We start from the raw sequence: 115,343 nt of genomic DNA on the forward strand, positions 1-115,343 counted from the left end.
CATTCTCATGGAGCTCTCCTAGTAATATCGCTTTAGTTAAGTATTGGGGTAAAAAGGAGAATCAGATTCCTGCTAACCCGTCTTTGAGTTTTACTTTAAACAATTGTAAGACAGAAACGACATTAAGCTATAGTGCGAAAGCGGATAAAGGGATCAGCTTTGATCTTTTGTTTGAAGGACAGCCTAAAGAAGAGTTTAAGCCGAAGATTCAGAAGTTTTTTGAGAGAATTCTAAAATACTGTCCTTATATCGAGTATTATCACTTCACGATAGATACTAAAAATACGTTCCCTCATAGCTCAGGGATAGCTTCTTCTGCGTCTGGTATGGCAGCGATGGCAGTGAATATTATGTCATTAGAAAGAAAGTTGAATGTGGATATGACAGAAGACTATTTTGACCAGAAAGCTTCTTTCTTAGCTCGTCTTGGTTCAGGTAGTGCATGTAGAAGTATAGCGGGTAGTGTAGTAGTATGGGGAGAACAACGCGATATACCTGGAAGTACAGATTTATATGGAGTGAATTTCCCTTTTGAGGTACACCCTATCTTTAAGGGGTATTGTGATACTATCTTGCTAGTGGATAAAGGAGAGAAGAAAGTGTCTAGCACAGTGGGACATGATCTGATGCACAATCACCCTTATGCAGCGCAACGCTTTGAACAAGCTCATGAGAACCTAGCTCGATTGAAAAAAATATTAATAGAAGGTAATTTAACGGAGTTTGTAGCGTTAGTAGAAAGCGAAGCATTGACTCTACACGCAATGATGATGACTTCTATGCCTTATTTTATCTTAATGAAGCCAAATACGCTTCAGATCATCGAGAAAATTTGGGCATTTAGAGAAAAAACATCAATCAATGTGTGCTTTACACTTGATGCTGGGGCAAATGTACACGTTCTATACCCAGAAGGGGACAAAGACTTTGTTCAGACATTTATAAGACAAGAATTGGCGCAGTTCTGTCAGAATGAACAGTATATAGATGATAAAGTTGGATTCGGTTCAGAAATAATTAAATAATTTTTTGTAACTTTATACTACGGTATGCTAATTGCATATACTAATATAAATATTGAAGATATGAGAAAGTTAATGACAATTTTTGGTTTAGCACTAGGTAGCTTACTATTTAGTCAAGCAACTTATGCACAAGAGTTAGCACCAGATCAAAACCCGAATTATAGAGTAAGTATGGTAAAGTATATGGCACAGAAAGATTCTCTGACTGCGACTTTAAGTACTACTGTACAGGATACTTATAAAGCGTACGATTGGTACGAGGCTAAGATGGAGCGCAAAGCTCAGAAAAAGCAATGGAGACATGAAGAACGCATGGCTCGTGCTAAATATGGTAGAAGTTACTATAGCTATGACAATGGGTATTATGGTAACTATAATAGATATTACTCTGGATGGAATAACTGGAATACATGGAGACCTAATATTGGTTTTAGAACTGGTAACTGGTGGTTCTCTATTTAAGAATTAGGAAAAAAACATAAAGAAAAACAAATAATAGGATTATGCAAATTAAACGTATAGCATTAGCTGCAATATTAGCTGTTTCAGGACTGGCTATTACATCATGTGGACGTCAAGTAACTAGAGTAAGTACAGAAGAAACTATCGACATTAGTGGAAGATGGAATAACTCTGACTCTAGAGAAGTAGCTGACCAAATGACTCAGCAGATATTAGAAGAGCCATGGATCTTTAACTTCCGTGAAGAGAATAAAGGAGAGAAGCCTGTGGTTATTGTAGGTATGGTTTATAATAAAAGCCATGAGCATATTGAAGCTGAGACGTTCGTAAAAGATGTGGAACAAGCATTTATTCGTTCTCAAAGAGTACGTTTAGTTCAAGGTGGTAAAAAACGTGAGGAATTACGTGGTGAACGTGCAGATCAACAAACGAATGCATCAGCATCATCTATGAAACAATTCGGTTTAGAACAAGGAGCTGACTTTATGTTACAAGGTTCTATCAATTCTATCGTAGATTCTCACAAAAAGAAAAAAGTGGTTTATTACCAAGTTAACTTAGAGTTGACAAATATTCAAACAAGTGAAGTGGTTTGGATTGGTGAAAAGAAAATCGCTAAGTACGTAAAAAACTAATTTAAAGTAAAATAGATGGTTTCAAGTAGAGCCATATATTCTGTTATAAAAACATCATTGCTCTTTGCAGTGATGTTTTTCGTGTTTGGATGTGCTACCTATCACGATCGTATAACAGACTATTATCAGAAGGTAGGTGCCTCAGAATATGATCTAGCTGAAAAGGCATTAGATAAAAATGCTTTATTACAAAAGCCTCGAAATCTATTGCTGTTTTATATGGAGAAAGGGAGGGTAGCACACCTAAAAGGAGACTATGAGTCTAGTAATAAATATTTTAACCAAGCAGATTTACTAGTAGAAGACGGATTGTCAACTACAGGGGATATCGCTGTAGGATTATTCCTTAACTCAATGTCTCAAAATTATAAAGGAGAAGAGTTTGAGATCTTTATGCTTCATTACTACAAAGCACTTAACTATATGCATCTGGGAAGAATAGATGATGCGATAGTAGAGGCTAGACGTATTTCTTTACAGAACTACTCTCAGGGTGATAAGTATAAGGATAAAGCAACACGTTATTCTAAGGATGCTTTCTCTCTGAATCTGCAAGGACTGATCTATGAGTATAGTGGTAATTATAACGATGCTTTTATTGCATATAGAAATGCCGTAGAAGTATACCAGAGTTCTAAGGATGGTACATATTATGGTGTAGCAATGCCTAAGAATCTGCAGTACGATGTGATGCGTATGGCTGATGCAAATGGCTTCGGAGGGGACTTAACAAAGTTCGAGAAGCAGTTTAATCTAAAGTACACAAGAGAAGCTAAAGCTCCAGGAGGAGAATTAGTTATCTTTTGGGAAAATGGACGTGCACCTATTAAGGAGGCTGAGAATATGTTCTTTACATTAGCTAAAGGAGACAGTGGTAGTCTAGTGTTTACAAATGCGTTAGGTTTTGTGATTCCATTAGATTTTGGTATTGCAGGTAAGACTAACCTAAATGATATACACAGTGTGAATATCGCTTATCCTAAGTATATCGTACAACCACCACCTTATACAAGTGCTCAGATTCAGGCTAATGGAGCTTCAAATACTAGATTCGAAAAAGCAGAAGATATAGATGCGCTTGCCGTACTAACACTAAAAGAACGCGCAGGTAAAGAATTAGGGCAAATATTGACTAGAGTAGCAGTGAAGAAAGCTGCTGAATATTCTGTAAAAGCTGTCGCGAAGTCTAATGGTAAAAATGGAGATCCGAATGCAGCATTAGAAGCTATCGGCTTAGGAATACAGTTGTTTAATCTATTCTCTGAAAAAGCGGATACGCGTAACTGGCAGACATTACCTGCACAGGTTAACTATGCTAGAATACCATTACAGTTAGGTCAGAATCAAATCAAGATGACACTAGAGAGAGCAAATGGTCAACGTGTGGAACATAATGTAGAAATAGAAGGTACTGGAAAAATGCAGTTCTATAATTTTGCAACAATGAAGTAATAGAAGTATGGGAAAGAATAGAGTGTGTACGCATTGTAAGACAGAGATAATTTGTAATACAGATGATATCAAACAATGTGACTGTACTCAGGTGAATATATCTAATGATACACGTGTCTTTTTAGCAGGCTCTTTTCATAAATGTTTATGTAATAATTGCTTGTCTAAGTTTGATGAAATGGTTATTTCTTCAAAAGGGAAGCTTTTTCCTAAGCGCAGAAGTGAGATGGAAGAAGGAGTGCATTATTACATGGAAAATGAGTATTTTGTGTTCACAGAATTGTATCATTTAATGAAAGGACAGTGTTGCCAAAATGGGTGTAGACATTGTGTTTATGGCTTTAAAAACAGATATTTATAAAAATAAAGTAGTAAAAAAGACGGTGTGAGAATATTATGTGTATTTTTGCAACGTGAATTTACAATAACAGCTATGAAAGGACCATTATTTTATTCAAAAATTCTTCTTTTTGGGGAATATGGGATTATTAAAGACTCTAAAGGATTGTCTATTCCTTATAATTTCTATAAGGGAGCATTAAAGATGGAAGAGAATCTAGAAGGAGTATCTTTAAAGTCTAATCAGAGTTTAAAAAACTTTGCAGCATATCTACATGATTTGCAAGAGCAAGAACCTACTTTAGTACAGTTTGATCTAGAGCGTTTAAACGCTGAGATAGAACAAGGATTGTACTTTGATTCTAGTATTCCACAAGGATATGGTGTAGGAAGTAGTGGGGCATTAGTAGCTGCTATTTATGATCAGTATGCTTATGATAAAGTTACTGTTCTAGAGAACTTGACTAAAGATAAACTTTTAGTATTAAAAGGAATCTTCGGAAAAATGGAAGCATTCTTCCATGGAACGAGTTCAGGGTTAGATCCACTAAACAGTTATTTAAGCCTGCCTATCCTAATCAATTCTAAAGATAATATCGAGCCAGCAGGTATTCCTTCTCAAAGCGTAGATGGAAAAGGAGCTGTGTTCTTAATAGATTCGGGTATCGTAGGAGAGACTGCACCGATGATTACAATCTTTATGGAGAACCTAAAAGATCAAGGTTTCCGTCAGATGTTGAAAGATCAGTTCGTGAAATATACAGATGCTTGTGTAGAGAACTTCTTAAAAGGAGACGTGAAATCGTTATTTAGTAATACGAAGTTATTGTCTAATGTAGTGTTTAATCACTTTAAGCCAATGATTCCAGAGCAATTCCACAGTGTATGGCAAAAAGGAATCGAGACTAACGATTACTATTTAAAATTATGTGGCTCTGGTGGAGGTGGTTATATCTTAGGATTTACTGCTGATATCGAAAAGGCAAAAGAGTCTTTAAAAGATTATAAATTAGAAGTTGTATATCAATTCTAATTCAGATATGAAAAAATAGATGTTATAACCTTTCGCAGTAGCGATATAAAATTGAAACAAGAGATAATGTTATCTAGGAAAAATAAACTACTCTTAGCTAAAATATTCAGCTTGTTCTCTGTTGTGAGAGGTTATAATATTTTTATTATAGTACTAGCACAGTACTTAGCGTCTATCTTTATATTTGCACCTGAACTTAGGGCGTTAGACGTAATTTTAGATTGGAAACTCTTTCTAATTATCTTTGGATCTTCCTTAGCTATCGCAGGAGGGTATATCATTAATAATTTTTATGATGCAGAAAAAGATTTAATCAATAGGCCGATTAAGTCTATGTTAGATCGACTAGTGAGTCAAGCTACAAAATTACGTGTCTATTTTGCGCTGAATTTTTTGGCTGTGGGGATTGTATTTCCAGTGTCTTGGCATGTGTCAGCATTCTTTTCTGCTTATATATTTCTGTTGTGGTTTTATTCTCATAAGCTTAAGAAGTATCCTATTATAGGTAATCTTACTGCTTCTTTATTAGCTATATTGCCTTTCTTTAGTATCTTGATGCATTTCAGGTTTTATTATCCTTCTATCTTCATACATGCAGCTTTTCTGTATTTAGTTATTCTGATTAGGGAGTTGATAAAAGATATGGAGAATATTAAAGGAGACTTCGCTAATGATTATCAGACTATTCCTGTTCGATTTGGAGATAGAGTAGCGAAAGAGGTAATCACAGTCGTGACAGTATTGACACTGATACCGATCTATTTTTTAGTCAATAAAGAGAATCTTGGGTACATGGTATATTACTTCTATCTAAGTATTATTGTATTAATCATGTTCTTATACAGATTATGGACATCAAAGGAAATAGAACAGTATCACAGTTTACATATTAGTTTAAAACTGTTGATTTTATTAGGAGTATTCTCGATTATGCTAATAGACCCGGATGTGGTAATTAGTGGCAAAGTACTGCTAGAAGAAACTTTATAGTATTAAAAGTTGTGTAAACTTTTAGAGTTATATTAATAAATGCATAGAATAAAACTATCTTTGCAAAAATCTTTAGATATGAATAACGGTAGGTCGAATTCAGGAAATAATAAATCGAATCGCTCAGGAAATAGAAATGCAGCGGGAAAGAAGTCTTTTGGTTCTAAGGATGGAGCTAAAAAGACTTATGGGGGAAATGATAGCAAGAAAAGATCATTTGACAATAATAAAGAAGGAAATAAAACGTATGGTGCTAATACTACAAAGAAATTTGATAGTAAACCAAGAGTAAAAAATACACCTAAAGAAACAGACGAAGTACGTCTGAATAAATATATCGGTAACTCTGGAGTGTGTTCACGTCGTGAGGCAGATATCTATATCGTGTCTGGAAATGTGACTGTAAATGGAGTAGTAGTTACTGAGTTAGGTTATAAAGTAAAGAAAACGGATATCGTTAATTTTGATGGAACAGTATTGACTCCAGAAAAATTGACTTACGTATTATTAAATAAACCGAAAGGATTTGCTACTATTAATGAGCCAATCGTATCAGCTGAGAATGTATTAAGCTTATTAAAAGGAGCTTCTAAATATCCTTTAGCTCCTGTCGGTCGTATGGATAAGACTACTATTGGTCTAATGTTATTCACGAATGATACTAACTTATTACAGAAGTTAAACTCTACTGATTCTCGTTCTTCTAAATTATATCATGTATCATTAGATAAGAACCTTAAATATGAAGATCTAGAAAAGATTAAAAAAGGAGTTTATATCGATGAGCGTCGTGTATTTGTAGAAGAAGTATCTTATGTAGATGATCAGCCTAAAACAGAGATCGGGATTAAACTAAAGGCATCTAATGTGAAGTTAGTACGTGCTATATTCGAATCTTTAGGATATAATGTTATTAAACTTGACCGTGTGATGTATGGTCAGTTGACAAAATGGAATCTACCAAGAGGTAAATGGAGACATTTAACGGATGAGGAAGTAAGAAACCTTAAAAACGGTTAATATAGATATTTAAAAAGCTCGCTAGATGATAGCGAGCTTTTTTATTGGTATTTATTGAAGATAACTAGGTAGTTCCATAGGTATCTCCATGACTAATATTTGGCTTTTTTCATTTGCTTTGATCGTGAAAGTATCTTCTCCATCAAAACCAATAGCATCTCTTCTATGTAGCGTATCTTCACCTAAAGTAATATCTCCTTCTAGAACAAATAAGAAGATACCATTAGACTTATCTTTTAAGTCATAAGATAGTTCTTTACCTTGATCTAAATCAGTCATGTGGAACCATGCATTCTGATGAATCCACACTCCTTTATCGTCAGGATTAGGAGAAAGGATTTGATCCCATTGATTCACGCGATCTTCTTTGTTTAATTTTAGTTGATCATAACGTGGTTTTACATTTAGTTTATCAGGGAATATCCATATCTGTAAGAACTTACTCTCTTTATTCTCATCAGGGTTAAACTCACTGTGTTGAACTCCTGTTCCTGCACTCATGACTTGTATTTCACCTTCATTTATAATCGTACCATTGCCCATACTATCTTTATGTGAAAGACTTCCAGATAAAGGAATAGATATAATCTCCATATTATCATGAGGATGTGTACCGAATCCCATACCTGCAGCTACCTGATCATCGTTAAGTACACGTAACACACCGAAGTGTATTCTTTCGTTGTTTCGATAGTTAGCAAAGCTAAAGGTATGATGAGATTTTAGCCATCCGTGGTTAGCATATCCTCTACTATCTGCTGTGTATATAATTTTTGTGTTCATAGCTTTATGATTTTAATACTACAAAGATACGTTATAGGCTGATTTCCATTGCTTAATGTAGGTTAAGAATAGCGTACATCTATAAATGTCAGTTATTTGTTTCTAGTATTGTCAAAGTATTCTCTTAGAATATCTTCTCTAAAATCTGGATGAGCAATATTAGCAAGAGCATGTACTCTATCTATAATAGACTTACCTCTTAGATCAGCTACTCCATATTCTGTGACAATGTATTGAGCATGTGCACGAGACGTTACCACTCCTGCTCCTTGTTTAAGGAATGGAACTATTTTGTTTCCTCCTTTTTTAGTAGTAGCAGAAAGTGCTATGATAGCTTTTCCTCCTTTACTTAGCGTAGCACCTCTCATAAAGTCAACTTGTCCACCTACACCTGAGTAGATATTCGCTCCGATAGAGTCTGCACATATTTGTCCTGTAACATCTATTTCTACAGCAGAGTTAATTGCTATCATTTTAGGATTCTGACGAATCACAAATGGATCGTTCGTATATGAACATTCTCTAAGTTCAAAGAATGGATTATTGTCTACATAGTTATATAGCCTCTCCGTTCCGATAAAGAATGTAGAGATAGCTTTGCCATTAGAAGTAGTTTGTTGAGAACAGTTTAAGGCTCCTGCTTCAATTAAATCAACAACACCATCTGCAAACATTTCTGTGTGTAATCCTAGATTCTTATGCCCTTTCAGTTTTTGAAGAACGGCATCAGGTATAGAACCAATCCCCATCTGTAAGGTACTGCCATCTTCTATCATAGAGGCGATGTGATGTCCTATTTTATCTTCAACCTCACTAAAGTCAGAACTGTATTCTGTCAGAAGTGGTGTATCATGCTGTACTAAGGTGTTAATCTTAGAGATGTGGACTAGCGCATCTCCAAAAGTGCGAGGCATGAATTTATTGACCTGTGCTATAACTATCTTGGCAGTGCGAATAGCCGCTTGTGCAGCAACTACAGAAGTTCCTAACGTACAAAAGCCGTTCTCATCAGGAGGAGAAACTTGTATTAATGCCACGTCTAAGGGAACAAGACCACTGTCAAACAGCATCGGTAGCTCACTTAGGAATACGGGAGTATAAGTACCATTACCTTCTCGTATAGTGTGTCTAACGTTACCACCAGTAAAGAAAGAATTCACAAAGAAACTTTCTCTATATTTTGGATCAGCATAAGGGGCTTTGCCTAAAGTATGTATGTGACAGAACTCTACATTTCTTAATTCGGACGATCTTTCTACAATAGCATCAATGATGTGATTAGGTGTACAAGCTACTGCGTGTACATAAACTCTGTCACCTGACTTGATCAGCTTAGCTGCTTCTTGTGCTGTTGTGTAATTCATTTTGTGTGTAATTTTGTGTATTTAGACAAATGTTTCCTTAAAAGTAAAGCATTAGTCTTTATAAGGCAAGCAAAAAGTGTGGCTAATCATTTTTTTCATTAACTGTAATAGTGTAATTTTGTAGGATATAAAATTTTAAGGTATGATAATTCCAAAAACTCTTGAAGAAATCGAGTTGATGAGACAAAGCGCATTGCTTGTTTCTAAAACATTAGGTATGATAGCTACAGAGCTAAAACCAGGAGTAACGACTTTAGAGCTTGATGCAAAAGCTGAAGAATTTATTAGAGATCACGGAGCAGTACCAGGATTTAAAGGCCTTTATGGTTGTCCTTCTACCTTGTTGACAAGTGTGAATGATCAGATTGTACACGGATTACCTACAGATCGTCCTTTAGAAGAAGGAGATATTGTATCTGTGGACTGTGGAACAGTGATGAATGGATTTTATGGAGATCACGCTTATACATTCGAGATAGGTGATGTAGATCCAGCTACTAAAAAGTTATTACAGATTACAAAAGAATCTCTTTACGTAGGTATTAGAGAATTCAAATTAGGAAATAGAGTAGAAGATGTAGGTAGTGCTATCCAACGCTACTGTGAGAAAGAAGGGTATACGGTAGTACGTGAGCTAGTAGGTCATGGACTAGGACGTAAGATGCACGAATCTCCAGAAATGCCTAACTACGGTAAGCCTGGTAAAGGTAAGAAGTTCGTAGAAGGTATGGTGGTAGCTATCGAGCCTATGATTAACTTAGGTACTCGTAATATCAAACAACTGAATGACGGATGGACTATCGTGACTCGTGACGGAAAACCTTCTGCTCACTTCGAACACGATGTAGCATTAGTAAATGGTAAACCAGAATTGTTATCTACTTACCAATATATCTATCAAGCATTAGGTATCACTAGCAATGAAGAAGATGAGTTTAGAGCTAAACCATTAGTTCTGTAATTACTCATTTCTATTAATGAAGAAGTTATTCAAAACAATATTGAACATTGTGCCTCGACCGATATTAATTCGGTTGAGTTACGTTGTTCGACCTATGATGGCATGGTACCTAAAAGGGGATGTGTATACAGATCCTATTGATGGTAAAAGTTTCAAGACTTTCTTGCCTTATGGATATGCGAAGCAACGCAATAATGTCCTTTCTCCTAGTACACTTTCACTAGAGAGACACCGCCTATTATGGCTTTATCTTCAGCGCGAGACCGACTTCTTTAGTACTCCTAAAAAAGTATTGCACTTCGCACCTGAGCAGGCGTTTTATAAACGCTTTAAAAAACAACCTAATTTAGATTATATAACTACCGATCTAGAATCTCCTTTGGCAGATGTGAAGGCGGATATTTGTAATTTACCTTTTGAGGATAATAGTTTTGATATGATTTTGTGTAATCATGTCTTAGAACATATTCCAGATGATACGAAAGCCATGCAGGAACTGTATCGCATTCTTAAGCCTGGAGGTATGGGAATCTTCCAAATCCCACAAGATATGTCTAGAGAAACTACTTTTCAGGATGATACTATAACAGATCCTAAAGAGCGCACACTTATCTTTGGTCAATACGATCATGTACGTGTATACGGACGTGATTATTTTGATAAGTTAAGAGCTATCGGCTTCACTGTAGTAGAAGAAGACTTTATTCATAAACTTACTTCAGAGGAAGTAACTAAATACTGTCTAGCAGAGGGTGAGATTATCCCAGTTTGTTTTAAGTAGAGTAATCATAATATTTAATTGCTCGATTAGAGAATTAGTTAAAGTATCCTTATAAGGGCTACCCTATCTATATCCTATTGTGTATCTTCGTATTTATTTAGAAAGATTATGAAGAATACATTGATTACTACTGTACTTTTTGATATGGATGGAGTTTTAATAGACTCTGAGGGCTTTTGGCAACAAGCAGAACAAGAGGTGTTTACTTCTATGGGGGCTACTTGGGATGAAGAGATTGCGATCCAAACACAAGGCAAAACGACTAGAGCAGTGACCGAGCTGTGGTATAGCCTGTTTCCATGGGAAGGAAAGAGTATTGAGGAGGTGGAACAAATGGTGATTGATAGAGTCGATGAGTTAATTAGTACAGAAGGAGAAATAAAAGAAGGGGTAATTCAGACATTGAATTTTCTAAAAGAGAGAAAAGTGAAGATTGGTCTGGCTACTAATTCTCCAGAATCTTTGATTAATACAGTTTTAAAGAGATTAGGTATTCGTGATTACTTCCAAACCATAGTTTCTGTAGATCATGTAGAACACGGTAAGCCTGCACCAGATGTGTATTTAAGAGCAGCTCATAATCTAGGGAGTGAGCCTAGAGAGTGTCTAGTGGTAGAAGACTCGTTCACAGGCGCTACAGCTGGTAAGAATGCAGGGATGACTGTAGTAGCCATACCTGATCATTTACAGTATGAACAAGAAAGATTTAATATTGCTGACTTTAAATTGAAAAGTATGGTTTTTTTAAACGAAAAAATTGTATCTTTTTTGCACGAAGTAACGGTTTAGTTTAAAATGGTCATTATGCGAAATAAGGTTTGGTCTGTTATTCTTTTTTTTCTTTGGGTAGGGTGCGTATTGGCACAATCTCCACAGAACTATACTGCTGATTATATTAAGTCAGTAGGCTTCATGAGTAATAATAGAGCTGTAACGCCGTTCTTTCAAATAGGAGATCGATTTACACTTGTTTTTGATGACTTGTATGGAGATGATAGTAACTATTTCTATCGTGTCAAGGCTTATAACTATGACTGGACTCCATCTAAACTGAAGCAGATAGAATATATAGATGGACTAGACAGACAGCGTATTATGACGTATGAAAACTCGTTTAATACACTGCAGAACTATACCAACTATCAGTTAACACTTCCCGCTCAGCATTATAGAATATTGAAGAGTGGTAATTATGTATTGGAAATTTATAATGAAGACGACGAAGTAGTAATTAGAAGGAAGTTCGTCTTATATGAGAGCTTGGTCAATGTACCGATTCAGATTAAGCGTACTAGAAACCTGGATGTCATAGAGACGAAACAGAATGTAGAGTTTAGTGTGTTATTAGGAGATGCGTTATACCAGAATCCAGTTCAGAATATAAAGATAGCGATCTTTCAGAATGGAAGATGGGACTCTTATCTGACGAATATTAAGCCTCAGTACACGATGGGTAATGACCTTATCTATAAGTACGAGAATGAGACTCAATTCTGGGCAGGGAATCAGTTCTTAAACTTTGACAATAGTGATATTAAGCAAGTGAATAATATGATCGGTTCTGTAACAACTGATAATGGTATTTATAACACGTATCTGTATACAAACGAGAGCCGAAAAAGTAAAGGATATACCTATTTTCCTGATATTAATGGAAGTTTCTATCCTAGAAATATCAATGGGAGAAACCCGAATATAGAAGCGGAGTATAGCTGGGTATATTTCAGTTATCGTCCAGAGGAGGATGTACAGAAAGGAATAGATTATTATGTGACAGGATTATTTAATGATTATGCCTTAGTACCTGCTAACAAAATGACGTATAACGAAGAGAAGGGATACTACGAACAAATTATTTTAGTGAAGCAAGGTTTTACTAATTTTAGTTATACAGCAGTTCGAAATGGTGTTGTTGACCCTAGTATTGAGCCAGATGGCAATTATGCAATGACAACTAATCGCTACCAAGTTTTAGTTTATTATCGTGGTAATAATGATTTACACGATAGAGTAATTGGTATAGGTGAGGCGAGTGCAGAGAACATAGTGTATTAGACACTGTGATAAAACGAAGAATTCAATGTGTTTTTTATAGTAAATTAGTAAGATGGAAAAGATGATTTCACAAACGACGAAGGGAATAAAAATATCTGTAAATACGGAATACGAAGGCAGTTTTTTTAAATCAAAAAAGATATGCTATGCTTTTTCATATAAAATAACAATTGAAAATAATTCTACTGATTATATTCAGGTGAAAGGGCGACTATGGGAGATCTATGATGCTCTGAATAGTGTACAGATAGTAAAAGGAGAAGGTGTAGTAGGTGAACAACCTATTATAGAGCCTGGTACCAAATATACATATAGTAGTGGATGTGTCTTAAATTCATCTATGGGAGCTATGCAGGGATTCTATGAGGTACTTAATCTAGCGAACCAAACTTATTTTAATGTAGAAATCCCAAACTTTAAGCTAGTAGCCCCTTTCGTATTGAATTAGAAATAATAAAGAACGCACTCTTATAGAGTGGCTAGTATACTAAAAATAAAATGCTTCAACCACCTTTATGCAATTACATAAAGGTGGTTTTTTTTATAAGTTAAAGGTGGTAAGGTAATAGTGAGAAATGGTGAATAGGATAGAGGAGGTATTTAGTTGTTTTAATATCTTACTCTATAAGTTTCTAATGGTATTATTTTAACGCGATATCAATATGCATATATGGGCTAAAGCATAAGTAGCTGTTGAAATTTTTAAACTGATAAAAGAGTGTTGATTTTGATTACTATTTATGAATGAGATAATAACCTTCTGCTTGCACTTCTTAGGGGATTCCTAGGAGTTTTCTTGGGCTTTCCTTGCCTAGAAGGTGTTTTTCTCGAAGAAAGGTGCAAGAAACCCTCAAGCAATCCCATAGCAAATCTGTACAAAATTATCTGTGGTGGATCAATACATGCTGAATTGAAATAGATTTGGTACTTGCTTTTTATTTTTTTTAAAGAATATTAATGGGTTGTGATTCATTTATATTAAAATATTTTGATTTACTTCTGATGTGATTGTAAAAACTAATTATTAATCGCACTTAGGTTTGTATTCAGAGTTAAGTATAACAGATAGTTAGAAGAATACAGTATGGTAAAAAGGCTATTGATAGTCAATGTTTTGAAATCGTTAAGGAGATGTTTTTACCGTTTTAGAGAAAAGTGGTTTCATTTTTTTTCGTTATATTTGTACTTATTCATTTAGAAACTACATAAATAATACGCGTAATATGTCAAAAGGATTCTATCAAGTTCCAACTGCGTTCAATGAGCCAGTTAAGTCTTATGCACCAGGAACAAAAGAAAGAGAATTGACTTTGAACTCGTTCAAAGAGCAATACAACACAACAGTTGATATTCCATTATACATTGGTGGAGAAGAAATCAGAACAGGAAATACAAAAGATTTATTCCCTCCATTTGATCACAAACATAAATTAGGTGTTTACCACGAAGCTGATAAAGCGTTAGTAGAGAAAGCTATTGCTACAGCTTTAGAAGCTAGAAAAAAATGGGCTGCAATGCCATGGGAACACAGAGCATCTATCTTCTTAAAAGCTGCTGAATTATTAGCTGGTCCTTACCGTGCTAAGATCAATGCTGCTACAATGATCGCTCAAGCAAAAACATTACACCAAGCTGAGATCGACTCTGCATGTGAGTTTATTGACTTCTTACGTTTCAACGTAGAGTATATGACTCAGATCTATTCTGAACAACCAGCTTCTGTAGATGGAGTATGGAACAGACTAGAGCACCGTCCATTAGAAGGATTTATCTATGCGATCACTCCTTTTAACTTTACAGCTATCTCTGGTAACTTACCTTCTGCTCCTGCTATGATGGGGAATGTAGTGGTATGGAAACCAGCTGCAACTCAGATCTACTCTGCAAGAGTAATCGTAGAGGTGTTTAAAGCTGCAGGTTTACCTGATGGTGTTATCAACGTAGTATATGGTAACTCTGGAATGATCACTGATACGTTATTAGCAAGTCCTGACTTCGCTGGTATCCACTTCACAGGATCTACAGGAGTATTTAACAGCATGTGGGCTCAAATCGGTCAAAACATCGATAAATACAAAACTTACCCACGTATCGTAGGAGAGACAGGTGGTAAGGATTTCGTTGTAGCTCATCCATCAGCTTGTCCTAAAGAGGTAGCAGTAGCTCTTACAAGAGGTGCTTTTGAATACCAAGGACAAAAATGTTCTGCAGCATCTAGAGCTTATGTTCCAGCTTCATTATGGAATCAAGTGAAAGAATATATGACTGCTGATTTAGCTACTATTAAAATGGGTTCTCCAGAAGATCCAAGTAACTATGTGTCATCTGTGATTACAGAAGCTTCATTTGACAAATTAGCGAAAGCTATCGATCAAGCAAAAGCTGATGCTGACGCAGAAGTAATCTTAGGAGGTAAGTATGATAAATCTATTGGTTACTTTATCGAACCAACAGTTATCTTAACTACTAACCCTAAGTATGCAACGATGGAAACAGAACTATTCGGTCCTGTATTAACTATCTATGTATACGAAGATGCTAAATGGTCTGAAACATTAAAATTAGTGGATGAGACTTCTATCTATGCATTAACAGGAGCTATCTTCTCTGGATGTCGTTACGCTATCGTAGAGGCTACAGAAGCATTAGTAAACTGTGCTGGTAACTTCTATATCAATGACAAACCAACAGGTGCTGTAGTAGGACAACAACCATTCGGTGGTGCTAGAGCTTCTGGTACTAACGATAAAGCGGGTTCTATCCTTAACTTACTTCGTTGGGTATCACCAAGAACGATTAAAGAAACTTTCGTTCCTGCAACTGATTATAAATATCCTTTCTTAGGATAATCAAATTATAATAAAAAGGCGGTTGCAAAAGAGTTGACCGCCTTTTTTAATTTACACTAGAATACAATTCAGTGCTTTTTATTGGGAATGTATAACCGATGATGAATGACATGATAAGAGTTGTTCAGGATATACTACTAAGTAAGAATACACTATCTATTTTGCTTTTATCTTTTTTCGAATACAGAAAAAAGTCCCTTTTTATTAGGATCGTTTTTAAGAGAACACTATTTACCAATAACACTTATAAAACGACTGAGTAAAAACTATTATCTTTTTGCTTTTATTATTTTTCGATTACTGAAAAATGATCCTTTTTTATCTTTAAAGTACTGGGTTATCATTATTAATTTAAATAGTATAACTCATGTTTAAAAAATTACTTGATAACAAAAACTTGGTGATTAATCCACCTGTTTTTATCACTTCAATATTATTAATAGTAGCTTTAATCTTAACCTGTGTCCTTTTTCCTGAAAAGGTAGGGGTATGGTTTCCAGCTGCCCAATTAGCAGTAACTTCTAACTTCGGTTGGTTCTTTGTAGTCACAGTGAATATTATTTTAATATTTGCCATCTACCTTGCTTTTAGTAAGTTCGGTAAGATACGGTTAGGAGGGGATGATGCAGAACCAGAGTTTACTAAGGCATCTTGGTTTGCCATGCTGTTTAGTACAGGTATGGGGATCGGTATTATGTTCTTTAGTATTGCTGAGCCTGTATCTCATTTCTTTAATACGCCTAGACCAGTAGATACAGACATAGAAGCTGCTGTACAAGCTATGCAATTTACGAGTTTGCACTGGGGATTACACGCTTGGGGTATTTATGCGATGGTTGGATTAGCTTTAGCCTTTTTTGGATTTAATAGAAAGTTACCTATGACCTTTAGATCTCTTTTTTACCCATTCTGGGGAGAGAAAATACATGGCTGGTGGGGACACATAATCGATATATTATCGGCTTTAGCTACAGTGTTTGGATTATCTACATCTTTAGGATTAGGGGTAATACAGATTACAGCTGGTTTAGAGTATTTATATGGTTGGGAGATAAGTCCTATGATGCAAGCAGGGATTATTCTGTTTGTGATTGGTATCGCTACTATTTCTGTTTTTTCAGGATTAGATAAAGGAGTTAAGATACTTAGTAATGCCAATATGTATATCGCAGCCAGTTTTATGTTGCTAATCTTTATTCTTGGGCCGACTCTATTTATCATGAAAGGGTATGTTGAGAATACAGAAGCGTACTTAGCTAATTTTATTGATATAAGTACATGGAATGATACTTACTTAGGTTCTGGCTGGCAGAATGTCTGGACTATATTCTATTGGGCTTGGTGGATTGCATGGTCTCCTTTTGTAGGAAGTTTTATTGCTCGTATCTCTAAAGGACGTACCGTGAAAGAGTTTGTATTAGGGGTATTGATTGTACCAGGGTTGATTACCTTATTATGGATGAATGTCTTCGGAGGTAGTGCATTGCACACTATTTTATCAGGTGATGTGACGATGATAGCAGCAGTTAAAGCTGATGTGTCTACAGCATTATTTGTCTTCTTAGAGAACTTCCCTTTTACTAAGTTCCTTTCTATTGTGGCGATTATTCTGATTTTCTCTTTCTTTATTACCTCTTCTGATTCAGGTTCATTAGTTGTAGATAATATTACCTCAGGTAGTAATGGAGAGTCTCCTGTGTGGCAGAGAGTCTTTTGGTCTTTTGCACAAGGGATTATTGCTATCGTATTATTATGGGGAGGAGGACTGGATGCGCTACAGACTGCGGTTATTATTACAGGACTGCCTTTTGCAGTGATATTACTGGTGATGTGTTATAGTTTACAAAAAGGGTTAAAAGAAGAGTTAGCTAAATCGTCTAAGAAGGCTAAGTCAAAAGAAGAAAAGAGCTATAAGGAGATTATAGCAGAACTATTAGATGAACCACAAAGCAAATAAGGATGGATAAAAATAAAAAATTAGATATAATAGTTGGTTTAGACTTGTCTACAATGGATCAATATCTGTTGCAATATATGCAAGTGCTAGACCAGATTTTAGATATAAATAAGGTAACGTATGTGCACAACCTTAAAGTAGGTGAGTTACCTAAGGAATTACTTAAACCAGAGAGCATTGTTGTTATTAAGGAGAAGATAAAGAATAAGCTTACTCAGTATTTCACAGAAGCAGGAGTGAGTTATGATTTCGAAATCTTGGTATCGGTAGAGAGTTATACAGAGATTGCTTTTATGAATATAGCTAAGAAATCTTCGTATGACCTGATGGTATTAGGTAATAAACAGGAACTAGAGGGTACTGGTGCCCTGGCTGATAAGCTGGTACGTATATTCCCTTCAGCATTATTATTAGTACCAGATACGTTTAAAGTACCAATCACAACAGTAATTGATGCGATAGACTTCTCTCGATATACGAGTGATATTATGATGTGGGCAGATCGTTTTAAGAATAATTCGAAGGGGCAAAAGATAGAGCATTCTGCAGTACATATCTCTAAGTCTTATATGGGGTTCTATCCTACGATGACGAATAGAGAATTAGAGAAAGTAACGAAGGATGATATCAAAGAAAAACAAGAGAAATGGAATAAGAAGTACGCTACTTATTCTGATATTGATATAGTGCCTGCTGGAGAGCGCAATATATCAGCATCCTTGATCGCTTATGCGCGCAGTAAAAAGGCTGATATGCTGATATTGGGAGTGAAGGGGACTACAGGATTTAAAGAGATATTCTTAGGTAGTGTGGCAAACCACTTGCTACACAGAAATACGAATACTTGCTTATTATTCGTTAAGCACAGTAAATAAAAGAAGAAGGGCTGTCTTATAGACGGCCCTTTCTTTTTATCCTTTATATTTTAAGGGTAAGTACACCACTTTTTTCGTTTCAAAGAATTCATCTGAGAAGATATTAGTCAGGTCAAACTGAACAGCTTTAGGGAAGTCCTTAAGCTCTTCTGTTAAGTCACCTCCTTTTAGGTATAATATACCATTGTCAAACTCATGCTTGTTTTCTTTCTTCGTTTTGTGTCTAATCCACTCTACGAAGTCAGGCATATTCGTAACAGCTCTACTTACGATGAAGTCAAACTTCTCGTCTATAGTTTCGGCACGTTTTTGTTCTGCTTTAACGTTCTTTAAGTCTAACGCTTTTACTACTTCATTAACTACGCGTATCTTCTTCGCGATAATGTCGATTAGGTAAAAGTTAGTTTCTGGATATAATATAGCTAAAGGAATACCAGGGAAACCTCCACCAGTACCTACATCTAGTATATTAGCTCCAGGAAGGAACTCCATAACCTTAGCGATACCTAATGAATGTAATACATGCTTCGTATATAGCTCATGTATATCCTTACGTGAAATAACGTTAATTTTAGCATTCCAATCCGTATATACTTCTTCCAATTTCTCAAATTGAGCAATCTGTTCAGGAGTTAAATTAGGGAAATATTTTAAGATTTCTTCCATGTCGTAAATTTTGACAAAAGTAGGCTTTTTATCGTGAATAAATAAAAGATAACACAGATTAATAGAGATATAATAATTACCTTTGGGATTAAGTTTCATTAAAATCACAACAAGATGAGCAACCAACTTCTATCTAATAGAATAAACAATTTGACTACTTCACAGACCTTAGCAATGGCTGCGAAAGCAAGAGAGTTAAAAGAACAAGGCGTAGACGTAATTAGTTTGAGTCTAGGTGAGCCAGATTTTAATGCTCCTGAGTTTATCAAAGAAGCTGCTATTCAGGCTGTAAAAGATAACTATAGTAAGTATCCTCCTGTAGAAGGATATAAAGAACTAAGAGAGGCAATAAGCAATAAGTTTAAGAGAGATAATAATTTAAATTATTCACCGAGTCAGATCGTTGTATCTACTGGTGCTAAACAATCGTTATACAATGTAGCTCATGTCATGATCAACCCTGGTGATGAGGTAGTAATTCCTGCTCCATACTGGGTGAGTTATGCTGAAATCGTGAAGATGGCTGAGGGTACTCCTGTAGAAGTACCTACTAGTATAGAGAGTGATTTTAAAATTACTCCTGAACAATTAGAAACAGCTATCACTCCTAAGACGAAGATGATATGGTTCTGCTCTCCATGTAATCCTAGTGGTTCTGTGTATAGTAAAGAGGAATTCGAAGCTATAGCTAAAGTATTAGAGAAATATCCAAATATCTTTATCTTATCAGATGAGATATATGAACATATCAACTTTACAGGTAATTACTGCAGTATCGGAACTATCGGTAATTTAATTGACCGTACGATTACTGTAAACGGTATTGCGAAGGCATTTGCGATGACAGGATACCGTATCGGATATATCGGTGCCCCTGAATTTATCGCTAAAGCATGTACTAAGATGCAAGGACAAGTAACGTCTGGTGCTAATAGTATTGCACAACGAGCTACTATTACTGCTGTAGAGGCTGACCCTAGCGTATTAAAAGATATGGTTGCGGCATTCAAGAATAGAAGAGATCTAGTAGTAGGGTTATTAAAAGAGATTCCAGGAGTTAAGATTAATATACCTGAAGGAGCGTTCTATGTATTCCCAGACATATCTTCTTTCTTTGGAAAGACACTTCAAGGTGTAAAGATTAATAATGCGGATGATCTATCTATGTATCTGTTAGAGAAAGCACACGTAGCTACTGTAACAGGAGTGGCATTCGGGAATCCTGATTGTATACGTATGTCGTATGCGACTAGTGAAGACCAGTTGATCGAAGCATTCAAAAGAATTAAAGAAGCATTAGCGTAAGTTATAATCGTTAAAAAAGCCTTAGTAATGAGGCTTTTTTAGTTATAATGAGCATTATTGTTTATTTTTATACTTTATAAAAGTTCGTCATCGTGGATATATTATTACAGAGTTTTGCTAAACATGTTTCTCTGACTAAAGAGGAACAACAGATTATATTAGAGTCATTTACTGTAACTCGTTACCCTGCTAAAACGAAGCTGTTAAGTGCAGGAGAAGTATGTATTAATTCTACTTTTGTCGTTTCAGGTATCGTACGAAACTATTGTCTAGATGATCAAGCAGTAGAACATACTGTTAGCTTTGCAGCATCTGGATGGTGGATAGCTGATATGTATAGTTATTTATCTCAAAAACCTGGTAACTCTTATCTAGAAGTAGTAGAAGATGCGATAGTAATGACTTTGAGTAGAGATCATCAATTAGCTTTGTTTGATAGAGTGCCTAAGATAGAACGTTATTTCAGAGTTCTTATAGAGAGGTCACTAGTGGCTACACAACAACGACTGATGGACAACTTATCACTACCTGCAGAAGAGCGTTATACACGCTTTTTAGAGCGTTTCCCTGAGATTAAGTATTGTCTGCCACAGAAGCAGATAGCTTCTTATTTAGGGGTTACTCCTGAGTTTTTTAGTAAAATGAAGAAAAAGATGCTTACAGGAAAGTAAATGTCTATGATATAAAATAGAAAAGCCACTCATCGAGTGGCTTTTTTTGTATATTATACTAGAGAGTGTCTAGTCATTTCTTCTGGTTGAGGTATGCCTATTAGTTTAAGAATAGTAGGAGCTAAGTCTCCCAGTACTCCATCCTTTACCTCTTTGATATCATTGTCTACGATAATGATCGGTACAGGATTAGTAGTATGTGCTGTGTTGGGAGTACCATCAGGGTTGATCATTACCTCACAGTTACCATGATCTGCTAACACTATCGTAGTGTATCCATTATCAAGAGCAGTTGTGATTACTTCTTTTACACATTGGTCTACTGCTTCGCATGCTTTGATTGCTGCTTCCATTACACCTGTGTGTCCTACCATATCTCCGTTAGCAAAGTTTAGACATACGAAGTCAGCTTCTCCTTTTTTCAATTCAGGAATAAGTGCGTCTTTAAGGTCATAAGCACTCATCTCAGGCTTAAGGTCATAAGTAGCTACCTTAGGAGATGGACATAAGATACGCTGTTCTCCATCGAATGGAAGTTCTCTACCTCCAGAGAAGAAGAAAGTCACGTGTGGATATTTTTCTGTCTCTGCAATACGTATTTGTTTTTTACTATGTTTTTCTAGTACTTCACCCAATGTGTTGTGTAAGTTCTCTTTGTCATAGACAACATGTACATTCTTATAAGTATCATCGTAGTTCGTAAGCGTTACAAAGTACAAGTCAAGTTTCTTCATGTCATGATCTGAATGATCTTCTTGAGATAATACACGTGTTAGTTCTCTTCCTCTATCCGTTCTAAAGTTAAAGAAGATCACTACATCGTCATTTTCAATCTTTCCTATCGGCTGATTGTTTTCATCAACCATTACAATAGGCTTAATAAACTCATCAGTCACATTATTTAAATAACTTGCTTCAATGCTTTTTACTGCATCAGTAGAGTGAATACCTGTACCGTTTACTAACAGATGGTAAGCCTTTGCTACTCTTTCCCAACGCTGGTCTCTATCCATTGCATAGTATCTTCCGATTACAGAAGCTAGTTTAGCAGTAGATAAGCTCAGTCTGTCTTGTAGTTGTTGTACGTGATTTGCACCCGATTTAGGATCTACATCTCGTCCATCTGTAAAAGCGTGAATACAGATATCTGATACTCCTGCAGCTGATGCTGCATCTACTAGACCATATAAATGTTGCTCATGAGAGTGTACTCCACCATCAGATAGCAGTCCTAAGAAGTGTACTTTTTTATTGTTTGTCTTTGCGTATTCGAATGCTGCTTGTAATGCAGGCTCTTTAGCAATAGTGTTATCTTCTACTGCCATATTTATTTTTACAAGATCTTGATAGACGATTCTACCTGCCCCAAGATTCATGTGTCCTACTTCAGAGTTACCCATTTGCCCTTTTGGAAGACCTACATTTAGTCCATCAGTAAGTACAAATGTATTAGGATATTTAGTATATAGACTGTCTATAAATGGCGTATTTGCGTGCTCGATAGCTGATACTTTAGGATCTTGAGTCTGTCCCCAGCCATCTAGAATCATTAATATTACTTTCTTATTCATAATAGTGAAACTTTAAATATTATTAGTTGTGTTATACAAATTTACGCATACTTATTCAAAAAAGGCAATGTTTGATTCTTGAAATAACGGCATTAAATATTTTTATTATTAAAAATTCCTTTGGTCGTATAATATTTTTTTTAAATTTACGTTTCTAAAATTAGAATTAAAGACTATAAATGAGAAGGTTATATGAAACAAAAGAATTTTTATTGGTTATTTGCCTCAATGGCATTTTTTGGGAATGTAGTAGGAAGTAATACTTTACCAACGTCGAATGAATATACAAATGTGATTGAAAAAACTGTAGATAACACAGTAGATTCTGAAGAATATAGTTTTGAAAGTACGGCTAAGAGTTTGTATTCTAGTTTAGAATTAAATCATTATAATGCTCCTGCTAGAGCAGTATATACTGCTGCACTGAAAGGGTATTATAAAATGCTAGAAACAGGTAAGATTAAGAATGAGAAGTTAACTATCGTTGACTTTAGTTTATCGTCAGCTAAGCCTCGTCTATGGGTAATAGATATGAAAGAGAATGCTGTTCTGTTACAATCACTTGTAGCACATGGCAAGAAGACAGGAGAAGAGTACGCGACTACGTTTTCTAATCGTGTGAACTCACATATGAGTAGTTTAGGATTTTATACAACGGGAGAGACATATAACGGAAGAAATGGATTCTCTCTAAGATTAGATGGATTAGAAGCAGGGATTAATGATAAAGCTAGAGAAAGAGCGATTGTAATCCATGGAGCGGATTATGCTTCACCTGATTTAGTACGCGCTCAAGGGAAGTTGGGACGTAGTTATGGTTGCCCAGCTGTGCCTGTAGAAGTAAATGATGATTTAATAGAAATGATTAAAGACAAATCTTTACTGTTTATTTATTATCCAAGTAATCAGTATGAGCTAAAGTCAAAATTTGTTTAGTAAGACCTTTTATATAAAGAAAAACACCCATTAAGATTTCATTCTTAATGGGTGTTTTTTTGTTATTGTAGTTTAGTGTATAAATCGTTATCAAACTTATAGACATCTCTAAACTGAGTTATCTTACCATTGTTATCTACTTGTATAGTCCAGTATAACTGATGGATGTGTACAGCCTCTTTACTAGTTGTGATATTCTTAGTATTTTGAGAATCAAGAATCTTTTTTATTTCTTCTTGAGAGATCTCATTCTGTTGTATATCAAATACAAATTGTGCTAGGTCAAAAGGATCTTCTACACGTATACATCCAGAACTTAAGCTTCTCTGAGCTCTATTAAAGTTAGCTTTATTAGGAGTGTCATGTAAATACACTGCGTGATTGTTATCAAACATAAACTTAATACGTCCTAATGTGTTACCTACACCGGCTTTCTGTACATATCTATAAGAAGAAGCTTTGCTAGAATCCCAGTTTTCTGGAGCTACTACTTTGCCTGTGCTCTTATCGTAGATTGTAAATCTAGCATTAGAGAAGTAACTTAAGTTAGCACTAGCTTTAGGTGTTAAGTCATTCTTTAGAATGGTAGGAGGAACTGTCCATGTTGGATTGATCACAATTGTCTTTAGAACTGAGCTCAGTATAGGCGTTTTACGACCTGTCGTACCTACGATTACCTTGTGTTGTTTTACAGTATCACCAGACTTCACCGCAACTAAACTATAATCAGCTATATTGATTAAGATATAGTTATCACCTAAATCTCTTGGGAACCATCTCCAACGTTCTAGATTGACTACTAGCTTTTCTTTTACAGTAGCTTCTTCTTTTAGGATGGCCTCTATTGTTTTCTTATCAGCAACACCGTTCTCGACTAGTTTACTATTTTTTTGAACTTGTTTTAAAGCAGTTACGACTCCTTCGTTATTGATAAAGTCCTTTGATAGGCTATCAGGGTAATAACTCAAGAAGTTTAAATGTTTTTTAATATTCACTAGCTCAGGTACTGTATCATTTAACTTATACTTAGCTGTCACAGCTTTGATTGTATCTTGATTCAGTTGATATAGGTTTGATAGTTTATTTTTTAGATTGACATATATTTTATGAGGTGATCTTAAACTATCAAAGGTCGTCTGTATTGTTCCTCTACTTAAAGCGAGTTGCATTGTAGCAGCTGTATTTAGCTCTTTTGGAAACATATCCCAGTCATTGTATAATCTTCTAGGATTTTGTACACCATTATACAAGTCTTTACTCGCATTAAAAAATGCCTTAGTGAACAGAAAGTCTGCTTGTACTTTATCTAGGTCCGATAGCCTTTGATAATCTTTGTGAAATTGATGAACTTTTTCAGTATTGTACTTTGAGTTGTTTATTCCATCTAAGTATGCTTCGTCAAGTACTTTTAGAAGTTGTTCTCGGTTACTTGTTCTTCCCCAACCGATTTGGTATAAATTTTCTACATAGAACTTTTGGATATCCTTTGGAAGACTAACTATAGATGCACTATCTACGTGTATCTTTATTTGATCCTCCATAGGGTCTACCTTGATGGTATCATTGAGAATCAAAGTTTCTGCCATAGTATTTGCCTTTTTACAAGAAGTAAGGACAAGTATACTCAAAAAACTGAAGATTAAATGTTTCATGTTTTTATATATTATACTGCGAATTTAATATAATATAGTGAATAATTTATTGTTTATTCTTAAAATGTTCTATAAACCTCGTTTTGGAGTACTGTAGGCCGGACTAGTTGTTATTTTAAAAGTGGACTAGTATAGAAGAGAGGAATAAGAATAGTTTTGCGTAAATAAACTACCTGAAATGAAGAATAATTATGTCATTTTAGCCTTGTTAAGTACTGTTTTTACTGTACAAGTGCAAGGACAAACTAAGACAGAAAATACCCTTGAAGATAAAATAGAAGAAATAGTAATCTATAATCAACGATTACAGTTGCCAAGTTCGCTGAAGAATAGAAATATTACATTTATTAATCAAGAACAGATAAAACAATTACCTGTGTCGTCTATTAATGAGTTGTTGACTTATGCTACTGGTGTTGATATTCGTCAGAGAGGTCCATTTGGAACACAATCAGACTTTAGTATTGACGGAGGTAGCTTTGAGCAGAATGTATTGTTGCTTAATGGACAGAAGATTTCAGATCCACAGACAGGGCATAATAGTCTTAACGTACCAATTCCTTTAGAAGCGATTGAACGTATAGAGATAGTACGTGGACCTTCTGCTCGTCTATATGGTGTGAACAGCCTGACAGGAGTTGTAAATATCGTAACGAAGAACCCTAAAAAAGATGGTCTTTTTGCTAATACGTATATCGGAAGTAGCTTAAAGAAAGATAAAGAAGGCGATCATGGAGAGTTATTTAATAACCGAGGTATTCAATTAGGAGGTACACTTGTACGCAAAAAAGATAATCATATGTTATTCGGTAGCCATGACTCAGGTAATGGTACTCGTTATAACACTGCTTTTAATAACAATAAAATCTTCTATCAAGGGAACTATACCCCTAATGAGAATAATGCTATTATGGTACTTGCAGGTCATGCTAGAAGTTCTTTTGGAGCAAATGGATTCTACGCAGCTCCTGGAGATAAAGAGTCAAAAGAAGTAGTATCTACATCAATGGTAAATCTGAGTTCACGTCATTATTTAACTGACCGTTTTACATTAATGCCTAGTGTAGCTTACAGATATAACTTTGATGATTATCGTTACTTCAGACATGAGTTAAGTAAGGCACGTAGCCGTCATTATTCACATGCGATTACTAGTAATATTAGAGGAGAGTACTTAGCAGATTTTGGTAAGATATCTTTTGGAGGAGAGATGAGGTATGAAGAGATTAACTCAACTAATATCGGGGATCACAGCAAGAGTAACTACGGATTGTACGCTGAGATACAACGTGAGTTTTTTGATCGACTAGATGTAAATTTAGGGGCTTATGTTAATTATAATACGAAGTATGGATGGGAAGTTTTCCCAGGGATAGACGCTAGTTATACCTTTAATGAACATTGGAAAGCGATGTTTAATGCTGGTACAGCAAGTAGAATACCTTCTTTTACAGATTTGTATTTAGATCAACGCCCTGGTAATATAGGTAATCCTGATCTATTACCAGAAAAAGCTTATCAGATAGAATTAGGAGGGAAGTATGTCAATAAAGGATTTAGAGCAGAGGCTTTTGCTTTTTACAGAGATATTGATGACTTTATTGATTGGATAAGAGTAGATACGACAGTGCCATATCAGCCATATAATGCTTCTAAGAATAAGACTAAAGGATTTAATACAGCTTTAAAGTATAAACTAGGATCAGAAAAGTCTTATTGGGACTTAGGATTATCATATACTTATTTATCTCCAAAAGTGGAGAATAAAGGAGAAGATAAGATCTCTAAGTATGCGATAGAGAGTTTAAGACATCAGTTAGTAGGAACTATTAATTATACTTATAATAACCTTAGTGCTACACTGGCTAATCGTTTTAACGAACGTATCAGTTATAAGAATTATTGGATTACAGACATAAGAGTAAACTATAATCTAAAGAAATATAGTATCTACTTAGATGCTCAGAATATATTTGATACTACTTATATAGAGGCAGGTGCAGTACCTATGCCGGGGAGATGGTTTATGTTAGGAGTGAAGTTTAATGGGCTTTAATATATAAATTGGTTAGTTGGAGTTTTCAGATGACTAAGTACTGTTTTGATTATCGTGGGGGGTAGTTTCAATAGTATGAATCAATTATTACAAATACTTAGAATACGCTTTTTTGCTATGAAATTCTAGTATACAGAAACGGTAAGCCTTGTACAGCTTACCGTTTTTTATTTTAATAAGATACCTTAGTTCCTTTTTTATCAATCGTAAAAGATTCAAACTTTAGTTCTACTTGTGCTTGTCCATCTTCGAAGTTACTAGCGTAGTCATATTGAAAAGGGATGACTACTCTTCCTTTGTGATCGATATAACCAAACAATTGATCTTTAGAAGCTAATGCTAATCCATCAGAGTAGCTTCCTACATAATCATATTGAGCAGAGATAATCTTTTTGCCTTCTGTGTTGAAGAATCCCCATTTGCCACCTTCTAAGAAGGCTATTTTGTACTCACTGCTCGTCTGTAGTTCTTCATAAGCAAAAGGAATAATCACTTCTCCTTTATCATTTATTGCGCCTTGGAAGTTGTCCATAGACACAATAGATATTCCTTCTATAAAAGATTCTATCTGATAGAAAAGAGGCTCAATGAAGATTTCATTCTTATTGGTTTTGATTCCAAACAACTCTAACTTCTTATCTTGATACCATCTTAAGTTGTTTTGAAACTTAAAGTCTGGGTCATTTTTTAAGTCGAGATAGACGGTGTCTAGTTTTACACTTTCCTCTAACTGTACATTGATGTGTGAGTAGGTACTTTTATAAGCCCAACTAGATGTGCAACTCAGCCCTAATAAGAGACTTATTGCTAAGATTTGTTTCATTCTAATAGAAGATTAACGTACTGTAATTCCTCTGCAAATGTATTAGTTTTGGGATGATTAATATGATAATTTTTACAATTTTTTATGAATGCTTGTTGCACCAGCTTGAGCCTTCGGAAATACTGTAATATCAGCTATTTGCACATGTTCAGGTTGGTTGACGATATAAGCTATAGCATTCGCTATATCTTCAGCTACTAATGGAGTATACCCTTCATATACCTTTGCTGCTCTATCACTATCTCCTTTAAAGCGGATTAGGGAGAAGTCTGTTTCTACTGCCCCAGGAGCTACATTAGTTACCTTAATTCCATCTGATAGTAAATCATATCTCAGTCCTTTAGAGAATGCCTCTACAGCAGCCTTAGAAGCGCAGTAGATTGTACCGTTTTGGTATGACTCTTTCCCTGCGATAGAAGATAGATTGACGATATGTCCATATTGTCTTTTGATCATAAGAGGAACAATAGCTTTAGTCACATAGATTATTCCCTTTACATTGATATCTATCATAGCTTCTAAGTCCTCTAGAGAAGCTTCTTGGAAAGTAGCTAATCCATGAGCATTTCCTGCATTATTGATTAGTACATCTATATCTTGCCATGCAGTCGGAAGAGAGGCTATTGCCTTAAATGTAGCTTCTTTATCACTCACATCGAAGGTTAGTGTCATCACTTCTGTCTGCTCTGCTAGTTCACGCTCTATGGCTGCTAAGTTCTCTTTATTTCTTCCACACAAGATTAGTCTGTGATTAGCAGCTAATGCTTGCGCTGTTGCTTTTCCTATACCTGATGTCGCTCCTGTAATGAATGCTATTTTCATATCTTTTTGTTTTGTGGTGTTGTACTATAAGACGGTTTGTTTTAAACCTTGCATTATGCATAACCAAAGATAATTGAAAAAAGACTTCTCTTGGACTCTATCTACTTTTTTAATATTAACTGTCTTGACTTCATCCTTAGTGTTCTTTCGGATAAACATATTCCCCACAGCAGATAAGAACTTTTTCTTTTGTTGCCCATCTTTCTTATAGATAGTTACTTTTAGATCCTCATATTGCATACCATAGGTTCCTGTAGCAGAAGTATTATTACCAGTGAAGTTAAAAGTGACTAGACTGATACTACCTTCTGTATTAGCCTTGACATACGGCTGTAAGAACGGGCGCATAGAATTAGCTGGGAAGTTCGTAATCTTACCTTGTATATTGAAGTTATCTCTTCTGTTAAGTACATTGAAAGACCAGTCCACACGCAGTGGAGCTGCATTCATAAACCTCGCATTGACAGCTATCGTAGTAGTAGGTACTTTAGTTACACCATATCCACTATATATATTCTTAATAGTCGCATTGAAGTTATGAAACATAATCTTACCTGGAGCTACCGCTTTAGGGTCAGTCTCTTCATAGACTAGTTTAGAGTTGCGTATTGCAACATTATTTACTTCTAATCCGAATTTTAGATCTCTTAGCTTTTTACTAAACATGGGCTTGATACTCATATTGAATGTAGGAGCCTTATCTCTAAAGATATTTGCATCAAGTTGATTGATGTTGATCTGTTCTGTTTTAAAGAGTAGTGTTCCTTTGGTATCGAAGTCATAGTTATAATTCTTTAGAGCTATCTCTTTGGCATGTAGTGTGAAGATATCATCTGCATATCTAAACATGCTTACTGTCTTCTTTCTAGAGTACTTTGGCTTCATATTGAAGTTAGCCAGTTTTAGCTCTTTATTATCGATAGATAGAGAGTCTACACTTATATCATAATATTTCTTCGTATCGTATGTAATCGCTCCAGAGGATAGCGTAGTCTTGCCATAAGTAAAAGGAATCTTATTTCCACCAGTATTTTTATCAATACGGATATCTGCTATCACAGCATTGATATTATTCACCTTTAAGCTGTTGCTATTTGTCTTTCTATCGTGTATTTGGAAAGCTGCCTTGCGCAGCACTAATGAATCTAATGTGATATAATCAGACAGTAACTTAGCAGTAGTCTTAGGTTTACTCTTTACATCATTAGGGGTATAGGTGATGACAGGAGAGTCTATCGCTATTTTAGCTACTTTTAGTTGTTCTCCTACCTTATTGTTGATATCCGTTAAGACTATATTGGTCTTAGACGTATTCCAAGTGTCTAATGCATCTAGTGATAATTTGTTAATCCTAATATCACCTATCTTCAAAGCAAATGGGACTAGTGCAGGCAATGTATCATATACCACTGCCACCTCTTGCTTTTTCTGCTTTTTAGTTTTTTTAGCAGGTTGTTTTTCTGCTACTTTGATATCTTGTTTGAGTTTGTTGTTTTTGATGGTGATCGCTGTAGAGTCTGTCTCTATAGAAGCAATGTCAAGGTAGAAGTCTTGCTCATTTTTATACCCCCAGTCTGTCCCAGTCAGCTTTAGCTGTGGAACATCCACAGACAATAAGTTCTTAGCTAATTCTTTTGACTCGACAGTCTCTGAGAAGGGCTTTACAGATAGCTGGTGCATCTTTAGCGCTGTTGGTTCTATGATAATCTTACCGATGGTGAACTTATGCCACTCATTCAGCTTACTATAGATAGAGTCTGTAGTCATCACATAAGAGTCATAACTAAAAGGTATTGCCTTCTCTACGACTTCTTCACCGAAATGTACTCCTCTGATTGTTGCATTGAAGTTGTAGACCTCATTTAGTCTTGTATTACTCTTTCTGTCTTTTATTAAGACATGAGCATGCTCTACGATAATAGATTCTATATCTATATCATTTTTTACGTTTATTTTAGCTTGCTTCTGTACGACACTATCTCCTTTAATCATCACTATACTAGGATGACTTAGTTTGATTTTGTTTGCACGTAGATTCTTGTTTTGTAGTAATTCTTTGATAGCTACCCCTTGAATCACTATTTTATCTAGTCTTGCACTGATATAAGTAAGATTAGGATGAGTAGTAGTATCTTTAGGAGTCACTGTGATTCCAGAGACAGTTAGTCTTCTTAATGCAGGGTAGTAGCTGATGTCCTCATACGCTAGATCATAAGGAGTATCATTCTTTTCTGCGATAATCTCTGGTAAGTGTTTATATATAAAACGGTTTAATGCATATCTCCCTATCTGATATAGCCCTAGTAGACTGACACCAACTATTAAAAGGATTTTGACACGTTTTGATAATTTCATTTTTTAATAAAGATAAATTAATACTTAAAAGTACTAATTTATCTTTATGTTTTTGTAATTATTATGAATTACTTTAAGACTAATTGATGCTTTGTTAGTAAACCAGCTAATCCGTCCATAGAGAATATTGCTTTTTTAACCTTAGTGAACTGTGGGTCTATATCATAGTTATAACTCGTATAGAAGTCCGCTTTCTCTGCATTAGCTTTGTGAAATACTGCACGGTGTAAGTTACAGTTGTCAAACAGTGCCATACTCAGATCTGTATCAGAGAAATCAGCACTGATTAGACTACAGTTAGAAAACAGTTGCTTTTTAAGCTTTAATCCATAGAACTGAGTTAATTCTAAATTACAATCTGTAAAGGTAAATTCGAATATAGTCTGGTCTATCATGGCGAAGTTTACACGTGTAAAGTTACAAGCTGTAAAGTTGACATTGCGAAGTCCTACATAGTTCACCTCTGCATCTTTAAAATTGCAGTTGATAAAATCACAGTCTATAAAAAGAGTAGCTAAGAATGAACAAGCGCTCAGATCACAGTTTTCAAACTTACAATTCTCAAATTCTTTAAATGAGATATCGTTATAGTTAAATGCAGTGTTACTGTATTGTTTGTCGTATATAAATTCAGGAGTCATCTGTCTGGTGTTAAAAGTTAGCTACCGTATATAGAACTTATCCATATACGGTAGCAAGATATAATATTATAAAGATTTATCCTTATGATTCTTCTATGATATGAGGTATAAATCTGCTTTTGTCTGTTGTGATTCGATTATTACTTTCTCGGAATGTAATACCACATGATTCTTGACCTATGATCCAGCTTCCGATAATAGAATATCCTGTTGACTCTTGGTGTAAGTGAGCTAACTCTTGACAGATATAGCCTTCTTCTCCATAATCTCCAGGAGTAGCTTCTACGATAGCTCCATGCTGGTATAGCGTTACATTAGCACCTTCTCTTGAGAGTAAAGGTTTCTTTACATAGTCACGCATCCCATTAGGTGTATCGAAGTAGGTCTCTAGTAGTAGTCGATGGTTAGGATACAGCTTCCACAGTACAGCCATGATAGCCTTATTAGATAAGATCATCTTCCATGACGGTTCTATCCAGTTCGCTTGTGCTTCGTCATTCGGTATATGTAGCGCAAATGGCTCATATACCAACCATTCCCACGGATATAGCTTAAATATATCTGTTATCGTCTCTTCTTCTAGGTCTGTAAAGTTCACCCCATTCCATCCGATATCATCTATGAAGATTAGCTTTGTGTTGATACCAGCTTGTATAGCAGTGTCTCTTAGGTATTCTATATTCGTTAGATCCTCTAAGGTCTCACGCATACAACTGAAGTGTAGTGTGTCCCCTTTAAGATAAGGCTTTAGATCACGCCATGAAGCGATTAATTGATCGTGTACAGAGTTAAACTGGTCTTTGCGTTCACCGAAGTAATGTTGCATCCATTGCCACTGCGTCACTCCTGTTTCATACAGAGAAGTAGGAGTATCTGCATTAAACTCTAATACTTTCAGTTGTTGTTTTTTCTCATCGAAGACAAAGTCAAAACGACCATAGATACTTGGAGCATCGTTCTCCCATGACTGCTTTATATGATCGTGAAAGAAGATCGGAATCTGAAATTGATCAAATAGATTATGTGTGATCACGTGATCTACTGCCTCTAAGCACATCTGCCATAGCTCAGTAGTGGCATTGTATATCTCATCAGCGAATGCTGGCTCTATACTGTAATAGTAGTGCTCTATCCAATAAGGGACATTATTCTCATCTGTGTGAAATCCAAAACCGTTGTCTTCTAATCTCTTTTGCCAATTTGCATCAGCTGTTAGGTATTTTATTCTCATAGATTATGAACTAACAGTAGATGACTTAGAAGTATTACCAAAGCCTCCTCTAGCTGACTTATGTGTCTTTACCGCATTAGATTTAGACGTATTCGTGCCTACATTAGCTTGGTGAGAGAGTCCATTACTAGCATATCCCATACCTCCACCCATTAGTGGTCTGAAGGCCATGTACCATAGTAGCGCACTCCCCATACCACCTCCACTGTGATGGCGTTGTTGGTTATATTGTTGAGTCACATCTGTATACGGTGCAGAGCTATCTGCTCTCATATATACTTTCTGTGCTTGTTCTTGTTCTTCTTGTTTATCAGGAGTCTTAGAGCATGAAGCTAATGCTGCTGTGATAAGTACTAGACTCACTGCTTTACTACTTTTTCTATTCATGATATTATTATTCTACAGTTACATAAATCGGCACTTTTACTAGAGAAGTAGGTTTAGTATCTCCCCATGCGCTTACTTCTTTTGCTGTTTTGATTGTGTCCGTTTTTTGTGTTACTAGTTGACCATTCGCCCATATTTTTTGACTTGTGATATGTAGGATACTATCTCCTGCTACTACAGACTTGATCGTTACTTCTCTTGCAGATTGTTTATCGATAGTCTCAAGATCTGTTTTTTTAGTTTCGCCACCTCCACATGAGGCTAGCCCTAATACCATAAGAATAGGTAGAATATATTTCATAACAATTATTTATTTTAACGAGTGCTAAAGATAGTAAAGTTTACTCAAAACTTTGTTTGTTGTACAGTAGACTTTTTGGATAATATTCACGCTTAGTTCTTGATCAAGTGTGTACTAGCGTATTATAGAGTCTATTTGTCTTTTAATTAGATAGTGTAGAGCAGTAGCTAGGACATAAGTCATTAGCATAAGAATTATTTAGTGTAAACTAAAAATGCTATTTTTGTTTGACCATATATTTGATTGATGAAAGATATTACTATTTTACAAATGCGAGATTTGACTGAGGAGGTTAAAGGAGCTGATTTTTATGCCAATACGATACCACAACACCTTATCACAAATCACAATCATGTGGAAAAACCACATCGACATGACTTCTATGTTTGTATGATATTTACGAAAGGATTTGGTACCCACGAGATAGACTTTCAGAGTTATGAGATACAGCCTGGTATGGTATTTATGCTAGCACCAGGGCAGACACATAGTTGGATCTTGTCAGGGGATATAGATGGTTATATCTTTTTTCACACTCAAGAGTATTTTGATCTATTCTTTGTCCGCGAGACGATACGTGAGTATCCTGTATTTAGATCAGCGTATTACCCGAACGGTTTTCTACTAAATGAAGAGAGTAGCGTATTAGTGGAGAATCTAATGAAGAGAATGACAGATGAGGTAAGCCAGCCCAACTGGAAGAAGAACTTCTCTCTCGTGAATTTAGCTTCACTCTTCTATATAGAATGCAATAGACAGCTACTAGAAGGGAACTCCTTTAGTGCTGTACCAAACTTGCAGTATAATCAACATCTACATCACTTCGAGAACCTATTAGAAAAGAACTTTCGCACGGAGAAGTCGGCTGCAGTGTATGCAGAATGGATGAATATGACACAAAAGCATTTAAATCGCGTGTGCAAGACGTTATTAGACAAGACTACTACTGATATCATTATAGACAGAATCGTCTTAGAGGCTAAGCGTATGCTTATCTATACAGGCAAAAGCTTTAGTGAGATCGCTATGATGCTAGGATACGATGATTATTCTTACTTCTCTAAGGTGTTTAAAAAGAGAACTGGTATCTCTCCGAAAGAGTTCCTTAAAAAGTATGTGTAAAATAAGAGAATGATATAAAAATAAAAAGCTCCTTAATGTAAATATTAAGGAGCTTTTTTTACGCTGCACGGGTGGAGGGATTCGAACCCCCATCAACGGTTTTGGAGACCGCTATTCTACCCTTGAACTACACCCGTTTCTCTGTTAGGTGGCGCAAATATAATAACTTTTATTTTAATAAACCTAGACTATTGCTCATCTTTTTTATAAAATAAATTTAACCACATGATTCGAGATAAGCGATAGTTAAATGTCCACAGAATAAAGATTACAAAGACAATTGCAATAAAGGCGTGTAACATCGTGATATTCAAATCAAATAAGTGATTGATGATAAGACGAAGCACCATCACTGTTACCATTTCAGCAACTGTAAGTGCATAACTCATATACATAGCCCCAAAATAAAATCCTGTTTCTCTATGGAAGTTATATCCACAAGATCCACACTCTTTCGTCATTTTCGGCATCTTAAATGTAATCGGATTTCCTTTGTCATGGAATATGTGCTCTTTACCACAGTTAGGGCATTTTCCACTAATAACTTTGCTGATATAAGACATAATTTATTTTTTATGCAAAGTAACTTAAAAAAACTGAAAGCTTTGCGCTTAATATACTTGTATTTTGGTAGTATTCGGACATTATGGCTGTTAAAGTACCTTAATGTATTTAAATAATACAAAAAAAAAGAAGGAGATTAATACTCTCCTTCTTCTTCTGATGTTATTTCTTCTGTCTCATTAGAATATTCTTCTTTTACATCTAAGTATTCTAATGGATTCGCTTGTGTCGGTTCATTGTAGTAATCGTCGTATTCTTTATATAAGTTCGCGATTTCTTCTAATGTTAATACTTTATCTCCCTCTTCACCTTCTTCTTCTACAGCTTGGTTGTATTTTTTGTAGATACGAAGTTTATCTGCATCGTATTGTTTTCTCACTACATTTCTACTCGCGTAGTACAGTTTACGATCTTTGCTGTACTTTCTGTATACTTCTTTTAGTTCTGCTTTATAAGCTGAGTCTAGTGCAGCCATCTCCGTTTTTAGATCAGTGCTCTCTTCTTCACTAGCAGCTATTTCTTTTTTAATTACATTCCAACTTTCTAATTGGTCTTCATTCAGTGTTCTATTTACGAAGTTGTCATAACCAGCGAATAATTGACGTTGGTGCATGTTCTTTTCTACCTCCTGCATCTTTGTTTTAGAATTCAGATTCTGTAAGTCACGCTTAATGTATTCATTTTTGATTGTCAAGGCTCCTACCTGTTTTTGAGTTAATTTAAGCTCATCTTTATTTGATAGAATTTGAACAATGTCTAGGTACTCAATCTTCTTCACAGGTTCTTCCTGTTTTTTAGATTTTCGTTGACCATAAGAAGTACTAATTGACATTAGTATTACAAACAAGAGTAATATCTTTTTCATTCCAATTTATTTTTGATTCAATAACAATTTGTTTTTCACTCTGCAAATTTAAGATAAATATTAATATTTTATTTCAAAAAAATATTGCAGACTAACAAACATACTTTAAAAAATAGACATAATAGAGTTAATCCATTTTTTCTGCATTTTATTAGCTAGATATATAACGGATGGTATCATTTGATATTGTATAAAAAGCCATTTTTTTTACTTTTTTCAAATTATGTTCACTTTTGTTTAGAAGTTATTGATTGTTATTTTTATATTTGATTATTGTAGTTATTTTAAATTAACATATTTGGTAATTTAATTTTATTAAAAGTATTAAAATGAGAATGAGAGGTGAGTGCTATAGCTTGGCATTTCGGGTTTTGCACTGGAGTATAGCATTCGTGATGCTAGGTATGCTTATCACTATACTGCTGCGTTATACCTGGCTGAATAAAGAAGGCATGAGTGAAATCATTATGGAATATTGTACTTCTCAGGAGGTTAATATGACTAAAGAGAAAGCCATCGTACTCGCTAAGCGGTTACGTGCTCTTATGTGGGAGTGGCATGTCTACTTGGGTTATACCTTGATGGGATTAGTATTCGTGAGAATCATACTAGGGATGATGGGTAGAGTACCGTTTTTAAATCCGTTTAAGAGAGGAATTATACTTAATACACGTATTAGAGCAGTTATATACTTAGTGTTTTATGTCTGTGTGGTTATCTCTATAGTATCTGGAGTCGTCTTAGCATTAGATATCGAGACAGCTTATAATAATGAAATAAAGAGTATTCATTTTGGCTCTATATATTACTTCGTGACATATTTAGTTATCCATTTTATCGGAGTACTATTCGCTGAGCTGAGTTCAGATAATGGGATAGTCTCTCGCATGATCAATGGGAAGAGTAAGTATGACCTATAACTATAGAGCCGTCTAATGATATATTAGGTTAGTGTAAATGTGTTTTGTTGAAAAGCATCTGTAGTCATACAGATGCTTTTTTTATAATTCTAAATCATTGGTTTGTTTTGATTTTGTTCGGAAAAACACCCCTTTTACCGAAGGATTACCGAACATGACCCGAACCATTCCCGAACAAAACTTAAATAAGAAAAAAGTTTTCTAGTGTAGATAAGGGATGTCGAATAAATGTAGTTGTCATAAAAATCAAATAGAGCTTTTATAGTCAAATGAGGGCATTTGTGTAAGGAGATGTAGCTATTATAAATGGTAAAATAGTAAATAATGTATTTCTTAGCAGAGTACATTGATTTATGTATAAAAACTGTATTGTTTTATTTTTTAAATATTTAATTGTTATTTTTGTTAAAAAATGAAAAATATACTTATCGCTTTTGTAATGCTGTTTAGCACTCTAACACATGCACAAAAATTTTTGAACAAGTACAAGAAAAAGTACGAAGTTGTGGTTGTTGAAAATAGCTATCTCGTTATATCTAAAGGGGATGATCACGGATTTAAAATTCTTAATGAAGAAGGTAAGATTGTTTTGGAAGGCGATAGAAAGACAATTGAAGGGTTCAATTATAATCCAGATAATCAGACGTTATTGTATTTAACGGGGCCAAGAGTTCCTGGTTATTTGTGTGGAACCAGTAAAAAATTAAATGTTTTAAATTACTACAATTTTAAAACTAAAGAAATTAAACAGTTTCCCTATCCGGTAGATTATTTTACAAAAATTCAAGAGAAAAATTATTTGATCTTTGCTAATGAATCTAATACGAAATTGGGGTTGATCGACCTTAATTTAACAGTTTTATTAAAACCAGTATATGATGAACTGTATCCTTTTTACAAAGATTTGCTATTTGTTAGTAAAGACAAGAAAAGTTTTTTATCTGATTTAACAGGAAAGAATGTTCTCGGGGAGGAGTTTGCGAGTTTATCAAGTAAAATGTATCCTATCAAAGATATGAAGTGTCTTGTAGCTTCTCGTGATGGACAACAAAAAGGATTATTCGATATCAATAGCAAAGAAACAGTGATCCCTTTTGAATATAAGTCTATTGGGCTTTATAGTTCAGAGTATAATTTAATCGAATTGCGTAAAGATAAATACAATTATTTGGCAAATTTGGATCGATTGACAGAAGTAGAGATTGATGAATCTTATAAAGTAAATGTATCCACCCGAGCAAGTACATCTTGTAGTGTATGAAAATTATCCTATAAGGTCTTTGTAATTATGAGGATATAGGTCTGTAATGTTCTTGTGGTTGATGGATTGAATATTTTCAAGAACATATTTTAACCATTGGTATGGATTAACGTCGTGCTTTTTACAGTTAGCAAAAAACGTATAGGCCATAGCAGCTCTTTGTGCAGCATCATGAGAACCAGCAAAGAGATAGTTTTTACGCCCAAGTGCTACAGGTCTGATTGCGTTTTCTACAAGGTTGTTATCTATCTGTAAGTTCCCATTGTATAAATATGCACTTAGGTTATCCCATCTAGTTTGTGAGTAAGCAAAAGCTTTACCTATTTGACTTTTAGGTAAAGTTAATTTCATCTGAGTAAACATATATTTACCAAGTTCATTGATGATTGGTAAACTCTCTTTCAGACGAAGCTCTTTGATTTGATCAGGAGTTAAGTTTTGTTCTTTAACCTGTCGTTCCACAGCATATAGCTTCTGTATTTCTACAAGTACATGTTGAGCTCTTGTTTTATCATTGTCTAAAGCTCTTTCAAATTCACGACGAGCGTGTGCCCAACAGCCAAGATGTGTGACACCTGACTTATTCCCATAGGCTTTATATCCCGCGTAACCATCGGTTTGCAGATATCCTTTGAAGTTTTCTAATATAGGTAATGCAGCACTACTGGCACGAGTAGGACTGTAATTAAACATCACGAGTTTGGATATAGGTGCGTGATATACCCAGTAATAGCCTAAATGAGATTTGTCTTTCTTTTTCTCATCTAAGACTTTGATGGTGGTTTCATCAACTTGAAGATAACCTTCATTTTTGATGTCCATCACAAGCTTTTCATATAGTGGTTTTAAAGCATCCATACATTGAGCTGCCCAGCCATCTATAGTAGAAGAAGCTATATCGATATTTTCTCTTGAAAAGCGTTGCTTCTGACGGTGTAGTGGAAGATGATCTACATACTTGTCAACAAGTATTGTAGATAATAATCCTTCAGAAGGTATTCCTTTATCTATAATTCGCTCTGGAAGCAGTGCAATACTGATTTGCGTATTGTCTTTGTCTTTCGTGGCGTATTTATATCGGATGTAACGTTTTATTTTAAAGTAACCTGGAACATAATCTAAGACATCTGTAGTTTCTTTGCCAATACAAATCTTATCAGAAAAATCTCCCTCTGGGTAGATTTCTATTTCTTCTACAGGTAAATGATCGGGTAGTTTAGCTCTTCCTGGATGTTTTTTCTTCTGGCGAGAATAAGTGATCTCTTGTTTGATTACCTCTTCTTGTTCTTGCATAACTTCTGGCTCAACATCTAAAGGTAATTGAGTCTGATTAGGATCTTCAAAGCGCTCTCTGCTTTGACCAAACTTCATGCGTTGAAGTTGTTTGAACAAATATTCATACTTAGTAGCTTTTTCCTCTAACTTAATGTTCTCTTGTTCTTGTTTAGAAATAGTTTTTGACTGCTGTTTTATAAGCGTCAAAAGTTCTTGTTTTGATAAGTTTTCAAGGTCTATTTCCATGAAGTAAATATACGACAAAAGCCACATTTACACAAGGATTCAAGAGTATTTACTTCATAGAAAACCGTCTTTTTTGACTACTTTTTATTACTTGGATTCCTTCAATCATAAGCACCAAATCACTCCAACTTATTTGTGACTTGTTATGAGAAGGAAAGGCAAAAGTTCCTTGTTCTAATCGCTTGTGATATAACACAAATCTGCCTGTTTCCCAATGCAAAAGCTTCATCTGGTTACAGCGACGATTGATAAAGACATAGACACTTCCATTGTGAGCTACTTGATTCAATTCGTTTTGAACAAGACCACAAAGACTATCGAAACTCTTGCGCATATCGCATGCTGATTTATATAAATAGAATTGGTGGCTACTACTCAGACTAAACATTACACAAGGTTTACTAATGAATAAAGATCACTTAAGTCTTTCGTTTTTACACGAAGCTTCACTCCATTAGGATACACGATTTCGTATTCTGTACCTTCTGTTTTCGATGTTTTACCTATTGCTATAAAGTTACTTGCTCCATCTTCAACTGTCTTATTCTTATATTTTACTACCCAATAGCTAAATGTCGCCAGGTTAATTCCTGCACTTTCACAATACTTTGATTGTGTTAATCCACTTGCTTTCCAATCCTCTACATGAGAGTACATAATTTCTTGTTTGCTCATCTCTTTATTATTTCAAGCAAACTTACTATCTTACATCATGTTATGAAACATGTAGTTGCTCGGGCGGATACAAGTAAATAGGTTTAAAACGATTCAAACATTTAATGGAAATCTGATATATGAAACTTCAGAATATATCACAGATGAGAAAGGTGCGACGAGTGAGTATCTCAATTATATTTATAAAGGAGCGTATTTATTTGAACCAGGAGGGGCTGTAAAAGTAACTTATTCGAATATAGAAAAAGGTTTTATCTACGGAATTTACAATGAAAATAAAGCTTTGATGTTTTATGATCTCAACAAAGAAAAATTTATTTTTTCTCAAGCTGATAAAATATTGCCGAACCATCAATTGGAAAATGTGGATTACTTTAATACTAAAGACAAAAAAGAGTATCGTTATACCTTTATAGATCCCTCTAATAGGAAGCTAAATTTTCTTTTTGATGAGCACAATGAGTGTTTGATGATGATTCAAGGGACTGCTACCAAGTTTGTCCTTGATCCCGATACAGATGAAGTACTATATGAGACAATTCGCAGAGAAGGTCAGTCCCAATATGTTTCTATTTATGTTGACTGTGTAAATACAATTGTTTTCAATAAAGATAAGCGAACTTTTTTTTATGGGGTTGACACAGATAGAAAGTTATTTTATACTTCAGAAACTGTTACTAGGCAAGAGAGCAATGGAGATAAGTACTATCCGCGTACGCTGAATAATATGTATAGCATCAAATCGTACTACAATGGGAAGGGTGAGCTTGTAGATAAAGAAGAAAGGTACGAAGGAGAAAATACACGAGATTATTAGAGTATTGACATCTAACTGCTATTTTGTGTAGTTTAGTAAAAAGTAAGGTATAAAAAAAGCATCTATTGAAAAATAGATGCTTTTTTTTGTGGTCCCACCTGGGCTCGAACCAGGGACTTGCTGATTATGAGCCGGAGAAATGAATGTTGTATTTAATTGCATTTTGTTTCAAACTAACTGATTTTTAGTTAGTTGTAAAATTTTTAAAATATTTTTGTTTCATCTATTTGCACGATAAGTACCGATTTGTTGTACGTATGTTGTACTTTAAAATTATTTATGATGAAAACGAGTTTAAAAATTGTATTAAAAAAGACAAAATTAAGTGATGGAACTTACCCAATTAATCTTAGAGTTACTATTAATAGGAGGTCTAAATTCTATAAAACACCTTACAGTACTGCACCTAAATTTTGGAATGCAAAAGTGGGGGAGTTTACCTCTAAGTTCCCGAATTTTTTACAAGCCAATAGAATATTAAGTACGCTCAAACAAGATGCGTCAAAAGTATTGGATTTGATGATTGAACAAGAAAAAGAATTTACACTTGAAGTATTTGATTCTCTACTTCGACCAGAGAAGGTTGAGATTGTAAAATTTGTTGCTTTTTTTCAAAATAGGATTGAGCAATTCAAAGAAGCAGGTCAAGTTAGTTCAGCAAGTTCATATAATGATTCATTAAAGGCTTTAAAACGTTTTAAGCCTGGGGTGATCAAATATGAGTTTTCACAAATTGATTATTCTTTTTTAGTAGCCTTTGAAGCAGACTTAAGATCAAGAGGCTGTACAAATGGAGGAATAGGTATATATATGCGTAATATACGTGCTATTTATAATTCTGCTATTAAATCAAAAATAGCATCTTTGGAGAATTATCCATTTAGAGACTATGTGATTTCTAAGTTGAAATCTACCAAGATAAAAAAAGCGCTTACAAAAGAAGAGTTACAGCTGCTACTTGATTATGACTTTTCAGAAAATACTGAAGGAGCTAAGGTGTTGTATACTTATTTATTTAGTTTCTTTTGTCGAGGAATGAACTTTACTGATATCGCTGAATTAAAATGGGATGATATAAATTCTAATCGTTTTAGTTATATCCGAAATAAAACAGGCGTGGCTATTAATGTAAAGATACCAGAGAATAAAGACTTGGATACTATCTTAAACTATTTCAGAATCTATAGGCCATTTGATACAGATTACATCTTTTCAATCCTGGATAAAGATCTAAGCCTATATACTAAAGAAGAACTAAGAGCACGAAAAAGTAGTGTTAGGGATTATTATAATAAGCAGTTAAATATCATTGCAAAGGAATGTGGGATTAAAACAAAGATTACCTTTTATACAGCTCGTCATACTTTCGCTACTCTATCATTAAAAAAAGGGGTGAACTTATATATGCTTAAACAGGCCTTTGGGCACCAATCTATTAAAACTACTGAAGCTTATGTAGAGGATTTTAATAGAGAAGAGCTTGATCAGGCATTTGAGAATTTGTTTTAACTATGTTTGTGGGGACTGATAAAACGTGTTTTGTAAAGAGGGAAGCTTATTTGATTTTTAATAGAGATTTATCTGTTTCTGTTTTACATTATAATTTAATAAAAAATATTTTGATTACAATAATATCTATATTTATGTAATCAAACATCTTTGTTTTTGTTTTTATTTGTATTTTTGTAATCAAAATAAAAATGTATGGATTATAATTTAGAGAAAGCGGTAGATTATCATTATGGTGTTTTTCCTCCAAAGAGTATTGATTATACTCTTTTTATTCAAGAATTAGTGAGGGCTACTGATGCATTGGCACGTTTTGATCAAATGTTAAAAAACCTACATAACACTGAAATTTTATTAGCTCCTTTAAGAAATCAGGAGGCGGTAATATCTTCTAGAATTGAAGGTACAATTAGCACAATGGATGAGATACTTCAATATGAGGCTGATCATGAAGGTGAGGATATCACTACTGCTAAAACCGATGTAATAGAAACTATCTTATACCAACGTGCTTTGAAAAATGCTCAAAGTGCACTTGAAAGTGGCTATGATTTTTCATTAAGCTTTCTTAAGCAAATGCATCAACAGTTGTTATATTTAGGTAGAGGAGCAAATAAATCTCCTGGTGAATTTAAGAAAGAACAAAATTATTTGGCAGATAGGTTAAAAAGAGAAATTCAGTTTATTCCTATTAGGCCTGAAAATCTAGTTGATGGATTAGAGCAGCTTTTTAAGTTTCTAGAAAATAGTGATTTTCCTCCGTTAATTAAAACTGCTATTATGCATTTGGAGTTTGAAGCATTGCATCCTTTTAAAGATGGAAATGGAAGAATTGGAAGAATGTTAATTACGCTGAACTTATGGAGAGAAAAAATTCTTTCAGAACCTCATTTTTATATTAGTGGATATTTTGAAGAAAATAAAGATGAATATATAGAACAAATGCGTAATGTTTCCAAAACAAAGGATTGGAATGAATGGATTCTTTTTTTCTTAAAAGCAGTAGAAAATCAAGCGATTAAAAATTTAGAAATAGCTGAGAGTATAAAGAGTTTGTACGAAACTACAAAAACTGAATTCTCTGAGTTACTATCTTCAAAATGGAATATAGAGATACTTGATTTTATATTTACTTATCCAGTATTTAGAAATAATAAATTTGTTAGTACAACAAAGATCCCGAATGCAACAGCAGTACTAATGATTAAAAAATTAGTTGATAATGGCTATTTAGTTTTAAGAGAAGAATCATCAGGGCGTAGAGCTGCGATGTATTCTTTTGAACCTTTAATGAAATTAGTTAGAGTATAAAAATTGTAATCAATATTTTTTGTTTACATAAAAGTACTGTTTTTTGTAATCAAACTAGTTAGCCTTCAAAAATTGTAATCAATATTTTTTGCTTACATAAAAGTGCTGTTTTTTGTAATCAAAGTAGTTAGTCTTCAAAAATTGTAATCAATATTTTTTGCTTACATAAAAGTGCTGTTTTTTGTAATCAAAGTAGTTAGTCTTCAAAAATTGTAATCAATATTTTTTGCTTACATAAAAGTGCTATTTTTTGTAATCAAAGTAGTTAGTCTTCAAAAATTGTAATCAATATTTTTTGCTTACATAAAAGTGCTGTTTTTTGTAATCAAAGTAGTTAGTCTTCAAAAATTGTAATCAATATTTTTTGCTTACATAAAAGTGCTACTTTTTGTAATCAAACTGATTTGTATGAAAGTAGTGAACTTTTGGCGTTTTTTTAAATTGTGTAATTAAATGGCCTAAAAAAGAAATATATATACTGTTTGCTCTTTTAACTTTTTTTGTAATACACTAAGGTTATATACCTCTTTATATTTGCTTTATCTTGCAGGTATCTTGTTCGGTTTGAGGTACAGTTTTTATTTGATGGTTATTTGATACAAACCTAGTTTTAAAAGTTAAACTACTTAAAATCAGTTGTTTTTTTATTTGATGGTTATTTGATAAAGGGGATTTTTAGCTTCTAAGTAAAATTCATTTGAGTCAAATACAAAAGTGAAAACTAGAGTAATTAAGAATATATAAAAAAACAAAGACACCTATAAGGTGCCTTCGTCTGCAAAGGAGTAGTAACTCTCTTCGGTTATAATTAAGTGATCTAAAAGAGTAATATCAAGTATCTTACTTGCTTCTTTTATTTTTCTTGTAATTTGTCTATCAGCATCACTTGGATCTAACTTTCCAGATGGATGATTGTGAATAATTATAAAAGCTGTAGCATTAGCCTTTAGTAAAGCTGAGAAAATAATTCTTAAATCTACTATTGTTGCGGTTATTCCTCCCGTTGAAGCTTCTAATACTCCAAGTACTTTATTGTTGTTAGAAAGCATAAGAACTTTAAACTGTTCTAATAATTCAATCTTATTACCATCCCAAGCCTTTAATGCTATTTGATATGCACTATAAGAAGATGTAATTTGAGGTCTCTTTGAAGCCTTTACTTTTGATTTGTAAATTAATTCTACTTCTGAAGCGATAAGCCAATCTTTGTTTAAAACTGTAGTTTCCATAATATTAAATTTTTAAATTAATTATGGAGCCACAGTTGGTAATGGCTTAGCAAGCGCAAGAAACGGGCGCAATAAAGCGAAGACTTTAGTCAAGCATTTATGGGGGTTTTCTTGCTAGCGAACCGCGAGGCATTGCCTAACTTTGTGTAATTATTAATAAAAAATAAAACTAAAAATCAATGTACTATAAAGGCTTTTTTGTGTTATTTTCAGAAGAGATTTTCCACTTTTTATATACCTCAAAGTTCTTTGGATTCTCTTTAAAGAACTGATTCAGATACATTAATTCAAGATTCGATTTCTTATTATTTTCTATTAACTGATTATAATCAGAGTAATGAATTGATTTTTTAATCGCAACGTAAATTGATAAACCACTTGTGAGTAAAAGAAAAATATTAAGGGCTATGATGTAGAACATCTTCTTATGACTAATAGCCCTATATATTTTTAAAAGGTCTTCTTTAGTATCATAAAGTGTGGACTGAAATGCAGTGAAATCATCTTGTAATCTTTGTCTATTATTTGACTCAATTTTGTGTAATTCAGACACATTTACTTTTACTTCAATATTATTTATCCTGTTTGAAAGCTGAGTTTGCAGAGTAATATTTTGCTTGAGTTTTTCTTGCAAGTGAACTACCTGCTGAAATAGTAACTCAGTGAGTTCTGTGAGTGTAGGTTGTTTCTTTGCCATAGTTAAAGATTTAATGTTTGTGTTTGTTTTCGTTTTTTCTTTTTAGTTATATCAGGCATATAATCCTCATAGTAATTTCCATAAGCGTTTAAAAAACTAAATAGACTTACTGTATTTGTATTCCAATTTTCAAAACAGATTTGTTTGTCTTGGTCTTTATATAGTACAGTATGAAATAAATCATTATTTGGTTTTGGTATGTTATTTTCAAAGAGTTCATTCAGTTTTAAATTCCGATCAACCTCACTTGCTTTTAGGTTCGTGTTGGTTGGTAAATGAATAAATCTATAGCCTTGAATATTACCTTGTTTGTTTACAGTTGGTTTTACTTCTATTTGATGTGCTAGCATCATATTGATGTACTGATCTAAGTTTTTAGGACGCTCTTTTAAAACAAAATAATGAGCCTTTTTTATTATTTCAGCTGTCTGTTTCTGATTAGTTTTTAAAAGCTCTTTTCTATTTATATTTTCTTGTCTTATTGAAGTCCAATTGTATTTTAGGGCTATTTCGTGAGCGATACTCTGTGCTTGAAATCCGATATAGTTATCTTTTAGTGCTTTTCCATTCTCATCAATACGGTTAATCAAAATGTGAATGTGTTTGTGCTCTTTTTCAGTATGTAAGTAAGCGATGTATTGCGCGTCTTTGGGATTTAATTTTAAACCAACTAAAAAATCTTTTACGAGATTTTCTAAATCTTGGTCTGTCATTTTTCTACTATCTTCAATAGTAGGAGATATAACAACGGAGATTGTATTGTTTTTACAGCGAGTGTTTTGATTTTGTAGAATCTGCATGGTTTGATACATATCTTTCGGAGTTTCCCCCGAAAGATTGTTTCTAGCAAGTTCATAACCTTTGTTTGGATTAATTACATAATTAAAAAGTGCTGCTCCTCCAATACATGTTTTTGCTTTAGCTATCATATTACTTTAGTTTTTCAAGGTGAGCTCTAATTAAGTTTGCTGTTTCAATGGTGGATTCTTTTACCTTAGTGGTATCTCCAAGTTTAAAAAGGTTACCTATTCTTCTAAAGTTATCAGCAAATTTGTTTAGTAGTTTGTAAGTTTCAATTTCATCTTGAGTTAGTTTATAACTTACAGAATATCCCAGGGCAGTACTTCGTAAATATTCAGAAACGCTACAACCAATTTTCTTTGCTTTGTTTTTTATAAGCAGAGATTCAGTAAGGGTAACTCTAAATTCTATCTTGTGTTCTCTTTTCATTGTCTTAGCAATTTTGCGACCTTCGGGAGAAAAACGAGTGGTCTTTGTTCCGGTTCAAATTTTCAATTTGTAAGGACAAAGACACATCTCGATGATTCTCACGTCAGTTTATCGCGGTTAATACTCAGTAAATAATCATTGACATCCTTGTAATCTTTATATTTAGCTCTTGCATCTTTTGTAATTAATGGAAATGCTGCAATTAATTTCTCAGTTGCTTTATCTCCAGCAGTATCATTGTCAAAACAAGCAACTATGGTTTTATATTTAGATTCAAATGTTTCTGAATCGTCTAAGGTTTTATATAAAAACTTGTTCGAGGATTGAATAAGGGTACTTTCTAAAGTGTTAACGGAGTTTAAAATGATGTAATCAAACCTATGTTCTAAATTAGGTTTAAGAGTTATAAAGGATAAAAAGTCGATAAAGGCTTCAAATAAAAATACGGTAGATGAATCATTATTTATATAGGTAGGATACTTGGAGCCAAAGCACATTTGAACATATTTGTTTCTGAGTTCTACTCCATCAAGTTCATTTTGAAAGCCTATTGCATAATAAGCTTTATCTTTAAGGATATAATGTATTTCCTTACAATACCTTTGAGTTGTTTTAATGCATAAGCCTCTTTGCTTGATGTAATATATAAGGTATTTATTTCTCAGAGGTTTAATGGCTGTAATCTCATAATCTTTCTCATCTTGATTAACCTGTGGATTAAAAAGTTGCTGGTGAACAGAAAAAGAATTGTTTGCTAAGATTTTTAGAGCTTCTTTTATATCACATTTGTAATATAGCATTACAAAGTCAATTACATTTCCTTTATATGTACTATCACCAAAGTCATAGAATACATTTTTAGTTACACTAACACTAAACGAAGGGGTGTTTTCTGCTCTAAAAGGAGAATGGTACCAGGCTTGTTTATCATTGATTTTAGTTGGTTTTATACCAAGGCTATCTAAAATAGAAATAATCGATATGTTTTTTGCTTCTTGAGTATTCATAATTTGGGTTGTTTAATTGTATGTTATTGATTTATAGTGTTTAAAGTAATATCTGTATGTCATTTAGTTGTCATCTGATCATCTGATCATAATTGTACTAATAGTGAATTACTTTCTTTAGATGAGCGCAGATGAATCGTAGATGACAATCAGTTTATGATTTATTAATACTTAAGTTATTGGTAAATAGTTTATTAGTTATTTATTTCATCTGTCATCTGATTTAAAAGTGTTTCTTTTGAAATCCTGTAATATTTACCCTTGTGAATAGTCCGTTTTAAAGTACTATCCTCTATCTTGACTCGTTCATAATTATTTGAGTTAGTTGATCTAACTAAAGCTATGTTTTCAAGTATTGTTTGTATCTCTCTCATTGTGATATTATGACCTCTGTTATAATAATTCAGAAGAGCATTAATATCAGAAGGAGTGGTGTCTATTTGATCCATATCAAATTCATTGAAAATAATATCAAGTATGTCAAGCACCAGGTTTTTGTTTTGAAGATCTACATCGTGTTTTAGTTTATGTAAGGCTTCTGTGTGTAGAGTCTCTGGAGTAAACCACATTCGGGTTTTCTTTTCAGTCGTGAAAGGAACTCTATAGAGATAGTTTAAGAAAATAGGAATCTCCTGAATGAGTTTGGTGAAAAATTCAGTAGATCTCTTTCTTATCGGAGGGACTTTAATAACCCAAAACCTTGTTTCTTCTTTATCTATCTTTAGAAAATTATGCTCGTGATTACTTGTCATGATAATCTTAAGAAAAGACTTCTGCTCAACTTTTTCTTGGCCTTTGTATTCAATTGATTGATACATAGCCGTTGAAATGTATTTGATTGCTTCAACAATATCTTTGTTCTCAGATTTTACTTCTTCTATTAATAAGAGAAGTTTACTATCCATCTCACTATTGAATTTTTCTGTAAATGCATTTGCCTTTACAAAAACAGCATTTTTATCAAAGATTTCTTTTATCCAATTTAAAAATGTGGTTTTTCCTGTTTCACGATTCCTAGATACAAGCACTATAATTGGCAATATTTGTTCTGGATAGAATAATAGAATTTTAAAATAATCTATTGCAAGTAGATATTGATTTCCAAAGATGTGTTGTAGAAAATAATAAGTAATAGGTATCTGTTCTTTAAGTGAATTTAATGAAAGTTCAGAAGTAGTGTCAATGTTATATAGAATAGGAGAGTAGGAATTAAAGTAATCTCCTATAAAATGAGTGTAATGAATGTGATTAGGTTCACATTTATAACCAAAGAATTTAGGTAACTCTTTGATGATATCCTTTCCAAAGTCAGTGATGATTTCAGACTTTCTCCACAGTTTACGTTCAACAATGATTTCTTTACCGTTGACGTTCTTCTTTCTTATCGCATAGTACTCTGTTCCTATTCGAATATATTCTGTTGCAGTTGTATTCATATCAAAAAATTTTCAGAAAGAAGTAGTTATATTTACTACTGTTTTCTTTTGTTATAGAAATAGTTATTTAAGCATTGATAGTAGGGCTATCAATGCTTTTATTTTTTTAACTGTTTTGAAAATTGTGATAGAACTTCTTGGTCGGTAAAGACTCTATATTGTTTAATCCACTCAACTATCTCAAGGCGGTCAAAGAATAAGGTGCCATTGGTAGGTTTGTGATGAGGGATTAAGTTTTTAGAAGTTAACTTATGAATAGTACTGTCTGAAAAGCCAGTATAAGCCATCAAATCTTTAATAGTAAAGATTTCTTTTTGAAACTGATTACCTTTAGTAATCATTAGCTTGATCTCGTTAAGCTCTTGAATGATTTTTAGCGTTGTCATAATAAATGTTTTTTGAATTATGACGCTAAACTATTGCAATGAAGCTACTTGAAATGGTTGTTTGTCAGTTAACTGACATTTAATTTTAGTCTTAGGACAGTTTTTTAGATAACTGACTTTTTACATTTTCTAAGATTTTAGCATAAGTTTCTTTATGAGCATTTGTAATTAACTTTCTGCCCTTTTTATTTATTGAATCATAGTTTATAGCTGAATAATCTTCTACAGTTGCATATTTAAAGTAGCGACAACTTTCTTTTAGTGTGGTTTTGTGTAAAGTAAATAAATGTACAAATGGTATAAAGAAAGCTTCTAAGAACATGGCACAATGTTGAGACTGAAGTTCTAACTTAATAGAAGAATCAGGATTATCTGTTTTTTTACTAATACAAGATTCTATAACTCTTTTAAAATCTTCCATTGTTGTGTCATCATTAATAACTTCTTTCTTTAATTCATACAAAGTTTCTTTAATGATAGCCTGATGTGCTGTGCTAAAAACAAATACATTGTCTTTCTTTTGCTCCTGTTTCTTTTTAGAAGGAGTAGTGATATTAATTGTAATTGTTTTTTTAGAAGGAGATATTAGTAGATACTCTTTAGAATTTTTAAATGATTTAAAAGATTCTTTATATATCAAACTTAGATGACTGATTAAAAATATGTTCTGCCCTTTGTGAAAATTAATTGCAGCACTTAATAATAATATAGAGCAAATCAATGCTGTTAAAGGCAAAAGGATATACCATTTAGATATACTATAAAAATATGGTAATTGAAAAGTAGATGTTACTAGGGATATTATTGGTAATAATGCGGCAATTATGTAAGTGAACTTCTTGGAAAGAGTTACAGATTTTAGCTTTTCAAGCTTCTGGTGAAAGAAAAAAAACGGAGTTTCAATAATAGTATTCATAGTGTCTTGTTGTTGGTTAGTAATAAAAGTACTAAAAATATAACTAACTGCAAGAAAATGAAAACTTTACTATCTTTATAGGGTAAAACAAATTGTTGTACTTTTGTTGTACTGATGAAAAAAAAGGTGAAAAAAGGGCAAAAAAAAAGCACCTATTTTACAATAGATGCTTCTCTGAAATTTTAGTGGTCCCACCTGGGCTCGAACCAGGGACTTACTGATTATGAGTCAGTTACTCTAACCAGCTGAGTTATAGGACCGCTCATTTTGAGCGAAAAATTTCGTGGTGGTCCCACCTGGGCTCGAACCAGGGACTTGCTGATTATGAGTCAGCTACTCTAACCAGCTGAGTTATAGGACCAGTTAAAACGTGTTTAACGGGTGCAATATTATGGTTTTTTATTGGTTCATGCAAGAGTTTTAAAAGAAATTATTTAATTTCTTGACATAATTCTATAAGCACCCCATTGGTTGTTTTTGGGTGTAAAAAGGCAACTAATTTATTATCAGCTCCTTTTTTAGGAATTTCGTTTAATAATGTGAATCCTTCTGCTGCTAATCTTTTCATCTCAGCTTCTATATCTTCTACATCAAAAGCGATATGATGGATGCCTTCTCCTTTTTTTTCTAAGAATTTGGCGATAGGGCTATCAGGGTTAGTTGCTTCTAATAGCTCTATTTTATTAGGGCCATTCATAAAGAAAGAAGTTTTTACTCCTTCGCTTTCTACAGCTTCTTCCTTATAAGCTGGAGCACCGAATAGTTTTTCGAATAAGGCATTAGACGCTTCTAAGTCTTTTACAGCTATTCCGATGTGTTCTATTTTTCGCATTTCTTAGTGTTTTGGGTTATATAAACAAAGATAAAAAAGTTTGCTATTCAAAAAATTGTATTTTTGCATCATGGAAACTAATAGACAAAAGAAGATGGGAGCCTTATTGCAAAAAGATATCGTGGATATCTTGCAAGGTGAGGTGCGTAAGAACGGGATAACTAACTTAGTTATTTCGGTTTCTAAAGTGAATATAACAAGTGATTTATCAGTAGCGAGAGTGTACTTAAGTATCTTCCCTATCGATAAAGGTGAAGAGCTACTTAAAGGGATAAAATCTAATGCTCCGTTAATTAAACACGAATTAGCACAGCGAGTAAAACACCAAATGAGAAAGGTGCCAGACTTACTGTTCTACGTGGATGATAGCTTAGAGTATATCGATCAAATCGACAAAGCGCTTACGGGTGATGAAAACCCTATCGCTAATCCTGACTTATTAGAAAAGAGAAAGAAAAAATAGATTGAAGTTTTCCCTATACATAGCGAAACGTTATGCCTTTAGTAAAAGTAAAAGCAAGGCAATTAATGTTATTACGACAATATCTTCTGTAGGTATTGTGGTGAGTGCTATGGCTATGTTTATCGTGTTATCGGTATTCAGTGGGTTAAAAGCGTATAGTCTTTCTTTCGTTGATGATTTAGATCCAGATTTAAAAGTTTTTACCCCAAAGGGTAAAAGCTTTGTAGTCGAAGACAGACAGATTCTGGATTTAGAAGAGTCAGGTTATTTTAAGGGTGTAGCTAAGGTAGTAGAGGATCGCTTGTTGTTTTCGTTTAAGGATAAGCAGGCAGTCTCTATGATTAAAGGGATTGACTCAGACTTCGTTAATGTGACGGACTTTGACGAAAAGGTAGAGTATGGTAGTTGGCTAGAACCTGATACGGATGATGCAGTAGTGGGAGTGGGTATGTCTCACTTATTATCTATGGGACTGTTCGATACAGAGAATGCCTTTGAAGCATTGGCGTTAAAACCTGGTAAAGGAACTATCGAAAATCCTGAGGATGCTTTTATTAAAAGACATTTAAATCCTACAGGAGTATATGTACTAGGTAATGATGATCTAGATAATAAGTATGTGTTCGTCGATATAGATAATGCACGTGCACTACTGAATATACCTACTACTGAGGTGACTAATCTAGAGCTGGCTATTGCTGAAGGAGTATCTGAAGGTAAAGCTATTCAGAAGATTAAGGAGGTACTCGGTGAAGAGTATATCGTAAAAAATAAAACACAGCTAAACGATGGATTGTACCGTATGTTGAATATGGAGAATCTAGTTGTTTATCTGATATTCGTATTGGTGGTGATTATGGCTCTGTTTACATTAGTAGGGTCTATGATTATGATCATTCTTGAAAAACAGCCTAATATTAAAACGCTGAACCAAATAGGTGTACCTGTGAGCGACCTGCGCAAGATATTTTTATTCCAAGGATTAATTATCTGTGTGTTAGGGAGTGTGATAGGATTGGTGTTAGGTGGTATTGTTGTTTCGTTACAAGTTGCTTTTGGGTTTATTTCTATCCGAGAAGGACTTGCTTATCCAGTTGCTTTTAACTGGGTAAATATCTTCGTTGTACTCGTATCTATTATTGTGCTAGGTTTGTTAGCCTCTCTTGTTTCTTCGTCAAGAGTAAATAATAGTTATTTAAAATTATAATTTATTTGCCTTCCTCTTTAGAAGGAAATTGTTAGTTCGAAAGTTAGTCGAACGGTTTTTGCCTATTCTTTATTTGATTTTTTTACTTATTTATTGACTTAATTACGGTGCTAATGTTTTGATAGGGTGAGTGTAAGCTGTTTTTAAATTACAGTATGTGTACTTTATAACTAACTTCTTCTACTATTTGTGAGTGTTTTTCTAAAAGAGTCTTTTTTTCTTTTTTTTCTGTTATTTTTAAGTAAAAAGCATGTTTTTTTGAAATATTGGTAGTATTTTAATTAACTGTTTGAGGGTGGTATGTGTGTGATTTAGGAATTTACTATTTCATGTATTAATTGCCATTTTCCTACATTTGCTATAAAATGAAAAAGAACTAAAAAAATCAGCTTGTTTACAAGGTAGTTATGAAACAGTTTACTATGGAATATTTAAATTACGTTAGAGAATTTGCAAATGACAGTGTGTCTATTACAGCACATGCTGAAGAGTTTTTAAATAAGAATGATTACAGCAATCCACATGAGTGGTATAAAGCGCATGCAATCTGTATGCTGGCTGAACAAATAGGTAAGAATAATGAGGTGCTGGAGAAGCTGTATGATCAGCTGAATGAGGACTCTAACTGTCTTCATAGTAGTATGAGTCTTAGTGATGAGGATTATGCAGACTGGTTTACAGATGTGAAGGCATTGAATGACATATTTATAGATAGAGGATATAAACATGCTTATGCATATCAATATGAATTATTCATTAACTCTAGATACGGATTTAGAGATGAAGAAAGAGCTGTAGGCTATCTAAAGAAAGGTGTGGAATTAGGAGATGACTTGTGTAAATGTTATGTAGGATATGCTATGTATTATGGTACACAAGGGTATGAGAAAGATGAAGAGGGAGCAGTAACAATTCTAAAAACGGCTGTAGATGGAGAGAGAGCAAATATCGCTAATCTGTTTTTGTTAAACATTGAGTTTAGAGGATGTACTTCAGGAGAAGAAGGTAAAGCTGTGGTAGAGAAGTTCTCTGAACTAATCAATGTGAAGAAAAGAGGGCTTTATATCTTAGCTGATTATTATCTAAGAGAAGATGATAACGTTAGTGCTGAAGCTGCTTTAAAAGATGGTATTGCGAATAATAGTGCTTACTGTAAGTACTTGTTAGGAATGATGGCTTGTAATGGTCGTTTTGAAGAATTAGGTTATACAGAAGAGCAAGGTAGAGAGTTACTAGCAGATGCTTATGACTATGGTATCACACATGCAGGATATGTACTAGGGTATTCTTACTTCTATCCTAGAACAGAAGGACTAGAAGCTAAGCAAGAAGCGGGTATTGAAATGTTCAAGAAAGCTATTGCTTACTATTCTAGTGAGGCTACACTAGAGCTAGCTATTATCTACTTGTATAATGAAGATTTTAAAGATATTGCTAAAGGGATGGAGTTCTTAGATAGAGGAGTTGAGTATAAATACGATAGAGCAATGTCTGAAAAAGGTTTTGTTTTATTAGACTTCGAAGAGGTAGAGCGCGATGTAGAAGGAGGAAAAGCAATGTTAGAGCAAGCTATGGCAGCAGGTAATGATTATGCTCCTTATCGATTAGGACTAGCGTATCAGAATGCTGATTTTGAAGAAGAGGCAGATTATGAAAAGGCGTTATATCTATTCGAGTTAGCAGCTGAGCGAAATAACTTATCAGGATTAGAATTAGCGGGTCGTTATCACCGTTTTGGGTATGCTGGAGAACCTAATCTAGAGAAAGCAGTTAGCTACTACCAAAGAGGGATAGAATACTTTAACTCTAATTACTGTAAGGTAGAACTAGCAATGCTATTAGAGAGAGGAGAAGGTATAGAGCAGGATGTTGCTGAGGCAGCTCGCTTATATGAGGATGCGCTGAATGAAGGGTATACTTATGCGGCTATTCGTCTTGGGTTTATCTATGAAGAAGGTAGTATAGGAGAACCTGATTATGCTAAAGCAAGAGCTCACTTTGAGTTAGCTGCAGAACAAGATATGGCTGAGGGTGTGTATCACTTAGCTCGCTGTTATAGATATGGTACAGGAGGTGAAGAGAACCAAGAGAAATCATTTGAGTTATTTTCTAAAGCACTAGAGTTAGGTTTTGTAGACGCTAATGTTGATATCGCTCTGTTCTATGAAGAAGGTATTAACGGTGGAGAGCCTGATTATGAAAAGGCTTTTGAATACATGATAGTTGGTGCAGAGGCAGGGTTTAACTATGCACAGTATAAAGTAGGAGTTTATTACTCTTATGGATATCTAGCAGAAACAAATGTAGAACTAGGTAAAGAATGGTTTGAAAAATCAGTAGAGAGTGGTTCTCCTCTAGGGATGTTGTCATTAGGGGATTATTATCTATATGGGTATGGTGAAGAGAAGGAGTATGACAAAGCCTTTGAATACTATATCGCAGCAGAAGAGAGAAACTATATCTCTGAAGGACTTGGTATTTGTTACCAATTTGGATTAGGAGTAGAGGTAGATGAGGTTAAGGCATTCCACTATTATAAATTGGCTGCTGATAGACAGTATGATTCTGCTATATTCCGTCTGGGATTATGTTACTTCTATGGCAATGGTACTGAGAGAGATCTAGTAGAAGCATTCCATTACTTAAAGCAAGTAGCTGATAGAGGTAATATGGATGCTGCTAGTTATGTAGGGCTAATGTTAGTGAAAGGGGATGGTGCAGAGAAAGATCCTGAATATGGTGTGAGTTATTTGATTCAGGCTGCTGAAGCAGGTTTTGATATGGCACAGTACGAGTTAGCTAACTGTTATTTAAAAGGAGAGGGTGTTCCTCAGAGTGATGATTCTGCTATGGAATGGTATCAACAAGCTGCAGAGAATGGCAATGAAGATGCACAGAAGATAGTAGGAGGTCCTCGTAAAAGAAGAAGATAATGGAAAATCAGAAACAATTTCAGTTTCAAGTGAATATGAAGGGAATGATAGAGCTGTTGTCAGAGCATATATATAGCTCTCCAACAGTATTCGTCAGAGAACTTCTACAGAATGGTATGGATGCGGTGACGGTCCGAAAAGGCATCGATGAAAGCTTTAAGGGAAAGATCAATATCACCTTTGAAGGAGATCGTTTAATCTTTCAAGATAATGGAGTAGGGCTTACACATGATGATGTGCATCAGTTCTTATCTGTTATTGGGCAAAGCTCTAAACGTGGAGAACTAGCTGATAAAGACTTAATCGGTAAGTTTGGTATTGGGTTGTTGTCATGTTTAGTAGTGAGTGAGGCTATTGTTGTAGAATCGCGTTCGCTATATAAAGACGAGTCTGTAAGATGGACGGGTAAAGCTGATGGTACGTATGAAGTAGAAATGATCCCTCTATTAGATGAAGTGGGTACTAAGGTAATCTTAGATGCAAAGAAAGCTTGGCGTAGTCTGTTTAAGCGTGATGAGGTGAAACAGAATGTGCTGTTTTATGGTAGTGCATTACCTATAGAAGTGAACCTAATCGAAAAAGGAGAGGTAGAACAATGCTTAGATGGTAATCCTGTTTGGTTAGATAATGAAAGTTCAAAAGAACAGTTATTAGACTATGGTAAGGAAGTGTTTAAGACGAAGTTCTTAGACGTGTTTAGACTATATTCTGAAGCAGGTGAGATACAAGGAGTAGCTTATATTATCCCGAATAAGGTGAATACTACAGCTACTAAAGAACATAAAATATTTCTGAAAAAGATGTATCTATGCGATCAGGCTACTAATCTGTTGCCTGAGTGGACTTCTTTTGTGCGTTGTATTTTTAATTCGAATGCGTTACAACCTACGGCTTCTAGAGAGTCATTAATGAATAATGCGGTCTTACAAGAGTCTAAAAAGGAGTTAAGTGAGTGTTTTAAAGATTACTTAAAGACACTTTCTATTACTAACCCTGAGATTCTAGAGAAGATTATTAGTATTCACCATATGTTTATTAAGGCATTGGCGGCATCTGATAACGAGATTATGACTATGTTCGAAGATTACCTTCCTTTTGAGACAAATCAGGGAATGATGGCTTTCGGAGAGATTAAAGAGACGTATAAGAATATATACTATACTCCATCTCTAGATGATTATAGACAAATACGTCGTATAGCAGGTTCTCAGAATAAGTTAGTGATTAATGCAGCGTATAGCTATGAAACGGATCTAATAGAAAAGCTTAAACGCTCTCATGCAGAGTTAAAGTTAGAACGTATCGCACCTAATGATATTCTAGAAGAATTCGAAGATGCAATAGAAGATAGTCAACGTATAGAGAACTTTATAGATAAAGCGAATAAGATATTAAAGAGACATTTCTGTAGAGCAGAGGTGAAGAGATTTGAACCAAAAGATACGACAGCAATATATATCGCTAATGAGGATGCTCTGACTTCTAAAAACATTCAGAGTCTGTCTCAAACGTCTAATCCTTTTGCAAGTACGTTACAGCATTTTAAAAAGAAAGAGGAAGTAATGCCGACACTGTGTTTTAATCAACAAAGTGAGTTGGTAGAGAAAGTAATGCTTATCGATGATGATGAGTTGTTTGAAGCTCTAATTAATGTGCTTTATGTACAAGCTCTTATGCTAGGAGGGTATACTATTAATAAAAGAGAAATGGATACCTTCAACGATGCTCTATATCAGTTTATGATCTTAGGAATGTCTAATTTCTTACCTAAATTTTAAGTATGTATCGGTTAGAAATACAAAAGCTGTTATTGGCTATTGATGAGAATCTTGATGATCAAGAACTGTGTTTAAGTTTCATTCGTCAAGGTATTCAGATTGCAGATAAGCACAATGATTTAGACTGGGGCGTAGAGTTGCGTTATAGCTTAATACACGAAGAACGCGCTACTTCTGGATGTACAGAAAGTGTATTGGCTTTTGCATGGATTCTAGATGTCTGTGATCGATACCCTGAGCGTTTTCACGAGTCAGAGTTCTTGTTAGAATATGAGTGGATGCTGTGCTCTGCATATAGTAATGCTTCACTGTCTACAGAGCAGATTCTAGCAGTAGCGGATGATCTGTATACAAGATTAGAGCGCAACCATATCAGCAAAAGAGGATATTACTTCACTATGGCGGAGTATGTGCAGAATATAGGTGATTATGCGAAAGGCGAAGAATACATTAAACTAGCGATGCAAGAACCTTATGACGATGAGAATATAGAGATAATGGAGTATGATTATCGTATAGAGAATTTGGTTTTAATGGGAAGGTTTGATGAGGCTATTGTGCTAATGGAGCAGGTGGAGTTAAAGAAGTTAAGTGATTTTGCTTTGCCTTTTGAGACCTATTGTGCGATGGCTTATTGTATGGCGAAGGTTGAGGATGTAAGAGCGTCTATTTATTTAGAAAAAGCAAAGGCTTCTTTTGAAACATTAAGGGAAGTAAACAGTTCTATGCTATACAGTATGACACGTCTGATGTATGCTATGTATTTACTAAAAGATAGTGTAATGTGGTCTACTTTTGAGCGTATTGCTGATTGGGAGATAGATGCAGAAGATGACTTGCAGTTTATGTTGAGTAGACATGCAGCTTTAATATGTGCTCAAGGAGGCGTGATAGCGTTAGACCTTTCCCCAAGGTTGTCATATTATGAGCCTAACGGCAAGTATGATTTGACACAGTTATACGAGTATTATGACAATATAGCGACTAGATTAGGACTACAGTTTGACTCGCGCAATGGCTCAGATTTTTGTTCTAAGGAGTACAAAGAGTTAAAAATGATGAATGGAATAAAAGTATAATTATGAATTATAATTTAGAAATACAGAAGATCTTATTAAAGGTAGAAGAGTTACCTAGTTTTAGTGATAAAGTAAAGGCATTAAAAGAGGCTATTGCCCTTGCAGATAAGCACAATGATTTAGACTGGGGGTTTGATTTAAGATTGACTTTAATTCAAAAAGAGAGAAATACCTCTAAGTGTGAGGAGAGTTTTCCTGCTTTTGCCTGGATACTTAATGCAAGTGATTCTAACGAAGATTATTTTGACGAGTCAGAGTTCTTATGGGAGTATAAGTGGATGTTCTGTTCTGCTTACCGCAATGCTTCTATTTCTTTAGAGCAAATTAAAGAAATAGGAGATGACTTAAGAAGACGTCTTACAAAGAACGGATATAGTGATAGAGCATATTATAATGTAATGACTGGATATGCATTGCATCTAAGAGATTATAAGTTAGCACAAGAGTATATTCGTTTGGCAGATGAAGAAATCTTAGACGATATGGCTAACTGTCCAGCGTGTGAATTAGATACTAAAGTAGAGACTTTATTAGACTTAGGTCATATAGATGAGTCATTAGTAAAGGCGCAAGACTTGATCAATAAGAAGTTGACGTGTTATTCAATGCCATTCCAGACTTTCTGTAGTTTCGCTAATAAGTTGTACGATGCGGGTGATGATAGAGCTTCTATCTACTTCGATAAAGCATTAGAAGAATATCACGCACATGATCAATACGATAGTTCTGTAGGATACTCTATGGGAGAGTTAGTGTCGTATATGGCAAAGACAAAGCACCCTGAGATGTGGAGCTTCTTCTCTCGTATCTGTGAGTGGCAGTTAGGAGCAGAAGATATACATATCTATAATTTTGCTAAGGCAATGGCTCCGTTGATGAAAGGGGAAGGAGAAGTGACATTAAGTTTATCTCCACTATTACCTTACTATCAAGAGTCAGGTGTGTATAAGCTATCTGATTTGTATACTTACTTTAAAGATACGGCTTATGATTATGCCAACAGATTTGATCAACGCAATCACAATACTAATTTTATACAAGAAGTAGATAAAGCATTAAACTAAACGTGCTTATTGACTTTAGATATTTACAGCAAGACTTCAGAATATGAGGTCTTGCTTTTTTTATACAAAAAAAAGCCACTCTTTTTGGGAGTGGCTGTATCGTTAGAATAGGCTAATCTGTCCGTCTTGTTCAGCTTTGACTATTTTCTTTTCTTTTTTCTTCTCTTTCTTTTCTTTTCGTTCACTAGGTTCAACCTCAATCATTTCTACATCAAATATTTCTATTTGCATAACATCTTGACTATATGGAATGTCCTCTTCTTCAGTAAGCAGGGTATTCATTTCTTGTTCTGGCTGTGACGAGATGATAGGTTCGTGATTGATAAGATCTTGTTCATCTACATTTATACCAGTTTTAGCAATATTAAATAACTCGTTGTATTTAGGATCACTGAAGGTTACTTGTTCTGCTGTATTCTTTTTCTCTGAAGATGGTGAAGGGTCTTCTGTAGTAATTCTCTCCCAATCTAACTTAGGTTGACTTTCTGGTATACTCGTCATGAATAAGTCTTCCTCTGTACTGTAGATCGTTTCTTGAGTAGGGAATGTTTCAGATGTTGTATTAGATTCCTCTGTAGAACCTATTGTTTCTTCTGTCACATCCATTTCTTTCTCTAGATAAGAATTATGATCTAAAGGGAGTTCGTTATCAGGGATTATTTCTTCCTCTACAGAAGGCGTGAATAACTCTTCTAAGGTATTAGGCATAGTAGATATTACCTCATGAGATAATTCCTCGTTAGGCATATTTATTTCTTCTTCATGATCACTAAAGGCATCTGTCATATCAAATAGAATAGGGATCTCTACTTGATTAGGATCTACTGTATGAGCGTCTTCTACACCTTCTAATACTAAGATTCTCTCAGGCTTAGTCTCTGTAACCTCTATTGGGTTATCTTCTACTAAGTCTTCATCTATGATAGTGATATCTTCTTCTTTAGCGAAGATGTCTAGTTTATTATGTAGCTCTGAGATAAGTCTTTTTATCTTTTTGATATGTAAGTTATCATTGAATAATTCTTTTTCGTGAACAGCCTCTAAAAGCTTATACATAGAATACGCTTCATGGTATTTCAATACTAATGAATGCTTTTTATTATGATCAAGAATAGAAACTTGTTTCTGTATGGTCTTTGCTTTATCTTCTAACTTATTGATTAAATCTTCTTTGATGCTTATTAGTAATGCGTCTGTGACATTCTCTACAATATAGTCATCTGTATGCTTAACCATTTTGATGACTGTAAGCAATACGTCATTATTTAATTTAAGTTGAATTTTTGCAATCATTTTATTCGTGAAAAAGGCTTGTTTATTTACGTTCAAGAAAGTTCACAAAATAATGAAAAATTATTGTAAGTGCTACGTATTTAGGGGAAAATATTATTAATTGGAGTGGGTTAGGAGGATTTATAGACTAGAATAAATAGTTGTTTTTGTAATGAGTTGATTTGTTTAGTTTTATGTTTTTGTAGTGTCCTTTTTTTCTTAGTTTACCTCATAAGATTTTGAAGATAAATGAAGATATATAAAATTGTTATTAAAAGGATTGCTTTTAACCCTACGTTTATTGGGTAAAAGAAGTCGCATTACGTGGTTTAATGGTTTTTTATCAGTAACTTTAATAAGTGAAACAAGGAAAATACCTTGTCTCATAGAGACAGAAATAATAATATTAAAAATAGTAAGATATGAAGATTGCTTTTTTTTCTACGCAACCTTATGATGTGACATTCTTTGATAAGGAGAATAAACAATTTGGCTTTGAATTAGAATACTTTGAAACGGGTTTGGATGAACAAACAGTGAATGTGATTACAGAAGGTACTGATGTAGTATGTGTATTCGTAAATGATAAAGTAGACGCTGAGGTGATTAGTAATCTAGCTAAAAAGAATGTTAAGTATATTGCTCTTCGTTGCGCAGGGTTTAATAACGTAGACTTGGACGCTGCTCATCAACATAATATACGAGTTTGTCGTGTACCTGCATATTCACCAGAAGCAGTAGCAGAGCATACACTAGCTATGCTATTTACTATTAATAGAAAGATTCACAAGGCGTATAATCGCGTTAGAGAACAGAACTTCTCTTTAAATGGATTGTTAGGAACGAATATCTATAAAAAGACAGTCGGAATTATAGGTACGGGTAATATAGGCGCGGTTTTTTGTCGCATGATGAAAGCTTTAGGTACTGAAGTGCTAGCTTATGATATCTATAAAAATGAACAATTAGAAGCTGAAGGGATTCGTTATGTAGAGTTGGAAGAACTATTTACGAAGTCTGATATTATTTCGCTACACTGTCCACTTACACCAGATACGATGCATCTGATTAATGAAGATACGATTAGTAAAATGAAAGATGGAGTAATGCTGATTAATACGAGTAGAGGTAAACTGATCGATACGCACGCTATTATACAAGGGTTAAGAGCAAAGAAAATAGGAGCTTTGGGAATAGATGTATACGAGCAAGAAGAGAAGGTGTTTTTTAGAGACTTATCAGGTACAATATTAGAGGACGAACGTTTACAATTATTGACTTCGTTCCCAAATGTATTAGTAACTGCTCATCAGGCTTTCTTTACAGATGAAGCACTGACTCAGATAGCCTTTATTACATTAGATAACCTAAAACAACTTAAAACGAATAATGAGATAGTAGGTAGAAATGCTGAACTATAACTGATTTATTTTTGAGATTTTATGTAAGACAAGGGGCTGTCTCATTCTATAATGAAACAGCCCCTCTAAGTAATAATTGTTCTAACTAACTCAATTCATTTAATTACTTCTGTTTTTATCTTCGAAATTTGCTTCTTGTATTGCTTTCTTGTTCTTAGAGTTACCGAATGTATAGGATGCACTTATACTGAATCTACGAGAGTTCCAAGAGTTCTTGAAAGACTGTACATTATCTTTGTAATAAGAAGTACCATTGCTCTTACCAGTATTGAAGATGTCTTGCATGGTCATATTAATATTCAGTTTTTTGTCTAGTAAAGCTAGTTTAGCCCCAAATGAGAGTGAGCTATATGAGCTGTATCTAGTGTTGTCTTCCTTATGTGGTATTTGGTGATACCAGTTAAGTAATAGTTTTAAAGTCTTTGCATTATTCACAGAGAATGTGTTTTGTGAATAGTAATCAAATAAGTTTCCTTTTAGTCCTACTTGTGTTGCTGCTTCATTTCTGTAGTATGGAGATGACATTATGTATTCTAATCCTGAATTTGTTTCCCACCAGGCTGTTATCGCATTGTTATAAGAGATATCTACACCATAGTTATCACTGTTGAGCATATTGTATGTCGAACTCATGAATACACCATCTACGTACTTATTCATATAATCAAACTGATCAGTCATATGATAGTAATTAAGATTCACAGATAATGCCCCATTATATACATAACTTAGTTCGTAGTTGTTTGTATAAGAAGGATTAAGTTCTGGATTACCTTGATGATATGTATAGCTATTAGAATAATACTTAAACGGATTTAAGACATTAGAGTATGGTCTATTAATACGCTTAGAGTAGTTAAAACTAAATGAGTGTGTCTCATTAGGCGTGAATGATACATACGCTGTAGGGAACCACTTACCATAAGACTTCGTGAACTTCTCGTTATTATCTAGTTGATGACCTTTTGCCTCTGTTTGTTCATAGCGCATTCCACCTTTTACACTCCACTTCTCTGTTAGCTGTTTAGTGAAGCTTAGGTATGCAGCATAGTTATCTTCAGTGTAGTTAAATCGATTACTCTTTAGAGGATCTAATGTAGCATTGCCATTCTTGATATTAAAATAAGTTACTTGAGCTTTATTGTCATAAGTAGTATACTTTGCTCCAAACTCTACTTCTGCCCAAGGCAAGTGATAAGTTAAATCCGCATTTAGACTATATACACTATACTTAAGCGTATTAGTATAGGTATTATATCTTCTAAGTACAGAGCTATTATCAAATTCTTTGATATCAAATGATTGGTCTGGTGAATTAGAGAAATAATTAGCACCTATCGCTATTTTACTCCCTAATGTATCTAGTTTCTGATCAAAGAATAGATTAGCTGTATGATAGTTATTTTTAGTATAAGATCGGTTTACTGAATTAATAATAGAATCAGTTGCTGTAAAAGGATAACTTTTATAAGTAGAAGTTGTAAATGCTCTAGGGTCACCAGAGAATTTAGTATAATTGTATGAACCACCTATAACAGCATTGTCTGTCAGCTGATAGTTCGTAGTGATACTTGCTCCTCTATTTTTATAAGAAGACTCATTTAAAGAGTTGTTGCCTAAGTACCTCTTATCATCTTGATAAGTGTTGTCATTGGTGTTAGAATTGTTGCTATTATTGATATTACCTTTAAGCATTACGCTCCACTTCTTGTTTTGATAATTTAAGCTACCATTACCACCACCAGAATTATAGTTGTTATATGAATAGTTAGAACTCACTGTTCCATATACTCCCATGCGTTTATTCTTTTTTAAGATGATATTGATGATACCTGCATTACCACTTGCTTCATATTTAGCAGAAGGAGTTGTTATTACTTCTATTTTTTCGATATCATCAGAGCGCAGTGTACGCAGGTAGTTTGTTAGTGCATCCCCTTGTAGTTCTAGCATTCTATCATCTACCATGATACGTACATTGTTTTTACCACTGATACTGATTTTGTCGTTTTGTACTTTGACCATTGGCGTAGTGGCTAGTGCTTCTAAGGCGTCCATTCCTTGAGAAGCGATGCTATTAGCTGTATTGTACACCAGTCTATCTACTTTTCGTTCTACTAATCTTTTTTCAGCATGCAGAACGATCTCATCTAGTTGTTGCTCATTTTTTACGGAGATATTTTTTAGATCGACATCACTCTGAACTGCTAGTTGTTGTTCACTTACTAATTGACCTAAGTGGAATATCTTAAGTACATAATCTCCCTTGGCAATATCCTCCATACTGAATAGACCTGTTTCGTCAGAGAAACTCTGTTTTACAAAAGTATCATTAGGTCGAAATAATTGTATCTCTGCATAATCCACAGGTTTGTCAGATTGGTCTACCACAGTCCCCTTGATAGAAGACTGTGCTAGTATGAATTGACTACATAGAATAGTTAAAAGTAATGTGAATAAGTTTTTCATCGTTAGTTAGTTGTAGTAGGTTGTATTATATTATTTTCTGTTTCTTTCTTCAGCGTTACCACCTTGGTGTTCTCTTACTTTAATCTTACTATTTCCAAATGAGTAACTTACACCTAAATTGAAATAACGTTGGTCGTAGTAGTTATAGTATTTTTGATTTACATTGTTTGTATTGGTAGAAGCTGTCTGCGAACCAGTTTTAAAGATGTCATTAGCATAGATTGATAGGTTTAACTTTTTGTCAAGCATGGCGTATTTCATTCCTAAGTTTAATGCATAGACCTCAGTTACTTCCCAGATACCTACTTTTAAACTTGGTTGGTACCAGAAGTCTACTTGAGCAGTCCATGTCTTAGATGAGTTTAGATAAGCTGTATTATTCGATGTGAAGTAATAACCACCTCCATTGTTTATGTCTAATTTTACATCTTTACTAAGTTTAGATTCAGCATAGAATGCATAGAAACCATTTTGAGATTGTAACCAAGGGAACGTATTAAATGTATAACTCATTCCAGCGTTATATCTTGTATAATCTAATATATTATCTCGTAGATAAAGTGTTTTATTAGTTGCTATATCTACTATTGGATACTGAGAGTATTCGTCTTTCGTATTCGAATAAGACATACTAAAGTCTAGTTTACCTTTATAGTTATAATTAAATTCTACTTTATCCGTAAAGGCTGGTTGTAGTTTAGGGTTTCCTTCAGCTACACTATATTCAGTGATGTACCATTTAAAAGGATTCAACTCCCAAAATGCAGGTCTAGAGATACGTCTGTTATAGTTGATCGATAGTGTATTATCGTCATTTACTTTATAAGCTATATATACAGTAGGAAATAGTTTCGCATAATTCTTTTTATTCTTGATATCATATACCACAGATGTTCCAGTAGTCTGCGTTGTTTCCAATCTTAATCCTACTTGAGCAGTCCATTTATCATTAAACTCTTTACTAGCATTAATGTATAAAGCTTGTGTGTTTTCTTTGTATTCAAAGTTGTCTTTTTGTTTCAAGTCTTCTATAGGTGTACCAGATGATAGATTAAAGAAGTTTGTCTTGTTATTTGTTACCACGAAACTTGCCTTAGCTCCATAAGATAACTTAGCCCATTTTAAGGGTTGTTCAAAGTCTATCTTAGCACTGAAGTTTTCTATTTTTTGATTACCCGTAGAGTTTGCTATGAACATATTGTTAACAGAGTTATCAACAGTTGTTGTATTTGTGTTGAAAAGTCTCTCTTTGTTGTTCACATAGTTGAAGTAATCAACGTCTATTGAATACTTAGTTCCTAGAGTATCAATCTTATGTAGTAAGTTTATATTAGCAGAGTGAGTGTTATTAACTCCGTCATTTTTAGCGTTTGTTTTGACATATTTAACAGGGTTATTAACAAGGTTATTAACAGTGATAAGACCACCATCATCAAACTTTGGATCTCCTGTTCCTCCATTGTATTGAGCTCCTATAGATGTTTTATCAGTGATTTGATAATCTATCTGGAAGTTACCCGATAAGTAGTCATTATTGTTGTAACGCGTACTTTTTCCATTCCAAGTTTCAGTTGGATAGTATACTGTTGAGTTCTCTACTACATTGTAACCTCCCTTACTACCAGTAATTCCTGCTTTTAGCGATACTTTATCTTTATTATAACTAAACACATCACTAATTCTGAATAAGTTCTTAGTCGATTGTTTATAACCTGCACTGATTTGGTTATTCCACGCATCAGGAAGAGCTTCTTTTAAGACGATGTTGATTAATCCACTATTTCCTTCAGCATCATATTTAGCAGGAGGTGTAGTGATTACTTCTATTTTTTTGATATTGTCAGAAGGGATACTTTTTAGGTATTGTAGTAATTGTTCACCAGTTAGCTGTACTAGTTTATCGTTGATCATTACACGTACATTACTTTTACCTACGATAGAGATATTCTCGTTATCTACTTTAAGACTAGGAGTTAGTTTTAATAAATCTACAGCATCGTTATTCGTAGCGTGTACAGAGTTCTCGATATTAAATACAGTGCGGTCTACTTTGCGCTCGAATACCTTCTTAGTCGACTCTACTACGATCTCGTCTAGTTTAGTATCTTGTTGTATCGTGATAGTTCCTAAGTCTAAAGACTGGTTTACCTCTATATTTTTGTCATAGGCTTTTACTCCGAAACTGTGTATCTGGAACGCGTATGTATTATTTTCTATATCGTGTATCTCGAAAGTCCCTTGCTCGTTTGTGAAGGCAGATTGTACTAAGTTACCTTTTGTATCTAGCAAGTATATTTCTGCAAAGTCCACAGGAGCTTTTTCTGTATTTTGTACAGACCCTTTTAATGTGTTTTGTGCATTTACACTTAATGCAGTTAAGAATAAAGCAGTTGAGATAAATAATGCTTTCATTGAGTTTTATAGTTTACTTGTTTGTAAAGTATAATTCTATTTGTGTGCCAATAAATTAAATTTATTGTAAGGTGTTGTTATTTAATTGTTTGAGTTTTTATTGAATTAAGGTACTGTTCATTATCGAACAGCTTTTTTCTGAAAATGAACATTTTTTGAACACCAAAGGTCAGTAATGTTCAGTAGAAGTAAAAAAAGTTGTACAGTTGTAGAATAGATAGGTCTATAAACAAAGAAAACTGCTTGGGGAAGCAGTTTTCTTAGGCTAGATTATATGATTAATGAATTTCAAATTGAAGTTTTAATCATTTTGAGCTAGACTGGCTTGTTGTTTATGAAAATTTGTTCTACAAAATTAAGTATATTTTTGATATGTTTTACTTTATATGCAGAAAAGTGGTACTTTTGTTACATAGATTAGTGTAAAATTAGTGTTTTACGGGAAGTCAGTCTTTAAAAGTAATGCTATGGATATTGATAGAATCAAGAGTATAAGAAAGAATTCAGGCTATTCACAAGAGTATGTCGCTGAAAGATTAGGAATTTCGCAAAAAGCATATTCTGATATAGAGAGTGGAAAAACAAAGCTAAAGAATGAGGTGTTGTATGAAATCGCTAAGATTTTAGAAATATCTCCAGCAGCTATTTGTCCTATTTCTTGTGAATGTATCTCTAATATAGAGAATAAGCACAATGAGCTTTTAGCTTATTTAGATGCGAAAGGGATAGAATACCCAGCTAAGTATATCTAAGAAATAGATGAACAAACTTTCATTAAGAAGAGAGTTTATACCGAAATAAGAGATATAAAAAAAGTCCTTCGAATAATACCATATTCGAAGGACTTTTTATGTATTTACAAAGTTGATTATATTGACCAACGCAATAAGCTAGCTCCCCAAGAGAACCCTGCTCCAAATGCTGTTAGAAGTACTAAATCTCCTTTTTTAATCTTATCTGTATTTTCCCAAATACACAATGGGATAGTTGCCGCAATAGTATTACCGTAGTTAGCGATATTGACTAATGTCTTCTCTTCTTGTATTTCTATTTGCTTCCCTACAGCATCGATGATTCTTTTGTTTGCCTGATGAGGTACCAGCCAGTTGACATCCTCTACTGTAAGATTGTTTCTTTCTAGAACATTTAGACAAGCATCACTCATAGACTGTATAGCCTGTTTGAAGACTACTTTACCATCTTGTTTGATATATTTTTTGTCATCATCCTCTTCTAGATCAGTATTAGGATATAATGAACCACCACCCTCTATATTTAAGAATGCTTTTCCTTGGCCATTACTCTGCATTAGTGCATCCATAACACCTATCTCTGTAGAAGGCTCTAACCATACTGCACCTGCACCATCACCAAATAGTATATTCGTAGAGCGATCATGAATATTGACGTACGCACTGATCTTATCTGCCCCGATGACTACTACGTTTTTATAACGTTGGCTTTCTACTAGAGAGGCTCCTAGGTCTAATGCATATAAAAATCCCGAACAGGCAGCATTGACGTCGAATCCCCATACATTCTCTATACCTAGCTTTTCGCATACAATATTGGCTGTAGCAGGCATAGGCATATCAGGTGTAGACGTAGCTACTATGATAGCGTCTATATCTGTTCGTTTTTTGTTATATGTAGTGATTAGATTTTCTATGGCTCTTACAGCCATATCAGAAGTTGCTAGTCCTTTCTCAAGTATTCTTCTCTCTTTTATTCCTGTTCTTTTTGTAATCCATTCATCAGACGTGTCTGTTACCTTAGCTAAGTCCTCATTCGTTCTTTTTTGCTCAGGTACATACCCACCGATCGCTGTGATATTTGCGTATATAGTTTTGTGAGTAGTTGTTTTTATCATATTGTTATGCGTCTTTATTTCAAGTGAGTTAAATCTTCTTAACTCTTACTATCTTTAGATTTTATGCATCAAATATCGTTATTATTACTTATTTTATAATAGATAATTAAACGGCAATAATTGTCTAAAAGGCGTTTTTATACCAAAGGCTTCTAAATAAACTTTATAGATTATTTTTAAAGTCAGTAGGAGATACTCCTGCATGCGTTTTAAAAAACTTACTGAACACGGATAAATCTGTAAAGTTCAACTCATTAATGATATCTGTGATAGATGATTTAGGATTTCTAAGGAGTACCTTAGCCTCTAAGATTATGGTTTCAGATATGATCTGTTTTGGCGTTTTTTGGAATACCTCTACTATGATTTTTGTAAGGTGCTTTCTACTGATATACATGGATTCTGCATAGAACTGTACACTTCTCTCTTTCTTGAAATGAGTTGAAACAAGGTAAATGAATTTTTTTGCCAACTCTTCTCTTCTCATCAGTTTAGTATTGCTTTTTTGTAATACAGTTTTGCTGTAGAAGTTGCCTAGTTCATACATCAGTATAGAGAAGTGGTGTATGATGAGTTGTTTAGCATAGATATTATCTGTGTTATAAGACAGTTGTGTCAGCCTTTTGATATTGTTTTTAAACTCTCTAAACACCTCTCTAGTCAAGGTGATAATCTTAGGGTATTCAGAAGATAAGAAAGAAACCAAACTATGAGATTTGACGTGAAACCCCGCTTCTAAGAATAGGTCTGGGTCAATGAATACCGTCTTTACAGAGAAGTCTTCTGTTAGTCTTTTGATCTCAAAGAATTGATTAGGTAGCACTACTAGTAAGTCATCCTTTTTAATGATAGTAGGTTCTAGATTAATCGTAATCTCACATTTACCCCCTGTCACTAAGATTAACCCAAAGGTGGTAAACTGATAAGGTTTATCAATAACGAAATACTGCTTGTGCTTAGGGCCTATATCTAGTATAGCTAATCTTTTGTCCGTTAGAACATTCTTATAGCGATGCGTTATATCGCTTAGAGAATAGACTTGTATATATGAAGTATCCACGATGAATCTACAGTTTTAATTATTGTCTAAAATTAGTAATTAGATTGTAGATAGAAGTTAATATAGATTAATAAACGTATGAGAGAGTTTGATTATTATCTATCTATAAAACAGCTATACATAAGTGCTATAAAATCAAAACCTCTGAGAGAATATGATATCTCCCAGAGGTTTCTACTTGTTGTTATGAATGTTCTATTATTCTTTATCTATATGTTTAGCTGTGAACTCATCGATAAAGCCTTCATTGTAGTCATAGTCAGCAGTCATTAGCTCATTATAATCTACTTTTTCTTTTTTAGAGAATCGGCTTCCTATCTTATCGAAGATAGAGTAGATGATAGGCACGATGACTAAGGTCAGTAGTAGAGAGGATAGTAGCCCTCCGATGATCACTACTGCTAGCCCGTTATTCATCTCAGCACCTGCACCATTCGCTAATGCGATAGGCACCATCCCGATCACCATCGCGATAGTCGTCATTAAGATTGGGCGTAGACGCGCATGGTTAGCTGCGATAAGCGCATCGTGTACACTGTCTCCAGCATCTACTCTGTGATTCGCAAAGTCTACTAGTAAGATAGCATTCTTACACACCAGACCGATTAGCATAATGATACCCAGTATCGTGAAGATGTTCAGTGATATATTCGCTATCGCTAATGCTAATAATGCTCCAATGAATGACAGCGGTACAGAGAAGATTACGATGAATGGCTTAGAGAAACTATCATATAGCGCTACCATTACTAAGTACACTAATATAATAGCAGCTAATAAAGCTACTCCTAGTGTACCAAATCCTTCTTCTTGATCTTCCATCGTTCCAGTCCATAAGTATTTAACACCAGGTTTTATAGTCAGTTGTTCGAACTGTGGTACCCACTCTTCTGCTATCGCACCAGGAGCGCGTCCTATCGTTTGAGATTTAATAGTCACAGACGGACTCTTATCTCTACGCTCTAGGATAGAGGGACCAGAACTATACTTAATATCTGCGAACTGAGCTAGTTTTATATCTTGCCCTACATTATTCTTAAAGCTGATCTCTTTTACATCATCTATCGTCGTTCTAGCATATTCCTGAAATCTGATATTGATGTCGTACTCATATTCTCCAGCTCTAAACTTACCATCAGTATTTCCGTTGAACGCCGTTTGCATGGTCATACCTACTGTGTACATATCTAGACCTAGTGCTGCCATCTTATCACGGTTTACCTGTACATTGATCTCAGGGCTACCCGTTTCCGTAGTCAGCTTTGTCTCCATAGTACCCGGTATTTTATCTAATAGCTCTTTCGCTTGTATGGCGAAGTCCATAGCATCGTCTAAGGTAGATCCTGTTACTGTTAAGGCTAGAGGTGCTTCTTCAGCTCCGATTAGTCCTACGGGTACAGTCTTTACTTTTGCCTCAGCGATGAGTGGAGCTAGCTCATTCTTTAACTGTGCAGCATATACGAATGAGTTCTCTTTACGTTCTTTCTTATCCGTTAAGATTACGTGTATCTCAGACTTGTATTTAGTAGCTTGTGCTCCACCATATCCTTCAGAAGATTGACCTACGGTAGTGATCATATCTACTATCTCAGGTTTAGTGCTTAAGAAGTCTTCTACCTTTTGAGTCACTTTATTTGTCTGTTGTAACGACGCATCTTTATCTAATTCTAACTGTACTAAGAATTCTCCTTTATCCGTCTTAGGGAAGAACTCTGCTCCGATATACCCCATCGGTAATAAGGCGATCGATGCAAAGAAGGATATCGCTACGATAACAATAACAATGATTGTGTTACGAGTAGAGTTTAACGACCACACGAGTAAGTTAGAAATCCCGTGTGTGAATGAGTTTAACCCTTTTTCGAATCCATGTATAATCTTACCAAAGAAGGTAGAGGGCTTAATCACTTCGATACGTCCATATCTAGAGAATAACCATGGTACAATAGTGAATGATACTAATAAGGATAGCATAGTCGCTATAATTACAGTCACACAGAACTGTTTAATGATATTCGGTACTAGACCTGATGACATCGCGATCGGTAAGAATACAACTACGATTACTAAAGTAATAGCAGTAACAGTGAACCCAATCTCTTTAGCCCCATCATACGATGCACGTACTTTGTTTTTACCCATCTCCATGTGTCGGTGGATATTCTCTATCACTACGATGGCGTCATCCACTAGGATACCTACTACTAAGGATAAAGCTAGTAAACTCAGTAAGTTTAGCGTGTACCCCAATAAATATATTCCAATAAAAGTAGCAATCAAAGATAGTGGGATAGCCACCATCACGATGATCGCGTTTCTTAAACTGTGTAAGAAGAACAACATCACGAATGCCACTAAAACTATCGCTAAGAATAAGTCAAACATTACAGCATTCGCTGCCTCTAGTGTGAACTCTGAAGAGTCATTCGCTACTTTTATCTTTAAGTTTTGATCACTGTAGTTGCGTTCTACTTCTGTGATAGTCTCATGTGTTAGCTCTGATACAGTCACCGCATTGGCATCAGACTGTTTGATGACTTGCATTAAGATAGTAGATTGCTGATTTAGACGGGCGATCTTTTCGATCTCTTTAATACCGTCCTGTACATCAGCTACATCACCTAAGCGAATATCTATACCCCCCTGAGAAGCGATGACTAGCTTTCTCATTTCCTCTACATCCTTGTATTTCCCTTCTAGGCGGATGATGGTTTGTTTGTCATTCGACTTTACGTTACCTGTAGGGAAGTCTAGGTTAGACCCTAAGATGATCTGCTGTACCATAGGTACGCTCAGACCATAGGCTTCTAGCTTTTTAGGGTCTAATAATACCTGTATCTGTCTTTCTTCACCTCCGATAAGCTCTACCTTAGCTACTCCATTCACACGAGAGAAGATAGGTTGTATCTTTTTGTCTAATAAGTCATATAGCTCTTTCTCTGTTAAGTCACTCGTGATACTTAGTGTAAGAATAGGTAAGTCACTCAGTGAATATTTCTGTAGCGAAGGAGGATCTACGTCCTTAGGTAAGTCCTTTAGGATAGCGTTGATCTTGCGCTGCGCATCGTTAAGAGATAGGTCTACGTCAGCAGTAGAGTTTAAGTATATCATCACGGTAGACAAACTCTCGAATGACATGGCTTCTACTTTCTTTACGTTCTCTAGCGAGGCTACAGCATCTTCTATTTTTTTGGTTACAGTGTTTTCTATCTCAGCAGGTGAAGCTCCTGGATAGACTGTGGCTACTGTAATTACGTTTACTTCGAACTTAGGAATTAATTCGTAACTCAGATTTTTATAACTAAATAAACCACCTAGTAGTAATGTGATGAACATTACGATAATGATACTAGGACGTTTTATTGATATTTCGGCTATTTTCATAAGTCGATCCTTTGATTTTAGAGGATGTTATTTAATGATTGATACAGGTGCACCTTCTGTTAGGTTAATTTGCCCTGATGTGATAACAGTCTCACCTTCTTTAAGACCTTCTAGTACTTCTACGAAGTCTCCGAAGTTACGACCAGCTATTACTTTCTTAGACATTGCTTTGCCTTGTACGATAGTGTACACCTGATTAGAACTAACACTACCTACGAATGCATTACGCGGTACTAATAGGATAGGTGTACCAGCATCTTTCTCTCCATCGAATAGCGCTGAGCCATACATACCTGCTCTTAATTTGTTTTCTTGGTTGTTAGCAATTAATAAATCTACAGGATAGTTAAGCGCAGCATCTGCTTTAGGAGCGATGAATGTCACTTTACCTTGGAAGGTGTCATTAGGCAATACACTTGCTTTTACCGTAATAATATCTCCTTCTTTTAGATTAGCCACATGGCTCTCATCTACATTCACTCTTAACTTAAGCTGTGCTACATTCACTAGATCAAATAACGGAGCACCTGGCGCTACGAAAGATCCTAATTCTACGTGTTTCTTATTAATGATACCACTGATAGGAGCTTTAATATTAGCATCACTTGCCGTGATACGAGCAGACTTCAGGTTAGCCTCTGCATTTTTTAGCATAAGACGCACTTGGTCTAGCTGTTGTTGAGTCACTCCTCCAGTCTTAAAAGCACTCTCAAATCGAGTAGCGTCAGCTTTAGCAGTAGCTAAGGCTGCTTCGGCATTCTGTATCTGTACATTGATCTGATCGCTATTTACCAGTGCTAATACTTGACCTTTCTGTACACGAGACCCTTCATCTACTAATAGTTTAAGGATACGTCCAGGCGTTTCTGCTGAGATTGTAACTTCTTGTTCTGGCATGAAGTTTCCATTCGCTTTATACGAAGCATCGTATACCTGTAGTTTAGCTTGTTCTGCTCTTACCGTTACCTCTGCACTGCGCTCAGCCACGATAGCTGTTTCGCGGTCATTCTTAGCTTTATTACTTGATAATATATAGACAAGACCTCCTCCTAAAACGACTAGTACTAAGGCGATAATAATTTTTTTCATGATGATAGTGATGTTAGATTTTTTGTACGATTAATCTAATAATGTCTTTAACTCTCCTTGAGCTTTTATTAATTGGATCTGTGCTAGTTTATAGTCTAGCATAGATGTAGTATAGTTATTCTCTGCCTCCGTATACGCATTCTCAGCATTGAGTAAGTCTGTTAGTGAAGCCAGACCGTGCTTATAGTTATTCTGAATATTAGACAGTATACTTTTGGCTAAACCTACATTATCTTTCTGAATATCTATGGTGATTAGAGCATTCTCTAGGGACTTCTGCGCATTGCTAAAGTCTAGTGATAGTGCCTCTTTCACATCGTGTATTTGTACATCCACTTTCTTTTGTTCGATTTCTACTTGTCTCACCTTAGAGCGTGTAGCGAACCCACTAAACACAGGTATCTTTAGTTGTAAACCTACTGCTGAGGTATTCATCCAATACACTTTATCTGCTGTAGAACCTCCCCATGGTAGTTTGTCTCCAAGCCCTTGATAAGCGAAGTTTCCGAAGGCTGCTAACGAAGGATAATAGTCTGCAACGATAGACTTTCTCTTGTACTCTAGTAGGTCTTTCTGTTTCTCTAATAGGTGTATTTCTGTTCTGTCATCTATTCTATTCTCTGCTAGTATACCACTGTCATCTACTGTGAAAGTCGTGTCTGGCATCGTGATAGGCGTGTTCACATCCATTCCCATAAAGAACTTTAGTGCATTCTCTTGTAAGTCTATCGCATTGACGATCTTCTGTCTAGTAGCTTTGATATTACTCAGACTTACCTTAGTACGGTCTAGGTCTATCTGCGTAGCCAGTCCATTGCTGTGTAGGTTCTCTATGATATCCTTTATTTTCGTAGTACTCTCTATCGTAGTCTCTATCGTCTTCAGCATAGCTTTTGTCTGATATACCTGATAGTATGTACTCGCTACTTTCTCTATAATTTGTTCATCTGTAAGCTCCTTATTGATAATGTAAAATTCTTTAGCAGTGCGTGCCGCTTTAAGCCCCATGAAGACAGCTTGGTTAAACAGTACTTGTGACGCTGTAGCAGTGATACTAGAGTTCCACTTTAGATTAAAAGGAATCATCTGTGTCTGTCCACCCATCGTTAGAGGCATCTCCTGTATCTTCACATTGTTCAGTAAGTTCGCTTCTATATCTATACGAGGTAGTGCATTCGCTCTGACTTCTTCTATCTGATACTGACTGTTCTCGATATCCAGGCTAGCTTGCTTAGCCTCAGCTTTGTGCTGTAAGGCATAGTGTAGTGCATCTTTAAGACTTAAAGGCTCCTGTGCATTTACAATAAAAGTCGCTAATAGTGTAATAAGCGTTATTTTAAAGCTGTTCATTATCTATTCTTCTGGGTTAATTCTTTGTATATTTTTAAGCCTTTATCCGTAGCGATACTGCGTATGTGATACTCTAGGTGTAGTGCATGTATCTCTAGATGACTATAGCCCGAGTCAGGGAAGTAGTCTAGGTCTTCTATCGCCACTAAGGATGCGATGTGAAATCTAGCTACATAGTCTATGTCTATCTCAGAACGATATACTCCTTCTTTGATCCCTTTTTCAAGGTTCTGTTCTATAAGGCGTACATATTTTTTCTCATGAAATACCTTTTGCTTTTGCGCTAGTTTAGGATAATACTTCGTCAGCTGATAGAAGCAAGCAGAAGAGTCTATTAAGAAGGTCTCATTGATGTCATCATGTGCAGCTAGTATTTCTGGGATAGCTTCTTTACCCTCTTTTAGCGTCTGCTCTATTGTGTTTAGAAACTTAGCATTTATACTCGCCAGTGCTTTTTCTATTAATTCTGGTTTAGAAGCATAGTGTTGGTAGATTGTTTTTTTAGAGATACTTAATTCTGCTGCGATATCATCCATAGTCACTGTTTTAAAACCTTGACTAAGAAACATTTGGGTTGCTTTTTCTAATATTTGGGTTTCCATGTTCTTAATTATTTGTAGGGCAAATATAGTTTGGAAACGTTAATAATAAATTCGTTTCCATGCTAATTAAGGAAACTTTAACACGTGTGTTGGTTTTTTAAATTTTGTAAAATATTGTATATGAGTGTTTAATGTTGTTTTTTAGAGAAAACTTTTTGGTATAAAAAAGTTTCTAAACAAAATGAAGACTAGATTATAACGATCATATTTACGAACAATATCGTCTTACTTAGAAGATATACTCATCTTTAGAGGTACTGCAATGCTATCTACTACTGAAACCTTTGTTAGTACTGCGTCGCGTTTGATTTTTGAGCACTGTTCGCATAGTTATCGGATACTTATCGCATAGTGGTCACATAATTAAGGCTGTTTTTTATGCGATCATTATGTTATCAAATTACGAGTGTGATAGTAACAAGGCATTTGAGATTGGAGTAGGGCGAAAGGAATATTTGTGATAACAGGGACACTAAAATGACCATCGCTATAGGGAGGTAACTAATGTAGTAGCGAGTGTTTGGTTGGTTAGTATGAGATGATTCGGGTGTGAGATGAATATAGTTCGGTAAATAACCTTTTACCCCTAGTAAATACTGCATATTACCGAACACTATCCGAAGGATATGAGAGTTAATATATGTTGTGTTTTGAGTATTAGTGAGTTGTGATTATATGTGCTAGTCATAGTAGGGCAATACATCCATAAGTAGGCATTATCACCATAATAGACTATTATGGAGATTTATAGTTTGCGAGTTAAGTATTTACAACTTGATTAGTTATTTTTTACTGATGAATTTTAGAAATTAGGATTCGATTAGGGTTAGGGTTGAAACTTGAAAAATAAGCTTAATTAAAAAGACTTAGTTATTTATAACTAAGTCTTTTAGTGTCATGTCAGGTTGTAAATGACAGAGTTCCAAAGTTTAGAATTGCACTTAAATAGATAAGATAGAATAAAAATGATATTGCTTTTTGTTAATTAGGGAGTGATTAATTTGTTTAAATATTAATTAAATATAATAAAGTGTTGTATTTTAGGGTTATATAAATAAATGTAGAGGTGCTACTAAATTATTGAATAGGATATAGATATGTATAGAGTTTTATTAATAAACATGATCTCATTAGTACTGCTGTTTAGTAGCTGTAAGGATGATGAAGAGCAGGTGGTTATTGATACCTCTATAGAGGAGGTCATGATGGAGAGTATTGAGGCTATGGATGAGACTAACTTTGGTTGGGAGTTAATAGAGTTAACTACAGAAGAGAAGAAAGCTAGATTAAGTGCACTCTACGCAGGACAAGAGGTGGAGGTGATTACAGATAGTATATTAGGTGTGATTACTAGATTTAAGAAACAAATGATAGATTTAAATCAAGTATTGGGTGTGCCTGATAGACGCTATTTTTTTGATAATCCTGAATTGTTACCAGTATTGATTCCTCATAAAATTAATTATGTCGATGGTACTTCTGGTGAGGCGGCAGGAATCTATGTAACTACAAAACGTATTAGTAGTGAAGAACGCCAAAGAGATAATGTACTGACAGATCTAGATAAAGAAAGAATAACCCAACTAGAATTGAAAGTATGGGAAGTATATGATGAGTCTGTGAATGTATTCGGGTATCTCGTAGAAAGACCTATACGTTCTATTGTCTATAATGGTACGATAGATATGCTAAAGCACAATACGTATGAGATTAGTGGTAAGGAGCCATTAATAAAGACAGAGATAGGTGAAGTAAAGTTACTGAAAGCAGATGAGAATGAAGTGACGCTAGACTTGCCTTATAACAGCGATTATTATGTGGTAGTCTATGGAATATCTGAAGAGAATAAGATCATAAGAGATATCTCTAGAACTGGAGAAACTAAGAATATAAAAAAAGGAATACCTCATAAAGGGAGGGATCAGGTGTATATTGCATTTGCTCATCCGATAGAGAAGCTTATGATCAGGGTGTATAAACGTGCTGAGGTTACCTCACTCCCTTTTAGCTTTGAGCATCGTATAGCGCCTGATGAGGAAGAAAGACTGATGACCGATAACTAGGCATTAGTCTATATAATTGTGATGTTCTGTACTAAAGTTAGGTATATAGGTGTACTGCTGCTAGAAGGAGATAAGAGGATTAAATAGCATAATCAACATATATTAAGAATACAATTGCCATCCTGTATAGTGAAATAAGAAGGAGGTAGACAGAATGATATTTATACGTAAGCATTAGTGATAACCGTTTAAAAAAGGCATATAGATGATTATCTTCGAAAAAAACACGTATTTTTACACAAAATAATTTAAGTAATGCAATCAATAGTTAAGTATAAAGAGCAGATTTCTGAATTTATAGATTCAATTTCTTTATCAGGTACTCCAAAGGAACTTTACGAACCGATATCATATATATTATCATTAGGGGGAAAACAAATTCGACCAGTATTGACTTTAATGGCAGCTGATGTTTTTGGTATTGATCCTAAGAAAGCCATTCACGCAGCTACGGCTATCGAATTATTTCACAACTTCTCTTTAATGCATGATGATATCATGGATGATGCTCCACTGAGAAGAGGGCATCAGACGGTACATGAGAAGTGGAATACCAATACGGCTATCTTGTCAGGGGATGCGATGTTGATATTAGCATATCAGTACTTTGAAAACTATGAGAGCGATACGTTCCGTGATTTAGCGAAACTATTTAGTAAAACGGCTATTGAAGTATGTGAAGGACAGCAATGGGACATCTGTTTCGAGAATAGAAATGATGTGAGTATTCCAGAGTATATTCAGATGATTAAGTTTAAAACTGCAGTACTAGTAGGAGCAGCCTTAAAGATGGGAGCTATCGTAGCACGTAGTAGCCAGAAGAATGCTGAGGATATCTATGACTTTGGTATTAACTTAGGGATTGCGTTCCAGTTACAAGATGATTATCTTGACGCATTCGGTGATGCAGCTACATTTGGTAAACAAGTGGGAGGTGATATCTTAGAAAACAAAAAGACATTCTTATATCTAAAAGGAGTAATGAATGCAAATGAATCACAACGTGAGGAACTAGTAAACTATTTCTCTAGTACAGAACAGAATGCAGAGGAGAAAGTAACTCGTGTGAAAGAGTTGTTTATAGAGACGGGGTCTGCGAGTGATTCTAAAAATTTGATTGAGGAGTACACGATTAAAGCATTAGCTATCTTAGACCAAATGGATATTGCGGAAGATAAAAAACAGCAATTGAGAACATTTAGTCATGAACTAATGGATAGAAGAGTATAAACAGACTAGGTCATGATAGAAGAGGCTGTACTGTATATAGAACAGAAGGTAGGTGAGTATAATCTACTGGGAGAATTAGTAAAGCAAGTCGAGAAAGACTTCCGTATGACTGTGGATCCTTCTATAGAGATAGTGGCAGATACCCCTTCTAAGTTAGTCTATGAAGTTTACAATCAGTTGCATAAAATAGTCACACAGACTTCAGTGTCTAAGTTCTCTAGTCTACTGTATAGAATAGATATCGCTGAGGCAGATATCAAGGCTATTAAGAGTGTAGATATAGAGGATTACTTAAAGCAAGTGACTTTTCTAATCCTAAAACGAGAATATCAAAAGGTGTATATACGAAGTACACTGTAAGTATAAAACAGAAGAAGTACCTCATAAGGGTACTTCTTCTGTTTTATACTATAATGGTTAGAAGTAAAATCTAACGAAAGGCATATAGGCACTTCCATACACCATGTCTTTTTCTTTATATAGGACATTGTATCGAACACCGATTGTAACAGGTCCGTTACTGTATCCAATACCTAAGAATAAAGCAGTGTTCCAGAAGTTGTCATCTAGTTTTTCTCCTGTGTGATACTTATAGGTGTTGTTTACTCTTAGTTGTTCTAATTCTGCCGAAAGTTGTATTTCAGGTATAGGATTTGACAGTGCGATTATACTACCTCCGTATAACCAAGAGTTGTATTCTTTAACACTACTGTTGTAGTAGCTTCTGTTTTTACTACTGATATAGCTTCCTTGTAGTCCTACACCTGCTGCAAAATAAGGGTTAACCTGGTATAATGCACTCGGAGCAACCATCACATCAGTGTAACCACTTCCGAAGCCAACTCCAAGGCCTCCACCAAATTTCCACCTTTTATTAAAATCATAATTTTTGGAGCTATTTCCTTGATCTTGTGCAAGAATGGAAAAAGAGCCACCTAAAAAAAATGATATTGATAAAAAAAACAGTAAATAGTTGATGTTAAATCTTTTCATTTCAATTTTATAAAATAATTATAAGATAAAAATAAGCAAAAGTTTATAGTTTTGTCATAAAGAGTTGTATTTTTGTAGATATAATATTTAAACAAAAGGTCTTTAGACGAAATTATGGATAGATATTCCTTTTTAAATGCGGCACACACTGCATTTTTTGCAGATTTATATGATCAATATTTAGAAAGCCCAGATAGCGTAGAGCCAAGCTGGAGAGCTTTCTTTCAGGGATTTGACTTTGCAAATGAATACAATGGTGGGCCTGTTGAGCAATTATCACAAGCTTATACGTCAAGTAATAGTGTTGGTGTAGATAGTTCAGCGCAGTTAGGGCAACTTCAAAAGGAGTTTGCTGTATTAAAATTAATTGACGCTTACAGAACTTATGGGCATTTATTGACTAAAACAAACCCATTAAGAGACAGAAAAGTAGAGCATCCAGATTTGAGTTTAGAGAAGTTTGGTCTTTCTCAAGCAGATTTGAATGTTAATTTTGAGGCTGCAAAAACAATACAACTACCAACTACTACATTGGGACAAATCATTGCCCAATTAGAGAAAATTTACTGTACTACATTAGGTATTGAGTACAAGTACATCACTGATGAAGCTGCTGTACAATGGATTCAAAATCACTATGAGGCTACAGAGGCAAAATTTGATAGTGAAGAGAAGAAAGAAATTCTGCACAAGTTAATTGAAGCAGTTTCTTTTGAGAACTTCCTAAACACAAAATACGTTGGACAAAAACGTTTCTCACTAGAAGGTCTAGAAGCTGCAATACCAGCGATGGACTTTATGATGGACGCTGCTGCTGAAAAAGGAGTAGAGGAGATCGTAGTAGGGATGGCACACCGTGGACGTCTTAATGTATTAGCTAACGTATTCCACAAACCTGCACAAGATATCTTTGCTGAATTTGACGGTAAAGATTATGATGCTGTTGAAGGTTTTGACGGAGACGTTAAGTATCACTTAGGTCTTACATCTACACGTAAGACTCGTTCTGGAAAAGAGATCCATGTTAACTTAACTCCTAACCCTTCTCACTTAGAGACTGTAGGGGCAGTTATCGAAGGTATCGCTAGAGCGAAACAAGATACTATCTTTGTAAACGAACCATCTAAAGTTTTACCTATCGCTCTTCACGGAGATGCTGCAATCGCTGGACAAGGAATTGTTTATGAAATTGTACAGATGGCTAAACTTAGAGGGTATAAGACAGAAGGTACAATTCACATTGTATTAAACAACCAAGTTGGTTTTACAACTAACTATTCTGATGGTCGTTCTTCTACTTATTCTACAGATGTTGCTAAAGTAACTCAATCTCCTGTATTACACGTTAACGCTGACGATACTGAAGCTGCAGTAAGAGCATTCTTATTCGCTTTAGATTACCGTATGCATTTTGGTACAGATGTATTTATTGACTTAGTTGGATACCGTAAATACGGACACAACGAGGGAGATGAACCAAAGTTCACTCAACCAATCTTGTACAAGTTAATCTCTAAACACCCTAACTCTCGTAATATCTATAACGCTAGATTATTAGAGGATAAAGTGGTAGATGATGCTTTCGTTAAATCTTTAGAGAAACAATATAAAGATGCTTTAGAACAAGAGTTAAGCACTTCTCGTGAAAAAGAATTTGCTAAGGTTAGAACATTTATGGAAGAGAACTGGGATGGATTCCACATCGCAGGTCGTGACAAAATGGTAGCTGACTACGACACTAAAGTTTCTAAAGAGAAATTAACTGCAATTGCTGAAGTAATTACTGCATTGCCTGGTGATAAAAAATTCATCAATAAGGTGACAAGACTTATCGGAGATAGAAAAGCTATGTTCTTCGAGAAAGATGCTTTAGACTGGGCTATGGGTGAGTTATTAGCGTATGGTACATTATTGACAGATGGATACGATGTGCGTATGTCAGGTCAAGATGTAGAGCGTGGTACATTCTCTCACAGACATGCTGTAGTGAAAACAGAAGATACAGAAGAGTCAATCATTTTATTAAACCAATTAAAAGAGCAAAATGGTCAAATGAGAATATTCAACTCTCTATTGGCTGAGTACGCTGTTTTAGGTTTTGAGTATGGTTATGCATTGACTAATCCTAATACATTAACTATCTGGGAAGCACAGTTCGGGGATTTCTCTAACGGAGCTCAGATTATGATGGATCAATATATCTCTGCTGCTGAAGATAAATGGAGCAACCAGAACGGTATCGTGATGTTATTACCTCACGGATATGAAAATCAAGGTGCTGAACACTCTTCTGCTAGATTAGAGCGTTACTTACAGTTATGTGCTGAAAGTAATATGTTCGTAACGAATGTAACTACTCCAGCTAACTTCTTCCACTTAATGAGAAGACAAATGATCACTGACTTTAGAAAGCCATTAATCAATATGTCTCCTAAGAGTTTATTAAGACACCCAGCTGCGGTATCTTCTATCAGTGACTTTACAGATGGTAAATTCCAATACGTGATAGACGATGCTAATGTAAATGCTGCAGATGTAAAATCAGTAGTATTGTGTAGTGGTAAGTTCTACTACGACTTAGTAGCTAAGCGTGAAGAATTAGGTAGAAAGGATATTGCATTTGTTCGTATCGAACAATTATTCCCATTACCAATCGAGCAAATTGCTGAGGTATTAGCGAAGTATACTAATGCAGACGACTTCGTATGGGGTCAAGAAGAGCCACGTAACATGGGTGCTTATGGGCATATGTTAATGAACTTTGACTTGAAACCATTGCGTTATGCAGGTAACCAAGCATTTAGTGCACCAGCTTCAGGAAGTTCTGTACGTTCTAAAAAACGTTATGCAGAAGCTATCGCTAAAGTGTTCGACAAGAATTTATAATAGAAAAAAACGTATTTTTACATAACAATATTTAATTAAAGCATATACAGATGAGCATCTTAGAAATGAAAGTTCCTTCGCCAGGTGAATCAATTACTGAAGTTGAAATCGCTACATGGTTAGTAAAAGATGGAGATTACGTTGAAAAAGACCAAGCTATTGCTGAAGTAGATTCAGATAAAGCAACTTTAGAATTACCAGCTGAAGAAAGTGGTATTATCACTTTAAAAGCAGAAGAAGGTGACGCTGTTGCTGTAGGGCAAGTAGTTTGTTTAATCGATATGAGTGCTGCAAAACCTGCAGGAGGTGCTTCTACAGAAGCTAAACCAGCTCAAGAGGCTCCTAAAGCAGAAGCTCCTAAAGCTGAACCTGTGCAAGCTGCAGCTACTACTTATGCTACTGGAAGTGCATCTCCAGCTGCTAAGAAAATTTTAGATGAGAAAAGCATCAATCCTGCTACTGTAACTGGTACTGGTAAAGATGGTAGAATCACTAAAGAAGATGCAGTAAACGCAAAAGCTTCTATGGGTACACCAACTGGAGGACCTAGAGGAGAAGAGCGTAAAAAAATGTCTATGTTACGTCGTAAAGTAGCTGAGCGTCTAGTGGAAGCTAAAAACACGACTGCTATGTTAACTACTTTCAACGAAGTTAACTTAACTAACGTAAACAAATTAAGAGCTGAGTATAAAGATGCTTTCAAAGCTAAGCATGGTGTAGGATTAGGATTTATGTCTTTCTTCACTAAAGCGGTTACTCGTGCATTAGAATTATATCCAGACGTGAACTCTATGATCGATGGTCAAGACCAAATCAAGTTTGACTTCGCTGATATCTCTATCGCTGTATCAGGACCTAAAGGTCTAATGGTGCCAGTAGTGAGAAATGCTGAGTTATTATCTTTCCGTGGTGTTGAGGCTGAAATCAAGCGTTTAGCTATCAGAGCTCGTGATGGACAAATCACTGTAGATGAGATGACAGGTGGTACATTCACTATTACTAATGGTGGTGTATTCGGATCTATGTTATCTACTCCAATTATCAACCCTCCACAGTCTGCTATCTTAGGTATGCACAATATCATTGAGCGTCCTATCGCTGTAGATGGAAAAGTTGAGATTCACCCAATGATGTATGTGGCGTTATCTTATGACCACAGAATCATCGACGGACGTGAGTCAGTAGGTTTCTTAGTAGCTATTAAAGAGGCTTTAGAGAACCCAACTGAATTATTATTAGGTAATAATCCTAAAAAAGCTTTCGAACTTTAGTAGTTAGAAACTTTTGAAATATATGAAACGGCAACTATAAATAGTTGCCGTTTTTTTATATTATATTTTTAGATAGTATGACTTTTTGTGCAAAATACTTAATCTACATTTTACAGTAAGTAATGTATGAATTAACTAAGTGGATTAGGTCTCTCATCCCTTAATGGTAGTAGGGTGAGGCTGTTTGGTGTAGTAATATTTTTTTTGTAAGATGTTGTAAATTAGTTATTTGTGTAAGTTGTTGATTGTTAGTCATTGTTAATAACTTGTACCATTTGTGAATAACTAGGTTGTACACTAATTTTTTATAGAGCAAAAAAAACATCATATTTGTAAAAGAGAGGGAGAATTCTCTCGTGATATTTTAATCTTTTATATTCAATATAGTATGGCTGTTCAAGAACCAATTTTAACTGAAAACAAAAATAGATTCGTAATATTTCCTATCAAACATCATGATATTTGGGATTGGTATAAGAAGATGGAAGCTAGCTTTTGGACAGCAGAAGAGATTGATTTGCATCAAGATTTATCTGATTGGAACAATAAGCTAAATGAAGATGAACGTTATTTTATCAAACATATTCTTGCTTTCTTCGCCGCATCTGATGGTATAGTGAATGAAAACTTAGCAGAGAACTTCGTGAATGAGGTACAATACGCTGAGGCAAAGTTCTTCTATGGATTCCAGATTATGATGGAGAATATTCACAGTGAGACTTATTCTCTGCTTATCGATACATATGTGAAGAATGAGGAAGAAAAAGATAGATTATTCAGAGCTATAGAGGTATTCCCTGCTATTATGAAAAAAGCAGAATGGGCGCTGAAGTGGATAGAGTCTGATTCGTTTGCAGAGCGTTTAATCGCCTTTGCAGCTGTAGAAGGTATCTTCTTCTCAGGAGCGTTCTGTTCTATCTTCTGGTTGAAGAAAAGAGGGCTTATGCCAGGTCTTACTTTTTCAAATGAATTAATATCTAGAGATGAGGGAGTACACTGTGACTTCGCAGTACACTTACATAATCACCACTTGATTAATAAAGTTCCTAAAGAACGTATTAGAGAGATCTTAGTAGATGCTTTAAATATAGAAAGAGAGTTTATTACAGAGTCTCTACCTGTTAGTTTGATTGGTATGAACTCTACGTTGATGACGCAATATTTAGAGTTTGTAACGGATAGATTATTAGTGGAGTTAGGTTGTGCAAAAGAATATAATGTAGGTAATCCTTTTGACTTTATGGATATGATCTCTCTACAGGGTAAGACAAACTTCTTCGAAAAACGAGTGTCTGAATACCAAAAAGCAGGGGTGATTTCTAAAGAAGAAGGAGGTAATAAGATTAGCTTCGACGCAGATTTTTAATTGTTAACTTAAAAAGGAAAAGAGTAGATGTACGTAATAAAAAGAGACGGAAGAAGAGAGCCTGTAAGTTTTGACAAGATTACAGACCGAATTAGAATACTGTGTTATGAATTAAATGAGTTCGTAGATCCTGTAAAGGTAGCGATGAGAGTTATCGAAGGATTATACGATGGAGTAGCTACTTCTGAATTAGATAATCTGGCAGCAGAGACAGCAGCTTCTATGACTGTAACACATCCTGACTATGCGCTGTTAGCAGCTAGAATAGCAGTATCTAATTTGCATAAGAATACAAAAAAAGTCTTCTCAGAAACGGTAGAAGATTTATATAGATATGTCAATCCTCGTACAGGACAGGAAGCTCCACTTATCGCTGACGATGTGTATGAGGTAATTAAAAAGCACGGTGAGAGATTAGATTCTACTATTATCTATCAACGTGATTTTAACTATGATTACTTTGGGTTTAAGACACTAGAGCGTTCTTATTTATTAAAGCTTAATGGTAAGATAGTAGAGCGTCCCCAGCATATGCTAATGCGAGTAGCTGTTGGGATACACTTAGATGATATTGATTCTGTTATAGAAACATACGAATTGATGTCTAAGAAGTATTTTACACATGCTACGCCAACGTTATTTAATTCAGGAACACCTAAGCCTCAGATGTCATCTTGTTTCTTATTAACAATGAAAGATGATAGTATTGAGGGAATATATGATACCTTAAAACAAACTGCTAAGATTTCTCAATCGGCTGGAGGTATAGGTCTATCTATTCACAATGTACGTGCGACAGGATCTTATATCAGAGGGACGAATGGTACTTCTAATGGTATCGTGCCTATGCTACGTGTGTATAATGATACGGCTAGATATGTAGACCAAGGTGGTGGTAAGCGCAAAGGTAGTTTTGCTATTTACCTAGAGCCATGGCATGCAGATGTATTTGACTTTATCGAATTGAGAAAAAACCACGGTAAAGAAGAAATGCGTGCACGTGATTTGTTTCTTGCTCTATGGATCAATGATCTATTCATGCAACGTGTGGAGGCTGATGAGAAATGGACTCTAATGTGTCCTAATGAGTGCCCTGGCCTTTGTGATGTGTATGGAGAGGAGTTCGAACAACTTTATCTGAAGTATGAGAATGAAGGTAAAGGTAGACGTACAATCAAGGCACGTGAGTTATGGGAAGCTGTTCTAGAGGCTCAGATAGAGACAGGAACACCTTATATGCTTTATAAAGATGCGGCTAATGCGAAGTCAAATCAGAAGAATCTAGGTGTGATTAGATCATCTAATTTATGTACTGAGATTATGGAGTACACTTCTCCAGATGAAGTAGCGGTATGTAATCTAGCGTCTATCTCATTGCCAATGTTCGTAGAAGATGGTCAATTTAATCATCAGTTCTTATTTGATGTAACGAAGCGTATTACACGTAACTTAAATAGAGTTATTGATAGAAACTATTATCCTGTAGAAGAGGCGTATAATTCTAATATGCGTCATAGACCTGTGGGATTAGGAGTACAAGGATTAGCAGATGCATTTATCATGATGAGAATGCCGTTCACTAGTCCAGAAGCAAAGCAATTAAACCAAGAGATATTCGAAACGATATACTTTGCAGCTTTAACTGCTTCTATGGAAATGGCTAAAGAGGAAGGAGCATATTCTACGTTTGAGGGATCACCTATTTCTAAAGGAGAGTTCCAATACAATATGTGGGGTGTGAAAGATGAAGAATTAAGTGGAAGATGGGATTGGGCTTCTTTGAGAAAAGAAGTAATGGCTAGTGGAGTGAGAAACTCTTTATTATTAGCGCCTATGCCTACAGCATCTACTTCTCAAATCTTAGGAAATAATGAGGCATTCGAACCTTATACATCGAATATCTATACTAGACGTGTGTTATCAGGAGAGTTTATTGTTGTAAATAAACATTTATTGAAAGACCTTGTAGAGTTAGGTCTTTGGAATGAAGATTTAAAACAAGAGATCATGCGTGCGAATGGTTCTATCCAACATATTGATTTTATACCTGCTGATATTAGAGAATTGTATAAAACAGTATGGGAACTTAGTATGAAAGATATCATTGATATGTCACGTCAACGTGGATATTTCATTGACCAGTCTCAATCTTTAAACTTGTTTATGGAAGGAGCGAACTATGCTAAGTTAACCTCTATGCATTTCTATGCGTGGAAGTCAGGGTTAAAGACAGGAATGTATTACTTGCGTACGAAGTCTGCTGTAGATGCGATTAAGTTTACTTTAAATAACGAGAAGAAAACTAATCCAAATGCTATAGAAGAAGTAGAGCAGGTGTCTGTAGAAGACTATCAAGCGATGTTACAGCGTGCTAGAATGGCTGCTAATAATGATGAAGATTGTGAAATGTGTGGTTCTTAAAGAACATACTTTATTGATATTAAAAGGTAGTTCTCTGAGCTACCTTTTTTGTTGTATCTTTGTACCATTAACAGTTATATACTATGTCTAAAGAAACTAAAAAAGGTATTTTTAAAGGAGCGATAGAGAAAGATGCTAAAGGAAATTATTTCTGTGGGCCTTATTTATTAGATTACCAATATACAGAAGCAAACTTCAAAGTAGGTGATGTGATTAGCATTAAGAAAGCTATTGCTAACCCTAGTAATATGAGTAGAGAAGACTACCCAATGAAGTCAATGAAGTTCTTCTTAGCAGGTGAAGAATAAGATTATAGAGACGGAGTTATACCAGAACTATAGATAAGAATAGGTAAGGAGTGATGAATAGTCACTCCTTTTTTTGTTTATGTTCTGTAAGATAATCGTTATATTTACTGTTAAAGAAATAAGCTATGAGAAAGATATTCTCTATTGTAGGAGGATTGTTATTATTGGGGATTGGTGTTTTTGTGTATCAGAATTATTATCAGGAGAACAACTACCCTTCTAAACCTAAAGTTGTAAAAAATAGTAATCGTATCCGCACTATAATAGATGAGAAAGATATAGGATTAGATATATATTATCTAATCAAACAAGATAATGGAGAAGATATAAGAATAGATCATGTATATTATTATGATGTAGTCGCTCCTGATTATTCTAGTGAGAATTACATTCGTTTTACAGATAAAGACAGAGAGTTAGTTGGTTTGTATAATGATAAAGGAAAAGTGGTCATAGAACCTATATATTCAGGGTTAACCAAAGTGCATAATGGTATGCTATATGCTCTAAAAGGTGCTGTAAAAGATAATATAGGGAGGAATGGTGATAGACATAATGTACTTCTAGGAGGAGATACCTATCTTTTAAATACTAAAGGGGAGGTATTAATTGAAGATATGCTTGAACCTCATATTGATTTGGATATGTTTAGTTTAAAAATTACTGACGAACCTCTAGAAGATAGTTATTATGTTAGCTTAAAGGGGAAGAATGGTAAGTATTATAACTTCGTTCAATTAGAGAAGTATTTGCAGTATTTCACAGAACAGATATTTTTACCAAGTACAGAAGGAAGTAAATGGGAGAAGTATCTATCAGATAATCTGAAAGTGAACTTAGAAATAGATAATGATAATATAGGTGATTATATAGTTATTGATAAAAAGGAATTGTTAGAAGATAAGAGGGAACTAATAACTCAAGCATTTGATTTAATAAAAAACGGAGATAGCAGTCGTTATCACATAGATTATTATATAGAAGATGGAGTGATAACTGATGATACAGAAATCACATCTGAGCAAGACAGAAAGTTATATTTAGATGAAGAAGGCAAATGGAGAAGTGCTGAGTTTCCTGCGTTTAGTGTAAATATAAAGGAAGTTAAAGGTAAACAGACGAGATCAAATCATTTTGATTTCTATAGAAATAAAGATGGCGGAATGACGCTTTATCAGATTACTATTCGCGCTCGTTATTTCTAATCAAGGCGGAATGGTTTTATTTAGGGGATTAGTTGTGAATATACTAAAATGTTCTTTTTTTCTCTTTTCTGGAGGGGTTAATCGAGGAATATAAGCAGTATATTTGTGGATTAACACACAACAAATTTATTGTTTAATATGAGTTCTTTATATTATATAGATCGCACTAAGATTTCTTTAGACGATGTCATGTTTAATGACAACGTAAAAGCTGAGATTACTCAATTTCTAAAAGAGTATAAATACCGTGATATACTGATGAAGTATAATCTACCTGTTAGTAATAAGATATTACTTTATGGTAAGACAGGATGTGGTAAGACCATGACAGCTAAGGCTATTGCTAAACATTTAGATAAGAAACTTATCATTGTTAATCTTGCTACTATTGTTTCTTCCAAGCTAGGAGAAACGGCTAAGAATATTGAGAGTTTATTTAAAGAAATTCAATACGAGAGTTCTGTCCTATTCTTTGATGAGTTTGACTCATTAGGCCAGATTAGAGATTATGACAATAAGGATAACAGTGAGATGAAACGTGTAGTGAATGCTATCTTACAGTTGATAGATAATCTACCACAGAAGTCTATTCTTATGGCAGCTACGAATCAGATACACATGATCGATGAAGCTTTAGTTAGACGCTTTGAGTTACAGTTAGAATATACAGCTCCGAATAAAGAGGCTCTTGACTTCTATTACGATAAGTTGCTAAAGGAATATCCAGAAGAGTATAGAACATTAACGAGAATATATGACGTTTCTTATGCAGAGGCAAAGAATCATGTATTCAAAACAGTAAAAGATAATATTATAAATAGCCAATTATTATTAGAGGCTGATCAAAATAACTAGTTGAACATTTGCTTATGATGAAATGGGAAAAGTTACTATCACTAAAGAAGTATGGTGACACTTTTGTTAGAAATAGATTAGATGAACTAGAGACTCGTATAGGGTTTGAGGTGGACTATGATAGAATCATCTTTTCATCACCATTTAGAAGTTTACAAGATAAAACACAAGTAATCCCTCTGTCTAAGACGAACTTTGTTCACACTAGATTGACACATAGTTTAGAAGTGTCTGTGGTAGGACGTTCTTTAGGTAGAATAGTAGGTTCTAGTCTTTTAAATAAATATACTTATTTAGCAGAAGAATACGGATATACAGTAAATGACTTCGGGGCTATAGTAGCAGCGGCTTCATTAGCACACGATATTGGTAATCCTCCATTTGGGCACTCTGGTGAACGTGCGATAGGGGACTTCTTTAAACGAGGACTAGGAGCTAAGTATAGAGATCAGGTAACAGATAAGGAATGGCAAGACTTGATTGACTTTGAAGGTAATGCAAATGGTTTTGCTATACTGACGAAGAGTCGTCCTGGTATGGCAGGTGGTTTGAGAATCTCTTATGCTACTCTTGGAGCCTTTATGAAGTATCCTAAAGAGAGTTTGCCTAAGAAATTGACTAGAGATATCTCAGATAAGAAATATGGCTTCTTTCAAGAGGATAAAGAGGCATTTATTGATGTAGCGAATGAACTAGGTCTTATATCTAAAGACGATCGTACTGAAGCAGCATATTTTAGACACCCTTTGGCTTTCTTGGTTGAAGCAGCAGACGATATATGTTATACTATAACAGACTTCGAAGACGGTATTAATCTCGGATGGATACCAGAAGAGCACGCTTTAGAGTTTCTAATTAAGATCGTTCAGAACAGCATTAACCCACAGACTTATGCTCAGTTAGCTTCTAAGGAGGATAGAGTGAGTTATTTAAGGGCTTTAGCGATAGGGAGTTTGATACAGGATGTGTGTAGAGTATTCTTAGAGAATGAAGATAAGATATTAGCAGGTGAGTATCCTTATGCCTTAACGGAGAAGTGTAGTTATATCGCTCAGATGAAAGATATTCTGTCTGTGAGTATTAATAAAGTATACCAGAGCCGTGAGGTAATAGAAAAGGAGATAGTAGGATATAAAGTAATCAATGCTCTGTTAGAAGCGTTTACATCAGCTGTAAATAACGTCTATTACGGAGAGGAGAGCCAGTATGATTTATTGATTATGTCTCTATTACCAGATAAGTATAGAATAGAGAGTGATAGTGTGTATGTGCGTTTAATGAATATATGTCACTTTATCTCTATGCTGACTGATGGTAAAGCTTTAGAGTTGTATAATATGATAAAGGGAAACGATAGATAAGATTATATCGATTATAATATATCAAAAAGAGGTAATAGTATTGAACTATTACCTCTTTTTTTAGCTTAAAATATCTGTGAAATTAAATTACTCTCTTGTAGTAGGTATCCAAAGATGTGCGTATTTGGACATTCCATCTTTAGGAACGAATACTTTGTTCGCTTCAGGAGCTTTAATTGATTTAGCTTCCTCTAAAGTTTTTCCTACAACGTCCCCTTTGCTTTTTAATATAGAGTTGCTATCTAGTAAGTTTCCTTTGTCATCTTTAACTTGTTTAGTAGCTATAGCAAATGTAGCTTTAGAACCATCAGCAGCGATGTCTTTTACATAAAAAGTTAAGTATTGGCCTTCTCTTCCTTCATAATATCCTTTAGCAGAGATTACTTTGTATATTAGTTGTCCTGATTTCTCATCTGCAAATACTCTTTCTAAGTTAAAAGAAGCGCTTTCTTTGAATTCTCCAGAACCTGCCATATCTGCAACAAAAAGAAAAGCTTCTTTATCTTCTCCCATTCTGAAAGTATAGTAACCTATTTTAGTTGGTCCCATTTTTTCTGTGACATAACTTCCTTTTAAGTTAGCGAAAGCTGTATTGTTTGTTCCTTCATCTTTAGTATATGTTGTGAAATTAGCTTTAATCTCTTCTTGACTAGCGAATTCTTTTTCAGCTTGTTGTTTAGGTGTAAGTCCTTCTGAAGTAGCCTTGTATGTTAGACGAGCAACATCCACTTTATTATCAACAATATTTTTTAACTGAATAACGTAGTAAAAGTCTTTTACTTTTTCATCTTTGCCTACTAGTAGGATTTTATTGGTGTTTTTATTGTGAGCTAGTACAGTCATATTGTAATCACCACTAAAGTTTATTACATCATTAGAGAAATCGTAATAATAAGAGAATGTCCCTTGAGGAGTAGTTGCGGAGAATGAGTATTTACCATTGATAGGTAATAGAATAGGTTCTACTATAGCGCCTTTAGTCATAGGTAACCAACCAAATTGACCTTTATCATGCTCAACTATAACATCTTTTGCTGGGTAAGCTGCTTTAATTGCCTCTATTTCTGTTTTAGCTGTCAAATCGATATTTAATAAAAACTCACTTTTATTATCTTTAATATCTCTAAAAAAGAATGCTTTGTATTCATTGTTGTCTTTATTTTTAGCAACAGTTTTTAGAACACCTTCTGCATTCTTGTATGTTGTAATAACATTAAATATTTCATCATCTTGACCACTACCTGCCATTCCTGACATCTTCATAGTGATTGTAGTCTTTTCAAAATGAAAAGGGATAGGGTTACCAGCGTGATTGAATGAATAATCACCTAGAACTGGAGATTCTTTACTTACCTCTACTTGATCTTTTTGTTCTGGTCTGATGATTTCGTTATCATCACTAGAACAACTCGTCAACAAAAATGCAGTGATTGCAAATAACGAAAGTACTTTTTTAATCTTCATTTTTAATAAGTTAGATTGTTTAATTATTTAGAACAAATGTAAATAAAATATCTAATTCTACAATAGTTATTTTTATTTTGTCTAAATAATTAATATTAAGTACTGATTTATAGTTTGTTATGTTGTTTTAGGGGATGGTGTTTATTGTAATGAATCTAAATAAAATAGATAATCTAAAGAGCTTTATTAGTTTTTTTGAAGAGCAAAGAAAGTAAGGAGGTGAGATGCGAGACTATAGTGCACAAAAAAAGGCGCTATAATTAATTATAGCGCCTTCTCTATGTTTTCTATTTATTTGTCTTAAACAAATAAATAAGTTTGATTCTTAAGCTTCAAATGGTAAAATAGAAACGTAAGACTTGTTGTCTTTTTTCTTTTGGAATTTAACAACACCGTCAACTTTTGCATGTAAAGTATGATCTTTCCCCATGTAAACGTTTTCACCAGCATTGTGCTTAGAACCTCTTTGTCTAACGATGATATTTCCAGCGATAGCTGCTTGACCACCATAAATCTTAACGCCTAAACGTTTCGATTCTGATTCTCTACCATTCTTAGAACTACCTACACCTTTTTTGTGTGCCATGACGTTTTAAATTTAGTTTGTTAATTACTCAGCTGCTTCAGCAGTTTCTTTTTTAGTTGCTTTCTTTTTAGCTCCTCCTGCATTGATTCCCTCAATAACAATTTGAGTTAAAGCTTGTCTGTGTCCGTTTTTCTTTTTGTAACCTTTTCTTCTTTTCTTTTTGAAAACGATTACTTTGTCACCTTGTAGGTGTTGTAAAACTTTAGCTTCCACAGAAGCACCTTCTATAGCTGGGGCGCCTAGAGTGATGTTGTTGTTGTCATCAACTAAAAGAACTTTGTCAAAAGTAACTTTTGATCCTTCTTCAGTTGCTAAACGGTGTACATACACTTTTTGGTCTTTGCTAACTTTGAATTGTTGCCCTGCTATCTCTACGATTGCGTACATAACAAAAAATTAAAATGTTTATTAAGGGTGCAAATATACATTTAATTTCTTATTTACAAAAGTTTTACACCTCCCATTTAGAATATTTTTTATTTCTATTTTGGTGTAAATGAGTTAGTTCTGTTATACTTCATTATCTTATAAAGTTTGCTTAAGGCGAGGTGTGATAGATCATTAGTAGTAGATCTATGCCTTTGATGGCGGTGTTATCTGTTTGATGAAGTTTATTTAGTACTGTCGATGAATGTCAATTTGGTGGTGTATTGGACTGTTTATTTAATAAAATATAAAAATATTTTAGAAATAGTGTAACATAATTTAAAATATGGCTACTTATTAGGTTATAACCTAATTTCAAAATATTGTAGAATGAAAAAATCTTTATTGGTTTTAGGCTCATTATTCTTCGGAATATCTGCCTTAGCTCAAAAAGTGGAATTCGAGCAGTACACTTTAGATAACGGATTACACGTTATCTTACATCAAGACAAATCGGCTCCTGTAGTAGTGACATCAGTGATGTATCATGTAGGGGCTAAAGATGAAAACCCTGATAGAACAGGATTTGCTCACTTTTTTGAACACTTATTGTTTGAAGGAACGAAGAATATCGAGCGCGGTGAGTGGTTTAAGATAGTAACTGCTAATGGGGGGAATAATAATGCTAATACTTCTGATGACCGTACTTATTATTATGAAGTATTCCCTTCTAATAATTTAGAGCTTGGACTTTGGATGGAGTCTGAGCGTCTGATGCACCCTATCATTAATCAGATAGGTGTAACTACTCAGAATGAAGTAGTAAAAGAAGAAAAGAGACTACGTGTAGATAATCAACCTTATGGTCAATTATTCTCAGAGGTGAAGAAAAATCTATTCGTTAAGCACCCTTATCGCTGGGCACCTATTGGATCTATGGAACACTTAGATGCTGCTACTTTAGATGAGTTCTTAGCTTTTAACAAGAAGTTTTATTTACCAAATAACGCTGTTTTAGTTGTAGCTGGTGATTTTGAGAAAGATCAAGCAAAAACGTGGATTAAACAATATTTTGGACCTATTGCTAAAGGAAGTCCTGTTGTAAAAAACAAATTTGAGGAAGCTCCTATAACAAAAGAAATTCACGCTGAGTTTCAAGATCCGAATATTCAACTTCCAATGTTAGTAGAAGCATATCGTACACCATCTATGAAGACTCGTGATGCTCGTGTGTTAGATATGATCTCGTCTATTTTATCAGGAGGGAAAAGTTCTAGATTGTATAAAAAAGTAGTTGACCAAAAGAAGATGGCTTTAGAAATGGCTTCATTTAACTTAAGTCAAGAAGATTATGGAATCTACTTTATTTACGGTATTCCGATGCAAGGTTTTGCTTCGGCTGATTTAATTAAAGAGATTGATGAAGAAATCGAGAAATTACAGACTGAGTTGATTTCAGAGCGTGACTTCCAGAAACTTCAGAACGTTTTCGAAAAGCAATATGTTGATTCTAACTCTAATGTAGAAGGATTAGCTGAGAATCTTGCTTCTTATTACCTGTTGTACGGTGATGTTAATCTAATTAATACGAATATAGATATCTATAGAAGTATCACTAGAGAAGAGATTCGCGATGTAGCTAAAAAATACCTGAATAAAAATCAAAGGTTAATTTTGGATTATATCCCTACAAAGAAAGCTAATAACTAATTTTAACTGTAGACTAGAAATGAAAAAAATATATATTTATGCTGCAAGTGTAGTGTTTGCTTTGGCAGCTTTAGAAGTACAAGCTCAAGATAGAAAACAGCCTGTAGCGGGGCCTGCGCCAGTAGTACATGTAGGACAGCCTACCTCTTTTGTATTAAAGAATGGGATGAAGGTGATGGTTGTTCAGAATACGAAGTTACCTCGAGTATCTTATACATTGAGTATTGATAACCCACTTATTTATGATGGGGAGAAAGCAGGAGTAGCTTCTATCTTATCTGAGATGTTGGGGAATGAGACTAAGAAGATGAATAAAGATCAGTTCTTAGAAGAAATAGATTTCTTGGGGGCTAGAATTAATTTCCATACAGGCGGTGCTTCAGCGAATGGATTGTCTAAACACAATGAGACTATTCTAAACTTATTAGCTGATGGAGTAATCAACTCTGTGCTGACACAAGAAGAATTCGATAAGGCTAAAGCAAAAGCTATCGAAGGTGTGAAGTCTGGTGAGAACAGTGTGACTAATATTGCTCGTAGAGTAGAAGACGCTGTGCTATACGGAAAGAATACTCCAGTGGGTGAATTCGAAACGGAGAAGACATTAAACAATGTGACTTTTGCTGATGTTCAAGCATACTTTAAGAAATATTATTCTCCTGAGAACGCTTACTTAGTAGTAGTAGGTGATATTGATTATAAAAAGACAGAGAAGTCTATCAAGGGGCTTTTTGAGGCTTGGAATAAATCGAATACACAGTATAAAGATGTTGCCTATAAAGGGAATGTTAGTGCTACAGAGATTAACTTCGTAGATATGCCTAATGCTGTTCAGTCTGAGATAGCATTAGTAAATGAGGTTGAATTAAAAATGACAGACAAGGATTATTTTGCTGTTATTTTGGCTAACCAAATTCTTGGAGGTGGAGGAGAAGGCCGTCTTTTCTTAAACTTGCGTGAAGCACATGGTTGGACGTATGGAGCGTACTCTTCTATAAGTCCATCTCGTAAGTATCCTGGTAAATTTAGAGCCACAGCTGCAGTGCGTAACGTGGTTACAGATAGCGCTGTAACAGAGTTTGTAAAAGAGATAGACCTTATCCGTACGACTCCTGTTAAAGAAGATGAACTAAAGTTAGCGAAAGCTAAATATGTAGGGGACTTCGTGATGGAAATCCAGAAACCTGCTACTGTAGCTAGATATGCTCTTAATAAAGAGTTGTATAAACTTCCAGCTGATTTTTATGAGAACTACATTAAGAATATCAATGCTGTAACGATAGCAGATGTACAGAAAGCTGCTCAGAAGTATTTCCTTAAGGATAATATGCGTATCGTTATCGTAGGTAAAGGTAGTGACGTATTATCAGGATTAGAGAAATTAGGCTATCCTATTAAGTACTATACTAAAGAGGCTGATGAAGCTAGTAAGCCAGACTTTAGTAAAGCAGTACCTGCTGGAGTAACTGTTAATTCTGTAGTAGATAAATATTTGAACGCTATCGGTGGAGAGAAGAAAGTAGCAGAGATCAAATCTGTTGCCATAACTAGTACTGCTGAAGTACAAGGGATGAAACTAGAATCTATATCTAAAATGAAAGAGGGATATATCTTAGTAGAGCAGAAGATGATGGGGAATACTTTATCTAAGCAAGTAGTGACTCCAAAAGCTGGTTATGTAATGCAACAAGGCCAAAAACTGGAACTTACAGGTGATAAATTAGCTGAAGTACAAAGTGAAGCAACAATTTTTCCTGAGTTAAAAATGAAAGCTAATAAAAGTGCTATTGTTACTGGTGTAGAGTCTTTTAATGGTAAAGATGCTGTAGGTGTTAAAGTTGGTAAGTCTGTTTACTATTATGACTTGACTACTGGACTTAAAGTAGGTGCTGTAATGACTCAAGAGCAAGGTGGCCAAGTAATGAATATGACTACTAAGTATGAGGATTATAAAGAAGTGAAAGGGGTAAAAATACCTTTTAAACAAGTATTAAATGTAGGAATAGAGATTGTTAATATCGTTACAGATGTTAAAATCAACGAAGGAGTTACTGACGAGGATTTTAAATAATTGATTATCTAAATAATAGAATTGAAAAAGCAACTGAATTATCGGTTGCTTTTTTTATTTTTGTACTATCAAGAATGTAATTTTAAAATACCACAAAGATGAAAATAGTAAAGTCAATAGGCTTCATGATGTTAGGAGCTATATTATTAGTATCGTGTAAGAATGAAGAGAAGACGGCTGATGCGTCAGTATCTACTGCATCTACAGAAGTAGCTGGTAATGTGGAGCACACTACATTTAAGATCGATGGAATGACGTGTGAGATAGGATGCGCCAAGCTAATAGAAGGTAAGTTAGCAGGGTTAGACGGAGTGAAGTTAGCTAAAGTAGACTTTGATACTAAGACTGCAGAGATAGACTATGATGAGTCTAAGCAGAGTGTAGAGTCATTAGTAGGTACTGTAGAGAAGATCGCTAATGGGATTTATAAGGTAGAGAGCGTTAGTGCTACTAAATAATAAGAATAATATAAGAGTAGGGGCATTCCTCATCTGTTTAAATATTTGATCTAAAGCGAGTGTGTTGATACATACTCGCTTTTTTTATTGGTTTTAATGCGAGTGAGTCCGTTGTGAGTCCGTTATGAGTCCGTAGTGAGTCCGTAGTGAGTCCGTTATTTTGGATGTTTTATCGGAGTTATGATGTACTGATGATGTAGAAATATAGTTAACATGACGCAGAAGACTCCTATAAAAACAAAATGGAACTAATCTATACAGACTAGCTCCATCGGAATATAAAAATCGAGATGTATTCTATTTAATAGCAGGTGTGTTTACCTCCTGTTTACTAGTCCATTTAAGTGTCTCTAGTAGTGTTCTCATATCTTTCTTTACATATTCTGTGGCAGGTAAGATAGAGTCATAGTTTGGTTTAGCATAGAAGTATAGAGAGGCTACGATAAAGTTTTTTATACTATCTGTAGCGTAGAACTGTACATTCGTAGCAGCATTTCCCTGTACATCATATAGCATCCCATATACTCTGTCATCAGAGTTGATATAAGGTTGTTCTATAATCTCATCAGCCTTCACGAAGTGCTCATAAGTAAGCTTCTGTGCGTCTTTTAGCAGTAGATTTAAGTTGTTTTCTACAGGCTTATAGTTGATGAAGATGGTAGCCTTCATCTGTGGATAATGTATTTCTAGTGAATTCTTTTTAGTCTCTTTAATAGTAGACCATTGATTTTGACTAAACTCAAAACCGTTTTCGTTTTGATAAGTCTTGTATTCCTGATTAGGATAGTCTAGAGCTAAGAAAGCATTTGGCTTAGGAGTAGTATCCTCTTTGCAGGCAGCGAAGAAGGCTACAGATAATAGTAAAGTGCTTATATATTGGAATTTCATCTTTCTTATTTCGATTAAGGTTTACAAAGTAGTAACCTACTTAAAACGGCAAATTGTCATTATTAGTCTCTTTAGGGATATTAAAATTGTCTACAGCCTCTTTTTTTTCTTCTTCAAAAGATGTTTTTTGTCTGTAGTCATTTTCTTTTTTGGTATCTAAGAACATAAACTTTGTTACCATAATCTCTACTGTCTGTCTATTCATACCGTCTTCTCCTTGCCATTGACGGGTGCGTATTCTCCCTTCTACATAGATGCGATCTCCCTTAGATAAATATTTCTCACACACTTCAGCAGCTTTGTTTTTGACGACTAGATTATGCCATTCTGTAGAAGTATATTTTTCTCCGGATGTCTTATTGACATAAACTTCGTTAGTCGCAATCGGAAAACGACCTATACAATTACCATTTTCGAAGTAATGCATCTTGACGTTATCACCTAAGTGACCTATTAATGTAACTTTGTTAAGGGTGCCGTTCATAGTGTTAGGATATTAGTGTTTTTAAATCTAAGGATGTAATAAAGTTATGAATTACAATCGGAAATCCAAATTTATTTAAATCCTCCCAACTCGTTTGTACAGAAGGCGTTGCTTCTATTTGTACGCACCAGAACTTGATGTGTAACTTCTGATGTGATAGCTGGTGTGTGATAGCGTCAGCCGTCAGTTCTTTTATCTCCTTTATATATAAGGTGTCGTATCGCTCTCTCAGTGCAGAGTCTATATCTTCTACATGATGAGTGAAACTGTCGAATACTGGAAATTGGTATAGCTGTTGCCAGATATCTTTAGCTGTGCGTTGTTCTATATGAGTATTACCATCTTTATCAATGAAGATGATGAAGTCTAAATAGCGTTTTTTTACCTTTACCTTGCTTAGTTTGATAGGGAGTACAGCCACCTGATTAGTCTGATAGGCTACACACTCTTTAATAAAAGGGCATGATGGACAGTCAGGGCTCTTCGGGGTGCATTGTATCGCACCGAAGTCCATGATCGCTTGATTAAAGGTCGCAGGGTCATGCTGAGGAATTAGAGTAGCCGCTAGTGCTTGAAATTCTTTCTTAGTAGTATTGGTAGAGATATCAGAAGTGATACCATATACACGTGATAATACTCTGAATACATTGCCGTCTACTACAGGTACTACTTCATCATAAGCGATAGAGGCTATGGCTGCAGCAGTATATTCTCCTACACCTTTTAATGTAAGTAGTTCTTTATAATTAGGAGGAAATACTCCATTTAGTTCATAGGCTACCTTTTTTGCTGTTGCATGAAGGTTTCTAGCTCTACTGTAGTAGCCAAGTCCTTGCCATAAGCGCATTACATCATCTTCGGGTGCATCTGCTAGATCTTTTACAGTAGGATAAGTGGTTAAAAAGGCTTCAAAATAGGGCAAACCTTGCGCTACTCGCGTTTGTTGCAGTATTATTTCTGATAACCAAATGGCGTAAGGGTTTTTAGTTTCTCTCCAAGGTAAAAAACGTTTGTTTTCTAAGTACCAAGTAATGAGTTTATTAGAAAAAATCATTGTAAAAAGTATTGAACGCAAACTTAAAACTTTATATATTTAAATTTTAATCAATTAAGGTTGAATTATTGGGATATAAATTAATATATTTGCACACTCTAAAAATATCAGACAACAACAAAATAATTTATATCTAAAATGACGAAAGCAGACATTGTAGCTAAAATTTCAGAAAAATTAGGGCTTGAAAAAGGTGAAGTACAGGCAACAGTAGAATCTTTTATGGAAGAAGTAAAAGGATCTTTAGAAGCTGGTGAAAATGTTTATTTAAGAGGTTTCGGTAGTTTTATTATTAAAACTAGAGCTGAGAAAACAGGAAGAAATATCTCTAAAAACACAACTATCAGAATCCCTGCACACAATATCCCAGCATTCAAACCAGCTAAGGTGTTTGTAGAAGGCGTAAAGTCAAACACAGAAGTAAAAGTAAAATAATTTATTAATCTCTAAATTACACACATTATGCCAAGTGGTAAAAAAAGAAAAAGACATAAGGTAGCGACGCACAAACGTAAAAAAAGAGCGAGAGCTAACCGTCACAAAAAGAAAAAGTAGTTTAAAACTACTTTTTTCTTTTAGTAGAAAAAAGATACTGAAAAAACTTGCCTTGCAAAAGGTAAGTTTTCCAGATAGAAATATCTGTATTAATGTTTAATCCATCTATACAAACTCATTTGGTCTTTTAGACATCGTAATGGATGAGTATGGATAAAAATGTACAGTGTGAATAAAGAGCTAATTGTTAGGTCGAATTCTGATACAGTAGATTTTGCCTTATTAAAAGATGGAAAACTAATTGAACTACACAGGGAGAGAGAAGAGAGTGAAGATGATGGTTTTCAAGTTGGCGATATCTTTATCGCTAAGATTAGAAAACCTGTAGCAGGACTTAATGCTGCATTCGTTCACGTAGGCTTTGAGAAGGATGCTTTCTTGCATTACCATGATCTAGGTCCTAATCTTCGAACTTTACTGAAGTTCACTAAACTTGTAAGCGGAGGTAAATTAAAAGATTACTCCTTAAAGAACTTTCCTTTTGAGGAAGAAATTGATAAAGATGGAGTGGTTAGTGATGTATTAAGTGCTAATCAGTCTTTATTAGTTCAGATTGTTAAAGAACCTATTTCTACTAAAGGACCTCGTATTAGTTCTGAACTTTCTATAGCAGGACGTTATGTAGTCTTAGTTCCTTTCTCTAATAGAATCTCTATTTCTCAAAAGATAGAATCTAAAGAAGAAAAAGAACGTCTAAAGAAACTTCTTCAAACAATCAAACCAAAGGGATTTGGAGTAATAGTACGTACTGTGGCAGAGGGAATGAAGGTAGCTGAGATCGAAAAAGATCTGCAGAACCTAATGACTCGCTGGAACAATATGTGCAAAAAATTAAGCGTAGCTCATCATCCTTCTAAAGTATTAGGAGAGGTTAATAAAGCATCATCTATTCTTAGGGATGTGTTTAATGATACTTTCACGGGTATCATGACTGATGATGAAGATATGTATTACCAAACGAAAGACTATTTGCAAGAGATAGCTCCTTCGAAAGTTTCTATTGTGAAGCACTATCAATCATTAGAAGTTCCGATTTTCGAAAAGTATAATATCGAACGTCAGATCAAGACTTCTTTTGGTAGAACTGTTTCTATGAGTAAGGGAGCTTATTTAATCATAGAACATACAGAGGCGTTACACGTCATAGATGTAAACAGTGGAAATCGCTCAAACAAAGCTCAGTCTCAAGAAGACACTGCCCTTGAAGTTAACCTTATCGCTGCAGCTGAGATAGCTAGACAGCTTAGATTAAGAGATATGGGTGGGATTATCGTAGTGGATTTTATTGACATGGGGAACCCAGAGAATAGAAAGACACTATACGACTTCTTAAAAGAAGAAATGAGTGATGATAAAGCAAAACACAAGATCTTGCCTCCTAGTAAATTTGGATTAATTCAAATCACTAGACAACGTGTTAGACCTGAAGTTAATATTGAAACAAGAGAAGAAGATCCGAATGAACACGGTGAAATCGAAGCTCCTATTCTTGTTATTGACAAAATAAAGGCTGACCTAGAAAATATTATTTCGAAAGATAAGTCGAAAAAAATTATCTTAAATACGCATCCATTTGTTGCTGCTTATTTAACTAAAGGAATTCCATCTATTAGAGCTAAGTGGTACTTAGAGTTTAAAAAATGGGTTAAAGTAATTCCACGTGACGCTTACACGTATCTAGAATACCATTTCTTAGATGATAAAGGAAATGAACTTTCAGAATAACAAAAAAACCACTAGTCGGAGATTAGTGGTTTTTTTGTTTCTAACTTTTTTATGGGACACTAGCCTTTTAATAATCAAATATTCTTTTCTTAAAAAAGTGGTGTAAAACTGTGCGAAGTCACTTTTTGTCTTTTTTAATACCAGCGTTATACTTATAAGGTATAGTTTTTTAAATAATAATTTTTGTCAGTGAGTGTAGAAGAATGTTTGCTTTCTAGCTATTGTGTTTATTATTAGTAGTTTATTTGTGGTGTTTTCTATCTTATGATTTGCTTTGTATAATTTTTTAAACTCTTAAAAAAGTAATTTAGTCATATAAAAGGTTTTACTATAAGTGTTTGTTGTTTACTCGTATGATTTAGAAATTTTTATCATCCTGAATAAGCATACAGATATAAAATAGAAAAAGAAGAAGAGAAGCTGTTTTGAGTACGAGTGATGAGTAGAGGAGCTATGTTTAGCTCCTCTATTTTATTTAGGGCTACTGAGTTCTAATGTGATTTGAATCGTTTTAGTATTTCCATCAGCATCTACTATGGTTAAATAGTGTATGCCTGGATCTGCTTGTATAGCTTGCTCATGAAATAATGAAGTCTCGCCTAAGTATTCTTCATCTAGGTACCAGTATAGTGTTTTGGCAGGATTGCTAGTCGCTGCTTTAGCTATAAAGGGCTGCACATTAGAATAGAAGTCTTTAGTTAGATAGATTAGATCATTGTGCTTAGGATAGATAAACTCTGTCGTATTCTGTGTGCTATAATCTATACAGTCAGGTCTATAAGGAGGTAAGTCCTTATAATCACTGTGATGTCGCTTATAGAAGTGAGCCATAGTCGGAGGCAAGATGAACCAAGGTTGATTCATGATATTGTCAATGGGTTCACACATACTGTTGACCTGATAGCTCATTGACTGATCTAGGTGAACAAGTTTGTGATAAGGGCATAGCTCCGTCTTTTTAGCACGATAAGGTACTAGTTCTGTTCTCTTGTCACAGTATGGGCCAGCTAGGTATCCTGATTGGGTACATACTTCTATCTCTTCCATGTCGTTTAACGGTTGTTCAAACCAGCTCGTACGTGGTAATAAATTAAATACGTCAAATAGTATAGGACCAGCCATACGCACTCCACTGATAGATGGACGACCTTCTCCTGAGGCATTCCCTACCCAGATACCTACTACATACTTTTTATTAACACCGACTGCCCATGCATCTCTACCTCCAAAGCTTGTACCTGTCTTCCAAGCTATTTTAAGCGATGAGTCATAGTATCTCCATGCTTCATCTCCTTCTGGTCGATTAACTTGTGTAAGTGCTTTAAAAGTGTTGTAAATAGCTCCTGCGCCAAGATGTGCTTTCTCTTTGCTATCCTGTCCAAAGTCAAGCTGAATGTTTTTATTCCAGTTTAAGTCTTGTATTTCGTTGCTTCTATATTGACCTTTTGTTCTATTGTAATAGTTAAGGGTAGAAGCTAGTCCTGTATATGCTTTCGTTATCTCCCATAGATTGCTCTCCGCTCCTCCTAATATCAGGGATAGACCATAGTGATTAGGGTGTTTAGAAATAGATTTAAAGCCCAAGTTTTGCAATTGATTATAGAATCTATAGATACCATATTTCTGAAGCATTAATACAAAAGGAATATTTAGTGATCTAAATAAGGCTTCGTCTGCTGGTACTGCTCCTTCATAAGAGCTATTAAAGTTCTCAGGTTTATAGCCCGATATCACTACAGGTATATCAGCAGCTAATGTTTTGGGTAGGAGTTCTGCATCATCTAGCATACTCGCGTACAAGAAGGGTTTAATGATACTCGCTGTACTGCGCTGTGCATGGATGATGTCTACATCTTTTTTATGTTGTACTGTAGTAGGGGTATTTCCTACATAGCTGATGATATCACGTGTTTCTACATCTATGACGATAACAGCCATATTATAGATTTCTGTTTGACTATAATTAAAATAATACCCCTTCACGATATCATTGACACGTTGTTGAATATTATAGTCTATCGTAGTATGATTTCTCTCTTGACTATTTGTCTTAGCTACATACTGTAATAGGTGAGGTGCTATCTGAGGTAGCTCATGAGGCTTCTGAGGTAGAGGCTCTTCTAATGCTAGTAGATAGGTGCTCTCATCAAAAGTGCCTTTGTCTAGTAACTTTTTCAGTAAGGCATTTCTTTTTTTAAGTAATGTTTCTTGGTTCTTTCCTGGGTATATTAAGCTTGGAGCGTTTGGTAACACTGCTAATGTAGCACTCTCTGCCCAAGATAACTGTTCTGGTGTTGTCCCAAAATAACGCCAAGCTGCTACTTCTATACCTACCACATTACCTCCAAAAGGGGCATGCGATGCGTATAGGCTTAATATTCTATCCTTACTATACTTAAACTCTAGGCGAGTAGCTTGTATCGCTTCAATAAGTTTCTCTGAATAGCTTCGTTTCTTACCATCTCTAGATAGACGAATAGTCTGCTGTGTAAGTGTACTTCCTCCTCTGACTACCTTGTCAGACTGAAGATTAGCTCTAAAGGCTTTTATCATTGACACGGGGTTAACTCCCCAGTGATAGTAAAAGTATTCGTCTTCGAAGGCAATAATACACTCCTTAAACTTATGAGGTACAGAGTCTACTTCTGGGAAACGCCATTGTCCATCAGTGGCTATCTGTGCGCCAAGAAGTTTATTATCATTACTTTCTATTACGGTGGAATAGGGTTTAGTAAACAATTCGCTAGGAAGCGAAAAGTAATAGAGTGCTAAGAGAATAGAAGCGATGATTGTCATCACTTTTCTCTTTAAAGACCATGTTTTCCAATTCAAGTTAAGTTTCAATTTCATATAAAATAAAAATACAGGGAATTTTGTTTCCCTGTATTTATTTAATGATTGTCTATTTATTATTTTACTACTTCTATCCATTGTCCTGCTGTACGGCATCTGTATGAATTGTCATACATCGCTTCTGCATAGACTCCTGGCATATAATACTTACCTAGGTAAGATGCATTTAATACCACTCTTAATGTCTTTGTCTCTCTTGGATTAAGACTGAAGTAGAAGTTAGAACGGTCATCTCTGATATCTGTGTGTTGTACAGGATTACTCACTTCACCAGCATCTGTGTATCTCAGGTTTACAATCTCCCATCCAGATGGGATAATCTGTGTCAATGCTACATTATCAATACTGTTAACAGTAGTATTCGTAATCGTAATATAAGCAGAGAACTCTGTTCCTTGGCTCAACTGAGTAGGGTTAATTACTTGCTGACTTGCATCTCTAAACGAGGTGCGAATACTGATATTACTTTCGTCTGTCAATTCTTTTCCTACTGGAAGGATACCACTATAAGCCACACGAGCATAAACAGTAGATGTGTTCTTATTGACTAAACTAACTTCATTAGTAGAAGATATCGTTTTAAAGTCATACTCATACATATTGTTTTTTGTTGTAGCATTTGTAGTCGTTCCGTTATTTGTGAAGTCTACATTGATACCTTCTTTTGATTTATTATTCTTTACATAAGCAGAGATTACGTTCAGTCCGAATGCTGTACTCTGTGTACTCATCCATGTATTAGAACCTAATCTTTTTGCCAATGTGTTTGCATATTCATGCATTAACTTATTATTCGATTTAGTCAGAATAAGTGTTTCTAATGCCATAGCTAATCTTCTCTCATAAGAACCATAATAGTAATACTGAGATTGATTATTCTCTATAATAGGTGAGCTTGCTATTAGTTTATTAGCAGCTTCTTTTTGACCCGCTAAAGCATAGGCTGCTGCTAGACGTAACTTCGTATCAGCAGAAATACCTGTAGTCTCTCTTAGCCTATTCATAGAAGCTAAGTCAGCATTACCTGCTAGTGCTAATGTGTATAATCTATAAGCCTGCGCAATATCATTGTTATAACGACTGCTGTATGACCATGATCTTACTGCTTTTTGTTGATAAGCGATTGCATTAGCTTTACTTCCAATAGGTAGTGCATATCCTCTTTTCTCAGCTTCGATTAAGAAGTGTAAGATGTATGAAGTAGTCCAGTCATCAGAATAAGAATCACTGCTCCAGTATCTAAAGCTACCATCTGCCATCTGACGTTGAGCTAATGTCTTTAACCCTTCGTTGATATTGCGCTGTAGACTTTCTTTTTTGCTCTTACTTACATAAACTAAGTCTTCTAAGAAGATCTGAGGGAATACTCCAGAAGTCACCTGCTCACTACATCCGTGAGGATATTTAATCAAGAAGTTTAATCTAGATGTTAGGTTAATACCAGGGAAAGTAGATAGCTCTAGAGTAGCTTTATTACTACCTGTCACTCCAAACTTCTCCCATTCGATTTTATTTGTACTGTTTGGTTCTAATACGATATCTTCTGTCTTCACAGTGACAGGATTAGGATTTAGTACATCTAACTCTACTACATAAGTAGCTCTCTCTTTACCAGATATAGCTTCTATTTCTATCTTAGAAATACCTGTTTTTTGTTGTACTTCTAGGTCACAGTACACTACTTTTTCGTCAGGTTCACTGAATGTTATTTCCTGTGTAGCATTATTCTGAATCTTAAACTTGTCATCTGTTTTTACTTTTACAGTTACATTTTTCACATGACTTTCCATAGCGAATACTGTGATCGGTAGCGTTACTTTCTCTCCTGGTACAGCTCTTCTAGGAAGAGAACCTAATATCATCAGAGGGTTGTTTACTTTGACCGTTTTCTCTACACTTCCGTATGCTTTAGTAGCTACATTAGAAGCAACTACCATCGTACGAACTGATCCTATGTACTTAGGTAGTTTTACTTTATGAGTTCCAGTTTTGCCTCCATCAAGAACGAATGGTCCTAAGTGGATAACAACCGGTTTAAACCTATTTGCTTTCTTCACTTGACCAGCTCCAAGGTCTTCATCTCCCCCTATGCTGAATACTTGATTAATAGCACCACCATAAGCTCCAATAACGTTGTCGTAGATATCCCAGGTACGCACACCTAGAGCAGTTTTGCTATAGAAGTTATCCCAAGGGTTAGGAGTCTTAAAACGTGTTAGATCTAGTAGACCGTCCTCTACTATCGCTATAGTATAAGTCATTTTTTGACCTGCCTTTTCTTTTACTTGAACAGTGAATTCTTGTTCAGGCTTTAGTTTGTCAGGTATAGTCAGAACAGGCTCTAGCTTAGTTTTCTTATTGTATACATTGATAGGAGCTACTCCATACATACGTATAGGAGAGTTATTTAACGTAGAAGCATGTGGCTGTATAGCAGATACATTGATATATACATTAGGCGACATCGCTTCTGTAGTAGCGATTTCGAATGTCGTTTCTCCTTTTTGAGTTTTCACCCAATGTGTCTCTAATACAGTAGATCCATTCTCTATAGAGATTAATGCTCTACCACCTTCACTAGATGGGAAAGATAGTTTTATCTTCTCTCCTGTATTATAATCTTTTTTATCTGTAGCTAGGGCTAATACTGTAGCTTCTTTTCCTTGTGAATGTTTGGTTTTACCAGACCAATAAGGGTAGTCTACATATACCACAGAAGAGGCAATATGTTTACCGTATTTATCACGCGCTACAATCTCATAAGTACCCCAATCCTGTTCTGGAATAGTCAGAGACATAGTAGCTGTACCGTTAGAAGATGTCGTGTAATCTACCGCATCTTTATACACAGAGTAGTAGTCTGAACTACTGTAGCTAGAAGCTCCGTTGTTATTAGAGCTCCACCACCAATACCCTTTTTTTCTATAAACAGTTACGTTGATATCATGAGACTTCGGAGCCCCTTGTGCATTCAAAGTTACAAAAGAGAATTTAAGAGGTTCGTCTGTTTGATAATAACCATATTTATTAGCATCAGGTGCCTTTATCCCTACATAGGTATTGTATGGAGAGATCGTAGCTGTAGATACATCAGTAGATACATCACCTCCGTTCTCGTATACCTTAGAAGTAAAGATTGCTTTTAGCATTCCTGTGTTTTCTGGTATATTATTTAGATTAACAGAAAATGAGAAGTCACCTTCAAAGTCTGTTGATCCTGAGAAAGCATTTATCTCTTGAGAACCATAAGAACTCAAGCTGTTACTAAACGAATATGTTTTATAGTTAGAGAAAGTTGTTGCTTGTGGAAGTAACTTTAGGGTTACTTCTGCTTTTAGGTTTTTAGCAACACTTCCTTGTAACCATTGTACATTATAGTCGACTCTAGCACTGTTACTATTGCTGTAAACAGTTTTGCCTTCGATTGTGTTTTTAATCTTTAAACGATTCGGTTTTATCGTTTCAATTTTAATTTGCTTGTAGAATTTAGCACCTCCTACACTTACAACTGCCTGCCAATTCCCTGTAAGAGATTCAGGGTTTGTTTTTAAGACATAAGCATAGTGATTATTAGCATTCTTTTTCTGTACTATCTGATCTACTACTTTCCCGTAAGGATCAGAGAAAGTTAGTTTGATCGGGTGGTTAGCAGGTAGAGGATTAGCTAGATCATCAAGAATGAAATCTAGGTAAATGTTGTCTCCTGGTCTCCATACTCCTCTTTCAGTATAGATATATCCATTGATACCTTTTTGTAACGTAGTACCATCTACATCATAGTTACTCATAGATAGAGAGTTTGCCTCATCTATTTTTACATAAGTTGTATTTCTATCATCTTTTATAATAGCAAAGGCAGGTTTCTTTTTCTCTAGGTTAACAATAAGAATACCGTTAGTATCAGTCTTAGCAGAAGTAATTAATTGTTGTCTATACGTATAGAATTCTACTGTCGCTGCCGCAACAGGATCTGTTGTAATCAGATTCGTAACAATTGTTGTATAGATATTATTATTACCACCTTTAATGATTACACCTAAGTCAGTAGCTAATACATTAGTAGCTGCTTTCTCGTGATAGTAGTAGTAAGATTGAGAACATGGGTCATCTTTCTCACTCCAGTTATAGTAATAGTAGTAATCATCATCATAATACTCATCATCTTGATTTAGTTCCTCATCTGTATTTTCTTCTATATCCTCATCTGTAGTCTCGCTGTCTTGACTCTCAGCACACCCATATAATGAATACGAACGATCAAAAGAGAACTCCACTCTGTATATCGCTCCTGGATCAGGACTAATAAGAGTAGATAAGTCTAAGGCATAAGTATTGTACTGCATTAATGCTTTAGGATTCGCATTTGTCAGTTTAATCGTAGTTTTTGCGATAGGATCAGCCACTCTGTTAAGGCTGTATTTTCCATCTATATTATTCTCTTGTAAGAATTGAAGAATATTGTTTTCGTATATTTTGTAAACTTTTACATCTACAGCTTTTAGTGTAGTAGCTCTAAAGTTTATTTTTAAATTTTCTGAGCTAGGTAATATTGTACCACTGTTGATCAGTTGTACATCAGGTTTAGGAATACCGAAGTTTAGCTCTACTACTTCTGTAGTCAGCGTTTTATTTCCTTTGTTATCTTCAATACCTGAACTGATTCTAATATTAATTTTGTCTTGTAACGGTTTGTCTGCAAATACTTTTAAGACGTTTCCATCTGTTGAGAAAGTTAGTTTTGCATCGTTATTCTCTAAGTCTATTAAACCATTAAAGTCTTGATTCTTCTTAAGAGGGTTCGAAAAGTTAATCCAAAAAGCTTGTGCGTCATCTACAACAGGCTCAACCTTAAAGTGATCAAAGTAATTCTGTTGAGGTACCGTGTGTACTTCAGTGCTTTTAGCCGCGTTATTTACAGGTTTACCATTGATAACGATATCAATCGATGATTCTGAAGGGGTTCTCTTAATCTTATTGATTGTGAACTTAAATTCTTTAGCTTCTGTTTTATCATCACTATCAAATTTTAGATCTAAGTTCTTTTTTTCTTGTACTGCTGTTAATACTTTTTTAGCATCAGCAGTAGTTAACCAATCACTTGTAGTCAGTACGCCATTAAGTACATATTCTGTATCTGATACGCTCTGAAGGTCTAATAACTGTGTATGGAATGTCTGAGGTACAGTCATCACCATAAAAGAGAAGTTCTTTAGTGCATCTTCTGTCTCTGTAACTTTGTCTAAATGAAAAGTAATATTATACCTCTGATCTTGTTTTAATCGCTCAGATGGGATAAAACGGATCACGTCTGTAGGTAAGTAGACTACTTTTCCTTTTACAGCTGGAGTGATTGTAAATAGGTCGCTGTCCAACTCCTCATTAGGAGCCCAGTTTTTCCAGTTTTTTGGGATACTGATATCGATAGGATCTTTAGTAGAGATAACACCTGCTGTAAAAGCTAGTATATATTCACTAAAAAGCTTAGGGTTGGATAAGTTGACATTTAAATCCCCATTCTTTTTACAAGACTGGAGCGCTATAAATGCACAACAGATGAGGATAAGTAGATTTCTGAATTTCATAGTTATAAGCAGTTTTTTATTTTCTTTTATTTTCAAAAAACGATTTCATTAAAGCAGTGCATTCCTGTTCAAGAACACCTGAGACTACTTCTGTTCTAGGGTGAAGTTGTCCTCCTATGGCTTTATATCCTCTTTTATCATCAGATGCACCATAAACAATTTTGGTTATTTGACTCCAATAAAGGGCTCCTGCACACATCTGGCAAGGTTCTAAAGTTACGAATAAAGTGCAGTTTTTCAAATATTTAGCGTTTAAGTAATTAGCAGCAGAAGAGATAGCTTGTATCTCTGCATGAGCAGTTACATCGTGTAATAGCTCTGTCAAATTATGACTTTTAGCTATAATTTGGTTATTGGCAACTACGATTGCTCCTACTGGAATTTCTCCCTTATCATACGCTTCTTTTGCTTCGCTTAAAGCAATGCGCATAAAATATTCATCATTGAAAAATGTATCCATTCTTTTGTGTTAACATAAATGCAAACTCAAAAGTAAAAACAAAATTGTAATTTTGTTTTTATTTTATTTAGAATGTCTAAAAACTTACTTGAACATATTAATACTCCGGCTGACTTAAAGAAACTTACAATTGAAGAATTGAAAGAATTAGCTGTGGAGTTGAGAGAATTTATTATTGATATAGTTGCTAGTAAAGAAGGGCATCTAGGAGCGAGCTTAGGAGTGGTAGAATTAACGATTGCACTACATTATGTATTTGATACTCCTGTCGATAATTTAGTTTGGGATGTTGGACATCAAGCATATGGGCATAAACTACTAACAGGTAGACAACAAGCATTCCATACCAATAGACAAAAAGGTGGTATTAGTGGATTCCCTTTAAGAGAGGAGAGTGTTTATGATGCTTTTGGAGTAGGACATTCTTCTACTGCTATTTCTGCTATTTTAGGTATGGCTATCGCAGCTAAGTTAAAAGGGGAAGAAGATAGATGTCATATTGCCGTTGTTGGTGATGCGTCTATTGCGTCAGGAATGGCGTTTGAAGGATTGAATCATGCTGGTGTGACAGATACTAATATGCTGGTGGTGCTTAATGATAATGCTATAGGTATAGATCCTAGTGTAGGCGCATTAAAAGATTATTTGACAGCAGTAAAGGATGGAAGTAATCCACGGGCAAATAATATGATTAAGTCTCTAAACTTTGATTATCACGGACCAATAGATGGCCATGATTTACCTAGATTGATAAAAGAACTCGAAAGATTAAAGAATATAAAAGGGCCTAAGTTTCTACATGTTATTACAACAAAAGGAAAAGGGCTAAAACAAGCAGAAGAAGATCAGGTAAAATACCACGCTCCTGGTAAGTTTAATAAAGACACAGGAGAGTTAATACCTAAAAAAGAAAGCGAGTTTCCTTCTAAGTTTCAAGATGTTTTTGGATTGACTTTGGTCGAGCTTGCAGAGGCTAATGATAAGATAGTAGGTATTACTCCTGCGATGCCTACGGGTAGTTCATTAAAGTTTATGATGGATGCCTATCCAGATAGAGCAATAGATGTAGGGATAGCAGAACAACACGCTGTGACATTAGCTGCAGGTATGGCTACAGAAGGTCTAATACCGTTCTGTGCTATATATTCTACTTTTTTACAACGTGCATATGATCAGGTAATCCATGATGTAGCTCTACAGAATCTTCCTGTTATATTTTGTTTAGATAGAGCAGGATTAGTGGGGGAGGATGGTGCTACACATCAAGGGGTGTATGATATTGCTTATTTAAATTGCATTCCTAATATGATTATTGCAGCACCTTTAAATGAGTTAGAGTTGCGCAATTTATTATATACAGCTCAATTAGGTCTAAACCA

At 34.8% G+C, this 115,343-nt stretch carries 96 protein-coding genes and 3 tRNA genes (2 of these 99 only partly in view); 51 read left to right on the forward strand and 48 right to left on the reverse strand.

Annotated features, from left to right (window positions below):
- The 8 genes from MYRA21_RS07780 to MYRA21_RS07815 form a co-directional block, all read left to right on the forward strand.
- Positions 1–1,025 carry the 3' portion of a diphosphomevalonate/mevalonate 3,5-bisphosphate decarboxylase family protein gene (locus MYRA21_RS07780; RefSeq protein ID WP_006257499.1) on the forward strand. 61 nt of this gene lie to the left of the window's left edge, so 1,025 of the gene's 1,086 nt are visible here — the last part of the coding sequence; its start codon lies beyond the left edge, outside the window; its stop codon occupies positions 1,023–1,025.
- Between the two features lie 60 nt (positions 1,026–1,085).
- The gene (locus MYRA21_RS07785; protein WP_225581570.1) at positions 1,086–1,487 is read left to right on the forward strand and encodes a hypothetical protein; all 402 of its coding nucleotides are present in this window, start codon (positions 1,086–1,088) and stop codon (positions 1,485–1,487) included.
- A gap of 41 nt (positions 1,488–1,528) precedes the next feature.
- A complete protein-coding gene (locus MYRA21_RS07790; protein WP_006257495.1) occupies positions 1,529–2,122 on the forward strand; it encodes a penicillin-binding protein activator LpoB in 594 nt (197 codons plus the stop codon).
- A gap of 15 nt (positions 2,123–2,137) precedes the next feature.
- The gene (locus MYRA21_RS07795) at positions 2,138–3,574 is read left to right on the forward strand and encodes a COG3014 family protein (RefSeq protein ID WP_006260535.1); all 1,437 of its coding nucleotides are present in this window, start codon (positions 2,138–2,140) and stop codon (positions 3,572–3,574) included.
- Between the two features lie 7 nt (positions 3,575–3,581).
- Positions 3,582–3,935: a cysteine-rich CWC family protein gene (locus MYRA21_RS07800; RefSeq protein ID WP_006257491.1), complete on the forward strand. Its 354-nt coding sequence runs from the start codon at positions 3,582–3,584 to the stop codon at positions 3,933–3,935.
- A 72-nt stretch (positions 3,936–4,007) separates the two neighbouring features.
- Complete coding sequence (locus tag MYRA21_RS07805) at positions 4,008–4,946, forward strand: mevalonate kinase (RefSeq protein WP_025125731.1); 939 nt, start codon at positions 4,008–4,010, stop codon at positions 4,944–4,946.
- Positions 4,947–5,012: 66 nt separating this feature from the next.
- Positions 5,013–5,936 (forward strand): geranylgeranylglycerol-phosphate geranylgeranyltransferase, encoded by a 924-nt coding sequence (locus tag MYRA21_RS07810; protein ID WP_006257489.1) that lies wholly within the window; start codon positions 5,013–5,015, stop codon positions 5,934–5,936.
- A gap of 78 nt (positions 5,937–6,014) precedes the next feature.
- Positions 6,015–6,956 (forward strand): pseudouridine synthase, encoded by a 942-nt coding sequence (locus MYRA21_RS07815; protein ID WP_006257488.1) that lies wholly within the window; start codon positions 6,015–6,017, stop codon positions 6,954–6,956.
- 51 nt (positions 6,957–7,007) lie between these two features.
- On the opposite strand, the gene MYRA21_RS07820 is transcribed toward MYRA21_RS07815, so the two are convergent.
- Together MYRA21_RS07820 and MYRA21_RS07825 are read right to left on the reverse strand one after the other, a co-directional pair.
- The gene (locus MYRA21_RS07820) at positions 7,008–7,739 is read right to left on the reverse strand and encodes a pirin family protein (protein WP_006257487.1); all 732 of its coding nucleotides are present in this window, start codon (positions 7,737–7,739) and stop codon (positions 7,008–7,010) included.
- A 92-nt stretch (positions 7,740–7,831) separates the two neighbouring features.
- Positions 7,832–9,103 carry an acetyl-CoA hydrolase/transferase family protein gene (locus MYRA21_RS07825; protein WP_006257486.1) on the reverse strand — a complete coding sequence of 424 codons (1,272 nt, stop codon included), beginning with the start codon at positions 9,101–9,103 and terminating at the stop codon, positions 7,832–7,834.
- A gap of 142 nt (positions 9,104–9,245) precedes the next feature.
- On the opposite strand from MYRA21_RS07825, the gene map reads away from it, so the two are divergent.
- The 8 genes from map (at position 9,246) to MYRA21_RS07865 (ending at position 18,581) form a co-directional block, all read left to right on the forward strand.
- Positions 9,246–10,064: a type I methionyl aminopeptidase gene (gene map / locus MYRA21_RS07830; protein ID WP_006257485.1), complete on the forward strand. Its 819-nt coding sequence runs from the start codon at positions 9,246–9,248 to the stop codon at positions 10,062–10,064.
- A 16-nt stretch (positions 10,065–10,080) separates the two neighbouring features.
- Positions 10,081–10,845 (forward strand): class I SAM-dependent methyltransferase, encoded by a 765-nt coding sequence (locus MYRA21_RS07835; RefSeq protein WP_006257484.1) that lies wholly within the window; start codon positions 10,081–10,083, stop codon positions 10,843–10,845.
- A gap of 108 nt (positions 10,846–10,953) precedes the next feature.
- Positions 10,954–11,634, forward strand: a complete 681-nt coding sequence (gene hxpB / locus MYRA21_RS07840; protein WP_006257483.1) for a hexitol phosphatase HxpB — start codon at positions 10,954–10,956, stop codon at positions 11,632–11,634.
- A gap of 15 nt (positions 11,635–11,649) precedes the next feature.
- Positions 11,650–12,900, forward strand: coding sequence for a DUF5103 domain-containing protein (locus MYRA21_RS07845; RefSeq protein ID WP_006257482.1), 1,251 nt, complete (start codon positions 11,650–11,652; stop codon positions 12,898–12,900).
- 52 nt (positions 12,901–12,952) lie between these two features.
- Positions 12,953–13,348 (forward strand): Co2+/Mg2+ efflux protein ApaG, encoded by a 396-nt coding sequence (apaG, locus tag MYRA21_RS07850; RefSeq protein ID WP_006257481.1) that lies wholly within the window; start codon positions 12,953–12,955, stop codon positions 13,346–13,348.
- Positions 13,349–14,123: 775 nt separating this feature from the next.
- On the forward strand, positions 14,124–15,749 hold the full coding sequence (pruA, locus tag MYRA21_RS07855; protein ID WP_006257480.1) for an L-glutamate gamma-semialdehyde dehydrogenase: 1,626 nt from the start codon (positions 14,124–14,126) through the stop codon (positions 15,747–15,749).
- Positions 15,750–16,116: 367 nt separating this feature from the next.
- Positions 16,117–17,706, forward strand: coding sequence for a BCCT family transporter (locus MYRA21_RS07860; RefSeq protein WP_039328795.1), 1,590 nt, complete (start codon positions 16,117–16,119; stop codon positions 17,704–17,706).
- A gap of 2 nt (positions 17,707–17,708) precedes the next feature.
- Complete coding sequence (locus tag MYRA21_RS07865) at positions 17,709–18,581, forward strand: universal stress protein (protein WP_006257477.1); 873 nt, start codon at positions 17,709–17,711, stop codon at positions 18,579–18,581.
- 36 nt (positions 18,582–18,617) lie between these two features.
- Here MYRA21_RS07865 and rsmG read toward each other — a convergent pair whose 3' ends face one another.
- The gene (gene rsmG / locus MYRA21_RS07870; protein WP_006257476.1) at positions 18,618–19,247 is read right to left on the reverse strand and encodes a 16S rRNA (guanine(527)-N(7))-methyltransferase RsmG; all 630 of its coding nucleotides are present in this window, start codon (positions 19,245–19,247) and stop codon (positions 18,618–18,620) included.
- 114 nt (positions 19,248–19,361) lie between these two features.
- Here rsmG and MYRA21_RS07875 point away from each other — a divergent pair, with 114 nt between their 5' ends.
- Positions 19,362–20,552 (forward strand): pyridoxal phosphate-dependent aminotransferase, encoded by a 1,191-nt coding sequence (locus MYRA21_RS07875; protein ID WP_006257475.1) that lies wholly within the window; start codon positions 19,362–19,364, stop codon positions 20,550–20,552.
- Between the two features lie 92 nt (positions 20,553–20,644).
- Positions 20,645–21,223: a Crp/Fnr family transcriptional regulator gene (locus tag MYRA21_RS07880; protein ID WP_006257474.1), complete on the forward strand. Its 579-nt coding sequence runs from the start codon at positions 20,645–20,647 to the stop codon at positions 21,221–21,223.
- A 53-nt stretch (positions 21,224–21,276) separates the two neighbouring features.
- On the opposite strand, the gene gpmI is transcribed toward MYRA21_RS07880, so the two are convergent.
- Positions 21,277–22,794 (reverse strand): 2,3-bisphosphoglycerate-independent phosphoglycerate mutase, encoded by a 1,518-nt coding sequence (gene gpmI, locus MYRA21_RS07885; protein ID WP_039328796.1) that lies wholly within the window; start codon positions 22,792–22,794, stop codon positions 21,277–21,279.
- A 192-nt stretch (positions 22,795–22,986) separates the two neighbouring features.
- Here gpmI and MYRA21_RS07890 point away from each other — a divergent pair, with 192 nt between their 5' ends.
- Complete coding sequence (locus MYRA21_RS07890; protein ID WP_006257472.1) at positions 22,987–23,730, forward strand: murein L,D-transpeptidase catalytic domain family protein; 744 nt, start codon at positions 22,987–22,989, stop codon at positions 23,728–23,730.
- Between the two features lie 62 nt (positions 23,731–23,792).
- Here the strand turns inward: MYRA21_RS07890 and MYRA21_RS07895 are convergent, their stop codons facing one another.
- Positions 23,793–25,316, reverse strand: a complete 1,524-nt coding sequence (locus tag MYRA21_RS07895; RefSeq protein WP_006257470.1) for a murein L,D-transpeptidase — start codon at positions 25,314–25,316, stop codon at positions 23,793–23,795.
- Between the two features lie 244 nt (positions 25,317–25,560).
- Here MYRA21_RS07895 and MYRA21_RS07900 point away from each other — a divergent pair, with 244 nt between their 5' ends.
- Positions 25,561–27,438, forward strand: coding sequence for a TonB-dependent siderophore receptor (locus MYRA21_RS07900; RefSeq protein ID WP_006257469.1), 1,878 nt, complete (start codon positions 25,561–25,563; stop codon positions 27,436–27,438).
- Between the two features lie 172 nt (positions 27,439–27,610).
- On the opposite strand, the gene MYRA21_RS07905 is transcribed toward MYRA21_RS07900, so the two are convergent.
- The 7 genes from MYRA21_RS07905 to MYRA21_RS07935 form a co-directional block, all read right to left on the reverse strand.
- Positions 27,611–28,261 (reverse strand): WG repeat-containing protein, encoded by a 651-nt coding sequence (locus tag MYRA21_RS07905; RefSeq protein ID WP_006257467.1) that lies wholly within the window; start codon positions 28,259–28,261, stop codon positions 27,611–27,613.
- A gap of 72 nt (positions 28,262–28,333) precedes the next feature.
- A complete protein-coding gene (locus tag MYRA21_RS07910) occupies positions 28,334–29,083 on the reverse strand; it encodes an SDR family NAD(P)-dependent oxidoreductase (protein WP_006257466.1) in 750 nt (249 codons plus the stop codon).
- 24 nt (positions 29,084–29,107) lie between these two features.
- Positions 29,108–31,438 carry a hypothetical protein gene (locus tag MYRA21_RS07915; protein ID WP_006257465.1) on the reverse strand — a complete coding sequence of 777 codons (2,331 nt, stop codon included), beginning with the start codon at positions 31,436–31,438 and terminating at the stop codon, positions 29,108–29,110.
- A 68-nt stretch (positions 31,439–31,506) separates the two neighbouring features.
- Positions 31,507–32,079, reverse strand: a complete 573-nt coding sequence (locus tag MYRA21_RS07920; RefSeq protein WP_006257464.1) for a pentapeptide repeat-containing protein — start codon at positions 32,077–32,079, stop codon at positions 31,507–31,509.
- A gap of 82 nt (positions 32,080–32,161) precedes the next feature.
- The gene (locus tag MYRA21_RS07925) at positions 32,162–33,310 is read right to left on the reverse strand and encodes a glutathionylspermidine synthase family protein (protein WP_006257463.1); all 1,149 of its coding nucleotides are present in this window, start codon (positions 33,308–33,310) and stop codon (positions 32,162–32,164) included.
- 3 nt (positions 33,311–33,313) lie between these two features.
- Positions 33,314–33,697, reverse strand: a complete 384-nt coding sequence (locus MYRA21_RS07930) for a hypothetical protein (RefSeq protein WP_006257462.1) — start codon at positions 33,695–33,697, stop codon at positions 33,314–33,316.
- Between the two features lie 7 nt (positions 33,698–33,704).
- On the reverse strand, positions 33,705–33,998 hold the full coding sequence (locus tag MYRA21_RS07935) for a hypothetical protein (protein ID WP_006257461.1): 294 nt from the start codon (positions 33,996–33,998) through the stop codon (positions 33,705–33,707).
- A 246-nt stretch (positions 33,999–34,244) separates the two neighbouring features.
- Here MYRA21_RS07935 and MYRA21_RS07940 point away from each other — a divergent pair, with 246 nt between their 5' ends.
- On the forward strand, positions 34,245–35,120 hold the full coding sequence (locus MYRA21_RS07940) for an AraC family transcriptional regulator (RefSeq protein ID WP_006257460.1): 876 nt from the start codon (positions 34,245–34,247) through the stop codon (positions 35,118–35,120).
- Between the two features lie 66 nt (positions 35,121–35,186).
- On the opposite strand, the gene MYRA21_RS07945 is transcribed toward MYRA21_RS07940, so the two are convergent.
- The 3 genes from MYRA21_RS07945 to MYRA21_RS07955 all read right to left on the reverse strand — a co-directional run bounded on the left by MYRA21_RS07945 (position 35,187) and on the right by MYRA21_RS07955 (position 36,549).
- Positions 35,187–35,257: transfer RNA gene (locus tag MYRA21_RS07945), tRNA-Trp, on the reverse strand.
- 51 nt (positions 35,258–35,308) lie between these two features.
- A complete protein-coding gene (locus MYRA21_RS07950; protein ID WP_006257459.1) occupies positions 35,309–35,683 on the reverse strand; it encodes a DUF983 domain-containing protein in 375 nt (124 codons plus the stop codon).
- 137 nt (positions 35,684–35,820) lie between these two features.
- Complete coding sequence (locus MYRA21_RS07955; protein ID WP_006257458.1) at positions 35,821–36,549, reverse strand: hypothetical protein; 729 nt, start codon at positions 36,547–36,549, stop codon at positions 35,821–35,823.
- A gap of 329 nt (positions 36,550–36,878) precedes the next feature.
- Between MYRA21_RS07955 and MYRA21_RS07960 the strand changes: the two genes are divergently transcribed.
- Both MYRA21_RS07960 and MYRA21_RS07965 read left to right on the forward strand, forming a co-directional pair.
- Complete coding sequence (locus tag MYRA21_RS07960) at positions 36,879–37,469, forward strand: cytochrome b/b6 domain-containing protein (protein ID WP_006257457.1); 591 nt, start codon at positions 36,879–36,881, stop codon at positions 37,467–37,469.
- A 412-nt stretch (positions 37,470–37,881) separates the two neighbouring features.
- Positions 37,882–38,730 carry a WG repeat-containing protein gene (locus MYRA21_RS07965; RefSeq protein WP_235280050.1) on the forward strand — a complete coding sequence of 283 codons (849 nt, stop codon included), beginning with the start codon at positions 37,882–37,884 and terminating at the stop codon, positions 38,728–38,730.
- A 3-nt stretch (positions 38,731–38,733) separates the two neighbouring features.
- On the opposite strand, the gene MYRA21_RS07970 is transcribed toward MYRA21_RS07965, so the two are convergent.
- Genes MYRA21_RS07970 through MYRA21_RS07980 form a run of 3 tightly spaced genes read right to left on the reverse strand, consistent with a single transcriptional unit; the run spans position 38,734 to position 40,926 of the window.
- Positions 38,734–40,251 carry an IS66 family transposase gene (locus tag MYRA21_RS07970; protein ID WP_039328444.1) on the reverse strand — a complete coding sequence of 506 codons (1,518 nt, stop codon included), beginning with the start codon at positions 40,249–40,251 and terminating at the stop codon, positions 38,734–38,736.
- A gap of 49 nt (positions 40,252–40,300) precedes the next feature.
- A complete protein-coding gene (tnpB, locus tag MYRA21_RS07975) occupies positions 40,301–40,639 on the reverse strand; it encodes an IS66 family insertion sequence element accessory protein TnpB (protein ID WP_082013829.1) in 339 nt (112 codons plus the stop codon).
- The gene (locus MYRA21_RS07980) at positions 40,639–40,926 is read right to left on the reverse strand and encodes a hypothetical protein (protein ID WP_039328445.1); all 288 of its coding nucleotides are present in this window, start codon (positions 40,924–40,926) and stop codon (positions 40,639–40,641) included. The genes tnpB and MYRA21_RS07980 overlap by 1 nt, the downstream gene beginning before the upstream one ends.
- Positions 40,927–40,981: 55 nt before the next feature.
- On the opposite strand from MYRA21_RS07980, the gene MYRA21_RS07985 reads away from it, so the two are divergent.
- From MYRA21_RS07985 to MYRA21_RS07995, 3 genes are all read left to right on the forward strand, one after another.
- A complete protein-coding gene (locus tag MYRA21_RS07985) occupies positions 40,982–41,743 on the forward strand; it encodes a hypothetical protein (RefSeq protein ID WP_235280052.1) in 762 nt (253 codons plus the stop codon).
- Positions 41,744–42,025: 282 nt separating this feature from the next.
- On the forward strand, positions 42,026–43,252 hold the full coding sequence (locus tag MYRA21_RS07990; RefSeq protein ID WP_036496800.1) for a site-specific integrase: 1,227 nt from the start codon (positions 42,026–42,028) through the stop codon (positions 43,250–43,252).
- Positions 43,253–43,447: 195 nt separating this feature from the next.
- Positions 43,448–44,563 carry a Fic family protein gene (locus MYRA21_RS07995; protein ID WP_039328800.1) on the forward strand — a complete coding sequence of 372 codons (1,116 nt, stop codon included), beginning with the start codon at positions 43,448–43,450 and terminating at the stop codon, positions 44,561–44,563.
- A 758-nt stretch (positions 44,564–45,321) separates the two neighbouring features.
- On the opposite strand, the gene MYRA21_RS08000 is transcribed toward MYRA21_RS07995, so the two are convergent.
- From MYRA21_RS08000 to mce, 11 genes are all read right to left on the reverse strand, one after another.
- The gene (locus MYRA21_RS08000) at positions 45,322–45,792 is read right to left on the reverse strand and encodes a RadC family protein (RefSeq protein ID WP_039328801.1); all 471 of its coding nucleotides are present in this window, start codon (positions 45,790–45,792) and stop codon (positions 45,322–45,324) included.
- 184 nt (positions 45,793–45,976) lie between these two features.
- Positions 45,977–46,489, reverse strand: coding sequence for a hypothetical protein (locus MYRA21_RS08005; RefSeq protein ID WP_039328803.1), 513 nt, complete (start codon positions 46,487–46,489; stop codon positions 45,977–45,979).
- 2 nt (positions 46,490–46,491) lie between these two features.
- The gene (locus MYRA21_RS08010) at positions 46,492–47,418 is read right to left on the reverse strand and encodes a relaxase/mobilization nuclease domain-containing protein (protein ID WP_039328804.1); all 927 of its coding nucleotides are present in this window, start codon (positions 47,416–47,418) and stop codon (positions 46,492–46,494) included.
- 1 nt (position 47,419) lies between these two features.
- Positions 47,420–47,719 (reverse strand): hypothetical protein, encoded by a 300-nt coding sequence (locus MYRA21_RS08015; RefSeq protein ID WP_006257449.1) that lies wholly within the window; start codon positions 47,717–47,719, stop codon positions 47,420–47,422.
- 98 nt (positions 47,720–47,817) lie between these two features.
- Positions 47,818–48,726: a toprim domain-containing protein gene (locus MYRA21_RS08020; RefSeq protein ID WP_039328805.1), complete on the reverse strand. Its 909-nt coding sequence runs from the start codon at positions 48,724–48,726 to the stop codon at positions 47,818–47,820.
- A gap of 194 nt (positions 48,727–48,920) precedes the next feature.
- A complete protein-coding gene (locus MYRA21_RS08025) occupies positions 48,921–50,162 on the reverse strand; it encodes a primase-helicase family protein (RefSeq protein WP_006260545.1) in 1,242 nt (413 codons plus the stop codon).
- A 98-nt stretch (positions 50,163–50,260) separates the two neighbouring features.
- The gene (locus MYRA21_RS08030; RefSeq protein ID WP_006260546.1) at positions 50,261–50,548 is read right to left on the reverse strand and encodes an AlpA family transcriptional regulator; all 288 of its coding nucleotides are present in this window, start codon (positions 50,546–50,548) and stop codon (positions 50,261–50,263) included.
- 91 nt (positions 50,549–50,639) lie between these two features.
- The gene (locus MYRA21_RS08035; RefSeq protein ID WP_039328812.1) at positions 50,640–51,464 is read right to left on the reverse strand and encodes a hypothetical protein; all 825 of its coding nucleotides are present in this window, start codon (positions 51,462–51,464) and stop codon (positions 50,640–50,642) included.
- Positions 51,465–51,650: 186 nt separating this feature from the next.
- Positions 51,651–51,724 (reverse strand) — tRNA-Ile (locus MYRA21_RS08040).
- 24 nt (positions 51,725–51,748) lie between these two features.
- Positions 51,749–51,825: transfer RNA gene (locus tag MYRA21_RS08045), tRNA-Ile, on the reverse strand.
- A 69-nt stretch (positions 51,826–51,894) separates the two neighbouring features.
- Entirely contained in the window at positions 51,895–52,296 is a 402-nt protein-coding gene (mce, locus tag MYRA21_RS08050; RefSeq protein WP_006257444.1) for a methylmalonyl-CoA epimerase, read from the reverse strand.
- A 70-nt stretch (positions 52,297–52,366) separates the two neighbouring features.
- Between mce and rbfA the strand changes: the two genes are divergently transcribed.
- The 6 genes from rbfA (at position 52,367) to MYRA21_RS08080 (ending at position 60,820) form a co-directional block, all read left to right on the forward strand.
- Complete coding sequence (gene rbfA / locus MYRA21_RS08055) at positions 52,367–52,759, forward strand: 30S ribosome-binding factor RbfA (RefSeq protein WP_006257441.1); 393 nt, start codon at positions 52,367–52,369, stop codon at positions 52,757–52,759.
- Position 52,760: 1 nt separating this feature from the next.
- On the forward strand, positions 52,761–53,966 hold the full coding sequence (locus tag MYRA21_RS08060; protein WP_006257440.1) for an ABC transporter permease: 1,206 nt from the start codon (positions 52,761–52,763) through the stop codon (positions 53,964–53,966).
- 407 nt (positions 53,967–54,373) lie between these two features.
- On the forward strand, positions 54,374–56,899 hold the full coding sequence (locus MYRA21_RS08065; protein ID WP_230456704.1) for a tetratricopeptide repeat protein: 2,526 nt from the start codon (positions 54,374–54,376) through the stop codon (positions 56,897–56,899).
- A complete protein-coding gene (locus tag MYRA21_RS08070; protein ID WP_006257438.1) occupies positions 56,899–58,677 on the forward strand; it encodes an HSP90 family protein in 1,779 nt (592 codons plus the stop codon). Before MYRA21_RS08065 ends, MYRA21_RS08070 begins: the two co-directional genes overlap by 1 nt.
- A 2-nt stretch (positions 58,678–58,679) precedes the next feature.
- A complete protein-coding gene (locus MYRA21_RS08075) occupies positions 58,680–59,756 on the forward strand; it encodes a hypothetical protein (protein WP_006257437.1) in 1,077 nt (358 codons plus the stop codon).
- Between the two features lie 2 nt (positions 59,757–59,758).
- Entirely contained in the window at positions 59,759–60,820 is a 1,062-nt protein-coding gene (locus MYRA21_RS08080; RefSeq protein ID WP_006257436.1) for a hypothetical protein, read from the forward strand.
- Positions 60,821–60,922: 102 nt separating this feature from the next.
- Here the strand turns inward: MYRA21_RS08080 and MYRA21_RS08085 are convergent, their stop codons facing one another.
- Positions 60,923–62,113: a hypothetical protein gene (locus MYRA21_RS08085; protein WP_006257435.1), complete on the reverse strand. Its 1,191-nt coding sequence runs from the start codon at positions 62,111–62,113 to the stop codon at positions 60,923–60,925.
- Between the two features lie 401 nt (positions 62,114–62,514).
- Between MYRA21_RS08085 and MYRA21_RS08090 the strand changes: the two genes are divergently transcribed.
- The gene (locus tag MYRA21_RS08090) at positions 62,515–63,513 is read left to right on the forward strand and encodes a 2-hydroxyacid dehydrogenase (RefSeq protein WP_006257434.1); all 999 of its coding nucleotides are present in this window, start codon (positions 62,515–62,517) and stop codon (positions 63,511–63,513) included.
- Between the two features lie 99 nt (positions 63,514–63,612).
- Here the strand turns inward: MYRA21_RS08090 and MYRA21_RS08095 are convergent, their stop codons facing one another.
- The gene (locus tag MYRA21_RS08095; RefSeq protein WP_006257433.1) at positions 63,613–65,982 is read right to left on the reverse strand and encodes a TonB-dependent receptor domain-containing protein; all 2,370 of its coding nucleotides are present in this window, start codon (positions 65,980–65,982) and stop codon (positions 63,613–63,615) included.
- Between the two features lie 30 nt (positions 65,983–66,012).
- Positions 66,013–68,394, reverse strand: coding sequence for an outer membrane beta-barrel family protein (locus MYRA21_RS08100; RefSeq protein ID WP_006257432.1), 2,382 nt, complete (start codon positions 68,392–68,394; stop codon positions 66,013–66,015).
- 467 nt (positions 68,395–68,861) lie between these two features.
- On the opposite strand from MYRA21_RS08100, the gene MYRA21_RS08105 reads away from it, so the two are divergent.
- The gene (locus tag MYRA21_RS08105; RefSeq protein ID WP_006257431.1) at positions 68,862–69,146 is read left to right on the forward strand and encodes a helix-turn-helix domain-containing protein; all 285 of its coding nucleotides are present in this window, start codon (positions 68,862–68,864) and stop codon (positions 69,144–69,146) included.
- Positions 69,147–69,262: 116 nt separating this feature from the next.
- Here the strand turns inward: MYRA21_RS08105 and MYRA21_RS08110 are convergent, their stop codons facing one another.
- The 6 genes from MYRA21_RS08110 to MYRA21_RS08135 form a co-directional block, all read right to left on the reverse strand.
- Complete coding sequence (locus MYRA21_RS08110) at positions 69,263–70,264, reverse strand: beta-ketoacyl-ACP synthase III (protein ID WP_006257430.1); 1,002 nt, start codon at positions 70,262–70,264, stop codon at positions 69,263–69,265.
- A gap of 163 nt (positions 70,265–70,427) precedes the next feature.
- Entirely contained in the window at positions 70,428–71,324 is an 897-nt protein-coding gene (locus MYRA21_RS08115; protein WP_006257429.1) for an AraC family transcriptional regulator, read from the reverse strand.
- Positions 71,325–71,522: 198 nt separating this feature from the next.
- The gene (locus tag MYRA21_RS08120; protein ID WP_006257428.1) at positions 71,523–74,708 is read right to left on the reverse strand and encodes an efflux RND transporter permease subunit; all 3,186 of its coding nucleotides are present in this window, start codon (positions 74,706–74,708) and stop codon (positions 71,523–71,525) included.
- A gap of 27 nt (positions 74,709–74,735) precedes the next feature.
- Positions 74,736–75,797 carry an efflux RND transporter periplasmic adaptor subunit gene (locus MYRA21_RS08125; protein WP_006257427.1) on the reverse strand — a complete coding sequence of 354 codons (1,062 nt, stop codon included), beginning with the start codon at positions 75,795–75,797 and terminating at the stop codon, positions 74,736–74,738.
- Positions 75,798–75,827: 30 nt separating this feature from the next.
- On the reverse strand, positions 75,828–77,147 hold the full coding sequence (locus MYRA21_RS08130; RefSeq protein ID WP_006257426.1) for a TolC family protein: 1,320 nt from the start codon (positions 77,145–77,147) through the stop codon (positions 75,828–75,830).
- Positions 77,147–77,749, reverse strand: a complete 603-nt coding sequence (locus MYRA21_RS08135; RefSeq protein ID WP_006257424.1) for a TetR/AcrR family transcriptional regulator — start codon at positions 77,747–77,749, stop codon at positions 77,147–77,149. Before MYRA21_RS08135 ends, MYRA21_RS08130 begins: the two co-directional genes overlap by 1 nt.
- Before the next feature lie 1,097 nt (positions 77,750–78,846).
- On the opposite strand from MYRA21_RS08135, the gene MYRA21_RS08140 reads away from it, so the two are divergent.
- The 3 genes from MYRA21_RS08140 (at position 78,847) to MYRA21_RS08150 (ending at position 81,402) form a co-directional block, all read left to right on the forward strand.
- Positions 78,847–79,812, forward strand: a complete 966-nt coding sequence (locus MYRA21_RS08140) for a hypothetical protein (RefSeq protein WP_230486136.1) — start codon at positions 78,847–78,849, stop codon at positions 79,810–79,812.
- A 255-nt stretch (positions 79,813–80,067) separates the two neighbouring features.
- Entirely contained in the window at positions 80,068–81,042 is a 975-nt protein-coding gene (locus MYRA21_RS08145; protein WP_006257422.1) for a polyprenyl synthetase family protein, read from the forward strand.
- 12 nt (positions 81,043–81,054) lie between these two features.
- Entirely contained in the window at positions 81,055–81,402 is a 348-nt protein-coding gene (locus MYRA21_RS08150) for a hypothetical protein (protein WP_006257421.1), read from the forward strand.
- Positions 81,403–81,459: 57 nt separating this feature from the next.
- Here the strand turns inward: MYRA21_RS08150 and MYRA21_RS08155 are convergent, their stop codons facing one another.
- The gene (locus MYRA21_RS08155) at positions 81,460–82,035 is read right to left on the reverse strand and encodes a hypothetical protein (protein ID WP_006257420.1); all 576 of its coding nucleotides are present in this window, start codon (positions 82,033–82,035) and stop codon (positions 81,460–81,462) included.
- A 114-nt stretch (positions 82,036–82,149) separates the two neighbouring features.
- On the opposite strand from MYRA21_RS08155, the gene MYRA21_RS08160 reads away from it, so the two are divergent.
- The 8 genes from MYRA21_RS08160 (at position 82,150) to dgt (ending at position 93,708) form a co-directional block, all read left to right on the forward strand.
- Positions 82,150–84,921 (forward strand): 2-oxoglutarate dehydrogenase E1 component, encoded by a 2,772-nt coding sequence (locus MYRA21_RS08160; protein WP_006257419.1) that lies wholly within the window; start codon positions 82,150–82,152, stop codon positions 84,919–84,921.
- A gap of 50 nt (positions 84,922–84,971) precedes the next feature.
- The gene (odhB, locus tag MYRA21_RS08165) at positions 84,972–86,192 is read left to right on the forward strand and encodes a 2-oxoglutarate dehydrogenase complex dihydrolipoyllysine-residue succinyltransferase (RefSeq protein ID WP_006257418.1); all 1,221 of its coding nucleotides are present in this window, start codon (positions 84,972–84,974) and stop codon (positions 86,190–86,192) included.
- Between the two features lie 388 nt (positions 86,193–86,580).
- Positions 86,581–87,558 (forward strand): ribonucleotide-diphosphate reductase subunit beta, encoded by a 978-nt coding sequence (locus tag MYRA21_RS08170; RefSeq protein WP_006257417.1) that lies wholly within the window; start codon positions 86,581–86,583, stop codon positions 87,556–87,558.
- Between the two features lie 27 nt (positions 87,559–87,585).
- Entirely contained in the window at positions 87,586–89,979 is a 2,394-nt protein-coding gene (locus MYRA21_RS08175) for a ribonucleoside-diphosphate reductase subunit alpha (protein WP_006257416.1), read from the forward strand.
- 83 nt (positions 89,980–90,062) lie between these two features.
- Positions 90,063–90,287 (forward strand): hypothetical protein, encoded by a 225-nt coding sequence (locus tag MYRA21_RS08180; protein WP_006257415.1) that lies wholly within the window; start codon positions 90,063–90,065, stop codon positions 90,285–90,287.
- 125 nt (positions 90,288–90,412) lie between these two features.
- Positions 90,413–91,492 carry a hypothetical protein gene (locus MYRA21_RS08185; protein ID WP_006257414.1) on the forward strand — a complete coding sequence of 360 codons (1,080 nt, stop codon included), beginning with the start codon at positions 90,413–90,415 and terminating at the stop codon, positions 91,490–91,492.
- A 138-nt stretch (positions 91,493–91,630) separates the two neighbouring features.
- The gene (locus MYRA21_RS08190; protein WP_006257413.1) at positions 91,631–92,347 is read left to right on the forward strand and encodes an AAA family ATPase; all 717 of its coding nucleotides are present in this window, start codon (positions 91,631–91,633) and stop codon (positions 92,345–92,347) included.
- A 14-nt stretch (positions 92,348–92,361) separates the two neighbouring features.
- Positions 92,362–93,708: a dGTP triphosphohydrolase gene (gene dgt, locus MYRA21_RS08195; protein WP_006260550.1), complete on the forward strand. Its 1,347-nt coding sequence runs from the start codon at positions 92,362–92,364 to the stop codon at positions 93,706–93,708.
- Between the two features lie 87 nt (positions 93,709–93,795).
- On the opposite strand, the gene MYRA21_RS08200 is transcribed toward dgt, so the two are convergent.
- The 3 genes from MYRA21_RS08200 to rplU all read right to left on the reverse strand — a co-directional run bounded on the left by MYRA21_RS08200 (position 93,796) and on the right by rplU (position 96,145).
- Positions 93,796–95,172 carry a hypothetical protein gene (locus tag MYRA21_RS08200; RefSeq protein WP_006257410.1) on the reverse strand — a complete coding sequence of 459 codons (1,377 nt, stop codon included), beginning with the start codon at positions 95,170–95,172 and terminating at the stop codon, positions 93,796–93,798.
- A gap of 325 nt (positions 95,173–95,497) precedes the next feature.
- A complete protein-coding gene (rpmA, locus tag MYRA21_RS08205) occupies positions 95,498–95,758 on the reverse strand; it encodes a 50S ribosomal protein L27 (RefSeq protein WP_006257409.1) in 261 nt (86 codons plus the stop codon).
- A 24-nt stretch (positions 95,759–95,782) separates the two neighbouring features.
- Positions 95,783–96,145 carry a 50S ribosomal protein L21 gene (rplU, locus tag MYRA21_RS08210; protein ID WP_006257408.1) on the reverse strand — a complete coding sequence of 121 codons (363 nt, stop codon included), beginning with the start codon at positions 96,143–96,145 and terminating at the stop codon, positions 95,783–95,785.
- A gap of 369 nt (positions 96,146–96,514) precedes the next feature.
- Between rplU and MYRA21_RS08215 the strand changes: the two genes are divergently transcribed.
- From MYRA21_RS08215 to MYRA21_RS08225, 3 genes are all read left to right on the forward strand, one after another.
- Entirely contained in the window at positions 96,515–97,834 is a 1,320-nt protein-coding gene (locus MYRA21_RS08215; protein WP_006257407.1) for a pitrilysin family protein, read from the forward strand.
- Between the two features lie 19 nt (positions 97,835–97,853).
- Entirely contained in the window at positions 97,854–99,905 is a 2,052-nt protein-coding gene (locus tag MYRA21_RS08220; protein ID WP_006257406.1) for a pitrilysin family protein, read from the forward strand.
- Between the two features lie 98 nt (positions 99,906–100,003).
- Entirely contained in the window at positions 100,004–100,363 is a 360-nt protein-coding gene (locus MYRA21_RS08225) for a heavy-metal-associated domain-containing protein (RefSeq protein ID WP_006257405.1), read from the forward strand.
- Positions 100,364–100,660: 297 nt separating this feature from the next.
- On the opposite strand, the gene gldD is transcribed toward MYRA21_RS08225, so the two are convergent.
- Genes gldD through mutY form a run of 3 tightly spaced genes read right to left on the reverse strand, consistent with a single transcriptional unit; the run spans position 100,661 to position 102,810 of the window.
- Positions 100,661–101,251, reverse strand: coding sequence for a gliding motility lipoprotein GldD (gene gldD, locus MYRA21_RS08230; protein WP_006257404.1), 591 nt, complete (start codon positions 101,249–101,251; stop codon positions 100,661–100,663).
- Positions 101,252–101,291: 40 nt separating this feature from the next.
- Positions 101,292–101,735, reverse strand: a complete 444-nt coding sequence (locus MYRA21_RS08235) for a single-stranded DNA-binding protein (protein WP_006257403.1) — start codon at positions 101,733–101,735, stop codon at positions 101,292–101,294.
- 4 nt (positions 101,736–101,739) lie between these two features.
- Complete coding sequence (mutY, locus tag MYRA21_RS08240; protein ID WP_006257402.1) at positions 101,740–102,810, reverse strand: A/G-specific adenine glycosylase; 1,071 nt, start codon at positions 102,808–102,810, stop codon at positions 101,740–101,742.
- A gap of 117 nt (positions 102,811–102,927) precedes the next feature.
- On the opposite strand from mutY, the gene MYRA21_RS08245 reads away from it, so the two are divergent.
- Positions 102,928–103,224 (forward strand): HU family DNA-binding protein, encoded by a 297-nt coding sequence (locus tag MYRA21_RS08245; RefSeq protein ID WP_006257401.1) that lies wholly within the window; start codon positions 102,928–102,930, stop codon positions 103,222–103,224.
- Between the two features lie 288 nt (positions 103,225–103,512).
- Entirely contained in the window at positions 103,513–105,069 is a 1,557-nt protein-coding gene (locus MYRA21_RS08250; RefSeq protein WP_006257397.1) for a ribonuclease E/G, read from the forward strand.
- A 471-nt stretch (positions 105,070–105,540) separates the two neighbouring features.
- Here MYRA21_RS08250 and pbpC read toward each other — a convergent pair whose 3' ends face one another.
- Genes pbpC through MYRA21_RS08265 form a run of 3 tightly spaced genes read right to left on the reverse strand, consistent with a single transcriptional unit; the run spans position 105,541 to position 113,964 of the window.
- Positions 105,541–107,919: a penicillin-binding protein 1C gene (gene pbpC, locus MYRA21_RS08255; protein WP_036496803.1), complete on the reverse strand. Its 2,379-nt coding sequence runs from the start codon at positions 107,917–107,919 to the stop codon at positions 105,541–105,543.
- Between the two features lie 59 nt (positions 107,920–107,978).
- Positions 107,979–113,504: an alpha-2-macroglobulin gene (locus tag MYRA21_RS08260; protein WP_006257395.1), complete on the reverse strand. Its 5,526-nt coding sequence runs from the start codon at positions 113,502–113,504 to the stop codon at positions 107,979–107,981.
- A gap of 16 nt (positions 113,505–113,520) precedes the next feature.
- Positions 113,521–113,964 carry a nucleoside deaminase gene (locus tag MYRA21_RS08265; RefSeq protein WP_006257394.1) on the reverse strand — a complete coding sequence of 148 codons (444 nt, stop codon included), beginning with the start codon at positions 113,962–113,964 and terminating at the stop codon, positions 113,521–113,523.
- Positions 113,965–114,036: 72 nt separating this feature from the next.
- Between MYRA21_RS08265 and MYRA21_RS08270 the strand changes: the two genes are divergently transcribed.
- Positions 114,037–115,343, forward strand: partial view of a 1-deoxy-D-xylulose-5-phosphate synthase gene (locus MYRA21_RS08270; RefSeq protein ID WP_006257393.1) — the 5' portion only. 460 nt of this gene lie beyond the right edge of the window; only the first 1,307 of its 1,767 coding nucleotides appear in the window; it begins with the start codon at positions 114,037–114,039; its stop codon lies beyond the right edge, outside the window.

It is taken from the genome of Myroides sp. A21 (assembly GCF_000807225.1).
GTDB classification, from domain to species: Bacteria; Bacteroidota; Bacteroidia; order Flavobacteriales; family Flavobacteriaceae; genus Flavobacterium; species Flavobacterium odoratimimum.

Bases quoted from the DNA above. Each gene is read 5' to 3' on its own strand.
- MYRA21_RS07785 (WP_225581570.1), top strand. From the start codon at position 1,086: ATGAGAAAGTTAATGACAATTTTTGGTTTAGCACTAGGTAGCTTACTA.
- MYRA21_RS07790 (WP_006257495.1), top strand. From the start codon at position 1,529: ATGCAAATTAAACGTATAGCATTAGCTGCAATATTAGCTGTTTCAGGA.
- MYRA21_RS07795 (WP_006260535.1), top strand. From the start codon at position 2,138: ATGGTTTCAAGTAGAGCCATATATTCTGTTATAAAAACATCATTGCTC.
- MYRA21_RS07800 (WP_006257491.1), top strand. From the start codon at position 3,582: ATGGGAAAGAATAGAGTGTGTACGCATTGTAAGACAGAGATAATTTGT.
- MYRA21_RS07805 (WP_025125731.1), top strand. From the start codon at position 4,008: ATGAAAGGACCATTATTTTATTCAAAAATTCTTCTTTTTGGGGAATAT.
- MYRA21_RS07810 (WP_006257489.1), top strand. From the start codon at position 5,013: ATGTTATCTAGGAAAAATAAACTACTCTTAGCTAAAATATTCAGCTTG.
- MYRA21_RS07815 (WP_006257488.1), top strand. From the start codon at position 6,015: ATGAATAACGGTAGGTCGAATTCAGGAAATAATAAATCGAATCGCTCA.
- MYRA21_RS07820 (WP_006257487.1), bottom strand. From the start codon at position 7,739: ATGAACACAAAAATTATATACACAGCAGATAGTAGAGGATATGCTAAC.
- MYRA21_RS07825 (WP_006257486.1), bottom strand. From the start codon at position 9,103: ATGAATTACACAACAGCACAAGAAGCAGCTAAGCTGATCAAGTCAGGT.
- map (WP_006257485.1), top strand. From the start codon at position 9,246: ATGATAATTCCAAAAACTCTTGAAGAAATCGAGTTGATGAGACAAAGC.
- MYRA21_RS07835 (WP_006257484.1), top strand. From the start codon at position 10,081: ATGAAGAAGTTATTCAAAACAATATTGAACATTGTGCCTCGACCGATA.
- hxpB (WP_006257483.1), top strand. From the start codon at position 10,954: ATGAAGAATACATTGATTACTACTGTACTTTTTGATATGGATGGAGTT.
- MYRA21_RS07845 (WP_006257482.1), top strand. From the start codon at position 11,650: ATGCGAAATAAGGTTTGGTCTGTTATTCTTTTTTTTCTTTGGGTAGGG.
- apaG (WP_006257481.1), top strand. From the start codon at position 12,953: ATGGAAAAGATGATTTCACAAACGACGAAGGGAATAAAAATATCTGTA.
- pruA (WP_006257480.1), top strand. From the start codon at position 14,124: ATGTCAAAAGGATTCTATCAAGTTCCAACTGCGTTCAATGAGCCAGTT.
- MYRA21_RS07860 (WP_039328795.1), top strand. From the start codon at position 16,117: ATGTTTAAAAAATTACTTGATAACAAAAACTTGGTGATTAATCCACCT.
- MYRA21_RS07865 (WP_006257477.1), top strand. From the start codon at position 17,709: ATGGATAAAAATAAAAAATTAGATATAATAGTTGGTTTAGACTTGTCT.
- rsmG (WP_006257476.1), bottom strand. From the start codon at position 19,247: ATGGAAGAAATCTTAAAATATTTCCCTAATTTAACTCCTGAACAGATT.
- MYRA21_RS07875 (WP_006257475.1), top strand. From the start codon at position 19,362: ATGAGCAACCAACTTCTATCTAATAGAATAAACAATTTGACTACTTCA.
- gpmI (WP_039328796.1), bottom strand. From the start codon at position 22,794: ATGAATAAGAAAGTAATATTAATGATTCTAGATGGCTGGGGACAGACT.
- MYRA21_RS07890 (WP_006257472.1), top strand. From the start codon at position 22,987: ATGAAACAAAAGAATTTTTATTGGTTATTTGCCTCAATGGCATTTTTT.
- MYRA21_RS07895 (WP_006257470.1), bottom strand. From the start codon at position 25,316: ATGGCAGAAACTTTGATTCTCAATGATACCATCAAGGTAGACCCTATG.
- MYRA21_RS07900 (WP_006257469.1), top strand. From the start codon at position 25,561: ATGAAGAATAATTATGTCATTTTAGCCTTGTTAAGTACTGTTTTTACT.
- MYRA21_RS07905 (WP_006257467.1), bottom strand. From the start codon at position 28,261: ATGAAACAAATCTTAGCAATAAGTCTCTTATTAGGGCTGAGTTGCACA.
- MYRA21_RS07910 (WP_006257466.1), bottom strand. From the start codon at position 29,083: ATGAAAATAGCATTCATTACAGGAGCGACATCAGGTATAGGAAAAGCA.
- MYRA21_RS07915 (WP_006257465.1), bottom strand. From the start codon at position 31,438: ATGAAATTATCAAAACGTGTCAAAATCCTTTTAATAGTTGGTGTCAGT.
- MYRA21_RS07920 (WP_006257464.1), bottom strand. From the start codon at position 32,079: ATGACTCCTGAATTTATATACGACAAACAATACAGTAACACTGCATTT.
- MYRA21_RS07925 (WP_006257463.1), bottom strand. From the start codon at position 33,310: ATGAGAATAAAATACCTAACAGCTGATGCAAATTGGCAAAAGAGATTA.
- MYRA21_RS07930 (WP_006257462.1), bottom strand. From the start codon at position 33,697: ATGAATAGAAAAAGTAGTAAAGCAGTGAGTCTAGTACTTATCACAGCA.
- MYRA21_RS07935 (WP_006257461.1), bottom strand. From the start codon at position 33,998: ATGAAATATATTCTACCTATTCTTATGGTATTAGGGCTAGCCTCATGT.
- MYRA21_RS07940 (WP_006257460.1), top strand. From the start codon at position 34,245: ATGAAAGATATTACTATTTTACAAATGCGAGATTTGACTGAGGAGGTT.
- MYRA21_RS07950 (WP_006257459.1), bottom strand. From the start codon at position 35,683: ATGTCTTATATCAGCAAAGTTATTAGTGGAAAATGCCCTAACTGTGGT.
- MYRA21_RS07955 (WP_006257458.1), bottom strand. From the start codon at position 36,549: ATGAAAAAGATATTACTCTTGTTTGTAATACTAATGTCAATTAGTACT.
- MYRA21_RS07960 (WP_006257457.1), top strand. From the start codon at position 36,879: ATGAGAATGAGAGGTGAGTGCTATAGCTTGGCATTTCGGGTTTTGCAC.
- MYRA21_RS07965 (WP_235280050.1), top strand. From the start codon at position 37,882: ATGAAAAATATACTTATCGCTTTTGTAATGCTGTTTAGCACTCTAACA.
- MYRA21_RS07970 (WP_039328444.1), bottom strand. From the start codon at position 40,251: ATGGAAATAGACCTTGAAAACTTATCAAAACAAGAACTTTTGACGCTT.
- tnpB (WP_082013829.1), bottom strand. From the start codon at position 40,639: ATGTTTAGTCTGAGTAGTAGCCACCAATTCTATTTATATAAATCAGCA.
- MYRA21_RS07980 (WP_039328445.1), bottom strand. From the start codon at position 40,926: ATGAGCAAACAAGAAATTATGTACTCTCATGTAGAGGATTGGAAAGCA.
- MYRA21_RS07990 (WP_036496800.1), top strand. From the start codon at position 42,026: ATGAAAACGAGTTTAAAAATTGTATTAAAAAAGACAAAATTAAGTGAT.
- MYRA21_RS07995 (WP_039328800.1), top strand. From the start codon at position 43,448: ATGGATTATAATTTAGAGAAAGCGGTAGATTATCATTATGGTGTTTTT.
- MYRA21_RS08000 (WP_039328801.1), bottom strand. From the start codon at position 45,792: ATGGAAACTACAGTTTTAAACAAAGATTGGCTTATCGCTTCAGAAGTA.
- MYRA21_RS08005 (WP_039328803.1), bottom strand. From the start codon at position 46,489: ATGGCAAAGAAACAACCTACACTCACAGAACTCACTGAGTTACTATTT.
- MYRA21_RS08010 (WP_039328804.1), bottom strand. From the start codon at position 47,418: ATGATAGCTAAAGCAAAAACATGTATTGGAGGAGCAGCACTTTTTAAT.
- MYRA21_RS08015 (WP_006257449.1), bottom strand. From the start codon at position 47,719: ATGAAAAGAGAACACAAGATAGAATTTAGAGTTACCCTTACTGAATCT.
- MYRA21_RS08020 (WP_039328805.1), bottom strand. From the start codon at position 48,726: ATGAATACTCAAGAAGCAAAAAACATATCGATTATTTCTATTTTAGAT.
- MYRA21_RS08025 (WP_006260545.1), bottom strand. From the start codon at position 50,162: ATGAATACAACTGCAACAGAATATATTCGAATAGGAACAGAGTACTAT.
- MYRA21_RS08030 (WP_006260546.1), bottom strand. From the start codon at position 50,548: ATGACAACGCTAAAAATCATTCAAGAGCTTAACGAGATCAAGCTAATG.
- MYRA21_RS08035 (WP_039328812.1), bottom strand. From the start codon at position 51,464: ATGAATACTATTATTGAAACTCCGTTTTTTTTCTTTCACCAGAAGCTT.
- mce (WP_006257444.1), bottom strand. From the start codon at position 52,296: ATGCGAAAAATAGAACACATCGGAATAGCTGTAAAAGACTTAGAAGCG.
- rbfA (WP_006257441.1), top strand. From the start codon at position 52,367: ATGGAAACTAATAGACAAAAGAAGATGGGAGCCTTATTGCAAAAAGAT.
- MYRA21_RS08065 (WP_230456704.1), top strand. From the start codon at position 54,374: ATGAAACAGTTTACTATGGAATATTTAAATTACGTTAGAGAATTTGCA.
- MYRA21_RS08070 (WP_006257438.1), top strand. From the start codon at position 56,899: ATGGAAAATCAGAAACAATTTCAGTTTCAAGTGAATATGAAGGGAATG.
- MYRA21_RS08075 (WP_006257437.1), top strand. From the start codon at position 58,680: ATGTATCGGTTAGAAATACAAAAGCTGTTATTGGCTATTGATGAGAAT.
- MYRA21_RS08080 (WP_006257436.1), top strand. From the start codon at position 59,759: ATGAATTATAATTTAGAAATACAGAAGATCTTATTAAAGGTAGAAGAG.
- MYRA21_RS08085 (WP_006257435.1), bottom strand. From the start codon at position 62,113: ATGATTGCAAAAATTCAACTTAAATTAAATAATGACGTATTGCTTACA.
- MYRA21_RS08090 (WP_006257434.1), top strand. From the start codon at position 62,515: ATGAAGATTGCTTTTTTTTCTACGCAACCTTATGATGTGACATTCTTT.
- MYRA21_RS08095 (WP_006257433.1), bottom strand. From the start codon at position 65,982: ATGAAAAACTTATTCACATTACTTTTAACTATTCTATGTAGTCAATTC.
- MYRA21_RS08100 (WP_006257432.1), bottom strand. From the start codon at position 68,394: ATGAAAGCATTATTTATCTCAACTGCTTTATTCTTAACTGCATTAAGT.
- MYRA21_RS08105 (WP_006257431.1), top strand. From the start codon at position 68,862: ATGGATATTGATAGAATCAAGAGTATAAGAAAGAATTCAGGCTATTCA.
- MYRA21_RS08110 (WP_006257430.1), bottom strand. From the start codon at position 70,264: ATGATAAAAACAACTACTCACAAAACTATATACGCAAATATCACAGCG.
- MYRA21_RS08120 (WP_006257428.1), bottom strand. From the start codon at position 74,708: ATGAAAATAGCCGAAATATCAATAAAACGTCCTAGTATCATTATCGTA.
- MYRA21_RS08125 (WP_006257427.1), bottom strand. From the start codon at position 75,797: ATGAAAAAAATTATTATCGCCTTAGTACTAGTCGTTTTAGGAGGAGGT.
- MYRA21_RS08130 (WP_006257426.1), bottom strand. From the start codon at position 77,147: ATGAACAGCTTTAAAATAACGCTTATTACACTATTAGCGACTTTTATT.
- MYRA21_RS08135 (WP_006257424.1), bottom strand. From the start codon at position 77,749: ATGGAAACCCAAATATTAGAAAAAGCAACCCAAATGTTTCTTAGTCAA.
- MYRA21_RS08140 (WP_230486136.1), top strand. From the start codon at position 78,847: ATGTATAGAGTTTTATTAATAAACATGATCTCATTAGTACTGCTGTTT.
- MYRA21_RS08145 (WP_006257422.1), top strand. From the start codon at position 80,068: ATGCAATCAATAGTTAAGTATAAAGAGCAGATTTCTGAATTTATAGAT.
- MYRA21_RS08150 (WP_006257421.1), top strand. From the start codon at position 81,055: ATGATAGAAGAGGCTGTACTGTATATAGAACAGAAGGTAGGTGAGTAT.
- MYRA21_RS08155 (WP_006257420.1), bottom strand. From the start codon at position 82,035: ATGAAAAGATTTAACATCAACTATTTACTGTTTTTTTTATCAATATCA.
- MYRA21_RS08160 (WP_006257419.1), top strand. From the start codon at position 82,150: ATGGATAGATATTCCTTTTTAAATGCGGCACACACTGCATTTTTTGCA.
- odhB (WP_006257418.1), top strand. From the start codon at position 84,972: ATGAGCATCTTAGAAATGAAAGTTCCTTCGCCAGGTGAATCAATTACT.
- MYRA21_RS08170 (WP_006257417.1), top strand. From the start codon at position 86,581: ATGGCTGTTCAAGAACCAATTTTAACTGAAAACAAAAATAGATTCGTA.
- MYRA21_RS08175 (WP_006257416.1), top strand. From the start codon at position 87,586: ATGTACGTAATAAAAAGAGACGGAAGAAGAGAGCCTGTAAGTTTTGAC.
- MYRA21_RS08180 (WP_006257415.1), top strand. From the start codon at position 90,063: ATGTCTAAAGAAACTAAAAAAGGTATTTTTAAAGGAGCGATAGAGAAA.
- MYRA21_RS08185 (WP_006257414.1), top strand. From the start codon at position 90,413: ATGAGAAAGATATTCTCTATTGTAGGAGGATTGTTATTATTGGGGATT.
- MYRA21_RS08190 (WP_006257413.1), top strand. From the start codon at position 91,631: ATGAGTTCTTTATATTATATAGATCGCACTAAGATTTCTTTAGACGAT.
- dgt (WP_006260550.1), top strand. From the start codon at position 92,362: ATGATGAAATGGGAAAAGTTACTATCACTAAAGAAGTATGGTGACACT.
- MYRA21_RS08200 (WP_006257410.1), bottom strand. From the start codon at position 95,172: ATGAAGATTAAAAAAGTACTTTCGTTATTTGCAATCACTGCATTTTTG.
- rpmA (WP_006257409.1), bottom strand. From the start codon at position 95,758: ATGGCACACAAAAAAGGTGTAGGTAGTTCTAAGAATGGTAGAGAATCA.
- rplU (WP_006257408.1), bottom strand. From the start codon at position 96,145: ATGTACGCAATCGTAGAGATAGCAGGGCAACAATTCAAAGTTAGCAAA.
- MYRA21_RS08215 (WP_006257407.1), top strand. From the start codon at position 96,515: ATGAAAAAATCTTTATTGGTTTTAGGCTCATTATTCTTCGGAATATCT.
- MYRA21_RS08220 (WP_006257406.1), top strand. From the start codon at position 97,854: ATGAAAAAAATATATATTTATGCTGCAAGTGTAGTGTTTGCTTTGGCA.
- MYRA21_RS08225 (WP_006257405.1), top strand. From the start codon at position 100,004: ATGAAAATAGTAAAGTCAATAGGCTTCATGATGTTAGGAGCTATATTA.
- gldD (WP_006257404.1), bottom strand. From the start codon at position 101,251: ATGAAATTCCAATATATAAGCACTTTACTATTATCTGTAGCCTTCTTC.
- MYRA21_RS08235 (WP_006257403.1), bottom strand. From the start codon at position 101,735: ATGAACGGCACCCTTAACAAAGTTACATTAATAGGTCACTTAGGTGAT.
- MYRA21_RS08245 (WP_006257401.1), top strand. From the start codon at position 102,928: ATGACGAAAGCAGACATTGTAGCTAAAATTTCAGAAAAATTAGGGCTT.
- pbpC (WP_036496803.1), bottom strand. From the start codon at position 107,919: ATGAAATTGAAACTTAACTTGAATTGGAAAACATGGTCTTTAAAGAGA.
- MYRA21_RS08260 (WP_006257395.1), bottom strand. From the start codon at position 113,504: ATGAAATTCAGAAATCTACTTATCCTCATCTGTTGTGCATTTATAGCG.
- MYRA21_RS08265 (WP_006257394.1), bottom strand. From the start codon at position 113,964: ATGGATACATTTTTCAATGATGAATATTTTATGCGCATTGCTTTAAGC.